This is a genomic window from Saccharopolyspora sp. NPDC003752 (assembly GCF_053605825.1).
The window spans coordinates 1-105,359 of the sequence record NZ_JBSGJZ010000029.1 but is presented as its reverse complement, the minus strand read 5'-3'; the positions used below and the strand labels follow the sequence as shown (position 1 = coordinate 105,359).

102 protein-coding genes are annotated in these 105,359 nt (G+C 71.7%); 47 read left to right on the top strand and 55 right to left on the bottom strand.

Features of this window, described 5'->3' with window-relative positions:
- Positions 1-140 precede the first annotated feature (140 nt).
- Together ACWEV3_RS30860 and ACWEV3_RS30855 are read right to left on the bottom strand one after the other, a co-directional pair.
- Entirely contained in the window at positions 141-2,105 is a 1,965-nt protein-coding gene (locus ACWEV3_RS30860; protein WP_452617240.1) for a beta-galactosidase, read from the bottom strand.
- Between the two features lie 28 nt (positions 2,106-2,133).
- The gene (locus ACWEV3_RS30855) at positions 2,134-3,054 is read right to left on the bottom strand and encodes a dihydrodipicolinate synthase family protein (protein ID WP_452617239.1); all 921 of its coding nucleotides are present in this window, start codon (positions 3,052-3,054) and stop codon (positions 2,134-2,136) included.
- Between the two features lie 217 nt (positions 3,055-3,271).
- Here ACWEV3_RS30855 and qcrB point away from each other — a divergent pair, with 217 nt between their 5' ends.
- The 9 genes from qcrB to ACWEV3_RS30810 all read left to right on the top strand — a co-directional run bounded on the left by qcrB (position 3,272) and on the right by ACWEV3_RS30810 (position 11,520).
- Positions 3,272-4,942 (top strand): cytochrome bc1 complex cytochrome b subunit, encoded by a 1,671-nt coding sequence (gene qcrB / locus ACWEV3_RS30850; protein ID WP_452617238.1) that lies wholly within the window; start codon positions 3,272-3,274, stop codon positions 4,940-4,942.
- A gap of 33 nt (positions 4,943-4,975) precedes the next feature.
- Complete coding sequence (locus ACWEV3_RS30845) at positions 4,976-5,890, top strand: ribonuclease Z (protein ID WP_452617237.1); 915 nt, start codon at positions 4,976-4,978, stop codon at positions 5,888-5,890.
- 52 nt (positions 5,891-5,942) lie between these two features.
- Complete coding sequence (locus tag ACWEV3_RS30840; RefSeq protein ID WP_452617236.1) at positions 5,943-6,971, top strand: CobW family GTP-binding protein; 1,029 nt, start codon at positions 5,943-5,945, stop codon at positions 6,969-6,971.
- 67 nt (positions 6,972-7,038) lie between these two features.
- Positions 7,039-7,881 (top strand): SAM-dependent methyltransferase, encoded by an 843-nt coding sequence (locus ACWEV3_RS30835; protein ID WP_452617235.1) that lies wholly within the window; start codon positions 7,039-7,041, stop codon positions 7,879-7,881.
- A gap of 52 nt (positions 7,882-7,933) precedes the next feature.
- Entirely contained in the window at positions 7,934-8,446 is a 513-nt protein-coding gene (locus ACWEV3_RS30830; RefSeq protein ID WP_358581079.1) for a mycothiol transferase, read from the top strand.
- A gap of 40 nt (positions 8,447-8,486) precedes the next feature.
- The gene (locus tag ACWEV3_RS30825; RefSeq protein WP_452617234.1) at positions 8,487-8,978 is read left to right on the top strand and encodes a DnaJ family domain-containing protein; all 492 of its coding nucleotides are present in this window, start codon (positions 8,487-8,489) and stop codon (positions 8,976-8,978) included.
- Between the two features lie 267 nt (positions 8,979-9,245).
- The gene (locus ACWEV3_RS30820; RefSeq protein ID WP_452617233.1) at positions 9,246-9,803 is read left to right on the top strand and encodes a winged helix-turn-helix domain-containing protein; all 558 of its coding nucleotides are present in this window, start codon (positions 9,246-9,248) and stop codon (positions 9,801-9,803) included.
- 52 nt (positions 9,804-9,855) lie between these two features.
- Complete coding sequence (locus ACWEV3_RS30815; protein ID WP_452617232.1) at positions 9,856-10,134, top strand: DUF6343 family protein; 279 nt, start codon at positions 9,856-9,858, stop codon at positions 10,132-10,134.
- A gap of 216 nt (positions 10,135-10,350) precedes the next feature.
- The gene (locus ACWEV3_RS30810) at positions 10,351-11,520 is read left to right on the top strand and encodes a 4-hydroxybenzoate 3-monooxygenase (RefSeq protein ID WP_452617231.1); all 1,170 of its coding nucleotides are present in this window, start codon (positions 10,351-10,353) and stop codon (positions 11,518-11,520) included.
- Between the two features lie 183 nt (positions 11,521-11,703).
- Here the strand turns inward: ACWEV3_RS30810 and ACWEV3_RS30805 are convergent, their stop codons facing one another.
- Genes ACWEV3_RS30805 through mdlC form a run of 3 tightly spaced genes read right to left on the bottom strand, consistent with a single transcriptional unit; the run spans position 11,704 to position 16,160 of the window.
- Positions 11,704-13,164 (bottom strand): aldehyde dehydrogenase family protein, encoded by a 1,461-nt coding sequence (locus ACWEV3_RS30805; protein ID WP_452617230.1) that lies wholly within the window; start codon positions 13,162-13,164, stop codon positions 11,704-11,706.
- A 42-nt stretch (positions 13,165-13,206) separates the two neighbouring features.
- Complete coding sequence (locus tag ACWEV3_RS30800; protein WP_452617229.1) at positions 13,207-14,532, bottom strand: MFS transporter; 1,326 nt, start codon at positions 14,530-14,532, stop codon at positions 13,207-13,209.
- Positions 14,533-14,573: 41 nt separating this feature from the next.
- On the bottom strand, positions 14,574-16,160 hold the full coding sequence (gene mdlC, locus ACWEV3_RS30795) for a benzoylformate decarboxylase (RefSeq protein ID WP_452617228.1): 1,587 nt from the start codon (positions 16,158-16,160) through the stop codon (positions 14,574-14,576).
- Positions 16,161-16,278: 118 nt separating this feature from the next.
- On the opposite strand from mdlC, the gene ACWEV3_RS30790 reads away from it, so the two are divergent.
- Entirely contained in the window at positions 16,279-17,214 is a 936-nt protein-coding gene (locus ACWEV3_RS30790) for a LysR family transcriptional regulator (RefSeq protein ID WP_452617227.1), read from the top strand.
- A 2-nt stretch (positions 17,215-17,216) separates the two neighbouring features.
- Here the strand turns inward: ACWEV3_RS30790 and ACWEV3_RS30785 are convergent, their stop codons facing one another.
- Together ACWEV3_RS30785 and ACWEV3_RS30780 are read right to left on the bottom strand one after the other, a co-directional pair.
- On the bottom strand, positions 17,217-18,377 hold the full coding sequence (locus ACWEV3_RS30785) for a C45 family autoproteolytic acyltransferase/hydolase (protein ID WP_452617226.1): 1,161 nt from the start codon (positions 18,375-18,377) through the stop codon (positions 17,217-17,219).
- A 1-nt stretch (position 18,378) separates the two neighbouring features.
- Complete coding sequence (locus ACWEV3_RS30780) at positions 18,379-18,954, bottom strand: GNAT family N-acetyltransferase (RefSeq protein ID WP_452617225.1); 576 nt, start codon at positions 18,952-18,954, stop codon at positions 18,379-18,381.
- Between the two features lie 179 nt (positions 18,955-19,133).
- Between ACWEV3_RS30780 and ACWEV3_RS30775 the strand changes: the two genes are divergently transcribed.
- The 4 genes from ACWEV3_RS30775 (at position 19,134) to ACWEV3_RS30760 (ending at position 22,615) form a co-directional block, all read left to right on the top strand.
- Positions 19,134-20,060, top strand: a complete 927-nt coding sequence (locus ACWEV3_RS30775; protein WP_452617224.1) for a TetR/AcrR family transcriptional regulator C-terminal domain-containing protein — start codon at positions 19,134-19,136, stop codon at positions 20,058-20,060.
- A gap of 70 nt (positions 20,061-20,130) precedes the next feature.
- Entirely contained in the window at positions 20,131-20,679 is a 549-nt protein-coding gene (locus ACWEV3_RS30770; protein WP_452617223.1) for an FABP family protein, read from the top strand.
- Between the two features lie 26 nt (positions 20,680-20,705).
- Positions 20,706-21,161, top strand: a complete 456-nt coding sequence (locus ACWEV3_RS30765) for a MarR family winged helix-turn-helix transcriptional regulator (protein WP_452617222.1) — start codon at positions 20,706-20,708, stop codon at positions 21,159-21,161.
- A gap of 23 nt (positions 21,162-21,184) precedes the next feature.
- On the top strand, positions 21,185-22,615 hold the full coding sequence (locus ACWEV3_RS30760; protein WP_452617221.1) for an MFS transporter: 1,431 nt from the start codon (positions 21,185-21,187) through the stop codon (positions 22,613-22,615).
- A gap of 92 nt (positions 22,616-22,707) precedes the next feature.
- Here ACWEV3_RS30760 and ACWEV3_RS30755 read toward each other — a convergent pair whose 3' ends face one another.
- The 12 genes from ACWEV3_RS30755 to ACWEV3_RS30700 form a co-directional block, all read right to left on the bottom strand.
- Positions 22,708-22,911, bottom strand: coding sequence for a cold-shock protein (locus ACWEV3_RS30755; protein ID WP_010692713.1), 204 nt, complete (start codon positions 22,909-22,911; stop codon positions 22,708-22,710).
- 238 nt (positions 22,912-23,149) lie between these two features.
- Positions 23,150-24,127, bottom strand: a complete 978-nt coding sequence (locus ACWEV3_RS30750) for an ABC transporter substrate-binding protein (RefSeq protein ID WP_452617220.1) — start codon at positions 24,125-24,127, stop codon at positions 23,150-23,152.
- A 13-nt stretch (positions 24,128-24,140) separates the two neighbouring features.
- On the bottom strand, positions 24,141-24,926 hold the full coding sequence (locus ACWEV3_RS30745; RefSeq protein WP_452617219.1) for an ABC transporter ATP-binding protein: 786 nt from the start codon (positions 24,924-24,926) through the stop codon (positions 24,141-24,143).
- A gap of 34 nt (positions 24,927-24,960) precedes the next feature.
- Entirely contained in the window at positions 24,961-25,728 is a 768-nt protein-coding gene (locus ACWEV3_RS30740; protein ID WP_452617218.1) for an ABC transporter permease, read from the bottom strand.
- A complete protein-coding gene (locus ACWEV3_RS30735) occupies positions 25,725-26,516 on the bottom strand; it encodes an ABC transporter permease (protein WP_452617217.1) in 792 nt (263 codons plus the stop codon). The genes ACWEV3_RS30740 and ACWEV3_RS30735 overlap by 4 nt, the downstream gene beginning before the upstream one ends.
- Positions 26,513-27,232: a GntR family transcriptional regulator gene (locus ACWEV3_RS30730; RefSeq protein WP_452617216.1), complete on the bottom strand. Its 720-nt coding sequence runs from the start codon at positions 27,230-27,232 to the stop codon at positions 26,513-26,515. The genes ACWEV3_RS30735 and ACWEV3_RS30730 overlap by 4 nt, the downstream gene beginning before the upstream one ends.
- Positions 27,229-28,740, bottom strand: coding sequence for a class I adenylate-forming enzyme family protein (locus ACWEV3_RS30725; RefSeq protein WP_452617215.1), 1,512 nt, complete (start codon positions 28,738-28,740; stop codon positions 27,229-27,231). Before ACWEV3_RS30725 ends, ACWEV3_RS30730 begins: the two co-directional genes overlap by 4 nt.
- Positions 28,741-28,748: 8 nt before the next feature.
- Positions 28,749-29,177, bottom strand: coding sequence for a PaaI family thioesterase (locus ACWEV3_RS30720; RefSeq protein WP_452617214.1), 429 nt, complete (start codon positions 29,175-29,177; stop codon positions 28,749-28,751).
- Complete coding sequence (locus tag ACWEV3_RS30715) at positions 29,162-30,190, bottom strand: zinc-binding dehydrogenase (RefSeq protein ID WP_452617213.1); 1,029 nt, start codon at positions 30,188-30,190, stop codon at positions 29,162-29,164. Before ACWEV3_RS30715 ends, ACWEV3_RS30720 begins: the two co-directional genes overlap by 16 nt.
- 40 nt (positions 30,191-30,230) lie before the next feature.
- Complete coding sequence (locus tag ACWEV3_RS30710; protein ID WP_452617212.1) at positions 30,231-30,854, bottom strand: VOC family protein; 624 nt, start codon at positions 30,852-30,854, stop codon at positions 30,231-30,233.
- 188 nt (positions 30,855-31,042) lie between these two features.
- Positions 31,043-31,663, bottom strand: a complete 621-nt coding sequence (locus ACWEV3_RS30705; protein WP_452617211.1) for an L-threonylcarbamoyladenylate synthase — start codon at positions 31,661-31,663, stop codon at positions 31,043-31,045.
- Positions 31,664-31,665: 2 nt separating this feature from the next.
- On the bottom strand, positions 31,666-31,932 hold the full coding sequence (locus tag ACWEV3_RS30700) for a hypothetical protein (RefSeq protein ID WP_452617210.1): 267 nt from the start codon (positions 31,930-31,932) through the stop codon (positions 31,666-31,668).
- Here ACWEV3_RS30700 and ACWEV3_RS30695 point away from each other — a divergent pair.
- Positions 31,904-33,034, top strand: a complete 1,131-nt coding sequence (locus ACWEV3_RS30695) for an MFS transporter (protein WP_452617209.1) — start codon at positions 31,904-31,906, stop codon at positions 33,032-33,034. The genes ACWEV3_RS30700 and ACWEV3_RS30695 overlap by 29 nt on opposite strands.
- A 79-nt stretch (positions 33,035-33,113) precedes the next feature.
- On the opposite strand, the gene ACWEV3_RS30690 is transcribed toward ACWEV3_RS30695, so the two are convergent.
- From ACWEV3_RS30690 to ACWEV3_RS30680, 3 genes are all read right to left on the bottom strand, one after another.
- A complete protein-coding gene (locus tag ACWEV3_RS30690) occupies positions 33,114-34,649 on the bottom strand; it encodes a PucR family transcriptional regulator (RefSeq protein WP_452617208.1) in 1,536 nt (511 codons plus the stop codon).
- Between the two features lie 81 nt (positions 34,650-34,730).
- Positions 34,731-36,371 (bottom strand): thiamine pyrophosphate-binding protein, encoded by a 1,641-nt coding sequence (locus ACWEV3_RS30685; RefSeq protein WP_452617207.1) that lies wholly within the window; start codon positions 36,369-36,371, stop codon positions 34,731-34,733.
- A gap of 35 nt (positions 36,372-36,406) precedes the next feature.
- Complete coding sequence (locus tag ACWEV3_RS30680; RefSeq protein ID WP_452617206.1) at positions 36,407-37,726, bottom strand: MFS transporter; 1,320 nt, start codon at positions 37,724-37,726, stop codon at positions 36,407-36,409.
- Positions 37,727-38,039: 313 nt separating this feature from the next.
- Between ACWEV3_RS30680 and ACWEV3_RS30675 the strand changes: the two genes are divergently transcribed.
- From ACWEV3_RS30675 to ACWEV3_RS30665, 3 genes are all read left to right on the top strand, one after another.
- Positions 38,040-39,671: an amidohydrolase gene (locus tag ACWEV3_RS30675; RefSeq protein ID WP_452617205.1), complete on the top strand. Its 1,632-nt coding sequence runs from the start codon at positions 38,040-38,042 to the stop codon at positions 39,669-39,671.
- 191 nt (positions 39,672-39,862) lie between these two features.
- Entirely contained in the window at positions 39,863-41,935 is a 2,073-nt protein-coding gene (locus ACWEV3_RS30670; protein WP_452617204.1) for a TRAP transporter permease, read from the top strand.
- On the top strand, positions 41,925-42,902 hold the full coding sequence (locus tag ACWEV3_RS30665) for a TAXI family TRAP transporter solute-binding subunit (RefSeq protein WP_452617203.1): 978 nt from the start codon (positions 41,925-41,927) through the stop codon (positions 42,900-42,902). Before ACWEV3_RS30670 ends, ACWEV3_RS30665 begins: the two co-directional genes overlap by 11 nt.
- A gap of 9 nt (positions 42,903-42,911) precedes the next feature.
- On the opposite strand, the gene ACWEV3_RS30660 is transcribed toward ACWEV3_RS30665, so the two are convergent.
- On the bottom strand, positions 42,912-43,877 hold the full coding sequence (locus ACWEV3_RS30660; RefSeq protein ID WP_452617201.1) for a helix-turn-helix transcriptional regulator: 966 nt from the start codon (positions 43,875-43,877) through the stop codon (positions 42,912-42,914).
- A gap of 139 nt (positions 43,878-44,016) precedes the next feature.
- Here ACWEV3_RS30660 and ACWEV3_RS30655 point away from each other — a divergent pair, with 139 nt between their 5' ends.
- Complete coding sequence (locus ACWEV3_RS30655) at positions 44,017-44,649, top strand: C39 family peptidase (RefSeq protein ID WP_452617200.1); 633 nt, start codon at positions 44,017-44,019, stop codon at positions 44,647-44,649.
- Between the two features lie 6 nt (positions 44,650-44,655).
- Here ACWEV3_RS30655 and ACWEV3_RS30650 read toward each other — a convergent pair whose 3' ends face one another.
- The 4 genes from ACWEV3_RS30650 to ACWEV3_RS30635 all read right to left on the bottom strand — a co-directional run bounded on the left by ACWEV3_RS30650 (position 44,656) and on the right by ACWEV3_RS30635 (position 48,994).
- Positions 44,656-45,300, bottom strand: coding sequence for an HNH endonuclease family protein (locus ACWEV3_RS30650; RefSeq protein ID WP_452617199.1), 645 nt, complete (start codon positions 45,298-45,300; stop codon positions 44,656-44,658).
- A gap of 100 nt (positions 45,301-45,400) precedes the next feature.
- Positions 45,401-46,597, bottom strand: a complete 1,197-nt coding sequence (locus tag ACWEV3_RS30645) for an MFS transporter (protein ID WP_452617198.1) — start codon at positions 46,595-46,597, stop codon at positions 45,401-45,403.
- Between the two features lie 75 nt (positions 46,598-46,672).
- On the bottom strand, positions 46,673-47,755 hold the full coding sequence (locus tag ACWEV3_RS30640) for an acyl-CoA dehydrogenase family protein (protein ID WP_452617197.1): 1,083 nt from the start codon (positions 47,753-47,755) through the stop codon (positions 46,673-46,675).
- A gap of 36 nt (positions 47,756-47,791) precedes the next feature.
- Positions 47,792-48,994 carry an acyl-CoA dehydrogenase family protein gene (locus ACWEV3_RS30635; RefSeq protein ID WP_452617196.1) on the bottom strand — a complete coding sequence of 401 codons (1,203 nt, stop codon included), beginning with the start codon at positions 48,992-48,994 and terminating at the stop codon, positions 47,792-47,794.
- A gap of 236 nt (positions 48,995-49,230) precedes the next feature.
- Here ACWEV3_RS30635 and ACWEV3_RS30630 point away from each other — a divergent pair, with 236 nt between their 5' ends.
- The 5 genes from ACWEV3_RS30630 to ACWEV3_RS30610 all read left to right on the top strand — a co-directional run bounded on the left by ACWEV3_RS30630 (position 49,231) and on the right by ACWEV3_RS30610 (position 54,184).
- Entirely contained in the window at positions 49,231-50,799 is a 1,569-nt protein-coding gene (locus tag ACWEV3_RS30630) for a long-chain-fatty-acid--CoA ligase (RefSeq protein WP_452617195.1), read from the top strand.
- A gap of 22 nt (positions 50,800-50,821) precedes the next feature.
- Positions 50,822-51,598 (top strand): SDR family NAD(P)-dependent oxidoreductase, encoded by a 777-nt coding sequence (locus ACWEV3_RS30625; RefSeq protein ID WP_452617194.1) that lies wholly within the window; start codon positions 50,822-50,824, stop codon positions 51,596-51,598.
- A 150-nt stretch (positions 51,599-51,748) separates the two neighbouring features.
- The gene (locus ACWEV3_RS30620) at positions 51,749-52,729 is read left to right on the top strand and encodes an NAD(P)H-dependent flavin oxidoreductase (protein WP_452617241.1); all 981 of its coding nucleotides are present in this window, start codon (positions 51,749-51,751) and stop codon (positions 52,727-52,729) included.
- A gap of 4 nt (positions 52,730-52,733) precedes the next feature.
- On the top strand, positions 52,734-53,276 hold the full coding sequence (locus ACWEV3_RS30615; protein WP_452617193.1) for a PadR family transcriptional regulator: 543 nt from the start codon (positions 52,734-52,736) through the stop codon (positions 53,274-53,276).
- A 50-nt stretch (positions 53,277-53,326) separates the two neighbouring features.
- On the top strand, positions 53,327-54,184 hold the full coding sequence (locus ACWEV3_RS30610; protein WP_452617192.1) for an alpha/beta fold hydrolase: 858 nt from the start codon (positions 53,327-53,329) through the stop codon (positions 54,182-54,184).
- Positions 54,185-54,236: 52 nt separating this feature from the next.
- On the opposite strand, the gene ACWEV3_RS30605 is transcribed toward ACWEV3_RS30610, so the two are convergent.
- The 4 genes from ACWEV3_RS30605 to ACWEV3_RS30590 form a co-directional block, all read right to left on the bottom strand.
- Positions 54,237-55,031: an endonuclease I family protein gene (locus ACWEV3_RS30605; RefSeq protein ID WP_452617191.1), complete on the bottom strand. Its 795-nt coding sequence runs from the start codon at positions 55,029-55,031 to the stop codon at positions 54,237-54,239.
- 230 nt (positions 55,032-55,261) lie between these two features.
- The gene (locus ACWEV3_RS30600) at positions 55,262-56,386 is read right to left on the bottom strand and encodes an MFS transporter (protein WP_452617190.1); all 1,125 of its coding nucleotides are present in this window, start codon (positions 56,384-56,386) and stop codon (positions 55,262-55,264) included.
- 102 nt (positions 56,387-56,488) lie between these two features.
- Positions 56,489-57,529: an LLM class flavin-dependent oxidoreductase gene (locus tag ACWEV3_RS30595; protein WP_452617189.1), complete on the bottom strand. Its 1,041-nt coding sequence runs from the start codon at positions 57,527-57,529 to the stop codon at positions 56,489-56,491.
- Between the two features lie 99 nt (positions 57,530-57,628).
- Positions 57,629-57,700 carry a putative leader peptide gene (locus ACWEV3_RS30590; protein ID WP_358300438.1) on the bottom strand — a complete coding sequence of 24 codons (72 nt, stop codon included), beginning with the start codon at positions 57,698-57,700 and terminating at the stop codon, positions 57,629-57,631.
- Positions 57,701-58,066: 366 nt separating this feature from the next.
- On the opposite strand from ACWEV3_RS30590, the gene ACWEV3_RS30585 reads away from it, so the two are divergent.
- Entirely contained in the window at positions 58,067-58,588 is a 522-nt protein-coding gene (locus tag ACWEV3_RS30585; RefSeq protein ID WP_132491412.1) for a lytic polysaccharide monooxygenase auxiliary activity family 9 protein, read from the top strand.
- 66 nt (positions 58,589-58,654) lie between these two features.
- On the opposite strand, the gene ACWEV3_RS30580 is transcribed toward ACWEV3_RS30585, so the two are convergent.
- Genes ACWEV3_RS30580 through ACWEV3_RS30565 form a run of 4 tightly spaced genes read right to left on the bottom strand, consistent with a single transcriptional unit; the run spans position 58,655 to position 62,288 of the window.
- Positions 58,655-59,344, bottom strand: a complete 690-nt coding sequence (locus ACWEV3_RS30580) for a YqjF family protein (RefSeq protein WP_452617188.1) — start codon at positions 59,342-59,344, stop codon at positions 58,655-58,657.
- Positions 59,345-59,346: 2 nt separating this feature from the next.
- Positions 59,347-60,384 (bottom strand): type III polyketide synthase, encoded by a 1,038-nt coding sequence (locus ACWEV3_RS30575; RefSeq protein ID WP_452617187.1) that lies wholly within the window; start codon positions 60,382-60,384, stop codon positions 59,347-59,349.
- The gene (locus tag ACWEV3_RS30570; RefSeq protein WP_452617186.1) at positions 60,381-61,574 is read right to left on the bottom strand and encodes an acyl-CoA dehydrogenase family protein; all 1,194 of its coding nucleotides are present in this window, start codon (positions 61,572-61,574) and stop codon (positions 60,381-60,383) included. Before ACWEV3_RS30570 ends, ACWEV3_RS30575 begins: the two co-directional genes overlap by 4 nt.
- 6 nt (positions 61,575-61,580) lie before the next feature.
- The gene (locus ACWEV3_RS30565) at positions 61,581-62,288 is read right to left on the bottom strand and encodes a class I SAM-dependent methyltransferase (protein ID WP_452617185.1); all 708 of its coding nucleotides are present in this window, start codon (positions 62,286-62,288) and stop codon (positions 61,581-61,583) included.
- Positions 62,289-62,315: 27 nt separating this feature from the next.
- Between ACWEV3_RS30565 and ACWEV3_RS30560 the strand changes: the two genes are divergently transcribed.
- The gene (locus ACWEV3_RS30560; RefSeq protein ID WP_452617184.1) at positions 62,316-63,122 is read left to right on the top strand and encodes a UbiA family prenyltransferase; all 807 of its coding nucleotides are present in this window, start codon (positions 62,316-62,318) and stop codon (positions 63,120-63,122) included.
- Between the two features lie 16 nt (positions 63,123-63,138).
- On the opposite strand, the gene ACWEV3_RS30555 is transcribed toward ACWEV3_RS30560, so the two are convergent.
- Both ACWEV3_RS30555 and ACWEV3_RS30550 read right to left on the bottom strand, forming a co-directional pair.
- Positions 63,139-63,762 carry a class F sortase gene (locus tag ACWEV3_RS30555; protein ID WP_452617183.1) on the bottom strand — a complete coding sequence of 208 codons (624 nt, stop codon included), beginning with the start codon at positions 63,760-63,762 and terminating at the stop codon, positions 63,139-63,141.
- A gap of 11 nt (positions 63,763-63,773) precedes the next feature.
- Positions 63,774-64,169 (bottom strand): hypothetical protein, encoded by a 396-nt coding sequence (locus tag ACWEV3_RS30550; protein ID WP_452617182.1) that lies wholly within the window; start codon positions 64,167-64,169, stop codon positions 63,774-63,776.
- Between the two features lie 205 nt (positions 64,170-64,374).
- Here ACWEV3_RS30550 and ACWEV3_RS30545 point away from each other — a divergent pair, with 205 nt between their 5' ends.
- The 3 genes from ACWEV3_RS30545 to ACWEV3_RS30535 all read left to right on the top strand — a co-directional run bounded on the left by ACWEV3_RS30545 (position 64,375) and on the right by ACWEV3_RS30535 (position 67,679).
- The gene (locus ACWEV3_RS30545; protein WP_207954650.1) at positions 64,375-65,082 is read left to right on the top strand and encodes a response regulator transcription factor; all 708 of its coding nucleotides are present in this window, start codon (positions 64,375-64,377) and stop codon (positions 65,080-65,082) included.
- Complete coding sequence (locus ACWEV3_RS30540) at positions 65,066-66,892, top strand: sensor histidine kinase (protein ID WP_452617181.1); 1,827 nt, start codon at positions 65,066-65,068, stop codon at positions 66,890-66,892. The genes ACWEV3_RS30545 and ACWEV3_RS30540 overlap by 17 nt, the downstream gene beginning before the upstream one ends.
- Positions 66,893-67,058: 166 nt before the next feature.
- Positions 67,059-67,679 carry a dioxygenase family protein gene (locus ACWEV3_RS30535; RefSeq protein WP_132491391.1) on the top strand — a complete coding sequence of 207 codons (621 nt, stop codon included), beginning with the start codon at positions 67,059-67,061 and terminating at the stop codon, positions 67,677-67,679.
- Between the two features lie 27 nt (positions 67,680-67,706).
- Here the strand turns inward: ACWEV3_RS30535 and ilvA are convergent, their stop codons facing one another.
- Positions 67,707-68,960: a threonine ammonia-lyase IlvA gene (gene ilvA, locus ACWEV3_RS30530; RefSeq protein ID WP_452617180.1), complete on the bottom strand. Its 1,254-nt coding sequence runs from the start codon at positions 68,958-68,960 to the stop codon at positions 67,707-67,709.
- Between the two features lie 113 nt (positions 68,961-69,073).
- On the opposite strand from ilvA, the gene ACWEV3_RS30525 reads away from it, so the two are divergent.
- Positions 69,074-69,895, top strand: coding sequence for a universal stress protein (locus tag ACWEV3_RS30525; protein ID WP_452617179.1), 822 nt, complete (start codon positions 69,074-69,076; stop codon positions 69,893-69,895).
- Here ACWEV3_RS30525 and ACWEV3_RS30520 read toward each other — a convergent pair.
- Positions 69,892-70,290 carry a DUF5313 family protein gene (locus ACWEV3_RS30520; protein ID WP_358578977.1) on the bottom strand — a complete coding sequence of 133 codons (399 nt, stop codon included), beginning with the start codon at positions 70,288-70,290 and terminating at the stop codon, positions 69,892-69,894. The genes ACWEV3_RS30525 and ACWEV3_RS30520 overlap by 4 nt on opposite strands.
- A gap of 105 nt (positions 70,291-70,395) precedes the next feature.
- On the opposite strand from ACWEV3_RS30520, the gene ACWEV3_RS30515 reads away from it, so the two are divergent.
- From ACWEV3_RS30515 to ACWEV3_RS30505, 3 genes are all read left to right on the top strand, one after another.
- The gene (locus tag ACWEV3_RS30515) at positions 70,396-71,691 is read left to right on the top strand and encodes a lactate racemase domain-containing protein (RefSeq protein WP_452617178.1); all 1,296 of its coding nucleotides are present in this window, start codon (positions 70,396-70,398) and stop codon (positions 71,689-71,691) included.
- Positions 71,692-71,864: 173 nt separating this feature from the next.
- A complete protein-coding gene (locus ACWEV3_RS30510) occupies positions 71,865-72,431 on the top strand; it encodes a GNAT family N-acetyltransferase (RefSeq protein ID WP_452617177.1) in 567 nt (188 codons plus the stop codon).
- Between the two features lie 172 nt (positions 72,432-72,603).
- Positions 72,604-74,112: an LCP family protein gene (locus ACWEV3_RS30505; protein WP_452617176.1), complete on the top strand. Its 1,509-nt coding sequence runs from the start codon at positions 72,604-72,606 to the stop codon at positions 74,110-74,112.
- Between the two features lie 310 nt (positions 74,113-74,422).
- Here ACWEV3_RS30505 and ACWEV3_RS30500 read toward each other — a convergent pair whose 3' ends face one another.
- Both ACWEV3_RS30500 and ACWEV3_RS30495 read right to left on the bottom strand, forming a co-directional pair.
- Complete coding sequence (locus tag ACWEV3_RS30500; RefSeq protein ID WP_452617175.1) at positions 74,423-75,595, bottom strand: MFS transporter; 1,173 nt, start codon at positions 75,593-75,595, stop codon at positions 74,423-74,425.
- Positions 75,596-75,632: 37 nt separating this feature from the next.
- Positions 75,633-76,181 (bottom strand): Chromate resistance protein ChrB, encoded by a 549-nt coding sequence (locus ACWEV3_RS30495; protein WP_452617174.1) that lies wholly within the window; start codon positions 76,179-76,181, stop codon positions 75,633-75,635.
- Between the two features lie 95 nt (positions 76,182-76,276).
- Between ACWEV3_RS30495 and ACWEV3_RS30490 the strand changes: the two genes are divergently transcribed.
- From ACWEV3_RS30490 to ACWEV3_RS30475, 4 genes are all read left to right on the top strand, one after another.
- On the top strand, positions 76,277-76,906 hold the full coding sequence (locus tag ACWEV3_RS30490) for a carbonic anhydrase (RefSeq protein WP_452617173.1): 630 nt from the start codon (positions 76,277-76,279) through the stop codon (positions 76,904-76,906).
- Between the two features lie 70 nt (positions 76,907-76,976).
- Positions 76,977-79,349: a wax ester/triacylglycerol synthase domain-containing protein gene (locus tag ACWEV3_RS30485; protein ID WP_452617172.1), complete on the top strand. Its 2,373-nt coding sequence runs from the start codon at positions 76,977-76,979 to the stop codon at positions 79,347-79,349.
- Positions 79,346-80,266, top strand: a complete 921-nt coding sequence (locus ACWEV3_RS30480) for a DMT family transporter (RefSeq protein ID WP_452617171.1) — start codon at positions 79,346-79,348, stop codon at positions 80,264-80,266. The genes ACWEV3_RS30485 and ACWEV3_RS30480 overlap by 4 nt, the downstream gene beginning before the upstream one ends.
- Positions 80,257-81,000 carry an SDR family NAD(P)-dependent oxidoreductase gene (locus ACWEV3_RS30475; RefSeq protein ID WP_452617170.1) on the top strand — a complete coding sequence of 248 codons (744 nt, stop codon included), beginning with the start codon at positions 80,257-80,259 and terminating at the stop codon, positions 80,998-81,000. The genes ACWEV3_RS30480 and ACWEV3_RS30475 overlap by 10 nt, the downstream gene beginning before the upstream one ends.
- A 1-nt stretch (position 81,001) precedes the next feature.
- On the opposite strand, the gene hpnH is transcribed toward ACWEV3_RS30475, so the two are convergent.
- From hpnH to hpnC, 7 genes are read right to left on the bottom strand one after another with little or no spacing between them, the layout of a single operon-like run.
- Positions 81,002-82,003: an adenosyl-hopene transferase HpnH gene (gene hpnH / locus ACWEV3_RS30470; RefSeq protein WP_452617169.1), complete on the bottom strand. Its 1,002-nt coding sequence runs from the start codon at positions 82,001-82,003 to the stop codon at positions 81,002-81,004.
- A complete protein-coding gene (locus ACWEV3_RS30465; protein WP_452617168.1) occupies positions 82,003-82,608 on the bottom strand; it encodes a phosphorylase family protein in 606 nt (201 codons plus the stop codon). Before ACWEV3_RS30465 ends, hpnH begins: the two co-directional genes overlap by 1 nt.
- Positions 82,596-84,518: a squalene--hopene cyclase gene (shc, locus tag ACWEV3_RS30460; protein WP_452617167.1), complete on the bottom strand. Its 1,923-nt coding sequence runs from the start codon at positions 84,516-84,518 to the stop codon at positions 82,596-82,598. The genes ACWEV3_RS30465 and shc overlap by 13 nt, the downstream gene beginning before the upstream one ends.
- Positions 84,515-85,516 (bottom strand): polyprenyl synthetase family protein, encoded by a 1,002-nt coding sequence (locus ACWEV3_RS30455; RefSeq protein ID WP_452617166.1) that lies wholly within the window; start codon positions 85,514-85,516, stop codon positions 84,515-84,517. Before ACWEV3_RS30455 ends, shc begins: the two co-directional genes overlap by 4 nt.
- Positions 85,513-86,874 (bottom strand): hydroxysqualene dehydroxylase HpnE, encoded by a 1,362-nt coding sequence (hpnE, locus tag ACWEV3_RS30450; RefSeq protein WP_452617165.1) that lies wholly within the window; start codon positions 86,872-86,874, stop codon positions 85,513-85,515. The genes ACWEV3_RS30455 and hpnE overlap by 4 nt, the downstream gene beginning before the upstream one ends.
- Positions 86,871-87,734 carry a presqualene diphosphate synthase HpnD gene (hpnD, locus tag ACWEV3_RS30445; RefSeq protein WP_452617164.1) on the bottom strand — a complete coding sequence of 288 codons (864 nt, stop codon included), beginning with the start codon at positions 87,732-87,734 and terminating at the stop codon, positions 86,871-86,873. Before hpnD ends, hpnE begins: the two co-directional genes overlap by 4 nt.
- Positions 87,731-88,639, bottom strand: a complete 909-nt coding sequence (hpnC, locus tag ACWEV3_RS30440) for a squalene synthase HpnC (RefSeq protein WP_452617163.1) — start codon at positions 88,637-88,639, stop codon at positions 87,731-87,733. The genes hpnD and hpnC overlap by 4 nt, the downstream gene beginning before the upstream one ends.
- A 400-nt stretch (positions 88,640-89,039) precedes the next feature.
- Here hpnC and ACWEV3_RS30435 point away from each other — a divergent pair, with 400 nt between their 5' ends.
- Genes ACWEV3_RS30435 through ACWEV3_RS30395 form a run of 9 tightly spaced genes read left to right on the top strand, consistent with a single transcriptional unit; the run spans position 89,040 to position 97,578 of the window.
- A complete protein-coding gene (locus tag ACWEV3_RS30435) occupies positions 89,040-89,849 on the top strand; it encodes an MlaE family ABC transporter permease (protein WP_132491342.1) in 810 nt (269 codons plus the stop codon).
- On the top strand, positions 89,849-90,673 hold the full coding sequence (locus ACWEV3_RS30430) for an MlaE family ABC transporter permease (RefSeq protein WP_358578931.1): 825 nt from the start codon (positions 89,849-89,851) through the stop codon (positions 90,671-90,673). Before ACWEV3_RS30435 ends, ACWEV3_RS30430 begins: the two co-directional genes overlap by 1 nt.
- 2 nt (positions 90,674-90,675) lie before the next feature.
- Positions 90,676-91,884 carry an MCE family protein gene (locus ACWEV3_RS30425; RefSeq protein WP_452617162.1) on the top strand — a complete coding sequence of 403 codons (1,209 nt, stop codon included), beginning with the start codon at positions 90,676-90,678 and terminating at the stop codon, positions 91,882-91,884.
- The gene (locus tag ACWEV3_RS30420) at positions 91,881-92,882 is read left to right on the top strand and encodes an MCE family protein (protein ID WP_452617161.1); all 1,002 of its coding nucleotides are present in this window, start codon (positions 91,881-91,883) and stop codon (positions 92,880-92,882) included. Before ACWEV3_RS30425 ends, ACWEV3_RS30420 begins: the two co-directional genes overlap by 4 nt.
- On the top strand, positions 92,879-93,856 hold the full coding sequence (locus tag ACWEV3_RS30415; RefSeq protein WP_452617160.1) for an MCE family protein: 978 nt from the start codon (positions 92,879-92,881) through the stop codon (positions 93,854-93,856). Before ACWEV3_RS30420 ends, ACWEV3_RS30415 begins: the two co-directional genes overlap by 4 nt.
- On the top strand, positions 93,853-94,926 hold the full coding sequence (locus tag ACWEV3_RS30410) for an MCE family protein (protein ID WP_452617159.1): 1,074 nt from the start codon (positions 93,853-93,855) through the stop codon (positions 94,924-94,926). Before ACWEV3_RS30415 ends, ACWEV3_RS30410 begins: the two co-directional genes overlap by 4 nt.
- The gene (locus tag ACWEV3_RS30405) at positions 94,923-95,948 is read left to right on the top strand and encodes an MCE family protein (protein ID WP_452617158.1); all 1,026 of its coding nucleotides are present in this window, start codon (positions 94,923-94,925) and stop codon (positions 95,946-95,948) included. Before ACWEV3_RS30410 ends, ACWEV3_RS30405 begins: the two co-directional genes overlap by 4 nt.
- Entirely contained in the window at positions 95,945-97,063 is a 1,119-nt protein-coding gene (locus ACWEV3_RS30400) for an MlaD family protein (protein ID WP_452617157.1), read from the top strand. The genes ACWEV3_RS30405 and ACWEV3_RS30400 overlap by 4 nt, the downstream gene beginning before the upstream one ends.
- The gene (locus tag ACWEV3_RS30395) at positions 97,063-97,578 is read left to right on the top strand and encodes a hypothetical protein (protein WP_452617156.1); all 516 of its coding nucleotides are present in this window, start codon (positions 97,063-97,065) and stop codon (positions 97,576-97,578) included. The genes ACWEV3_RS30400 and ACWEV3_RS30395 overlap by 1 nt, the downstream gene beginning before the upstream one ends.
- Here the strand turns inward: ACWEV3_RS30395 and ACWEV3_RS30390 are convergent.
- From ACWEV3_RS30390 to ACWEV3_RS30380, 3 genes are all read right to left on the bottom strand, one after another.
- Positions 97,575-98,186: a TetR/AcrR family transcriptional regulator gene (locus ACWEV3_RS30390; protein ID WP_397525459.1), complete on the bottom strand. Its 612-nt coding sequence runs from the start codon at positions 98,184-98,186 to the stop codon at positions 97,575-97,577. The two genes, ACWEV3_RS30395 and ACWEV3_RS30390, sit on opposite strands and share 4 nt — an antisense overlap.
- Positions 98,183-99,076: an oxygenase MpaB family protein gene (locus ACWEV3_RS30385; RefSeq protein WP_452617155.1), complete on the bottom strand. Its 894-nt coding sequence runs from the start codon at positions 99,074-99,076 to the stop codon at positions 98,183-98,185. The genes ACWEV3_RS30390 and ACWEV3_RS30385 overlap by 4 nt, the downstream gene beginning before the upstream one ends.
- A gap of 97 nt (positions 99,077-99,173) precedes the next feature.
- Positions 99,174-100,382: a dipeptidase gene (locus tag ACWEV3_RS30380; protein WP_452617154.1), complete on the bottom strand. Its 1,209-nt coding sequence runs from the start codon at positions 100,380-100,382 to the stop codon at positions 99,174-99,176.
- 142 nt (positions 100,383-100,524) lie between these two features.
- On the opposite strand from ACWEV3_RS30380, the gene ACWEV3_RS30375 reads away from it, so the two are divergent.
- Positions 100,525-100,761, top strand: coding sequence for a hypothetical protein (locus tag ACWEV3_RS30375; RefSeq protein WP_452617153.1), 237 nt, complete (start codon positions 100,525-100,527; stop codon positions 100,759-100,761).
- Positions 100,762-100,773: 12 nt separating this feature from the next.
- On the opposite strand, the gene ACWEV3_RS30370 is transcribed toward ACWEV3_RS30375, so the two are convergent.
- From ACWEV3_RS30370 to ACWEV3_RS30355, 4 genes are all read right to left on the bottom strand, one after another.
- Positions 100,774-101,742, bottom strand: coding sequence for an esterase/lipase family protein (locus tag ACWEV3_RS30370; protein ID WP_452617152.1), 969 nt, complete (start codon positions 101,740-101,742; stop codon positions 100,774-100,776).
- Between the two features lie 75 nt (positions 101,743-101,817).
- The gene (locus tag ACWEV3_RS30365; protein WP_452617151.1) at positions 101,818-102,825 is read right to left on the bottom strand and encodes an Lrp/AsnC family transcriptional regulator; all 1,008 of its coding nucleotides are present in this window, start codon (positions 102,823-102,825) and stop codon (positions 101,818-101,820) included.
- 6 nt (positions 102,826-102,831) lie between these two features.
- Positions 102,832-103,512: a FadR/GntR family transcriptional regulator gene (locus ACWEV3_RS30360; protein ID WP_452617150.1), complete on the bottom strand. Its 681-nt coding sequence runs from the start codon at positions 103,510-103,512 to the stop codon at positions 102,832-102,834.
- An 85-nt stretch (positions 103,513-103,597) separates the two neighbouring features.
- Positions 103,598-104,947 (bottom strand): DUF222 domain-containing protein, encoded by a 1,350-nt coding sequence (locus tag ACWEV3_RS30355; RefSeq protein ID WP_452617149.1) that lies wholly within the window; start codon positions 104,945-104,947, stop codon positions 103,598-103,600.
- Positions 104,948-105,359: the final 412 nt, after the last annotated feature.

The following is a 105,359-nucleotide window of genomic DNA, read 5'->3' as shown; positions in this document are numbered from 1 at the left end:
TCAAGCCTGAAACCCCGAAGGGGCGGCCGCCAGGCCGGGCTTGACCTCCGACCCGCAGCCCCCACAATCCACCCATCGCGGGGATGGCCCCAAAACACACCGAACCCCTAAAAGCCCCAACCCCGCAAAAAGCCCAACCCCTACCCCGCCAGAACCTCCACGCCAAACCCGGCAATCTCCACCCGACCCCCCGCAACGGAAGCCGAAACGCTCCCAGCGTTGTGGTTGAGCAGGAAGACCCGCTCACCCCGCCGAACGGCCTGCACCCCCTCCGGCAGCCCGGCCACCACGGGCGAAACCCCGCTGTCCCGCACAACCCGATCAAGCACGGCCCGCATCCCCTCGCCCCCCAACCGGGTCCCGAGGTACCAGGCCACGCCGTCCCCGAAGGCGTTCCGGGTCAAGGCCGCCCCACCGGCCAGTCCGCCCTCGGTGAACCGCCCGACCACCTCGGCCCCGTCCACCACGATGTCCTCGGACCACAGAACCCCGCGCTCGGCCGAGTCCAGCACGGAGACCCCGACGGACTCCCCGTCCGCCAACGGCCAGAACTCGGCCACGTGCGCGCCGAGGACCTCCCGCAACGGCCCCAGGTACCCGCCCAGGTGGACCTGGTCGGATTCGTCGACGATGCCGGAGAAGAACGACACCAGCAGGTGCCCGCCCCGCCGGACGTGCTCGGTCAGGTTCGCCGCGGTCTCGGCCCTGGTGAGGTACAGGTTCGGCACCACGACCAGCCGGTAGCCGGACAGGTCCGAGTCCGGGTGCACGACGTCGCAGCCGATGTTCGCGTCGAACAGCGGCGAGTAGTGCGCCAGGAGAGCGTCGAGCTGGTCCAGCGTGGCCGGGTGCGAGTTCAGCTCCAGGGCCCACCAGCTCTCCCAGTCCAGCACCAGCGCCACGTCGTTGTCGGGACGGGTGTCGACGAGCGGGCCGGTTTCCGCGAGTTCCGCGCCGAGTCCGGCCACTTCGCGGAAGGTCCGGCTGTCCGGCCCGGTGTGCGGCACCATCGCGGAGTGGAACTTCTCGGCGCCGCCCTTGGACTGCCGCCACTGGAAGAACATCACGGCGTCGGCGCCCTGGGCCACCGCCTGCCAGCTCCACAGGCGCATCTGGCCCGGCTGCTTGACGCCGTTGCGCTCGCGCCAGTTCACCGCGCTCGGAGCCTGTTCCATCAGCAGCCACGGCTGACCGCCGCGCAGCGACCGGATGACGTCGTAGGACAACGCGGCGAGCACGTGCGCCTGCGGATCGTGCGGGTCCGGGTAGGAGTCGTAGCTGACGACGTCCACTTCGGACGCCCAGCGGTGCAGGTCGAGGGTTTTCGCCAGCGGCACGTGGTTGGTGGTCACCGGCACGTCGGGCGCCGCCGCTCGCAGCACGGCCTTCTCCATGCGCAGCAGGTCGAGCATCGTGTCCGAGGAGAACCGGGCGAAGTCGAGCTGCTGCGCGGGGTTGGCGAAGGTGGGCGCGGTGCGCGGTGGCAGCACTTCGCCGAAGTCGTCGTAGCGCTGCGACCAGAATTTCGTCGACCAAGCGTCGTTGAGCTCGGCGATACCGCCGTAGCGCTCGCGCAGCCATTCCCGGAACGCCGCCGCGGAGCTGTCGCAGTAGCAGGCGCGGACGTGGCACCCGTACTCGTTGCCGATGTGCCACAGCGCGAGCGCGGGGTGATCGGCGTAGCGCTCGGCGATCCGGGTCACCAGCCGCGTGGCGTGCTCCCGGTAGACGGGGCTGGACGGGCAGTACGCCTGCCTCGCCCCGGGCCACAGGACCGTGCCGTCGGCACGCCGCGGCAGGGTTTCCGGGTGCAGCTTCGCCAGCCACGGCGGCGGTGACGCGGTCATGGTGGCCACCGCGGCGGAGATCCCGGCATCGGCGAGGTTGTCCAGCACGCGGTCGAACCAGCCGAAGTCGAACTCGCCGGGCCGGGGTTCCACCAGCGCCCAGCCGAAGATCCCGACGCTGACTAGCGACACTCCGGCCTGCTTCATCAGCCGCATGTCCTCGGCCCACACCTCTTCGGGCCACTGCTCCGGGTTGTAGTCCCCGCCGTAGGCGATGCGGCCCAGCCTCTCCGGCAGGCGGCGCAGGTTCTCGGTCACGACTTGACGCTCCCTTCGGCGGATTCGGTCAGGCCTGGAGCAGGCCGGCCTCGACCAGGTGTCGGCGGACTTCGGCTCGTTCGGCGTCGTCGAGGGCCACCATCGGCACGCTGGTCGTGCCGTGCTCGATCACGCCCAGCTGCACCAGCGCCTCCTTGAACGCGCCGATCGCCGAGGAGTACCGGCTCATCGGGCGGGCGCCGACGCCGATCACCCGGAAGAACCGCCGCAGCCGCGCCTGCTCGGTCGCGGCCTGCTCCCACTGCCCAGCGGCCGCGGCGTCGTAGAGCCGGACGTAGCCGCGCGGATCTGCGTTGCCGAGGCCGGGCACCAGGCCGTGCGCGCCGAGCTGCAGGCTGGTGTCGGCCATCGTCTCGGAGCCGCTGAACACCAGGAAGTCCCGGTCCGGCAGGGTTTCCAGCACGGTGCGCAGGCCGTCGAGGTCGCCGCTGGAGTCCTTCAGGCCGCGGAGCGTGCCGTCCGCCGCGAGCTCGACGACCGTTTCCGGGTCGAGCTTGGTGTGCACCGAGACGGGGATGTCGTAGGCGAGCAGCGGCAGGTCGACGGCGGCGCGGATCTGGCGGAAGTGCGTCCGGATCTCGACCGGATGGGTCGGGACGTAGAACGGTGCCGTGGCCACCAGCGCGGAGGCGCCGTGGCGCAGCGCGGCCCGCGCGTGTTCGACGACCCGTGGAGTGGCGGTGTCGATGACGCCCGCGAGCACCGGCACTGCGCCGGCCGCCACCCCGGCGACGACCTCCAGCACGCGGTGCCGCGCCGCGTCCGGCAGGTAGCCGACCTCGCCGGTCGAGCCCGTGACGAACAGCCCGTGGACCCCGGCTTCGAGCAGGTGGCCGGTGAGCTTCTCCAGCGACGGCACGTCGACTTCGCGGTCCGGGGTCAGCGGTGTGCACAGCGGCGGGATCACTCCGCCGGCCAGCTCGGCCATACCACTCCTCTGTTGCCCATCATGAAGACGTAGGACGTAGGATGTCCAGACGCTAGCGGCTCGGACCGCACCTGACAAGTGCCGCTGCGCCCGGCTGCCGTTGGCGGGCCGGCGCAGTACGCTCGTATCCGCGCAGTGTCGTTTCGCCCAGCCGATCGGCGGGAGTTCGCGGAATCGACGCCCGTCGGTGGCTCGCAGCGCGGTGCCGGGAGCCGACATGAGCAGGTTGACGCAACCCACCAAGCCCGAGAGCAAGCTGTTCCGGAAGATCCGCCACCAGGCGAACGAGGCGGACCTGCGGTTCCGCCTGGCGCCGGGGATGCGGCGCCAGATCAGCAAGGTCTTCCCGTCGAACTGGTCGTTCCTGCTCGGTGAGCTCGCGCTGTACAGCTTCGTCATCCTGGTGCTCACCGGCACCTACCTCGCGTGGTTCTTCGACCCGTCGATGACCGAGGTGACCTACAACGGCGTCTACCAGAACCTCCGCGGGGTGTCGATGTCCCGCGCGTTCGAGAGCACGCTGGACATCTCCTTCGAGGTCCGCGGCGGGCTGTTCGCGCGCCAGCTGCACCACTGGGCCGCGCTGGTGTTCATGGCCGCGATCGTGGTGCACATGTTCCGGATCTTCTTCACCGGCGCGTTCCGGCGGCCGCGCGAGGTGAACTGGACCATCGGCATCCTGCTGTTCTTCCTGGGCATGTTCGAGGGCTTCATCGGCTACTCGCTGCCCGACGACCTGCTCTCCGGCACGGGGCTGCGGATCGCCTCCGGCATCGTGCTCTCGGTCCCGGTCATCGGCACCTGGCTGCAGTGGTTGCTCTTCGGCGGGGAGTTCCCCGGCACCGAGATCATCCCGCGGTTCTACCTGATCCACGTCTTCCTGCTGCCCGGTCTCATCCTCGGCCTGGTCGCGGTGCACCTGGCGATCGTCTGGTACCAGAAACACACCCAGTACCCCGGCCCGAAGCGCACTGAGTCCAATGTGGAGGGCGTGCGGATCATGCCGGTGTTCGCGGTGAAGAGCACCGGGCTGTTCCTGATCATCACCGGCGTGCTGGCGATCATGAGCGGCATCTTCCAGATCAACGCGATCTGGAACTTCGGCCCGTACGTGGCGTCGATGATCTCGGCGGCCTCCCAGCCGGACTGGTACATGATCTGGACCGACGGGATGGGCCGGCTGTGGCCGCCGTGGGAGGTCTACCTCGGGCCCTACACCATTCCGGCGGTGTTCTTCCCGCTCGTCATCGGGCTCGGCCTGGTGTTCACCGTGGCGATCATCTACCCGCTCCTGGAGCGCAAGCTCAGCGGCGACACCGCCCACCACAACCTGCTGCAACGGCCGCGCGACGCGCCGGTGCGCACCGGGCTGGGCGTGATGGCCATCGCGTTCTTCGTGGTGGTGCTGCTGTCCGGGGTCAACGACGTCATCGCCTTCGTGTTCGGGCTGTCGCTGAACATGACGACCTGGGCGGGCCGGATCGGCGTGCTGCTCGCGCCGCCGATCGCCTACTACGTCACCTACCGGATCTGCCTGGGCCTGCAGCGCACCGACCGGGACGTGCTGGAGCACGGCGTGGAGACCGGCATCATCAAGCGCCTGCCGCACGGCGAGTTCATCGAGGTGCACCAGCCGCTGGGCCCGGTCGACGAGCACGGGCACCCGGTGCCGCTGCCCTACCAGGGCACCCCGGTGCCGAAGAAGATGAACCAGCTCGGCGCCGCCGGCCGGTCGGTGCCCGGCAGCCTGCTGGTGCCCGATCCGCGCGAGGAAACCGAGGCCCTCGACGCCGCCCGCCGAGCCGAGGCGGAGCGGGCACGCCCCGCCGGGGAGGCCGAGGCCGAGGTCGAGGTCCCGTCCGGTCGCCCGCAGGCGCCCGAGCGGTGATCGCCGCGGCGCGGGTGCCGTAGGGTGCCGCGGGTGTCCAATCGGGAACTGATCGTGCTGGGCACGGCGAGCCAGGCGCCGACGCGATCCCGCAACCACAACGGCTACCTGCTGCGCTGGGACGGCACCGGACTGCTGTTCGACCCCGGCGAGGGGACGCAGCGCCAGATGATCCACGCGCGGGTCAGCGCGCACGACATCGACCGGATCTGCCTGACCCACTTCCACGGGGATCACTGCCTCGGGGTGCCGGGTGTCGTCCAGCGGCTGTCGCTGGACCGGGTCCAGCGGCCGGTGCACGCGCACTACCCGGCAAGCGGGGCCGGCTTCTTCCGCAACCTGCGCTACGCCTCGGCGTTCGACGAGGTGGTCGATCTGCAGGAGCGGCCGATCGAGCGAGAGGGCGTGATCGCCACCGGCCCGTTCGGCGCGCTGGAGGCGGTGCGGCTGGACCACCGGATCGAGACGTTCGGGTACCGGCTGGTGGAGCCGGACGGACGGCGCATGGTGCCGGAGCTGCTGGCCCGGCATGGGGTGCACGGCGCCGCCGTCGGGCAGCTCCAGCGCGAGCAGGTGCTGCGCACCGGGACCGGCCAGGTGACGTTGGATCAGGTCAGCGAGCCGCGGCCGGGCCAGCGGTTCGGGTTCGTGATGGACACCCGGCTCTGCGACGGCGTGTTCGCCATCGCCGACGGCGCCGACCTGCTCGTGATCGAGTCGACCTTCCTGGACGAGGACGCGCGGCTGGCCGACGAGTACCGCCACCTCACCGCCGCCCAGGCGGCCCGGGTCGCCGCCGAATGCGGAGTGCGGACCCTGGTCCTCACCCACTTCTCGCAGCGCTACCCGGATCCGCAACGCTTCCACGACGAAGCGGCAGCCGTTTTCGACGGCCAGGTCGTGGTGGCCGAAGACCTCCAACACATCCCGGTCCCGAAACGCGCGTGAACCGCATCGCTATGCTGCCGGGCGGTCAGCAGTCGCGCGGAAGGCGGATTCCTTGGTTCGGCAACCGATCCCGGTCATCATCGTCGCGGGATTCCTCGGGGCCGGGAAGACCAGCCTGCTCAACCACCTGCTGCGCAACCCGCAGGGCGCCCGGATCGGCGTCGTGGTCAACGACTTCGGGAAGATCAACATCGATGCGCTGAGCGTCGCCGGTCAGGTCGATTCCACGGTGTCGCTGGGCAACGGCTGCCTGTGCTGCGCCGTCGACGCCAGCGGGCTCGACGACCTGCTGGCCCGGCTCGCGCGGCCCGGCGGCGACATCGACGTCATCGTGATCGAGTCCAGCGGCCTGGCCGACCCGCGCGGCATGGTCCGGCTGCTGCTGAACAGCACCAACCCCCGCCTCGGCTACGGCGGGCTGGTCGAGGTGGTCGACGCCGCGGAGTTCGACGCGACCCGGCACCGCCACCCCGAGATCGACCAGCACCTGCGCTTCGCGGATCTGGTGCTGCTGAACAAGATCGACCGCGTCGCCGAATCCGATCAGCGGCGGCTGGCGGAGCTGGTGGGCGGGCTCGCCGGTGGCAAGCCGGTGCTGCCGACCGCGCACGGCCGGGTCGATCCGGCGCTGCTGTTCGACCGCGAGGCGGTCCGCGAACGGCAGGACGTCGCGCGCCAGCTGTCCTTCGACGAGCTGCTGGCCGATTCGTCCGACGAATGCCACGAGCACCTGCACACCGCGTACCAGAGCGTGGAGTTCACCGCCGACGACCCGGTCCACCCACGGGAGTTGATGCGGTTCCTCGACGACCGCCCGGACGGCGTCTACCGGATGAAGGGCCAGGTGCACTTCGGCACTCCGGGGCAGGGGCAGAAGTTCACGCTGCACACCGTCGGCGACTTCCTGCGGTTCCAGCGGTCGCGGTGGGCCCGGGGCGAACCCCGGCGCACGCAGCTCGTGGTGATCGGCTCCGGTCTCGACCAGGACCGGGTGCGCCGCGACCTGGCCGCCTGCCTCGGCGAACCCGACCCCGCGGACGAGCACAGCATGCTGGATGTGCTCAAGTACACCCGCGCCTGATCTTGCCAAGCCGATCGCGCAGGAGCAGCCTACGGCTGGTCGGCCGTCGTTCTGGAGGAGGACGAGGATGCAGGGATACCCGGGACAGGATCCTGCCCGGGCGGAGTTGTTCGCGAACCTGGCCGGGGTGGACCGCGAGCGGGCCAACCCGGCCCGCATGTACGACTACTACCTGGGCGGCGCGCACAACTTCGCGGCAGACCGCGAGGCGGCCGAACGAGTGCTGGCGATGCTGCCCGAGACGCGCACATTCGCGCAGGAGAACCGGGCCTTCCTCCAGCGCGCGGTGCGCTACCTCGTCACCGAGGCGGGCATCGACCAGTTCCTCGACCTCGGCTCCGGCATCCCGACCGTCGGCAACGTGCACGAGATCGCCCAGCGCCTGAACCCCACCGCGAAGGTCGTCTACGTCGACCACGAGCCGGTGGCGGTGGCGCAGTCGCAGCGCATGCTGGCGGGCAACGACCGCGCCACCATCATCCGCGCGGACCTGCGGCACCCGGACCTGGTGCTGGGCCACCCCGACACCCGCCGGCTGCTGGACTTCTCCCGGCCGGTGGCGGTGCTGATGATCTCCGTCTTCCCGTTCATCCCGGATTCCGACGACCCGGCCGGGATCATCGCCAGCTACCGGCGGGCCTGCGCGCCCGGCAGCCACCTGGCGCTGTCGCACAGCCTGACGCCGGAGTACTGGCCGGGCGAGGTCGCGCAGGCCATCGAGCTCTACCAGTCCAGCACCCACCCGCTGCACCTGCGCAACCCGGACCAGGTCACGGGCCTGTTCGCGGGCTACGAGCTGGTGCCGCCGGGCGTGGTGTTCACCTCGGCGTGGCGGCCGGACCGGCCGGTCACCGACGAGCAGGCGCGGGAGAGCCGCGCGGTGGCCGGGGTCGGCGTGCTGGCCGGCTAGCGTCCACTGTGGATCTGCTGCCGGATCCCGGCGGCGGTCGTACCGTGGGCGGATGTCCAGCGCCGAAGTGCTCGTCGATGCGTTCGACCGGATCCGCGAAGTGGTGCACGAGACCGTGTCGGGCCTGGATCCCGACCAGCTGGCGTACCGGGTCGATCCGGAGGCCAACTCGATCGCCTGGCTGGTGTGGCACCTGACCCGGGTGCAGGACGACCACGTCTCGGACGTGGCCGCGGCGGAGCAGGCCTGGACCGCGCAGGACTGGCTGGGGCGCTTCGGACTGCCGTTCGCGCACGAGGACATCGGCTACGGCCACGATCCCGACGAGGTCGCCGACGTCCGCGTCGACTCCGGCGAGCTGCTGACCGGGTACCACGACGCGGTCCACGCGCGGACGGTCGAGTTCGTCGCGGGGCTGACCGACGACGACCTCGCGGAGGTCGTGGACGCCGGGTGGGCTCCCCCGGTCACGCTCGGCGTGCGGCTGGTGAGCGTGATCGCCGACGACCTGCAGCACGCCGGGCAGGCCGCCTTCATCCGCGGCATCCTCGAACGCGTCGGCTAGCCGGTGGCATCGCGGCGGCGCCGTGGCCGACAATCGGGGCATGACCGAGCGCAAGCCACCCGGTGTCACGTTCGAATCATGGGTCGACAAGCAGATCCGGACCGCGCAGGAGCGCGGCGACTTCGACGACCTGCCCGGCGCGGGCAAGCCGCTGCCCGGCGCGGGTGCGCCGCTGGACGACCTGTGGTGGGTCAAGGACTACATCCGCCGCGAGGGCCTCTCCGGTGACGCGCTGCTGCCCACCCCGCTGCAGCTCCGCAAGGAGGCCGAGCGGCTGCCCGAGGCGGTGCGCGACCTGACCACCGAGCAGGCCGTTCGCGACGTGGCGGCCGACCTGAACCGCCGGATCGTCGAGCACCTCCGCGCGCCGACCGGGCCGCGGGTGGCCATCGGCCCGGTGAACGTCGACGAGGTGGTCGCTTCGTGGCGCGCCGGCCGGCCCGAGCCGGCGCGGCAGCCCGCGGCCGAGCCCGTCGAGCCGGCTGCGGCCGCGCCGCGGAAATCCCGCTGGTGGCAACGCTTCCGGCGGTGACCTCGGCCAGCGGTTTCCCACCTCGTGAACGGCTTTGACGGAAATCTCCGACGCTGCTTTGATCAACCGCATGACGCCGGGACCGCTGCTCGTGCAGCGCGCGCACATCGACCTGCTGTGGGTCGCTTCCGCGGCTTGTCCGCGCACCTGATCTCCCCTTGCCCCGGCGCCGCTCCGCTGTTCGTCCGAGCCGCCTGCCGCCGGGTTGCTGTTGTTCGCACCGGCGCCGGGACGCGCCCGCGCCGCGATGAGACGGAGACCTGTGCAATGACGCTGGAAGCCGCATTCCTGGAACCGGCGGACGGTGGCGCGGTGATCGAGGTGACCGCCCGGTTCGTCGTCCCGCAACGAGATCTGGCCTCGCTGGAACGCGATTTCGCCCGGAAGATCCGCGCCCTGGCCGAGATACCGGGTCAGTCCACTGTGGAGGTACAAGCCCGGCCGCAGGCGCCGCGGCTGCGCGCGCTGCCCGCCCCGGTGGAGCCCGCCCTGCGGATCCTGGTCGCCCCGCGCCGAGTAGTGCGGGCCGACGGGACGTTCATCGACTTCACCCGGCTGGAGTTCGACCTGCTGCTGTTCCTGTGCGAGAACCCGGGACGGGTGCACCGGCGCGGCGCGCTGCTCAACGCCGTGTGGCACCTCAACAGCTCGCCGAGCACCCGCACCGTGGACGTGCACGTCCGGCGGATCCGCAGCAAGCTCGGCCCCGGCCTGGACCTGATCACCACGGTGCGCGGGGTCGGCTACCGGGTGGACCACACCTCGGAGGTCGAGATCGAGCCCGACCCCTACGCGTTGCAGGCCGACAGCTTCCGGGCGACGTAGCGGGCACAGTGGATCAGGTGAGCAACGGCGCCGGAACGGGTAGCCGGGTGGCATGCCGAAGCGCAAGCGCGAGGAGTACGAGCGGGGCCTGCCGGGCTATCACGATCCCCTGGCCGGATTCGCCGGCGCGCCGTACGCCCGCAGCGCCCTCACGCTGCGGATCTGGCTGGCCGGATTCGGCCTGGTGTTCTGCGCGGGAGCGGCGGTCCTGCTGTTCCTGGCGGTGCCGGAGCTGGCCTGGCTGGGCTGGGCACTGGTCGTGCTCGCGGCGATCGCCGCGGTCGACCTCGGCTGGGTCGTCCACCGCAAGCGACGCGGCGAACCCGGCTGAGCACGAGCATCGACAAGCTACTGACGGGTGGCGCTGCTGACCTCACCGTGCCCGAGGACGCCACCGCCCGCTGACCGGCGGCCGCGATCGGGCTTCCGGTGAACGGAAAGGGGCGTTCCTTCTCCCCTGGCCCGCAACCGATGGTGGGGACCGGCCTGCGGTGCCGGTCACATCGGGTGCACCGGTGCCGCGGCAGCGCGAGAAGGGAAGCGGCACATGGACATCCAGGTCGGGATCGTCGGGGCGGGGCCCGCGGGGCTGATGCTCTCGCACCTGCTGCACCAGCGCGGCGTGGAGTCCGTCGTCATCGACACCCGCACCCGCGAGGAGATCGAGGGCACCATCCGCGCGGGCGTGCTGGAGCAGAGCTCCGTGGACCTGATGACCGAGACCGGCATCGGCGACCGCGTCCGCCAGCTGGGCATGGTGCACGAGGGCATCGAGCTGCGCTTCGGCGGCCGCGGGCACCGTATCGACTTCGCCGACCTCACCGGCGGCCGCGGCGTCACCATCTACCCGCAGCACGAGGTCCTCAAGGATCTGATCGCCAAGCGCCTCGCCGACGGCGGCGACATCCGCTTCGGCGTCTCCGACGTGCAGGTGGAGGGCATCACCGGCGACGCGCCGACGATCCGCTTCACCCAGGACGGCGTCGAGCAGGAGCTGACCTGCGGGCTGGTGGCGGGCTGCGACGGATCGCGGACCACGACCCGGTTCCTGATCCCGGCGCCGAAGCCGCGGCAGGACCACTTCCGGCAGTACCCGTTCGCCTGGTTCGGCATCCTCGCCGAGGCCCCGCCGTCTTCCGAGGAGCTGATCTACGCGCACCACCGCAACGGCTTCGCCCTGATCAGCACCCGCTCGGCGACCGTGCAGCGGCATTACCTGCAGGTCGACCCGAACGACACGGTCGAGGACTGGTCCGACGACCGGATCTGGCAGGAGCTGCACACCCGGGTGGAAGGCGCGCAGATCAAGGAGGGCCCGATCTTCTCGAAGTCGGTGCTGCACTTCCGCAGCTTCGTCTGCGAGCCGATGCAGTACGGTCGCCTGTTCCTGGCGGGCGACGCCGCGCACACCGTGCCGCCGACCGGCGCGAAGGGCATGAACCTGGCGATCGCCGACGTGCACGTGCTTTCCCGCGCCATGGCCCGCTTCTTCGCCCAGAGCGACCGCACCGCGCTCGACGCCTACACCGCCACGGCGCTGCCGCGGGTCTGGCGGGCGCAGCACTTCTCGTGGTGGATGACGTCGATGCTGCACCGCATGCCGGAGGCCAGCGGCTTCGACCACAACCGCCAGCTCGCGGAGCTCGACACGGTCACCCGCTCCCGGGCGGGCCGCACCCTGCTCGCCGAGAACTACGTCGGCACGCCCTTCGACTGACCGTCGAGCCGCCGGTCCGGCCCGACGATCTAGGCCGGACCGGCGAAGTGGCGGAGGACCATCTCCGACGACGACGTCGATGAGGAGCAGGACCCGGTTCTCCGGCTCGCCGAGCGCCTCCTGGAGCGCGAGCGACCGGCTCGACCTCGGGGAGGTCGAGCCGGTCCTCGGTGTCGATGCGGATCAGAACGGGTACTGCTGGATCTTGCCCTGGATGGTGACCCACTGGGTTTCCGTGAACGACTCCAGGTTCGCCTCCGCGCCGCCGACGCGACCGCCGTTGCCGGAGGCACCCACGCCACCGAACGGGATGTGCGCGTGGTCCCCGACGGTCTGGTCGTTGACGTGCACCAGGCCGCTGGGGATCTGCTTGGCGACCTCCCACGCCGCCATGGCGTCGCCGCCGAGCACGCTCAGCGACAGGCCGTACTCGGTGTCGCGCGCGATCTCGACGGCTTCCTCGACCGTGCGGTAGCGCAGCACGGGCGCGACCGGGCCGAAGATCTCGTCGCAGAACGCCGGGGTGTCGCGGCGGACGTGGTCGAGCACCGTCGGCCGGTAGAACAGCCCGTCGTACTCGCCGCCGGCGGCCAGCGTCGCACCCGCCGCGACGCTCTCGGTGACCAGCCGGTGGATGTTGTCGCGCTGCCGCTCGTCGATGATCGGCCCCAGCGCCACCTCGGCGGTGTTCGGGTCGCCGACCGGCAGGTTTCGGGCCTTCTCGGCGAGCGCGGCCACGTATTCGTCCGCAATGGACTCGTGCACCAGGTGCCTGCCCGCGGCCATGCAGATCTGCCCCTGGTGCAGGAATGAACCCCAGGCGCCCGCCGACGCGGCGGCTGCGACGTCGGCGTCCGGCAGCACGATCAGCGCGTTGTTGCCGCCGAGCTCCAGGTGCGCGCGCTTCAAGTGGGTCGCGGCGGATTCGGCGACCTTGCGACCGGCGGCGGTCGAACCGGTGAACGCGATGACGCGGGTGTGCTTGTTGGCCACCAGCGCCGCCCCGGCGTCGGCGCCGCCCGGCAGCATCTGGAACACGCCTTCCGGGACACCGGCGGCCTCGAAGATCGCGGCCAGCACCACGCCGCCGCACACCGCGGTCCGGGTGTCGGGCTTGAGCACCACCGCGTTGCCCAGCGCCAGTGCCGGGGCGACGGCGCGGATCGACAGGATCAGCGGGAAGTTGAACGGCGCGATGACGCCGACGACCCCGGCGGCCACCCGGCGGCTGAGGCTCAGCCGGCCGTCCGCCGACGGCAGCAGCGAACCGGCCGGGTGGGACGGCAGCGCGGCCGCTTCGAAGCACTCGTTGGCCGCGCTGTGCGCCTCCAGCTCCGCCTTCGGCGGGATCGAACCGGCCTCGCGGATGATCCAGCGGCGGATCTCCCCGGCGTGCTCCTCGAACAGCCGCCCGGCGCGGCGCATGATCGCGGCGCGCTCCTCGAACGGCGTGTTCTCCCAGTCCCGCTGGGCGGCGGCCGCCTTGGCGCACGCCTCGTCGACGTCACCGGGCGTGGCGGCGCCGACGTGGCCCAGCACCTGCCCGGTCGCCGGCTCGACGACCTCCGTCGGGGTGCCGCTCGCCGTGCTCCAGCTGCCGGTGAAAACGCGCTTCGCCCAGCGTTCGACATCCAGAATCGTCATGTACAACGGCCTTTCTCAAGCGAATCGAACTTGTGGTCCTGGTCAGCTCGCGGCTGCCCGCTCCGGTTCCGGGATGCGGAACTTCTTCCCGGCCACCAGCGCCACGGCGACCGCGCCGATGACACCGGGAACCGCGACGGCGATGAAGTTCTGCTGGAACGGCAGTTCCAGCGCCAGCAGTGCGCCGCCGAGCGTGGGGCCGCCGATCGCGCCGATGCGGCCGATCCCGGCGGCCCAGCCGACACCGGTGGAGCGCACCGCGGCCGGGTAGTACTCCACGGCGAACGCGTGGATGATCGCCAGCACGCCGACCGTCGCCGCCCCGGCGACGAACAGCAGCACGTTGAGCAGCACCGAGTTCGGGTTGAACGACAGGCCGATCAGCGAGGCGGACGCCAGCACGAAGTACGCCACCAGCGTGTTGCGGTAGTTCCAGCGGTCCGCGATCCAGCCGCCCGCGATGGCGCCCACCATGCCGCCCAGGTTGAGCACCACCAGGTTCCACAGCGCCGAGCCCAGCGGGTAGCCGGCGGTCTGCATCAGCTTCGGCAGCCACGTGTTGAGCCCGTAGCTCAGCAGCATGCACATCGCGAAGAAGACCCAGATCAGCACGTTGTTGATCGCGTTGCCGCCGGCGAACAGCTGCCGCAGCCGGGCCTTGCCCGCCGCGGCGTTCCGTTCGACGACCACGTCGTCGAGCTCCGCGGCCGGGTCGATCTTTCGCAGCACGACCAGCAGCCGCTCCCGGTCGCCCCGGGTGGCCAGGAAGTCCGGTGATTCCGGGAGGTGGCGCAGCAGGAACGGCACCATCAGCAGCGGGATCGCCGCCACGTAGAACACGCCGCGCCAGGTCCACATCGGCTCGATGTAGATGGCGAACACCGCGGCCGCGATCCCGCCCACCGAGTAGAACGACGAAACCAGCGTCACGAACAGGGCTTTCGCCCGCCGCGGCGCGATTTCACCGGCCAGCGCGTTGAAGTTGGGCACCAGCGCGCCCAGCGCCACGCCGACGACGAACCGCAGCACGCCCAGCTGCGCCGGCCCGGTGGCCAGCGCGCAGCTGAACGACGCGATGCTGGCGACGGTCACGCAGGTGATCATCAGCGGCCGCCTGCCGTACCGGTCGGCCAGCGGCGCCACGAACAGGCCGCCGACCAGCATGCCGACCAAAGCGACGGAGCCGAGCGTCCCGGCGGTCACCGGGTCAATGTGCCACTCGTCCATCAGGTGCGTGATCACGGTGCCGTAGGACACCATGTCGTAACCGTCCACGATCATCAGCAGCGAGCACATGATCAGGACCTTGATGTGGAAGCCGTTGAGCCGGGCATCGCCGACCACGGCCCCAACTGTTTGCCGGGCCATCTGTTCTTCCTCGGGGTTCCGCTGCCGCAGGGGACGGCTGGTCAGGGTTCGGTGAGTTCGGTCTCGGCTTCGATGACGGCCGGTTTTCCGGAGCGCAGTGCGGCGGTCAAGGCCTCGGCGAACTCCGCACGGGTGTGCACCGAGGTCGCCGCGACGCCGTAGCCGCCCGCGATCTGCACGAAGTCGATGCCGGGCACGTCCATGCCGGGCGTCTCGCCCGCGTCGAGCACCTTCGAGAACCAGCGCAGCGCGCCGTAGGTGCCGTTCTTCAGGATCACGATGATCACCGGGATCTCGTACTGCGCGGCCGTCCACAGCGCGGTGATGCCGTAGTTGGCCGAGCCGTCGCCGATGAGCCCGATCACCTGGCGGTCGTCGTGGGCCAGTTGCGCGCCGACGGCGGCGGGCAGCCCGAAGCCGAGCCCGCCGGAGGCCGGGAAGAAGTAGCTGCCCTGCCCCGAAAGGTCCATCTGGGCCCAGAAATCGGCCGCCGTCGCGGTGGATTCCTTGACGTAGATGGCATCCGCCGGAGCGTTCTCCCGCAGCACCGCGAACAGCTCCGCCGGGTGCAGCCGGTCGCCGCCCGAGGGCGCGGGCGGGTGCTCCGCCAGCGGCGGCAGCTCCGGGCGGCGACCGGCGGTGACGGCGTCGGCCAGCCTGGACAGCGCGTCTTTGACGTCACCGACCAGGGCCTCCCCCATCGGCGCCCGCGCGGCCTCGCCCGGGTCGCCGGTCAGCTGGATCAGCCGGGCACCGGCCGGGAGGTACTCGCCCGGCACGAACTGGTGGTAGCGGAACACCGGCGCGCCGACGACCAGGATCAGGTCGTGGCCCGCCAACGCGTTGGTGACGCCCTGGACCGCGGCGGGCAGCACGCCGCGGAAGCTGCGGTGCCGGGTGGGGAACGGGCAGCGCGACGCCGAGGGCGCGATCCACACCGGCGCGCCCAGCCGGTCCGCGAGCCGCACCGCGTCGTCGTTGCCGTGCTGCGCGTCGACCTCCGGTCCCAGCACCAGCACCGGGCTCTCGGCCCCGTCGAGCGCGCCGGCCAGGTCGGCGAGCTGCGCGGCGCTGAGCGAACCGGCGGTGCCGGTGGTGCGCTCCAGCAGGTGCCGGGCTTCCGGCGGCGCCTCCTGGCTCCAGTCGTCGTAGGGCACCGACACGTACACCGGGCCCTTCGCCGGCAGGTTCGCGATGTGGATCGCGTGGCTGATCGAGCGCGGCACGTCCTGCGCGCACGCCGGTTCGCAGCTCCACTTCACCAGCGGCTTCGGCAGCGTCGCGGCGTCGACGTTGGCCAGCATGACCTCCTGGCCGATGGTCGAGCGCACCTGCTGCCCGGCGGTGATGATCAGCGGGCTGTGCGAGTACACCGAGTTCGTCAGCGGGCCCAGCGCGTTCCCGGTGCCGGCCGCCGCGTGCAGGTTGACCAGCGCCGAACCGCCGCGGGCCAGCGCGTACCCGTCGGCCATCGCCAGCACGGCGCCCTCGTGCAGGCCGAGCACGTACCGGAAGTCCGCCGGCATGCCGGCCAGGAACGGCAGCTCGTTGGATCCGGGGTTGCCGAAGATCGTGGTCAGATCATGCGATCGCAGCAGGTCGTAGGTCGCCTGGCGCACGTCGGGCATCGTTGCTCGCTTCCGGCTCGGTGGGCCTTTCAGTGATGCCCGCCACCCTAGGCAAGCAGTGGTCATAGTCCTAATGAATGCTGTTGATCCCGGCATAGACCGGATTTATTCTCACCGCGTGGTCGACGTGGACCTGAACCTGATGCGCACCTTCGTGCTGCTCTACGAGACCCGCAGCGTGACGAAGACCGCCGAGGCCTTGTTCATCACGCAGCCGTCGGTGAGCCACGCGCTGCGTCGGCTGCGGCGCCAGTTCGCCGACGAGCTGTTCGCCCGCTCCCCCGACGGCCTCGCGCCGACCGAGATCGCGGAGCGGATGTACCCGCGCCTGCAGCAGGCGCTGGAGGTGATCGACGAGACGGTGTCCGGGGCGGGCCGGTTCGACCCGGCCACGTCGGTGCGCACCTTCCGGATCTGCGCGACCGACCTGGGCGAGATCAGCCTGCTGCCGCCGATCCTGGCCCGGCTGGAGGAGCAGGCGCCGCGCTGCACCGTCGAGGTCACGCCCCTGGACATGGCCGCCGCGCCGCAGCAGCTCCGCCAGGGGCGCACCGACGCCGTCATCTGCACGCCGCGCATCGACGCGCCAGACCTGCGCCGCGACGGGTTGTTCCAGGAGCGCTACGTCGGGCTGATCGCCCGCGATCACCCGCGCATCGGCGAGCGCCCCACCCTGGACGAGTACCTGCGGGAACGGCACATCGTGGTGGACCCGGCCGCCGGGCACGTCGACGCGGACCAGGAGCTGACCAGGCTCGGGCACCGCCGCGAGGTCGCGGCGCGGGTGCCGCACTTCGCGGTGCTGCCCGAGCTGCTCCCCCGCACCCGCTACCTCTCGGCGGTGCCCAGCGGCGTCGCGGGCCTGTTCACCCGCTCCTCGCGGGTGCGGACCTTCGAGCTGCCGTTCGAGATCCCCACGGTCGAGGTCGCGCTCTACACGTACCGGCGGGCCATTCCCGCGCCGGGCACGGACTGGCTGCGCGACCTCGTCCGCGACACCCTGCGCCGCGAACCGTCCACATCGGACACCGAAGGGCCGGCGGCGCGGGGCTGAGGTCAGCCCGCCAGCAGGCCGGGGCCGAAGGTCAGCTCGGCGCTGTGCCGCAGGCCGCCGGTCGCGGTGTCACCGAGGTAGAACCGCGTCGACATGGTGCGCTCGTCGAGGTCGAACACCGTGCGCCAGAGCGTCCGGACGGGGTAGTGCCCGGCGTTGGTGGCGTCGAAACCGATCTCGTCGAGGGTCGCGCGCAGCAGCTCCCCGGACATCACCGAGCCGCCGGTGCGGTCGACCAGCGTCCGGTACCGCCCGTAGGTCCGCAGCGTTTCCTCGTTGTCCGGCGGCAGTTCTCCCGCCTGCTGCTTGTGCACCAGGTGGTTGGTGAGGCACAGGGCGTCGCCGTCGATGTCGATGATGTGCTCGATGCCGGCGTCGCCGCGTTCCCAGATGAACGCGTTGCCCGCCGCATCGGCGATCAGGTAGTGCAGCGGCACGCCCAGGTCGTACTGCTTGGCGCCGAGCAGCGCCTGCTTCGCCTCGTCCGCCGTGGCGCAGGTGTCCAGCACGAACCTGGGCAGCTGCGCCGAGGAGATCCCGACTTGCGGGCCCGCCTCGACCGGCGGCGTGGTGTTCTCCGCGTCGGCGATCAGCAGGGCCACCGCGAGCCCGTGCTCGTTGATGCCCTCCATGCAGCCGTCGAGCTCGTTCATGGTGAGCACCGTCGTGGTCGGGCCGGCGTCCGGGATGCTGTTGAGCACGTACGGCCTGGATGCCATCGGCGGTCGCGGCCCGGCCGGTTCGGGCCCGCCGAGCGCCGCGAAGATCTCCTCCGCGCTGGTGGTGAAGAAGTCGTAGTTGCGACCGAAGAGCCCGTGCCCCTCCTTCGTCGCGGACGGCCGGAGGTAGGTCACCGAGCAGGCCGATCCGCTCGGCACGCCGGTCAGTCCGTCGAGGCACACCCGGTCGTCGTCCGGGTCGACGCCGGCCGCCTCGGCCGCGCCGCGCATCCGCTCGTGGTGCTGCGGCCAGTTCCGCTCGAACCAGGTGCGTCGTGCCCGGTTCACCACCGGGTCGGCCAGGACCGGCGCCCAGCCGAAGGTAGCGGCGGCCTCGGCGGCCAGCGCGCGGCCTATCTCCCGCTGGCCGCCCGCCGCGGTCACCTTCCGCACCGTCATGAAGTCGTCGTCGCCGCCGGCGATGATCTCGCTCGTCACGCTCATGTCAGTTCTCCTCTCCATCGGTCTTCGGGTCCCGCCACATCGGCCACACCGTCGGCCCGCCGGGCAGCACGACCGGCTCCCCCAGCTCCCGGAAGCCGTGGCGTTCGTACAGCGGCCGATTGCGGGGCGAACTCGCCTCCAGGTACGCGGGCACGCCTTCGGCGTCGGCTCGGGCCAGCCGGTCGGCCAGCAGCGCGGACCCCAGCCCCTCGCCACGCCGATGCGGCCGGACGCCCAGGAACGGGAGGTACAGGTGCGCGCGCCCGCGCGGATGCCGCGCCAGCACCAGCCTGTTGAAGATCTCCAGTCGTTCGAGGTGCGGCAGGAACGCGGCCGGGAGCTCGCGGTCGCCGCCGATCTCCGCATCGTGGTCCGCCGGCGGCAGCCAGACCGCCACCGCCGAGCCATCACCGGCCACGGCGAGCTCCTCCGCTTCGATCGCCGCCGCGACCGCGGGGCCGAAGACGTGGGGCAGGGCCGCTCGCCGATCTTCGGCGTCGGGGAACAGCCAGCTCGTCAACGGGTCGTCGTCGAACGCCGCAACGAGCGCGCCGACGACGACTTCGGGATCGTGCATCAAGTCCTCCGAAATACGCCGTACTCAATCTTGGGTACACCGTATATGACGCCGATGACCAACGCTCGAACCGGATCAATTTTCCTACAAATAAACGCGTTTCTAGAACTGCTCGGACGAAGTGCACTAGTTAGTCAACCTAGTGCACTAGTACGATTACGATGTCGTCGGAGGTGCCGATGACCAGAGGGACCGAGCCCCCGTACCTGCGGATCGTTTCGGCGATCCGCGATCGCATCGCACGCGGCGAACTGCGCCCCGGCGACCGCGTGCCGTCCACCCGCTCGATCACCCGCGAATGGGGCGTGGCCATGGCCACCGCCACGAAGGCGCTCGCCGAGCTCCGCCGCGAAGGACTGGTCGAAGCACGGCGCGGCGCGGGCACGGTCGTCAGCGCACCGCCGAAGCCACCACCGGATCGCCCGGCCGAACCGCCGCTGACCCTGCAGCGGATCGTCGCCGTCGCGGTGGCGGCGGCCGACACCGAGGGGACGAAAGCGGTGTCCATGCGCCGGATCGCGGCCGAGCTGGGGGTCGGCCCGATGTCGCTCTACCGGCACGTGGCGAGCAAGGACGAGCTGGTGCGCGAGATGATGCGCGTCGCGTTCCTCGAACGGCCGCTGCCGGAACCGGGCCCGCCCGGCTGGCGGGCGAAGCTCGAACTCGTGTGCCGGACGCAGTGGGAGCTCTACCTGCGGCATCCCTGGCTGGCGAGCGCGGTGTCCATGACGCGCCCGCAGCTGGTGCCGGAGGCGATGGCGCACACCGAATGGACCCTGCGGGCCCTCGACGGCCTCGGACTGGACCCGGACGAGATCGCCCGCGAGGCGCTGACGCTGCCGTCGATGGTGCGCGGCCTCGCGCTGTCCCGGGAATCCGAGGCCGAGGCCGAGGAGGCGACCGGGGTCGGCGCCGAGCAGTGGTGGCGGTCGCTGGACGACCAGGTGAAGGCGCTGTACGCGACCGGGCGGTTCCCCATGCTCGCAGACTTGAACAGCGAGGTCGTCGACGACATCGACGGCCTCTTCGAGCACGCGCTGACCCGCAACCTCGACGGCCTGCAGGCCCGCCTGGAGCGCGGCACCGCCCCGGCCCGCCGGCCCTAGCGAATCGGGCCGGCCGCGGATTCCACAGTGGACGACGAGCCTGCGTTGATCGTGCCGCTACCCTGCCCGCATGGGTTCTTCCAGTGAGCACGCTCCGCTGCCCATCCCGGCCGAGACCACGGACCTGCGCAGCGGGCCGCCGCTGCACGGCGCGTGCGCGCCGCTGCAGGACCTGGTCGGCGTGTGGCGCGGGGCCGGCGAAGTCGACTACCCGAGCATCGAGGGGCCGTACCGGTTCGGGCAGCAGGTCACGATCGCCCACGACGGGCGGCCGTTCCTGCGCCACGAGGCGCGAGCCTGGCTGCTCGACGCCGAGGGCAACGTCCTGCGGCCGGCGGCGTGGGAAACCGGCTGGTGGCGGCCGCAACCCGACGGGAACCTGGAGCTGCTGATCAGCCACTGCACCGGAATCCTGGAACTGTTCTACGGCACCGCGAGCCCGCAGCGCTGGGAACTCGCCACCGACACCGTCGTCCGCGCCGCAACCGCGAAGGACGTCGAGGCCGCGCAGCGCAGTTATGCGCTCGACGCCGACGGCGCGCTCCGCTACGCCGAGAGCCGCGCCATGGTCGGCCTGCCGATGACACCTCACGTCACAGCCCGGCTGCAGCGCCTCTGACCGAGAAGCACAGCTATGCTGAATACATGACCCATGACGATCCCGCCGCCGACGACGACACCGCCGGGATCGCCGCGGCGGCCACCGAGGTCCGGATGGGCGTGATGCGCCTGGCGCGGCGGCTGCGCGCCGAGCGCGAGTCCGGCGAGCTGACCCTGGGGCGCTTGGCGGTGCTGGGCCGCCTGGAGCGCGACGGTCCGGCGACCGCAAGCGCGCTGGCCACCGCCGAGCGGGTCACCCCGCAGTCCATGGCCCGGATCGTGCAGCACTTGATCGATGCCGGGCTGGCCGAGCGCGACACCGATCCGGCCGATCGGCGGGCCGCCATCGTCCGGATCACCGAGGCCGGCCGCCACCAGGTCCTGCAGGACCGGAGCCGGCGCGAGGCGTGGCTGGCCCAGGCCATGACCGGTCTCACCGATGTCGAGCGGGAGTTGCTGGTGCTCTCCGCCAGGCTGCTGGACCGCCTCGCCGATTCCTGACCCAGCTCCGAGCGAGATGACCGATGCCGCGAACCACACCCGAACCATCCGCACAAAAAGACAGCAAGACTGAAGATCTGCCGCAGTCCGAGAAGCCCGAACCGGAATTACCGGGCAGGTTCATCACCCCGATCGCCTTCGGCACCATCCTGCAGCCGCTCAACTCGTCGATGATCGCGGTCGCCCTGGTCGGCATCCGCTCCCACTTCGACGCGGGCACCTCGGTGACCTGGCTGGTCTCCGCGCTCTACCTGGCCACCGCCGTCGCCGCCCCGGCGATGGGCCGGATCGCCGACGTGCTCGGCCCGCGCCGCACCAGCCTCGCCGGGCTCGTCCTGGTCGGCATCACCTCGGTGGCGGCCCCGTTCGCGCCGAACATCGCGGCGCTGGTGGTCTGCCGCGTCCTGATCGGCATCGGCACGGCGGCCCAGTACCCGTGCGGCGTCGCGATGATCCGCCGCGCCGCCGACCAGCTGCGCTCCCGCCCGGGCAACGCGCTGGCCGCGCTCGCCATCTGCTCGCAGGTCACCGCCGCGCTCGGCCCCTCCCTCGGCGGGCTGCTCGTCGGCGGCTTCGGCTGGGCCGGGGTGTTCTGGATCAACGTGCCGCTGGCGCTGATCGGCGGCGCGGTGATCATGCGGTGGGGCCCGGCGGATCCGCCCGTGCGGGGCGGCGGCCGGCTGAAGGCCCTCGCCCAGGTCGACCCGGTCGGCATGCTGCTGTTCGCGGTCTCGATCACGGCGCTGATGTTCTGGTTGCTGTCGCTGACCGCGACGCCGGCGTGGTGGTGGCTGGGCGTCGCGGTCCCGGCCGCCGCGCTGACGGTCTGGTGGGGCCTGCGCGCCCGCGATCCGTTCCTGGACATGCGCCTGCTGGCGCGGCGCGGGCTGTCGTTCACCTACGGCCGGACGATCGTGACCTACACGGCGTTCTACTGCGTGTTCTACGGCCTGCCGCAGTGGCTGGAGGAAACCCGGGGGCTGGGCCCGGTCGGCGCCGGGCTGGTGGTGCTGCCGATCGCCGCCGTCGGCGCCGTGTCGACGATGCTGGCGACCCGGCTGCAACGCCGCCGCGGACCGCGCACGGCCCTGATCGTCGGAACCGCCGCGCTGTGCGTCGGCGGGCTGCTGCTGACCGTGCCGGACGCGGACTCGCCGATCCTGCTGCTGCTGGTGATCTCCGCGATGCTGGGGCTGCCCAACGGGTTCAACAACATGGGCAACCAGAGCGCGATGTACACGGCCACCCCGGCGGAGCGGATGGGCGCGGCGTCCGGGCTCTACCGCACCTCGCAGTACGTCGGCGCGAACCTCGCCGCTGCGCTACTTGCGCTGGTGCTCGGCGTGCACGCGGATGACGCCGGGCTGCACCGGATGGGCCTGGCGGTCGCGATCCTCGCGGGCTTCCTGCTCGTCGCCTCGCTGCTCGGGCTGCTCCGCCGCCGGCGCGCTTGAAAAGGACGGAGGCCCCGCACCCGGTGGGGTGCGGGGCCTCCGTGCAGCTCAGGGGCCGGCCCGGAATCCGGTACCGGCCGGATCACCCGAACTCAGACGATGCGAACGTCGCTGGCCTGCGGGCCCTTCGGGCCCTGGGTGACCTCGTAGGTGACCTTCTGGTCCTCGTCGAGGCTGCGGAAACCGCGCGCGTCGATCGCCGAGTAGTGGACGAAGACGTCCGCACCGCCGTCGTCAGGCGCGATGAAGCCGAAGCCCTTTTCCGAGTTGAACCACTTCACGGTTCCCTGTGCCATGTCTCTCTCCTTCTGGGAGCCGGTACTACTACAGGCGCTCACACTTCGTAACCGCCTGGGTCGCTGATCTCGAACGGCGACTTCTCCAGCTACAACCAGATAGCAGCACGCTCGCATCACTATCCTGCGAGTGTGCGCGAACACGACCCCAGAAAAATACGACCGCCGTAGACACTACACGGTCGGCGGGGTTCGTGTCGGGTTGGTTTTCCCGGGCGTGTCGCCGTCGCCCGCATGATCAGTTCGCGGGCCCCGCCCAGAAGAGTCCGTCCAGGTCAGGCGCCTTCTCGATGGCCCCGTACTTGACCGCGTAGGTGGCGTACTCCGCGGCGCTGGCGCGGTCGAGCCCCTGCGGGTAGGTGGGCAGGTTCGCCGTCGAGACGATCTCCGGGTTGAACCTCAGGTTGGTCACCACCGCCTCGCGCGCCTTGTCCGGGTGCTCGGTGGCGAACCGGTTCGCCTCGTCCATGGCGTCCGAGAACGCCTGGACCACCTGCGGGTTCTGCTTCGCGAACGCGCCGCTGGTGAGGTAGTAGCCCAGCGTCGCCTCCGGGCGGGCCTCGACAAAGTTCGAGATCAGCGGGGTGAACCCGGCGGCGAGGGCGGCCTGCACGTTCGGCTCGACCTGCCAGATCGCGTCCACGTCGCCGCGCTTGAGCGCGTCGTTCATGTCCGAGAACGGCATCGGCGTGAACCGGATGCCGGAGACGTCCACGCCGCGCTTCTCCAGCGCCATCTTGATGCTCACCTCGCCGATGTTGTGCAGCGAGTTGACCGCGATGTTGGCGTGCGCCAGGTCGCCGACGGCGCGGATCGGGCCGTCCGGCTTGACCAGCACCTGGGAGACGTCCTTGGCCGGGTCCGCGCCGGAGCCGCAGCAGTTGTGCACCAGCTTGATGTCCAGCCCCTGCTCGGCGGCCTGGAAGTCGCTGATCACGTTGGCGTAGCCGATCTGGTTCTCCTGCTTCACCGTCGCCGGGATCAGCGCGGCCCCGCTGTCGGCGACGTGCACCGTCACGTCGAGCCCGTGCTTGGCGAAGATGCCTTCGCTGACGCCGAGGTACAGCGGCGCGGCGTCGATGGTCGGGATGATGCCGACCCGCAGCGCGGTGCGCCCGTCTGCGGTCTTGGTGAGCTCCGGCCCGCCGCAGGCGGCCAGCGCCGCCACCGCGAACAGCGCGACCAGCGCCGCGAAGACCCTGGGGATTCCCCGCATTTTCTCCTCCAACCTAATGCGCGGACGCGGGCTCGGTGTTGACCATCGCCCTGATCCGGCTGAACACGTGTGCCCGCAGGCGGGCGAATTCCGGCAGTTCCTTGGTGCCGATCTGGTCCCGCTGCGCGGGCAGGTCGATCGGCACGATCTCGTCGATCCGGCTGGGCGAGCGGCTCAGGATCGCCACCCGGTCGCTGAGGTAGACCGCCTCGTCCACGTCGTGGGTGACGAACACCAGCGCCAGGTCCGTCTCGTCGCGCACCCGCAGCAGGAGGTCTTCCAGGTCGGCGCGGGTCTGCGCGTCGACCGAGGCGAACGGCTCGTCCATGATCAGCACCTGCGGCCGGTACGCGATCGCGCGGGCGATCGCCACCCGCTGCTGCATGCCGCCGGAGAGCTGCCACGGGTACTTCGAGCCCGCCGCGGAAAGCCCGACCTGCGCGAGCGCGGTGTCGACGCGCTCGCGCCGCTCGGCGGCGGACAGCCCGAGGTTGCGCAGCGGCAGTTCGACGTTGCGCCGCACGGTGAACCACGCCATCAGCGAGCGGGCGTAGTCCTGGAACACCACCGCGAATTCCGGCGGCGGGCCCACGACCTCCCTGCCGTTGAACCGCACGGTGCCCTCCGTGGGCTTGGCCAGCCCGGTGAGGCAGCGCAGCACGGTCGTCTTGCCCGCGCCGGACGGGCCGACGATGGTGAAGAACTCCCGCTCGCCGACCGTGAAGGTGACGTCGTCGACGACCCGCGCGGTTCCGGTGCGGGTGGGGAATTCCTTTGCGATGTTGGTTACTTCGAGCATGTCATCCTCACCGGTGTCCGAAGTGGAGTGCGCCTCATCGCGCCCGCTCCGCGCGTTTCTCCCAGGGCAGGAGCAGTTTCTCGGCCACGCCGAACAGCCAGGTCAGGGCGAAGCCGAGGACGCCGAGCAGCAGCACCCCGGACCACATGTCGGTGATGCGGAAGGTGTTCTGCGCGTCGACGATGACGAACCCGATGCCCTGGTGGCTGCCGACCATCTCGCTGGTGACCGTCAGGATCAGGCTCAGCGGGATGGCGACCCGGATGCCGCTGGCGATACGCGGCGCGGCCGCGGGCAGCACGATGTTCAGCTGCCGGCGCACGCCGGTGATGCCGTAGACGCTGGCGGTGTCGCGCAGCGTCGGCTCCAGCGAACGCGTACCGTCCAGCGCGTTGAGCAGCACCGGCCACACGCAGCCCAGCGCGATCAGGAACACCTTCATCTCGGTGCCCAGCCCGAACAGCATCATCGCGAACGGCAGCAGCGCGGTCGCCGGGATGGCGCGGACGAACTCGATGCTCGGCGACAGCGCCCGGTGCAGCAGCGGGACCTGGCCGAGCGCCACGCCGACCACGATGCCCACGACGACGCCGATGACCAGACCGGACAGCAGGTTGCCGATGCTGGAGGCGATGTCGGCGCGGCCCTCGGCGGACAGCCAGTGCTCCTGAGCGGTGTCCAGGATCCGGCTCAACGGCGGGAAGTAGACGCTGGCGGAGTTCTCGGTGGCCAGCCACCAGATCGCCACGGTGGCGACGGCGCCGACCACGCCGAGCAGTGCGGACAGGACTCGTCGGTTCATCGCGGGCCCCGATTCGCCGCGTCCCAGTGCAGCACTCGCCGCTCCCCCGCGGACAGCGCGATGTTGATCAGCCAGCCGAGCAGGCCGGTGACGATGATGTACGCGTACATCAGGTCCGGCGAGCCGCCGGCGCGGCTGAGGCTGATCTGCGCGCCCAGGCCCGGCACGCCGATGATGATCTCGGCCGTGACGACCAGGATCAGCGAGGTCGCCGAGGCGACCCGGACACCGGTCATCAGGTACGGCAGCGCCGAGGGCAGCGCCACCCAGCGCAGGGTCTGCGACCTGGTCAGCCCGTAGCAGCGGGCGGTTTCCGCGGTGACCTGGTCGACCGCTCCCGCGCCCGCCGTCGTGGCCACCAGCAGCTGCCAGAACGCCGCGAACGTGGCCAGGAACAGCTCGCTCTGCTTGCCGGTGCCCAGCGCGAGCACGACCAGCGGGATCAGCGCCACCGACGGGACCGGGCGGAGGAACTCCACGACCGGCCGGGTCAGGGCCCGCACCCACCACACCGTGCCCAGCAGCAGCCCGAGCGGGACCGCCAGGACGGTCGCCAGCACCAGCGCCACGAACCAGCCCTGCAGCGTCTGGCCGAGCTGGAGCCACAGCTGCGCCCCGGCCAGTTCCGGCAGCAGCGCCGCGACGATCTGGCTGACCGGCGGGAAGTAGTCCGCCGGGAGCACGCCGGTGCGGGTGAGGACCTCCTCCAGCACCAGCAGGGCGACGACGGTGCCCGCCGCCAGCTGCCGGCCCGGCCGGGTGGGCCGGGCGGTGTGCACGGCGGTCATGACGAGCTCCCGCGCTGTTCCGCGGAATGCAGGCTGCGGGCGAACTCGGCCACCCGGATCTGCCGCACCCTGGTGAGGTGGTCGGCCATGATCTCGCGGGCCCGGGCCGGGTCGCGGTCGCGCAGCGCGGCCACCAGTTCGTGGTGCTGCTGCTGGCCCTTGGAGATCTCCGCCAGGTCCTGGACCTTCATCAGCGGGTTGTAGATCTTCTGCACGTCCATCAGCTGGTTGATCATCCGGATCAGCGTCCGGTTGCGGCTGCCGGCGCGCAGCGCCTCGTGCCAGCGCACGTTCGCGGCGAGGATCGCCTCGCCGGTGGCGGCCTGCGTCGCGGTGTCGCCGGCGTCGATCGCGGTCCGCAGCGCCGCGATGAGCTCGTCGAGCTGCTCGGTGAGCTGTTCGAGGTGGGCGAGCCGGAAGTCGTCGCAGTCGGTGGCGGCCTTCTCCACGGCGGCGCACTCCAGCAGGATGCGCACGTCGAAGACCTCGATGATCTCCTCCGGGCTCAGCTCGTCCACGACGTAGCCGCGCTTCTGCTTGGTGATCAGGCCTTCCTGGGCCAGTCGCGCCAGCGCCTCCCGGACCGGCGTGCGGGACACGCCGAAACGGGCCGCCAGCGCGGTTTCCAGCAGCACGGTGCCCGGTTTGAGCTGCTGCTCCAGGATCAGCCTGCGGAGGTTCGCGTACTGCTCGGCGGCCGCGTCGGCGGTGCTCACGTCGCCGCACCTCCGAGCAGTTCCGCCGCGCGGCGCGCGAGCACGTTGCGGTCGATCTTGTTGGTCGACGACAGCGGCAGCTCGTCGACGATCCAGACCTGGCGCGGGTGCGCGTACGGCTCGGCGTTGTCCAGCACGTGCTTCCGCAGCTCGTCGGGGCCGGCCTGGGCGGACGGGCGGAGGCTGACGAACGCGACCGGCTTGTGGCCCTTGATCTCGTCGGGCACCCCGATCACCGCGGCCTGGCGGACGGCCGGGTGCGATTCGAGGATCTCCTCCACCGCCGCCGGGTAGACGTTCTCGCCGCCGCTGGTGAACATGTCGTCCTCGCGGCCGGTGAAGAAGTGGAACCCGTTCTCGTCGACGCGGAAGACGTCCTTGGTGTGGTAGAAGCCGTCCGCGGTCACCGGGCTGGGCAGGTCGGGTCGCCGATGGTAGCCGGTCATCAACGCCGGGCAGCGGATTTCCAGCACGCCCTCGCCGGCGGCGGTCGCGCCGGCGGAATCCACCAGCCGCAGCTCGACGTCGGGGTCGGCCACGCCGACCGAGCCGTCGGGAGTGGGCAGGCCGCCCGGGTGATCGGTGAAGGCCACCGGGCCGGATTCCGTCGTCCCGTAGCCGAAGTGCAGGTCGGCGCGCGGGAACAGGACGCGGACGTCGTGGAACAGCGCCTGCGATGCGGGCGCGGAGCCCATGAACACGTCGATGACGCTGCTGGTGTCCGCGGTGGCCACGAGGTCGTCCTCGCGGAGCAGCAGCGCGAACATCGGCGGAACGCCGGTCACCCGGGTCACCCGGTGCTCCCCCACTGCCTGGAGGAACTGCCGCGCGGAGAACTTGGGCAGCAGCACCACGGTCGCGCCGACGCCGAACGCCTGCTGGCAGTTGGCCAGGGCGTTCATGTGGTACAGCGGCGCGGCGACCAGGTAACGGGCGTCGGCGGGGCCGGGCGTGCTCGCCCGCAGGCCCAGCACCCACAGGTGGCTGCGCTGGGAGAGCACGACGCCCTTCGGGCGGCCCGTGGAACCCGAGGTGTAGAGGATCATCGCCGGATCTTCGGGATCGGGCACGACCGAGGCGAACTTCCCATCGCCGCGGGGCGTCCGCTCGATCAGTCCGTCGAGCTCCCACACCCGGACGCCGCTGCCCGCGACGAGCTCGCCGCCGCGCGCATCGGCGAAAACCGCCTTCGCACCGGCGTTCTCCAGCACGTACGCGACGCCGTCGCTGGGCAGCTTGTAGCTGACCGGCACCGGCACGAACCCGGCGCGCTGCAAGGCGTAGAACGCCACCAGCCACTCCGGGGTGTTCTCGCCGATGATGCCCACCGCATCGCCGCGGCTCAGGCCCTGGCCCGAGGTCCAGGCGGCGACCGCGTCGACGGCCGCGTCGAACTCGCGGTAGGTCAGCCGGCGGGCGCCGGATCCGGTCACGGCGATGATGGCCGGCGCGTCCGGTCGGTCCGCGGTGACGACGTCGCCCTGGTTGCGGTAGTCGAAGTTGCTCATGCTCTTCCTCACTGCGCCGCGGCGGACAGGAAGGTGCCCCGCCCGATGGCGACGGTCCGGCCGTCCTGGTCGAGCACCTCGGCCTCGGCCACCGACACCTGCCTGCCTGGCCGGATCAGGCGGCCGATCACCCGCAGGTCGCCCGGCAGCGCCGCGCGCAGGTAGTTGACGGTCAGGTCCACTGTGGGCACGCCGCGGCCGATGGTGCCGGTGAGCGCCCAGTCGGCGGCGAGGTCCAGCAGCGAGGCCAGGATCCCGCCGTGCGTGGCGCGGGTTTCGTGGTTGCCGACCCACTCCTCGCGCCAGCGAGCGGTGAGTTCGATGCGGTCCTTGGTCAGCTCGACGACCCGCAGGTCCAGCCACTGGTGGTAGGGCGCGGCCCGCAGCAGTTCCTCGACTTCGGCGGCGGTCAGCCCGGCCATCACTCGTCGCCCCACGGGTCGACGACGATCTTGCCGATGAACTTGCGGTCTTCCAGCCGGGCCAGCCCCTCGCGGGCCCGGGACAGCGGCAGGACCTGGTCGATCAGCGGCTCGTAGTGGCCGGCCGCGACGCCGTCGAGCAGGGCGCGGAAGTCGTCGCCGGTGAAGCCGTTGGAGCCGATCACCTGCAGCTCGAAGGTCCAGATGTAGCGCAGGTCCTCGGTCGGGTCGTAGCCCGCCGTGGCGCCGCAGACCAGGATCTTGCCGCCGAGCTTCACGCAGCGCAGCGTCGGCGCCCAGGTGTCGCCGCCGGTGTAGTTGATCACCACGTCGACGCCGGTGTCGTAGCTGTAGCGCTGCGGCTTGCCGTGGTGCTCCTTGACGTAGTCCAGGAAGCTCTCGGTCTTGTAGTTGACGACCTCGTCGGCGCCGATCTCCTTGAGCTTCGCGCCCTTCTCGTCGTCGCCGACGGCGGCGATCACGTGCGCGCCGAGCTTCTTGCAGAGGATCACCGAGGCGGTGCCGACGCCGCCGGAGGCGCCGAGGATCAGCACCTTGTCGCCGGCCTTGACGGTCTCCTTCGCGACGATCATCCGGTGCGCGGTGCCGTAGGCCACCGGCAGCGCCGCGGCCTGGGCGTACTCGACCTCGTCGGGCAGCGGGATCAGCTGCTCGGCGGAAACCAGCGCGTACTGCGCGAGGCCGCCGTCGAGGGTCTCGCCCATCAGGCCCCGCTCCGGGTGGATCGGGTGCACCAGCACGCGGTCGCCGACGGACCAGCCGGTCACGCCCTCGCCGAGCTCGGCGACGTCGCCCACCAGGTCCAGGCCGATGACCACCGGGAACGGGATCTTGATGCCCGGCATGCCGCGGGTGGTGAAGATGTCGTGGTAGTTGAACGACGTCGCCCGCACCTTGATCACGACGTGACCGGGGGTGGCGGTGGGCTTCGGGTGGTCGTCGCGCAGGCGGAGCTGATCGAGGTCGCCGTGCCCTTCCAGGACCAGCGCGCGCATCGTGTCGGTCATCGGTGGTGCTTTCCCATCGGTGTTCGGTTTTCGGTGCGGTTCAGCGGAATTCGACGAGCCCGTGCTCGCCGGAGAGGGTGAGGGCGAGCCCGGCGGGGCCGGTGGCCAGCCGCAGCGAGGTGCCGATCGCCGCCAGCACGGGGCGCACGCCGTCGGGATCCGGGTGGCTGCCGGTGAACGACACCAGCTCCACCTCCGGCGGTCCGACGGCCGGCGAGGTCGTGGTGCCCCAGTCGATGAGGAACGGGACGACGCCGTCGGGCAGCCCGTTCGGCGGTTCGGAGAGGCGCCATTCGAGCAGCTCGCCGGTGGTGGTGCGGCGCTGCCCCGGGCCGACCGGGCCGATGTGCTCCGCGGCCTCGTCGATGTCGGCCGGGTGCACCGCCCAGGCGGCGACGCGGGGTTCGCGCAGCGCCGCCAGCCCGAAGGTGAGGGCGTCGTCGCCGACGGTGCGGTCGGGGTCCGGCCCGATGATCTCCAGGTAGCTGTCGCCGCCGAAGGAGACCAGGTAGTTGCGGGTGCCGCGGTCCGGGTGGGCGCCGCCCGCGGCGGGCCGCACGCCGGTGCGGGCGGTGAACTCGGCGACCGTCTCGTCCAGTGCCGGCGTGGCGATCACGACGTGGTCCAGTCTCGGCGGGATCGCCGGTGTCTCCGTTTCGCCCATCGGTTCGTCCTCCGTCCGGATGCGTTGCGTGCATCCTCTGCCGGGAATGTGTACACGTCAAAGATTTGTGTATACGTTCCACCATGTGAACGTCCGCGATGTCGCGCGCGAGCGTTCCTGCTGTTCAGGACAACGAAAAACGGCCCCCACCGGATGGTGGGAGCCGCTTGCGGGGAGTGCCCGGCGCGTTACTCGAAGCGCGAGGCGTCGCCGGCGCCGTGGCGGACGATCTCCGGCTCCGGGCCGGAGAAGTCGATCACCGTGGTGGGTTCGGTGCCGCACTCGCCGGAGTCGATCACGGCGTCCAGGACGTGGTCGAGCTCGTCCTTGATCTGCCAGCCCTGCGTCATCGGCTCCTCCTCGCCGGGCAGCAGCAGCGTGCTGGACAGCATCGGCTCGCCGAGCTCGGCCAGCAGCGCCTGCACCACGACGTGGTCCGGGATGCGCACGCCGACGGTCTTCTTCTTCGGATGCATCAGCCGGCGCGGCACTTCCTTGGTGGCGGGCAGGATGAACGTGTAGCTGCCCGGCGTCGACGCCTTGATGGCGCGGAACACCGCGTTGTTGATGATCACGAACTGGCCGAGCTGCGCGAAGTTCTGGCACACCAGGGTGAAGTGGTGCCGGTCGTCGAGGTGCCGGATGGACCGGATCCGGTCGATGCCGTCCTTGTTGCCGAGCTGGGCGCCGAGCGCGAAGCACGAGTCCGTCGGGTACGCGATGAGGCCGTTGTCGCGGACGATGTCCACCACCTGCCCGATCGCGCGCCGCTGCGGGTTCTCCGGATGCACGTCGAAGTACTTCGCCATGCTCAGAGCTTAGGTCGACCCGCAAGTCCGAGCTCAACGGCGTGGCGGATTCGTCCGACCGGCAGGAATGCGACGTCGACGTGGTCGGCCACGGTGAGGTCTCGAACCTGCCAGATCCCGGCCCCGGTCGTTGCTGCACTGGTGCGCATGGAACCGTTGTCCACAATCACCGCTGCGACCGAAACCCCCGCAGCACCAACGCGATCGTCCCTCCTCGGCTGGTTCGGTGTCGTCGCCGTGATGCTGGGGATCTTCTCGATCGTCACCATCGAGATCCTGCCGATCGGGCTGCTGACGTCGATCGGCGCCGACTTCGCGATCTCGGACGGGATGGCGGGGCTGATGATGACCATGCCGGGCTTCCTCGCGGCGATCTCCGCCCCGCTGGTCACGGTGGCGACCGCGCGCATCGACCGCCGGCTGATGCTCAGCGGCTTCATGGCGCTGCTGGCGCTGGCGAGCTTCCTGGCCGCGGTCGCGCCGGACTACTGGCTCGTCCTGGTCTCGCGGGTGCTGGTGGGGATCACCATCGGTGGTTTCTGGTCGATCGCGGCCGGCCTGGCCGGGCGGCTGGTGCGCGCGGAGTCGGTCGGCCGGGCGACCGCGGTGATCTTCTCCGCGGTACCCCTTGGATCCGTGCTCGGGGTGCCCGTGGGCACGTTCATCGGGGATCTCGCGGGCTGGCGGGCGGCTTTCGCCGTGATGGGCGCGCTGGCGGCGGTGGTGTTCGCCATGCTGCTCGCGGTCGTTCCCGCGATGCCTCCGGTTCAGGCCACCCGCCTGAGCGTGCTTCGCGGGATGTTCCGCAGCGGCAACACCCGCTTCGCGCTGCTGCTGACGTTCCTGGTCGTGCTCGCCCACTTCGGCGCTTACACCTACGTGACCCCGTTCCTCGAACAAGTCACCCGCATCGGCCCGGGGCTGATCACGGCCTTTCTGCTGACATACGGAGTCGCCGGGATCGTCGGGAACTTCGCCGGAGGAGCGCTCGTGGCGCGTCGTCCGCACGCCGCATTCGGGATCGCCGCAGGCCTGATCGCCGGGGCGACCCTGCTGCTGCCGGTGCTCGGCCGGTCCGGCGTCGGTGCGGTTGGGCTGCTCGTCGTCTGGGGCATCGCCTACGGCGCCGTGCCGGTCGCCTCTCAGACGTGGTTCGCGAAGTCCGCCCCGCACGCGCCGGAAGCGGCGTCGGTGCTGTTCACCGCGTCATTCCAGGCAACCTTCTCCGCGGGAGCCTTGGTCGGCGGCGTCATCCTGGACCGCACCTCCCCGCCGACAGTCATGGCGCTCTGCGGGGCGACGGCAGCCCTAGTGGTGCTGGCGACGTGGCTGCACTTCGCGATGCGCGTGCCTTGGCCCGAGGCCGACTAGCGGCCTTCGCTGCGAGGTCCTCGAAGCAGCCGGGTTCGCCGGCCATTCGACCAGTGGCCGGCGCGGCCGGAACCGCAGATCAGAGCAGGCCCTCGGACAGCAGCGCGGCGTGCAGGCCGGCGATCGTCTCCGGACGGCGCAGCGGCGCACCCAGCGCGTGCTCGGCCCGGGTGAGCCGGTAACGCACCGAGTTCGGGTGCAGGTGCAAGGCCTCCGCCGTGGCCGTCGTGTCGAGGTCCGCGCCCAGGTAGGCGACGACCGTTTCGAACAGCAGCGGTTGCTCCCGCAGCCCGGCCAGGAAATCGCCCGACTTCTCCGCGATCTCGGCACTCGGCAGCCGGGCGATCAGCCAGTTCGCCAGGGACAGGTCCGAGAAGTCCGCGACAGTCAGCTTGCCGGGCGCCGCGGTCATCCGGCCGAGCACGAACTCGGCGTCGGCCAGCGACTCCTTCGCCCGCCGCAGCGAGCGCACCGCGCGGCCGACGCCGACCTGCCCCGACGGCAGCGATTCGACCGAACCGACCAAGGTTTCTCGCTCGCCCTGGGCGAAAACGACGACATCGGCGCCGCGCGCGGTGGCCAGGAACGGCATCCGGGCCGCGTTCAGCGCCGCCTCCACCTGGCCCAGCGCGCAGCGGTTCCCGGCCGGCCGGTAGAGCAGCACGCGGCAGTCCGAACCGAAGTCGAAGCCGACGATGCGGGCCCGCCTGTCCAGGTCTCCGTCGCCGTTCGCGGTAGCCCCGTGGAAAAGCGCACTTTCGAGCAGATGCCGGCGCTGTGCGCGGAGTTCCGCGGGTTCGTGCTCGCGAGCCACGTACATCACGCCCAGCAGTTGGGCCGCCGAGCGCAACACCGGCAGGAGCTGCGCCCCGTCCCCGTCCCGGGCCTCCCGGACCAGCCAGCCGAACATGTAGGGCCCGGTTCGCACCGGCAGCGCGAGGTAGCGCAGGTCCCCGACGCCGACTTCCGCCGGGCCGTCGGCCGGCCGCGCGTGCAGGGCCTCGCGCAGCTCTCTGGCGTGCAGGTGGTCTTCCGGCCAGTTGGGGCGGCCATCGGTGCGCAGCAGGATCACTTCAGTGCCCACCAGCGGTTGCAACCGCCGCAGCAGCGCGATCTCGGGGGCTTCGGCATGCGCGAGCGGGTCGTCTTCCGCCACGCCCATCAGGTATTCCTGGGTTTGCAGCACCCGTTGCAGCAGTTCCGGGGAGGAGCTCAGCACCCTCTGCTGCACGAAGCCGATCACATCCCGGTGCGGCGTCTCCAGCGGCACCTCGATCACCGGGAACCCCAACCGGTCCGCCTCGTCCAGCAGTGCCGCCGGGACCCGCCGCGTGACGATGCCGGTCGCGTAGCCGAGCGCGGCGATGTTGGCCCCCGCGAGCTCCCGGACCAGCGCCCGCTGCTCCGCCGGCTTGCGCTGGATGCGCATGCCGGTCGTCAGCAGCAGCCAGTGCGGCGGCACCCACCGCGACGGGTTGGCGATCTCGATTGCGTGCGCGCCGTCGATCTGGCGGGCGGGGCCGGTGTCGGCCGCGGTCAGCAGCCGCAGTCCCAGCCCCGCCTCGGCGAGCAGGTCCGCGAGGCGCAGCGGGCCGTCATCGGGCAGGATCCTCACCCGCCCATCCTGCACATGGCGGATGGCGTTCAGGCAACCACCAGATCACGCGTGCGACGTCCGGGATTGCCGAGCAGCCGGTCATTTCCGCAGGTCGTCGAGCGTGGTTTCCGGGGTGATCCGTGCGCCGTCGATGCGCAGCTCGACGATGGCCGGGAGGCCGGCGGCGAAGGCGCGGTCCAGTGCCGGACCGACCTGCCCGGTTTCCTCGACCAGTTCGCCGTGCCCGCCGAAGGCTCGGGCGTATGCGGCGAAGTCGGGGTTCACCAGGCGTGTTCCAGATTCCCGGCCGGGATGCCGCAGCGCCTGGTGCTGGCGGATCGTGCCGTACATGCCGTTGCTGACCACGAGGATCACCGGCGAAGCGCCCTCGGCGACGGCCGTGGCGAACTCCTGGCCGTTCATGAGGAAGCAGCCGTCTCCGGCCACCGACACGACCCGCCGCCGCGGATGCCGGATGGCTGCGGCCACCGCAGCCGGGACACCGTAGCCCATCGAGCCGTTGCGCGGCGCCAGCTGCGCGGGATAGGTGCGGTAGGACAGGTAGCGCTGCGCCCACAGGGCGTGGTTGCCCGCACCGAACGTTACGACGGCGTCGGCCGGCAGGCGTTTTTGCAGCTCCGCCATGGCGATTCCGAGGTCCAGCCGATCATCGACCGGTTGCGGCGTGCGGTACCACTCGAAGCGTTCCCGCAACTCGCGCGTGCGCGCGGCCCACGGGCGCTCGTCGGGCGGCGGCGTCGCGGCCACGGCCCCGGCGAAGGCCGCCGGGGTGGCGAGGAACCGGTACCGCGGCCGGTGGATCGCGGCATGCCCTTCCGGGTCCGGCAACACCGACACGACCGCGGCGTCCGGCCGCACCAGCGACCAGCCGTCCGAGGCCACGTCGCCGAGCGGGGTGCCGACCGCGATCACGACGTCCGCGTCGGCGAGTGCGCGAGCGGCTTCCTCGTCGCGGCCGAAGCCCAGGAACCCCGCGTAGGAGGCCGATTCGTTGTCCAGGAGGTCCTGGTGCCGGAAGTCGGTGACCACCGGCAGCTCCCAGCTCTCGGCCCACTGCCGGATCAGCGCGGCTGCGCCGGGTTCCCACGGCGAACCGCCGAGCACCACCAGCGGCCGCCGGGCGTCGGCGATCAGGTCCGCCACCGCGTTCGCCTGGTCGGCGCCGATCGCCGTTCGCGGCAGCGGGAACGGTTCCCCGTCCTCCACCTCGACGGCATCGCGGAGCATGTCCTCCGGCAGCCCCACCACGACCGGACCGGGGCGACCGCTGCGCGCGATGAGGAAGGCCTGCGCGAGCAGCTCGGGGATCCGGTCGGCCCGGTCGATCGTCAGCACGGACTTCGCCGATGCGCCGAACGTGCGAGCCAGGTCGAACTCCTGGAACGCTTCGCGATCGCGTTCGCCGCGCGGGATGAGGCCGACGAACAGCAGCAGCGGTACCCGGTCCTGCCAGGCGGTGTGCAGGGCGACGAGGGCGTTCGACGCGCCGGGGCCTCGCGTCACCAGGCACACCCCGGCGCCGCCGGTGAGCCTTGCGTCCGCGTCGGCCATGTACGCCGCGCCGCCTTCGTGGCGGCAGACGACGAGCCTGATCGGCGAGTCGTGCAGCGCGTCGAGCACCTCCAGGTAACTCTCACCAGGCACGCAGAACGCCGTGGTGACACCGTGCTTCTCCAACTGCGCGACGACGAGTTCGCCACCGCTGCGGGCCGTGTTCACCGTTCGCTCCTCCCCATTCGCTGCCACGCTCGCAATCACACCGCGTCCCATTCAGGGGCGCGGCGGCTGACGCGGTGCGCGCCCGCGGAGCCGACCAGCGTGATGAACGCGATCAGCGCCAGCAGCAGCGCGGGTCCCCACGACTGCCCACCGGTCGCACCCAGCGCCCAAGTGCCGGCGAGCGGCCCGAATCCGGCCAGGATGTTCGCCAGCCCGACCGACAGGGCGACACCGCTGTAGCGCAGCCGGGCCGGGAACATCACCGACAGCGCGACGCCGATCGGCCCGTACGGGATGGAGATCGCGCCGATGCCCAGCGACACACCGGCGATCACCAGCACCGGGACCTTGGTGTCGACCAGCCAGAACACCGGGAAGGCGACCAGCACCGAGATCGTCGCGCCGATGACGCACACCTTCGCCGCGCCGATCCGGTCGGCGAGGCGGCCGGCGACGATGATCACCAGGATCTCGACCACTGCGCCGACGAGCGTCGCGTTCAGCGCAAGCGTGCTGCTGAGCTTCAACGTCTTCGAGATGTAACTGATCATGAAAGTGGTGAGCACGAAGAACGCCGCAGTACCCGCCAGGTACGCCGCGCCGCCGATGATCAACCGGCCCCACGCGGTGCGGATCGTCTCCAGCACCGGCAGCTTCTCCTCCTTCTGCTCGGCCAGCGCCGCCCGGAACAACGGCGATTCCTCCACCTTGACCCGCAGGTACAGCGCGATGGCCAGGAGCACGAACGCAGCCAGGAACGGCACCCGCCAGACCCAGGACTGGAACATCTCTTCGGGCAGCAGCGTCAGCACCGCGAAGACGCCGGAGGAGACCAGGGTCGCCGTCGGCGAGCCGAGCTGCGGCACCGCCGCGAAACGCCCGCGCTGCTCCGGTGGGGCGTGCTCGATCGCCAGCAGCGCCGCGCCGGTCCACTCGCCGCCCGCCGAAATCCCCTGCAACAGCCGGAGCAGGGCCAGGATGATCGGCGCCGCGATCCCGATGGTCTGGTACGACGGCAGCAAGCCGATGAGGCCGGTGGCCACGCCCATCAGCGTCACGGTGCCGATCAGGGCCGCCCGGCGGCCGAGGCGGTCGCCGATGTGGCCGAAGATCACCGCCCCGACCGGCCGGGCGACGAAGCCCAGCGCGAAGGTCACCAGCGAGGCGATGACGCCGATCACCGGGTCCAGCGCGGGGAAGAACAGCGCCGGGAAGACCAGGGCGGCCGCCGTTCCGTAGATGAAGTAGTCGTACCACTCGAGGGCGGTGCCGAAGTACGTGGCCAGAGCGATCCGGCGGATCTCCGCGGACCGGTCCGGCTTCGTGGCCGGTTCGGCGGCTGTCGCCTCGGGCATGGGCGGTCCCTTCACGGGCGAGCACTGGATGCCGTCGACGGCGTGCTCGGCCTGGCAGCGGAATGCGATGGGGAAATGCTCAGCACCCCGCGCGGCGCTGTCATTGGCGAAAGCGAGAAACAAACCGCGGCTATTGGTGGATCCACCACTGGTGTTTCCGCGTGCGATGCGCAGCGGACGATCCAGCCGGAAACGCGGTCTTCACCCGATCCCGCATCGTTCGGCTATGCTCGGCGCCGACGTCGGCGAAACGATAGTCCACAATGGAGCAAAGTGCCGCTTTCCCGGCCGGTGGAAGGACTTCGGAGAAACGATGAAGATCGATCTGATCCTGCGCAACGGTCACGTGTGGACGATGGGCGAGCCGGGGCGCACCCACGCCCTGGGCATCCTCGGCGGCCGGATCGTGGCGGTCGGCGACGACACCGCCGGCCTCGAAGCGGACCGGGTGGTCGATCTCGGCGGCCGCACCGTCGTCCCCGGCTTCCACGACGCCCACGCGCACACCGGCCGCTTCGGCCTCGGGCTCACCCAATTGGACCTGTCGGACGCCACCAGCCTCGACGACATCTACCAGCGGGTGGCCCGCCGCGCGGCGGACCTGCCGGACGGCGCCTGGTTGATCGGGCACGGCTACGAGCCCGCCGGATACGGTGGCGGGCACCCGCGCCGCGCCGACCTGGACCGGATCGCCCCGGCCCACCGCGTCTGGCTGAAGCACCGCAGCGAGCACATGGGCGTCGGGAACACCCTGGTCCTCGACGACGCCGGGGTGTTCGGCATCGACCAGGTGCGCGGCGGCATCATCGAGCGCGACGGCGCAGGTGAGCCGACCGGGCTGCTGCAGGAGCAGGCGCAGGCACTGGTCAACGACCTGCTGGTGCCGGTAGCGGTCCGGGAGCTGGTCGAGGCGATCGGCGCGGCGCACCAGCGGTACGTCGCCGAGGGTCTCGTCGCCTGCCAGGAAGCGGGCATCGGCGGCGGCTGGATCGGGCTGAGCCCGGTCGAGCTGGCCGCCTACCAAACCGCGCTTCGCGAAGGGAAGCTGCGCGTCCGGACGACCCTGATGCCCGCCTACGAAACACTGCGGGAACTCAACGGACACGACACCGACGAGGTCGAACTCGGCCTCGACCTCGGGTTGACCACCGGACTCGGCGATCCGGTGCTGCGGCTGGGCGCGGTGAAGATCTTCGCCGACGGCGCGTTGGCCAGCCGCACCGCCGCGATGACCGACGAGTTCTCCAACGAGCCCGGCAACCGAGGTGTGCTGCAGCTGGAACCCGAAGAGCTCCGGGACCGGATCATCGGCGCGCACCGCTCCGGCTGGCAGGTCGCCACCCACGCCATCGGCGACCGTGCGGTCGGCCTCGTCATCGACGCCTACCGGGAAGCCTTGACCCGGTGGCCGCGCCCGGACGCCCGCCACCGCATCGAGCACTGCTCCGTGACCACGCCCGAACACGTCAGCGCGCTCGCCGAGCTGGGTGTCGTCCCGGTGCTGCAGAACTACTTCATCCACACCCTCGGCGACGCGGTGCTCGCCAACGTCGGCCCGCAACGCCGCGACTGGGTCTACCGGCTCCGGTCCCTGCTCGATGCCGGGATCCCGGCGGCGGGCAGCTCCGACCGGCCGGTCGCGGACGGCGCGCCGCTGAAGGCGATCCAGCGCATGCTGACCCGCCGCACGGCCGACGGGCAGGTCTTCTCCCCGCACGAAGCGGTTTCCTTCGAAGATGCGCTGCGCTGCTACACGGTCAACGCCGCGCACAGCGCGTTCCTGGAGCACCAGCTCGGGACGCTCACCCCCGGCAAGCTCGCCGACGCGGTCGTGCTGGCCGAAGACCCGACGGCGGTTCCCACCGATTCCCTCGACCAGATCGGCATCGCGGCGACCATCATCGGCGGCCAACCCGCCCACGACCCCGACGCCCTGCTCGGCTGATGCTCGAACGCCCCACGTCGGCCCCGCACCTGATCATCCACTGTGGCCGGGAATCCGGGATCCGCCGCGCGAACACGCCTATTGACCCAGACGAGTGACCCCAGTTACATTCCCGCCGAAAAAGGGATTTCTGCCCGGACGGCGGCCATGCGCTTGTCCGAACACCGCCGAACGGCACGGAAGGCGACCGCATGAGTCAGGCGACGCGGCCTGAGCACGACGACGAGCTGCCCGATCGCGGTGCCGCGAAGACCGATGTCGGCGAGATCGTCGCCGCGCACGACGAGGAACGCCCGGCCCGGCAGCTCTCCCGCCGGCCGGACCTGCTCGTGTACCTGGTCGCCCTGGCCGTCGCGGTGCTGGTGCTCAAGCAGGTCTTCTACCCGCTCACCAAGGGCAACCAGTACTACCTGGTCATCTTCCTCGGCTGCACGCTGCCGCTGGTGTTCCTCTGCTACCGGCCCGGCGGCCGCCGCCCGAAGGGCGACCGCGACGACCCGGCCTGGTACGACTGGGCGCTGTCGGCGATCGCGCTGCTCGTCGGGTTCTACCCGGTGCTCCCGGTGCCCTCCGGCGGGTTCGACGCGTTCCTCGACCGGCAGGGCAGCCTGTCCACGTTGGACATCGTGGCCGGCGCGCTGCTGCTCCTGCTCGTCCTCGAAGCGACCCGGCGCACCACCGGCTGGATCCTGCCGGTGATCTGCGCGGCGTTCATCGGCTACGCCTACTACGGCGGATTCCTGCCGCAGAACTGGGGAATCGCGCACGCCGGCGTGGACTTCAGCCAGATCATCAACGCGCTCTACAACGACGCCAGCGGGTTCTACGGCACACCGCTGGACGTCGCGGCCAGCTACATCGTGCTGTTCACCATCTACGGCGCGGTGCTCAACGCCTCCGGCGCGGGCCAGTTCTTCGTCGACTTCTCCTTCGCCGCGTTCAAGCGCTCCCGCACCGCGCCCGGCCGCACCACGGTGCTGTCCGGGTTCCTGCTCGGCACCGTCTCCGGTTCGGGCACCGCGACCGCGGTGAGCCTCGGCGCGATCACCTGGCCGATCCTGCGGCGCGCCGGGTATCCGAAGGAGCAGGCGGGCGGCCTGCTGGCGGCTTCGGGCATCGGCGCGATCCTGTCCCCGCCGACGCTCGGCGCGGCCGCGTTCATCATCGCCGAATACCTGCAGACCTCGTACCTGACGGTGCTGATCTGGGCCACGATCCCGACGGTGCTGTACTACCTCGGCATCGTGTTCGCGGTGGAGGCCGACGCCCGCCGCTTCGGCGCCAAGGCGGTCGAGACCGAGCACGCCAGCGCGTGGCGGCTGCTGCTGCGCGGCGGATACCACTTCCTGTCGCTGGCCATCATCGTGGTGTTCCTCGCCCTGGACATCCCGCCGTTCGCGGCGGTCGTCTACGCGACCGGCGTCGCCGCGGTGTTCGCGCTGATCTCCGGGCTCGTCCGGGCCGAACACGGCCCCGGCGCCGCGGTGCTGAAGTGGTCGCGGGACATCGTGGACGCGCTTTCCGCCGGGGTTCGCGGCGCGCTGCCGGTGGTCGCGGTGTGCGCGGCGGCCGGGATCATCACCTCGACCATCACCAAGACCGGGCTGGGCCAGGAGCTCGCCGACGCGCTGGTCCAGGCCGCGCAGGCGCTCACCAGCAACCCGACCGCGATCCTGGTCTTCACCGTGGTGTTCTCCGCGCTCGCCGTCGGCGTGCTCGGGCTCGCGGTGCCGGTCACGGCGTCGTTCATCATCGCGTGGGTGGTGATCGGGCCCGCGCTCGGCGCCCTCGGCGTCGCCGACGCGGAGCGGGCCATGTTCATCTTCTACTACGCGGTGCTCTCCGAGGTGACACCGCCGACCGCGCTGGCCGCGGTGGCGTCCGCGGCGATCACCGGCGGGCGGGTCACCGGCACGATGATGCAGGCCTGGAAGTACACGCTGCCCGCGTTCCTGGTGCCGATCGCGTTCGTGCTGACCGACAACGGATCGGCGCTGCTGCTGCAGACCGGCCCGCTGACCGTCCTGTGGGTCGCGGCGGCGTCCATCGTGGCCGTCGCCGCGCTGAGCGTGGTGACCGGCGGCTGGCTGGCCGGGCCGGTGCGCCTCCCGGTGCGCCTGCTGTTCGTGCCCGGCGCGCTGTGCCTGCTGTACCTGGAGCCGCCGGTGGTGGCCATCGGCCTCGGCTGCTGCGTGCTGGGGCTCGTCGCACAGCTCGTCCTGCGCCGCAGGGAAACGATCAAGGAGGTTCGTGATGCGGGTTAAAGCATTGCTGGTGGCCGCCGTGGCGGCGACGCTCGTCGTGTCCGGCTGCGGCGGCAAGCAGGTGCAGGACAGCCAGGCGGGCGCGGGAGCCTGCGAGGCGGCGGACGGCCGGTTGACGATCGCCACCGGCAACACCGGCGGCGTGTACTACGTCCTCGGTGGCGGGCTCGCGCAGCTGATCAGCAACAACACCAAACTGCGCGCCACCGCGGCGGAAACCGGCGCGTCGGTGCAGAACATCCAGCAGCTGGTGGCCGGCGACTACGACATCGCGTTCACCCTCGCCGACACCGCCGCCGACGCGGTGCAGGGCAAGGCGAGCTTCGAGGGCAAGCCGCAGAAGATCCAGGCGCTGGCCCGGATCTACCCGAACTCGACGCAGGTGGTGGTGCGCGCGGACGCCGGCATCAACAGCGTCGCCGACATGCGCGGCAAGCGGATCTCCACCGGTTCGCCGAAGTCCGGCACCGAGGTCATCGCCAACCGCGTGCTGTCCTCGGCCGGGCTGAACCCGGACACCGACATCCAGGCGCAGCGCCTCGCGCTGGGCAAGGCGGTGGACGGCATGAAGTCCGGCACCGTCGACGGCCTGTTCTGGTCCGGCGGCCTGCCGACCCCGGAGATCACCGACCTGACGACGTCGCTGGGCGGCGCGGTGAAGTTCGTCGACATCACGCCGCAGCTGGGCGCGATGCAGCAGATCAGCCCGGTCTACGAGGCGAGCACGATCCCGGCGGCGACCTACAAGCTGCCCGCGGACGTGCCGACGATCGCGGTGCCGAACCTCCTGGTGGTCCGCGAGGACTTCCCGGTGGGCAACGCCTGCGCGATCACGAAGCTGATCTTCGACAAGCGGGCGGACCTGGAGCAGGTGCACCCGTCGGCCAAGGAGATCACGAAGGACAGCGCCACCAAGACCGACCCGATCCCGCTGCACCCGGGCGCCCAGCAGGGCCTCGCCGGCTGAGATCCGCCGCTACAGCAGGCCGCGCTTGGCGGCCTGCACGCCGGCCTGGAACCGCGTCGTGGTGCCGAGCCGGTCCAGCAGCGCGGCGATCCGCCGGACGACGGTCCGGCGGGACAGGTGGAGGCGGCGGGCGATGGTTTCGTCGGTCGCCCCCGCCGCCATCAGCATGATGATGCTGCGGTCCCGGTCGGAGAGCTGGTCCTGCTCGGTCCCGGTCGACACCGGCATCGCCAGCGTCCACAGCGTTTCGAAGAGCCCGCACAGCGCGTTGAGCAGCCCCGAGGCGTGCACGACGAGCGAGCCGTCCAGGCCGGTCCGGTCGGGCTCGGGCACCAGCAGCGCGATCTGGTCGTCGCCGATGGTCAGCTTCACCGGCAGTTCGGACAGCAGCCGGACGTTCTCGCCGAGGTCGGCCATCCGGGTCATCGCGGCGAACAATTCCGGGTCGTCGTAGACGTTCTGGCTGTAGATCGTCCGGTAGCGCACCCCCGCGGCCATCCGGCCGGCCTGGATCTCCTCCTGCGCGCGGAAGTGGTGCGGCTTGCTGTAGTACGGCGGCCGGTCCAGCCAGCGCACCTGCTCGGTCGCCTTGTCCTGCAACCGGGTCGTGAGCATGATCAGCCGAGCCGGGTGCTCGACGGGCTCGACGTGCCGCGAACAACCCGTGCCGCTGCGGGCCTGGTGGTAGAGGCGGTCCAGTTCGGCGCCCACCTGCCAGAGCTTGAGCCGCCGGCTCTCCTCCTCGCGCAGCACCATCGACATGGCCTGGACGGGCGGCGCGGCCTCCCACAGGTCGGTGCCCCGGCCCACCTCGACGACCAGGTCCAGTTCGGCCAGTTCCCGCAACGCCTTTCGCACCGCCGCGGGCGCGAGACCGGTGTCGTGGGCCAGGAACTCGCGGTGCAACCGTCCTCGCGTGGTGAGCGCGCGGTAGACGCGGCCCTGATCGCTGTCGGCGGCGAGGACGTCGAGCACGTGAACCTTCCGGCGTAAAGCGGTGCGCTGGCGCAGTTGGGCGATGGCCCGTTTGAGCCAGCGCGAAGATCTGGCGGAACCGGGATCGATCTTGACACGATCGCGACTCGCCGGGGGGCTTTTCGGCGAGGAGGCGGGAATGTTCACTTCGAAACTGGCGGCATCGACGGCCGCTCTGACCCTGGTGCTCACCGGCGCGTCGGCCATCCCGGCGGTGGCCCTCACGGCCGGTTCCGCGGCACCGGCCGCGATCGTCCGGGCCAACGGCGAGCACGTGCTCGACGTCGACTACCAGGTGCAGGAGACCGGCTACTGGTGCGGGCCCGCGGCGACCCGGATCGCGTTATCGGCGCGCGGGGTCTACCGCAGCCAGGCGGATCTGGCCGCCGAACTCGGCACCCACACCGGCGGCACCGACTGGATCGGCCAGGTCACGCGCGTGCTCGGCGGCTACGCGGGCTGGTACGAGACGAAGGAGATGCCCGACGATCCGCCCACGCAGGCGCAGAAGGACCTGCTGTGGAACGACATCGTGGTGGACATCGACAACGGCTACGCGATCGTCGCCAACATCGTCGCGCCGCCCGGCAACCAGCCGCCCGGGTACCCGTCGGACCAGACGATCTACCACTACTTCACCGTGATCGGCTACAACGACGTCGACCGGACCGTGCTGATCGCCGACCCGGCGTCCTTCAGCGGCAACCAGATCTACTGGCTGAGCTTCGACCAGCTGAGCACGCTCATCCCGCCGAAGGGCTACAGCGCCTGAGCCGGATCAGCCGCAGGTCGCGAGCATGTCCTGGAGCGCTTTCTGCTCCTGTTCGGTGACCGTCAGGTCGTAGGCGCGCTTGACCGTGATCCAGCTCGTCGCGTAGCTGCACCAGTTCGCGCGTTCGGGCTTCCACTGCGACGGGTCCTGGTCGCCCTTGCTGCGGTTCGAACTCGCGTCGACGGCCACCAGCTGCGGCAGCTGCATGTCGTTGGCGAACTGCTCGCGGCGCTGGTCGTCCCACTTGTTCGCGCCGCTGCGCCAGGCGTTCGCCAGCGGCACCATGTGGTCGATGTCGATCGCCGACGGGTCGGTCAGCTGCTGGCCGTTGTAGGCGCTGGTCCACGTGCCGGCGGTGGCCTCGCAGGCGTTGTTGGTGCGGACGTTCTGGCCGTCCCGCGCCAGCACCGCCTCGCGGGTGTTGCAGTTCTTCCCGGCGTCCGGCTTCGTGGTCCAGTGCTTGAACCGCTCGCGCGAGTAGCCGTCCATCGATCCCGCCGGGGCGACGCGCAGTTCGGCGAGCTGCTCCCCGGCGGGGCCGGCGGTGGCGCTGACCTTCGCGTCGAAGATGCCGGACTCGAACACCACCCACATCAGGCCCAGCAGCGCGACCGCCACGATCGACGTCCACACTGATTTCTTGGCAGCCATGCGTCTCCCCCGGCCCGGTGGTGTGTCGCCGCCATTCGATCATCCCGCGGTGCCGCCGCTCACTCCGCCGGGCGGGTAATGTGGCGCGGCACACCGGTGGTCAGCCGCTCGTCCGCGCCTGGGGGACGTAGCGCGGGACGTAGCGCAGCAGCAGGCCCGCGCCCAGCAACCCGAGCAGGCCCATGCCCGCGCCGGCGAACCCGATGCCGGCCACCGCGGTCAGCCCGGACACGGTGACCGGCCCGACCGCCTGCCCGAAGTCGCCGGTGAACCGCCAAGCGCCGAGGAACGGCGCCGGGCCGGGCTGCGGCGCGAGATCCGCGCCGAGCGTCATCAGGATTCCGCTGCTGGTCCCGTTCGCCAGCGCCAGGAACACCGCGACGATCGCGAAGGTCGGCACGTCGTCCACCGCGAACAGCACGAGGTGCCCGACGGCCAGGCCGGTCATCGACGGCACCGCCGCCCACATCCGGCCGAAGTGGTCCATGATCTGGCCCGACGTGTAGGACAGCGCGAAGTCGATGCCGCCCGCGATGCCGATGATCAGCGCGGTGGTCGACGGCGACAGCCCGGCCGCGACCGCCACCATCGGCAGCACGACCATCCGGGACGCCCGCAGCCCGCCGACCAGCGCGGCGCAGGCCCCCATCCGCACCAGCACGCCGCGATGGTGCACCAGGGTGGTGAACAGGCCCTGGTGCGCGGGTTCGGCGGCCCCGTCGCCACCGGTGCCGAGGTCCTTCGTGCACAGCAGGAGGATCACCGAGGCGAGGGCGAACGCGATGTGGAGCAGGAAGACCGCCCGCTTGTCGGGCGTCACCATCAGCACCAGCACCGCGAGGAAGGGACCGATGAAGTAGCCCCCGCGGAACACCCCGCCGAGCACGCTCAGCGCCCTCGCCCGGTAGCGCAGCGGCACGGCCGTGGTGATGTACGCGTGCCTGGCGAGCGCGAACACCGCCGTGGACAGGCCGACGAGGAACACGCACGCGCCCAGCATCCACGGGGTCGTCGAGAGGTAGCAGCCGACCAGGCCCAGCACCGACACGATCGCGGCGCCGATCATCGCCCGCCGCTCGCCGAGGCGGTGCACCAGCGCGCCGCTGGGCACGTCGCCGACGAGCTCCCCCACCATGATCATGGCGGCGATCAGGCCCAGCGCCCCCAGGTCCGCGCCCTGGTCGGCGGCGATGAGCGGGATCATCGGGATGATCGCGCCCTCGCCGGTGGAGAACAGCAGGGTCGGTCCGAATGCCGCGAGCGCAACGGTTCTCAGCTCGAACGAGCGCTCACCCATCGTCCACCCATCTCCGCGCGCCGGGCACCCTTGGTCAACTTACTTGACGAACGGCGCCGCGCACGAACCGCCCGATCAGATCGCGAGGACGTCCGCGAGCCGGGCGCGCTGCTGGTCCGGGGTGCCGAGGAGCAGTTCCGAGGTCTTCGCGCGCTTGTAGTACAGGTGGGCGTCGTGCTCCCAGGTGTAGCCGATGCCACCGTGCAGCTGGACGGTGTCGGCCGCCGCCTCGAAGTACGCCGGCGACACGAGCACCTGCACCATCGCCGCCGCCAGCGGCAGTTGCGCGCGGTCCTCGTCCGCGGTCCAGGCCGCGTGGCGCACGGCGGATTGCGCCTGCTCCCAGGCGCTGTACAGGTCCGCGCAGCGGTGCTTGACCGCCTGGTAGGAACCGATGGCGCGACCGAACTGCACCCGGACCTTGGCGTACTCGACCGTCATCTCCAGGACCCGCTCCATCCCGCCGAGCTGCTCGGCGGCGAGCGCGACCGCCGCGGTGTCCCGCACTTCGGCCAGCACCGCATCGGCGTCCTCAGTGGACAGCTGGCGCGCCGGGGCACCGGCGAAGTCCAGCCGCGCGATCCGCCGGGTCGGATCCAGCGTCCGCAGCGGCGTTCTCGTCACGCCGCCCGCGCCGTCGACCCGGAACCACGAACCGCCCTGCTCGGTCCTGGCGTACACCAGCACGAAGTCCGCGATGTCGCCGGAGATCACCTGCGGCGCGCGGCCGTCGAGCACCCACGAGCCGTCGCGCCGGGTGGCCGTCGGCGCCGACTCCGCGTCCCAGGCGACCGCGCCGATCAGCTCGCCGGCCGCCAGCCGCGGCAGCAGTTCCGCCTGCGCTTGCGCGTCGTCCAGCGCCAGCAGCACATCGGTCGCCAGCACCGCCGACGCGAGGAACGGCACCGGCGCCAGGGCTCGCCCCAGCTCCTCCAGCACCACGGCGCGCTCGACGTGCCCGGCGCCGGATCCGCCGTGCTCCTCGGGCACCACGAGCCCGGTCGCGCCGAGCTCACCGGCCAGCCGCCGCCAGAGCCCGGCGTCGTGGCCATCGCCGTCGATCAGCTCGCGCACCCGCGCGGGCGGCGCGTGCTCGGCCAGGAACTTCCGGACCGCGGACCGGAGTTCTCGTTGCTCGCGGGTCAACACCAGCTGCATTGCACGCTCCTCGGAGGTCTTCGGCGGTCGTTCGGGTCACGCGGGGCGCTGGGTGCCGACCTTCAGCTCCCGGAACGGGACGTCGCGGTCCACCTGGGGTTCCTTCGGCAGGCCGAGGATCCGCTCCCCGATGATGTTGCGCTGGATCTGGTTGGAGCCGCCGGCGATGCTCGACGCGGGCGTCGAGTTGATCGCGATCGCCATCTCCTCGGCCGCCGCGTCGCCCGGGTCCCAGGCCGCGAGCTCCCGCCCGGCGATGAGACCGGCGGTGTCCACCGCGCGCCACAGCAGCAGCGCGCCGGCGAGCTTCGACACCGAACCGCGGGCGCCGGGTGGCGATCCCGCCTCCGCTTCCTGCCGCAACCGGCTGTTGAACAACCCGAGGGCCTTCTCCTGGGCGTAGATCTCGGCCAACCGGCCGCGCACCACCGGATCTTCGGCGCGACCATGGCGGCGGGCGAGCTCCACCAGGTTGTCGTAGGACAGCGGATCGCTGCCGCGCCGGACCGAGCCACCGATCGACACCCGCTCGTGCCCGAGCATGGTGACCGCCGCCAGCCAGCCGCCGCCGACCTCGCCGATCACCGAATCGGCCGGGATGCGCACGTCGTCGAAGTAGACCTCGTTGAACGGCGCCCGGCCGGTCATGTCCCGCAGCGGCCGCACCGTCACGCCGGGGGCGTGCATGTCGATGATGAACATGGTGATGCCGCGGTGCTTCGGGACGTCCGGGTCGGTGCGGGCCAGCAGCGCGCCGAAGTCCGACCACTGCGCGCCCGAGGTCCACACCTTCTGGCCGTTGATCACCCACTCTCCCCCGCTCTCGCGCACGGCGCGGGTCTGCAGGCTGGCGACGTCGGAACCCGCGCCCGGCTCGGAGAACAGCTGGCACCAGATCTCGTCGCCGCGCAGCAGCTTCGGCAGGTAGCGCGCCTTCTGCTCCGGGGTGCCGAGGTCCAGCAGCGTGGGACCGCACATGCCCATCCCGACCATGAACGGCGAGCCCGGCAGGTCGTAGTGGGCCGCCTCCGCGTCGTACGCCTGCTGCTCGGCGGCGGTGCGGCCCTGTCCGCCGAACTCGGCCGGCCAGGTGATGCCCGCCAGGCCCGCGTCGTAGGCGGCGGCCTGGAACCGCTTGGCCTCCTCGAGCACCTCGGCCGGGGCGCGGTCGCCCAGTGATCCCGGCGCGTTGGCGGCCAGGAATTCGCGCGCTTTCGCGCGGAACTCGTCGACGTCCATGTGCTCTCCCTCCACCCCGGCGGTGCGGTGGCAGCGAATCCGTCACCGCCGACTGTAACCGAACGGGAGCCAGCTGAACATGTTCTATTTTTAAGTCCACAGTGGATTTAAATGCCGGGTGACCTGCGTTGCGCGCCGGACTTTTCCGCGGTCCCGGACGTCCGTCCCGGGTTGACCACCACCGTTCGGCAACGCAATATGAGGCCCGTCACGTCACCCTCACCGGCGAGGTAACGATGTCCGCTGCTGCGCAATCCGTGACCGGCCGAGGCATGACCGCCGCCGATCAGCTGGCCCGGCATGCCCGCAAGATCCCCGACGAGATCGCTCTGCGCTTCCAGGACGTCAGCCGCAGCTACCGGGAGTTCGACGAGCGCGTCACCCGGCTGGCGAACGCGCTGCGGGACCGCGGCGTCGGAGCCGGCGACCGGGTCGCGGTGGCCGGGCTCAACGGGCTGGAGATCGTCGAGTCCTACTTCGCCTGCGCGCGGCTCGGCGCGATCTGCGTGCCGATCAACTTCCGGCTGGTCGCCGACGAGATCGCCTACGCGCTCGACGACAGCGGCGCCTGCGCGGTGATCGTGGACTCGTTCCTGGCCGAAACCATGGCCGGGGCCAGGAAAAAGGCCCCCGGCGTGCGCGTCTGCCTGGTCATCGGCGGCGCCGCGGGCGAGGACACCGAGGACTACGACGCGGCGCTCGCGGCGGCGTCCGCCGAGCTCACCGAGACCGTTGTGGACGAGCAGTCGCCGGCGTTCATCATGTACACCTCGGGGACCACCGGCCGCCCCAAGGGCGCCGTGCTCACCCACCACAACCTGCTGATGCACAGCTTCAGCTCGCTGGTGCACAACGGCGTCACCGCGGACAACCGCGTCTGGCTGGTCGGAGTGCCGCTGTTCCACATCGCCGGGGTGTCCGGCATGCTGCCGTACCTGCTGCTCGGCGGGCGGATCGTGATCAGCGCGTCGGGCCGGTTCGACCCGGCCGAGACGGTGCGGATGCTGGCGCGGGAGCGGATCACGTCGTGCTTCTTCGTGCCCGCGCAGTGGCAGGCGATCTGCGACCTGCCGGACATCGGCGACCACGACCTCTCGGCGCTGCAGCGGATCAGCTGGGGCGCCGCGCCCGCGTCGACGACGCTGCTGCGCAAGATGTTCGACACGTTCCCGCAGGCCGAGATCACCACCTCGTTCGGGCAGACCGAGTGCAGCCCGGTGACCACGATGCTGCGCGGCGAGGACGCCCTGCGCAAGATCGGCTCCGTCGGCACCCCGATGCTCAACGTCGAGGCCCGGGTGGTCGACGACGACATGAACGACGTGCCGCGCGGCGAGGTCGGCGAGATCGTCTACCGCGGGCCCACGGTGATGCGGGAGTACTGGGGCAAGCCGGCGGAGACCGCCGAGGCGTTCCACGGCGGCTGGTTCCACTCCGGCGACCTGGTGCGCCAGGACGACGAGGGCTACCTCTACGTGGTCGACCGGAAGAAAGACATGATCATCTCCGGCGGCGAGAACATCTACTGCGCCGAGGTCGAGGACGTGCTCGCCGCGCATCCCAAGATCGCCGAGACCGCGCTGATCGGGGTGCCGGACGAGCGGTGGGGCGAGACGCCGCTGGCGGTCGTCGCGCCGCGCGATCCGGCCGATCCGCCGACGTTCGCCGACATCGAGGACTGGTGCAAGCAGCGGCTCGCCGGCTACAAGCGCCCGCGCCGGCTGGCGGTCGTCGCGGAACTGCCGCGGAACCCCAGCGGCAAGGTCCTCAAAACCCAGCTGCGCCGCGAGCACGGCGAGCGCTGATCCCACCCAGGAGGCACGAAACATGGGCGACACCGCCAACCCCTTCGATCTCACCGGGCACGTTTCCGTGGTGACCGGCGGCAATTCGGGCATCGGCCTGGCGATGGCCGACGCGCTGGCCGCCGCCGGCTCGGGCGTCTGCATCTGGGGCACCAACGCCGAGCGCAACGAGACCGCGGCCCGGGAACTGGAGAAGCACGGCGGCAAGGTGCTCGCGCTGCGCTGCGACGTCGGCGACGAAGAGCAGGTCGAGGCGGCGATGTCACGCACCGTCGAGGAGCTCGGGCGGCTGGACTCGTGCTTCGCCAACGCCGGCGTGGGCGGTGGCGGGACCCGCTTCGTGGACGCCGAGCTCAGCGACTTCCACCGCGTGACGCGGGTGAACGTCGACGGCGCGTTCCTCACGCTGCGCGCGGCGGCGCGCCGGCTGCTGGCGCAGGGCGAGGGCGGCAGCCTCGTCGGCACGTCGAGCCTGGCGGCGCGGCAGGGACAACCACGCGGCCAGGCCTACGCAGCGTCGAAGGGCGCGCTGATCTCGATGATCAAGTCGATCGCGATCGAGCTGGCCCGGCACGGGATCCGGGCCAACGCGGTGCTGCCGGGCTGGGTGAGCACGCCGCTGGCCGACCCGGCGCTGCAGTCCGAGGGGTTCCAGCGCAAGGTGCTGCCCCGGATGCCGGTGGGCCGCTGGGGCGCGCCCTCGGACTTCGGCGCGCTGGCGGTCTACCTGGCGAGCCCGGCGAGCGCCTTCCACACCGCCGACGCGATCACCGTCGACGGCGGCTACATCTCCTTCTAAGAGTTTTCCACGCTCGTTTTGAGTGGCGGTGCGGGTAGCGGAACCGCCTATGCAACTCGTTGCATTGCATCTTGTTGCATAGTAGCTTGACCGGCACGGGCGCCTCGGCGTCCGCGTCGGCAGCGCAGCGGGAGGCGAGCGATGAGCAACGTGCTTCGAACCAGGTTCACCGAGGAGTTCGGCGTCGAACACCCCATCGTGCAAGGCGGCATGCAGTGGGTCGGCCGGGCCGAACTCGTCGCGGCGGTCGCGGAGGCCGGCGCGCTCGGCATGATCACCGCGCTCACCCAGCCGACGCCGGAGGACCTGGTCAAGGAGATCGCGCGCTGCCGCGAGATGACCGACAAGCCCTTCGGCGTCAACCTGACGATCCTGCCCACCATCACGCCGCCGCCGTACGCGGAGTACCGGCAGGCGATCATCGAATCCGGCATCGGGATCGTCGAGACCGCCGGCGCCAACCCGGCCGAGCAGGTCGCGGCGTTCAAGCCCGCCGGGGTCCGGGTGCTGCACAAGTGCACCAGCGTCCGGCACGCGCTCAAGGCGCAGCAGCTCGGCGTGGACGCGGTCAGCATCGACGGCTTCGAGTGCGCCGGCCACCCCGGCGAGGACGACATCCCCGGCCTGGTGCTGATCCCCCGCGCCGCCGACGAGCTCAGCATCCCGATCATCGCCTCCGGCGGCTTCGCCGACGCCCGCGGCCTGGTGGCGGCGCTGGCGCTCGGCGCGGACGGCATCAACATGGGCACCCGCTTCATGTGCACCACCGAGTCGCCGATCCACGACGCGGTCAAGAAGCGGATCGCCGAGGCCAGCGAGCTGGAGACCGAGCTGATCTTCCGGCCGCTGCGCAACACCGCGCGGGTCGCCAGCAACACCGTCAGCCGCGAAGTGGTGGCGAAGCTGGCCGACGGCGCGGCCTTCGATGACGTCCGCGACCTCGTCGCCGGCGCCCGCGGCCGCCAGGTCTACGAGCAGGGCGACCCGGAGCTCGGCATCTGGAGCGCCGGCATGGTGCAGGGGCTGATCACCGACGTGCCCCCGGTCGGCGAGCTGGTGGAGCGCATCGTGCGCGAGGCCGCCGAGCTGATCCGGGGACGGCTGGGCGGGCTGATCGGCGTGGCAGACTGAACCGATGTCGTTGGAGTACGCCATCCTGGTCTCGCTGCAGGAACGCGCGGGATCCGGGTACGAGCTGGCGCGCCGGTTCGACAAGTCCATCGGTTACTTCTGGTCGGCCAGCCACCAGCAGATCTACCGGAGCCTGAAGCGGATGGTCGAGCTGGACTGGGTGTCCTGCGACGAGGTCGCGCAGGACAAGCGCCCGGACAAGAAGGTCTACCGGGTCAGCGAGTCCGGCGCCGCCGAACTGGCGCGCTGGCTCGCCGAACCGGTGGACCCGCCGGCCGTCCGCAACGAGCTGTCGGTGAAGATCCGCGGCGCGTCCTTCGGCGACACCGAGCGGGTCACCGAGGAGGTCGCCCGGCACCGCCGGGGGCACGACGAGCGGCTGGCCGTCTACCGCGCGATCGAGGAGCGGGATTTCCCCGCGCCGCAAGGGCTTTCCGGGCAGCAGCTGCACCAGTACCTGGTGCTGCGCGGCGGCATCCGCACCGAGGAGTCGATGCTGGCCTGGTGTGACGAGATCCTGGCGGCAATGCGCGCCGATCGGGGCTGAGGGAGCGCTAGTCTCTCGATCATCAGGCTACTCGACGAGCGAGGTGCACGATGGGCTTCCGGACCTCCCGCGGCGCCGATGACTTCTTCGCCGCCTACGACGCCGTGCTGGCGAAGTGGCCTGCCCCGGTCGACGCGCTCGAAGTGCCGACGGCCTACGGCAGCACCCGCGTGCACGCCTGTGGCGCGCCGGACGGCCCGCCGTTGGTGCTCCTGCCCGGCGGCGGAGCCACCTCGACGGTGTGGTTCGCCAACGTCCGCGAACTCGGCGAACGGCACCGGATCTACGCCATCGACCTCATCGGCGAGGCGGGGCGCAGCGTCGCCGACGGCAAAGCGGTCTCCGGCGTCGGCGACCAGATGGCTTGGCTGGACGAGGTGCTCGACCACCTCGGCGTCGAGGCGGCGGACCTGTGCGGGCATTCCTACGGAGCGTGGATCGCCCTGCACTACGCCCTCCACTCGCCCCGGGTGCGCAGCCTCGCGCTGCTGGATCCCACGGCGTGCTTCACCCGCTGGAATCCGGGCTACCTGCTGCGCGCCCTGCCGATGCTGCTGCGGCCCGCGCCGCGGCGAACGCGCGACTTCCTGCGCTGGGAGACCGGCGGCATCGGCATCGATCCGGCCTGCCTCGAACTGCAGGCCCGCGGCGCGGAGTTCCGGGCCGCGAAGCCGGTCACCAGCCCCAATCCCGACCCGGCGCGCCTGACCGTGCCGACCCTCGTGCTGGCGGCGGGGAACAGCAAGGCCCACGACCCGCGCCGCCTGCTCGCGCAGGCCGAACGCGTGGTGCCCCTCGTCCGCACGGCGGTGCTGCCCGGCGTCGGCCACCACGCGCTGCCGACCGGGAATGCCGCCCGCCTGAACGGAATCCTCGCCGACTTCCTGTCGGCCGCGGAAACGGCGTGAGGGACGCCTCCGCCGGGTCTGACCGGCGAGGGCGCCCCTCGGCTGGGAATCGTCACCAGATCTCGGCGACCCACTCCGGGTGGTCGATGAACGGGTTCCGGTTGTGCTGGAACTGGTCGAAGATCACCTGGTTGCGGCGCTGCTCCCCGGCGTCCGGCGGGTCCTGCTCGTTCCACTGCTTCAGCACCGAAACGCGGCCCATGAACGGGTTGCTGCCGTTGTCGACGTTGTCGTTGACCTCGAGGTCGGCGAAGCCGTCGCCACCGTCGTAGCGCACCGACATGTAGAAGATCATCCGGGCGACGTCGCCCTTCACCTCGTCGCGCGGCTCCCAGGAGTCGCCGTCGGTGAAGTTGCCGGGCGCTTCCTCGGACTCGGTGCCGCCCATGTCGAAGTCCTTGTTGCCGCGATCCGAGTTCACGGTGACGTCGGTCGGGCGCAGGTGGTGCACGTCGGTGCCGGGACCGGGCGAGGTGCCGAAGTCGCCGTGGGACTTCGCCCAGACGTGCTCCCGGTTCCAGTCGTCGGCATCGCCGCCGTTGGTGTCCTTGCCCTGCGACCGGCCGGTGTAGAGCAGGATCACGTTGGCGTTGTTGTTCGGGTCCTCGTCGGTGACCTTCAGCGCGTCCCAGACCTGGTCGTAGCTCAGGGTCGTGGTGCCGCTGCTGATGATCCCGTGCAGGGCGGTCTTGAGCTCGGGACCGGTCTTGCCGATCGCGTCCTGGTAGTAGTCCTCGACGGCGGAATCCGCCGTCGCATCGGGGGCCGCCAGCGCGGCGGTCGTGGGCACGACCACCAACGCGGCGCTGAATAACAGGGTCAGCGGTTTCCAACGGGCGATCTTCACGGGCGTGTCCTCTCGCCTCTTCGCCGGCCGCGCCGCACAACATCCGCGCCCGTGCCCGACCGGCAGGACTGTCGTTCAAAGCAGGACGAAGCCTGCCACACGAACGATCACCATTGGGTGAACCAATTGGCGCGGTCCGGTGTCGGACGGTGATCGGATTCGGTAACGCACGGTGTCCGGATCGGCGCGGATCCGGCCGCAAACTGGGAAAATGCCGACGCCGGTATCGATCAACCGGGCGCTTTGCGCGGCCACCAAACGGCAACAACGGGAATTGTCAGCAGCAGCAGCGCGGCCGGGAGCAAGAAGCCCAGCGCCGCGTCGTGCCGGTAGAGGCCGGTGAACGCCGCCGGGGAGGCCGACATCCCGAGGAACCGCAGCGCGGTGACCACGGAGATGATCCCGCCGCGCCCGCTCGCCCCGCCGGTGAGCACCGTGGCGTGGATGCCGACCAGGATCAGCTGCCCGCAGACGCCGCCGACCGCCCAGGCGATCGCGACCGCGGGCAGCCAGGAGACCAGGCCGACGGCCCCGACCGCCAGGGCGCCGAACAGCAGCCCGACGCACACGATGGCGCGCTGGCCGAACCGGTCCACCGCCCCGCCGGTCAACCGGGCGCCGACCGCGCCCGCCACGCCGTAGGCGGTGAGCACCAGGCCGCGCGCGCCCGGGCTCAGCGCGAAGGCGTCGTCCAGCCGGAACGCGACCAGGAACGGCAGCCCCGCCAGGCAGGCCCAGGCGACGAAGGCGACGCCGCCGGTCAGCAGCACGGATTTCCGCCAGGCGTCCCGCAACGCGGCGGGCCGCTGCGCCGCGCCGTCGCGCGAATCCGGCGGCAGCGGGCTGATCGCCAGCGCCGCGGCGACCGCCGCGAGGCCGACGAAGGCCCACTGCCAGGCGCCTTCCGCCGCGAGCCCGCCGACCAGCGGCGCGGACGTCTGCCCGATCGCCTGCATCGCGCCGTAGGTGCCCAGCGCCCGGCCGAGGCGCTCCTTCGGCGTGACGGCGGCGAGCTTGGCCAGCAGCAGCGGCGTGGTGAACGCGTTCGCGATGCCCTGCAAGGCGCGGCTGGCCTGGAAGAGCCAGAACCACGGGGCGAGGGCGGCCAGCAACGCCACGACCGCGTACCCGGCGTAGGCGACGCGGATGCTGCGGCTCATGCCCCACCGCTCGCCGAGGCTGCCGGAGACCAGCATGACGATCGCGAACGGCAGCAGGTACACCGTCAGCGACGTCGCCGCGATGCCTTGCGACACGCCGAATCCGCTGCTGAGCTCCGGCAGCATGGCGGAGACGACGCCACCGCCGAACGGCCCGAGCAATCCGCCGATGTAGAGGGCGACGCGCGCGTTCACCAAACCGCCCTTCGCCGCACGAGATCTCCCGGCAGTCGATCACAGCGCGGGTGCGGAGTCGAGCAGTGGGCCCGAATGCGTCCGTTTTGCCCGGGACGCGGGTCAGAGGGATCGCAGGTGCGGCGCCACCTCCGTGGCGAACAGGTCGAGGGAGTCGGCGACGAGCCCGTATGGCATGCCGCCGATCTGCGGGCCGAAGATCATCAGGCCGTGCCCGAACCGCTCCCGGTAGGTGCCGACCTTGTCCACGATCTCCTGCGGGCTGCCCGCGAACAGCCCGCCGGCGGCGATGTTGCTCTCCAGGGTCTGCCCGGCCGGCTCGTCGCCGACCCCGCCGCGGTCCCGCGTGGGGTCGCGGTCGGCCCACTGGGCCTCGTAGTACGGGCGCAGGTCGTCCCTCGCCTGCTGGGAGGTCTTGCCGACGAACAGCAGTCCGCCGGAGCCCACCCCGGCCTGCGCCGGGTCGCGGCCGTAGGCGGCCCAGCGCTCCCGGTAGTGGTCGACGAGCTTCCCGTAGTTCTCCATCGGCTGGATCGCGTTGGCGACGAAGATCGGGTCGCCGAAGCGGGCTGCGAGGTCCGGCGAGGCCTGGCTGGTGGCGACGCCGTGCCAGACCGGCGGCGGGGTCTGCAGCGGCCGCGGCAGGCTGGTGACTCCCTCCAGCCGGCCGCGGAACTTCCCGCTGAACGTGACTTCCTCCTCGCGCCAAAGCCGGTGCAGCAGCTCGTAGTGCTCGGCCTGCAGCTCCCACTGGTGTTCGCGGTCGTAGCCGAACATCGTGTAGGGGTCGGCGGAATTGCCCTTGCCCACGATCAGTTCGAGCCGGCCGTGCGACAGGTGGTCGAGGGTGGCGTAGTCCTCGGCCACCCGCAGCGGGTCGAGGGTGCTCAGCAGCGTGACCGTGGTGATCAGCCGGATCCGGCTGGTGCGGGCCGCGATCGCGGCGAGCACCACGGGCGGCGCCGTGGCCACCGTCCGACCGGCGTGGTGTTCGCCGAAGCCGAAGTAGTCCAGGCCCAGCTGCTCGGCGAACTCGGCCAGCCGCACGACGTCGTCGAAGTGCTCGGTGGCCGAACGGGTTTCACCGGTCAGCGGGTCCGGCTGCGTGCTGCCCAGACTCAGGATGCCCAACTGCACGTCCACGCACCTCCAGATGGGGCCGCCGGCGGCGACCCGGGGAACGATCCGGAATTCGAATGTCCTCTTCGGACTGGAAAGCTCGATGTGCCGCGCTGCGCGGCATCATCGGCGACACGCCTGGCTCGCCACGCGACGGAGGTCGACGTGCCGGCGGCGGGTGAACGTGATCAGCACCGGGCAATCGTCGAGCGGCCCGGCGCCGGTGTCAACGAACGCATCGATCGTCCCACTACGCGGACCGGCGCCCGAAAGCGCTGCACAACACCTCCTTCAGTCCACCATGGACTTATCTGGCACGGAGTCCGCAGCATGAACGTCAGGTGAAAACTGGCAAACGCCCTGGGAAAAACGCGGACCGGGCAAATCTTGACCGCCACGACGCCAGAAACTTATGGTCCAGACCATCGGCTCAACGCGGGGTCCGACCCGCCGGGGCCGGTGGTCGTCGGAGTCCCCTCTCCCTTCCTCGGCCAGGTTCCACCCAGCACCGCCGGTCCGGCACCACCTCCTGACCCGGCGGTTTCCTCCGAAGGAGCTGAGATGAACAAGAAGCCGAAACTCGCCGCAGCCATCGTCGGCGCGGCGCTCGCCCCGGCCCTCGTCGCGATCCCCACCAGCACCGCCAGCGCGCACGGATACGTCAACTCGCCGCCGAGCCGGCAGGCCCAGTGCGCCCAGGGCACCGTCCCGTGCGGCGCCATCAAGTACGAGCCGCAGAGCGTCGAGGGCCCGAAGGGCCTGCAGAGCTGCAGCGGGGGCAACGCGGGCTTCGCGGAGCTCGACGACGACGGCAAGGGCTGGACCGCGACGCCGGTCGGCAACTCCGTCACCTTCAACTGGACGCTCACCGCCGCGCACCGCACGTCGACCTGGGAGTACTTCATCGGCGGCAACCGCGTCGCCGTGTTCGACCAGGGCGGCCAGCAGCCGCCGTCGCAGCTGTCGCACACCGTCGACCTCGGCGGCGTCAGCGGCAAGCAGAAGGTGCTGGCGGTCTGGAACGTCGCCGACACGGCGAACGCCTTCTACGCCTGCATCGACCTCAACGTCGGCGGAAAGTGATCTCGTCCAGCGGCTTTTCCCCTGAACCGGCGGGCCCGCGCTCCACTCGGAGCCGGGCCCGCCGCGTCACAACGGCACCGGCAGGCCGAACCGGGCGTCCACTCTGGACGCGAACCGGACGATGGGCCGGCTCGGCGGGGCCAGCCCGAACCCGGCGAGCAGCCCGGCGTCGGTGAACTCCAGCAATTCCGCGGAATCCAGGGCCCATGGCTCGTGCGCCACCGGGACCTCGATGGGCCGGCGGTACCAGGTCGAGAACATCCGCCAGCGCTCGGTGAGGAACCGGTCCGCGCCGGTCGGCGCGACCCGGCCGCCGCGCCGGATGCGCAGGTCCAGGCCGACGCCGGATCGCTCGACGCGGTAGGCGGTTTCGGTCGCCGTCTTCGAGCATCCGACCACCGCCGACCGGTACGGCAGGCGGCCGACTGCCCTGGCCACGCGGACGAAGCCCGGGTGCGACGCCTCCAGGGAGAAGAACACCAGCCCGCGGCGCCCGCGCTCGTCGACGGCGAAGGTCCGCACGTTGAGCTCGGCGAACCGCGCCCGGAACGGGCTGCGCACCGACATCCCCAGGCCGACCACGCCGACCCAGGCGCTGCCGTCGAACAGGTCGGGCCTGGTGCGCGGCGGCAGCAGCGCCGCGACGTCCTGTTCCGGGCAAGGCCAGTGCGCGAACACGACGTCGCTCCAGTCCTGCTTGCTGAACGAGCAACGCATCCGGTGCGGCGCGACCGGCGTGAGCGGTTCGGTTTCCATGATTACAGGATGGCTTTCAGCAGCGCGGCGTAAAGCGTCAGGCCGGGGCCGAAGGCCAGCGCGACGACGTGGTTCCCGTCGCGGAACCCGCCGGCCAGGAGTTCCTCCAGGACCAGCAGCAGCGTCGCGGACGAGCAGTTGCCGTGTTCGGCGAGGACTTCGCGCGACGGCTGCAGCGCGGCGGGTGGCAGTTCGAGGGTGTCCGCGACGGTGTCGAGGATGCGCGGGCCGCCCGGGTGCACCGCCCAGCCCCGGATGTCGGCCCGCCGCAAGCCGTTGCGCCCGAGCAGGTCGTCGAGCACCGGGCCGAGGTGCCGGGCCAGCACCTCCGGCACCTGCGGCGAAAGCCCCATCCGGAAGCCGAGATCGGTGATCTCCCAGGTCATGTGCGCGCTCGCGGTGTCGTCGGTGAAGGCGGCGATGTCCACGACCGCGAGCCCGGCCGCCGCCGGGTGCAGGACCGCCGCCACCGCCGCGTCGCCGAAGAGCGCATGCGAGACGACCTGCTGCGGATCGTCGGTCGGCGGCTGGATGTGCAGGGAGGTCAGCTCCAGGCAGAGCAGCACCGCCGCGCGGCCGTGCGCCGCGACGAAATCCGCTACGCCGCCCAGCGCGGGCAGGGCCGCGTAGCAGCCCATGTGCCCGACGAAAAGCCGCCGCACGTCGGGGCGCAGCCCGAGGGAGGTGGCGAGCTTGATGTCCAGGCCCGGCGTGCCGTAGCCGGTGCAGGTGGCGACGGTGAGCAGGCCGACCTCGTCCGCGCCGATCCCGGCGTCCTCCAGCGCGGCGGCGACGGCCTGGTGCCCCAGCCGCGGGGCTTCCTCGTCGAAGCGGCGCATCCGGGCGGCCGTGGACCAGCCGGAGAGGTCTTCCTTGATCGGGTTGGCCACGGTGTGCCTGCGCCGCACCCCGGCGCCGGCGAACACCCGCCGAGCAAGGCCGCTGCCGCGGAAGTGCTCCTGGAAGAAGCCGTCCCACAGCGCCTGCTGCTCGGCGGTGTCCGGCAGCGCCGAGCCGAGTCCGGCGATCAGCGGCGTCACCAACGGGGCGACTCGGTCTCGTCGTCGGGGTCGCCGCCGAGCGCGGCCACGCCGAGCCAGTCGGCGCAGACGTCGGACGTCGCCGGTTGCAGCGCGCCGCATCGGGCGTCGCGGTAGATCCGCTCCAGCGGGTGGCCGCGCCGCGTCGCCGACGCCCCGGCCGCTTCCAGCACCGACGAGGCCACCTCGGCCGCGGTGTCGCCCGCGACCAGCTTCGCCCGCCACACCCAGCGGTTCGTCTCCGGCTCCCCCGGCCGCTGCGCCACCCGCCGGGCGGCCTCCCGCACCACGGCGTCGGCCGCGGCGACCGCCGCATCCGCCCGGCCCATCCGGGATCGCACGGCAGGCAGGGTGTGCAGCCCGCGTTCGCGCAGGTGTGCGCCGCCTTCGCGCAGCGCCGACCGCGCCACCCCGACGTAGACGGCGGCGTACGACGCGACGAGCCATTGCGGCATCACCTGCGCGACCAGCAGCGTGATCCCCTCGATCCCGCCCAGCAGCGCGTCGGCGCCCACCGACACCTCGAAGTGCACGTCGTGGCTGCCGGTGGCGCGCATGCCCAGCGAATCCCAGGTCGGCTCGACCCGGATGCCCTCGCCGGCCGGAACCAGGAAGTAGGACACCTTCGGCTCGGCGGCGTCCGCGTCCTTGGCGGTGACCAGGTACGCGTCGGCGTGACCGGCACCGGAGACGAACGCCTTGCTGCCGGTGATGCGGTACCCGCCGTCGCGCCGGCGGAACATCGTGGTGGTGCGCGAAAGCCGCGAGCCCGTGCCGCGCTCGCTCATCGCCACCGAGTAGAGCGCGCCGTCAGCGGCCGCCGCGAGCAGCCGGTCCCGCGCGGCGAAGCAGCTCTCCGGTGCGCCCAGCTGCCGCAGCAGTTCTTCTGGTGTGTGCGCGAGCGCGCCGGTGACGGAGGCGTGCATGTTGAAGATCAGCGCCGTGGAGCCGGCGCCGCCGGCCAGTTCGGTCGCGACCGCGGCGTAGTCGGCGAACGACGCGCCGAAACCGCCCAGTTCCACCGGAACCATGAGGCCCAGCAGCCTGCGGGCGCGCAGATCGGCGAAATCCTCGCGAGGAAAGGCACCTTCGGCGTCGTAGTGCCCGGCGCGCGCGGCGATGCGCGGCACCAGGTCGCGCGCCGCCTCGTGCGCGGCGGTCGGCGAAGACGGTTCCACGAACAGCGACAACGGCTTTCACCCCTTCTTCCGGCCGATGCCCTGGAACAGCACGGCGGTGGAGGAGAACGGGAGCATCCGGACGCCGCCCCGGCGGCCGGCGGCCCACGCCAGCAGGTCCAGCCACGACGGCCGCACGCCGCGCAGCCGCAGCGCCACGCCGTGCCGGGCCGCCTCGGCGATCAGCTCGGCGCGATCGACCAGCAGCGCTGGATCGTGCACGCCGCGCACCGCCACGCGTTCGGCGATCCCGATCGCCACCACCCGGCACAGGGCCGTGGCTGCGAGGGTGTCCAGCACCAGCAGGCCCCCGGTCCGCAGCACACGGCACGCTTCCGCCACCGCGGCGGGCAGATCGGTCACGTGCTCCAGCACCTCCCCGGCCACCACGCAGTCCGCGCACCCGTCCGGCAGCGGAACCGCGAGGACGTCGCCGACGACGGGCTGCACGCCGTGCTCGGCTGCCTGCCGCAACGCGGTCGGCGACCGGTCCACGCCGATGTGCCGGTATCCCTTGCCCGCCACGTGCGGGGCCAGCAGGCCCGCCCCGCAGCCGAGATCCACCAGCACCGCGCCGTTCCGCGCGGCGGTGGGAACCAGTGCGCCGCGCGCGGCGGCGAGCCAGTGCAACATCGCGAAGACGCCACGCGGCTGCCACCACTGGTCGGCGAAAACCTCGTACAGCAAAGGATCGTTGCGCCGCACGGTCCGGCCGGAGCGTGCCATGCGCTCCAGGCTGGCACACTCGGCCGGGTGCGGCACTTCGCAACGGCGTCCTCGCTGCTCCGGGCCTCGCACCCGGGGCCCGCGGTCGCGGTCACCGCGATCGCCGCCGGGCTCGCGGCCACCACCGGGCGCGACGCGGGCGGCGTGCTCCTGACGGCTGCGGCGGTGCTGGCCGGACAGCTGTCCGTCGGGTGGCTCAACGACCTGGTGGATGCCGACCGGGATGCCCGGGTCCGGCGGCGAGGCAAGCCGGTGGCGGCCGGGGAGGTCTCGCGGCGGGCGGTGCTGATCGCGGTGCTGGCGTCGGCGCCCGGGGCCGTGGTGCTGTCGCTGCCGTTCGGCGTCGCCGCGACGGCGGTCCACTTCGTCGCGCTGGTGTCGGCGTGGGCTTACGACCTCGGGGGGAAGGCCGGCCCGCTTTCGGTGCTGCCCTATGCCGTGTCGTTCGGCCTGCTGCCCGCATTCGTGGCGTTGGGCGGCGCCGGTCCCCCACCGGTGCGGCTCATGCTCGCCGCGGCGCTGCTCGGTTCGGCCGCGCACTTCGTGAACGCGCTGCCGGATCTGGCCGACGACGCGGCCACCGGCGTCCGCGGCCTGCCGCACCGCCTCGGCGCGGCGAAAAGCACTGCGACGGCGGCATTGCTGGTGCTGACCGCGTCGGCGGTGCTGGCAGGTGTGTCCAGCTGGGTGGTCCTGCCGCTGGCGGCGGCCGTGCTCGGCGCCGGTGTTCTGCTCGGCCGCCGCCCCGGCTCCCGCACCGCCTTCCACGCGGTCGTCCTCGTCGCCCTGCTCGACGTCGCGATGCTGCTGAGCACCGGCATCCAGCCTTCGTGACCCAAGTGGACGGTCCTCAGCCGGCCATTCCGGTCAGGGCGGCGAAGGCGATGATGTTGTCGCGGTAGCTGCGGGCCGAGTGGTCGAACGAGCCACCGCAGGTGATCAGCCGCAATTCCGGGCCGGCGGTGTTGCCGTACACCTCGTCGGCGGGGAACCCGGTCTTCGGCGGCTGCGCCATGCGGTCCACGACGAATCTCGCGACCCGCCCGTCCTGGCGGCCGATGAGGATCTCGTCGCCGGGTCGCAGTTCGCGCAGCCGCGCGAAGATCCCGTCCTGGCCATCGCCGTTGACGTGCCCGAGGATCACCGCCGGTCCCGTTTCGCCCGGCGTGGGGCCGTGCTCGTACCAACCGGCCTGCATCGGCTGGTGCACGGACGGGACCTCGATCGTCCGGTCCGGGTTGAGCCCCAGCGGGATCAGCGACGACCGCGCGCCGATCCGGGGTATCTCGATCCACGCCGGTTCCGATCGCGGCACCGCCGGCGATTGCCGCACCGGCGCCGAAGCGGGCGTGACGAGGTCGATGGACTGCCCGCCGGGCGAACAACCGGAAAGCGCCAGGGCCGCGAGGACCAGGGCGGCCGCGATCGTTCCGCGACCGCCCTGGCTCCCCCGTGCCCGGGGATGCACGCTCATGCGGATGCGCCTCAGTTCGCGCCCGCGCGCCGGCGGCGCAGCACCAGCGCGGCCCCGCCGCCCGCCACCGCGACGGCCGCGGCGGCACCGCCGAGGACCGCCGGGTCGAAGCCCGATTCCACCGGCCCGCCACCGGTTTCCGGCGCGCCCACCGGGCGCTGGCTCACCTGGTCGCCGCTGGGCCTCGGCACCGGCGCGGCCGGGGTCGACTCCTTCGGCTGCTCGGCCCGGGTCGCCTCGGGCACCGGCGCGGCCGGCGTCGACTCCCTCGGCTGGGGCGCTTCCGGGGTCTGCTGCTCGCGCACCGGCGCGGCGGCCGGCTCGCCGGCCCAGCTGATCGGCGCCGCCAGCGGCAGCGCCGCCGCGCCGAGGAGCGCAGCTGCCGCGCACGTACGACCAAGCTTCATCGATCGTGTCCTTCCATTCGACTGTTCGCCCGGAGTCCCGGACGAGGGCCAGAATGCTGCGGCCTTTTCAAGATCCCGTCTGATCGATGTGAAGAACCTGTTCGATTCCGCCACCGGTCGCGGAAATGTGAAGAACCTGTTCAGCCGCGGTCAAGGTCCGGTGGCGGATCACCCGCAGCGCGGGCGGAAAGCGATAATGCGCGATGTGAGCGCACAGGTGCTGGTCGCGGAGGACGACCCGAAGCAGGCCGAGTTGATCCGGCGATATCTGGAGCACGACAACCACCGCGTGGTGGTCGTGCACGACGGTCGCGCGGCGATCGACGAGGCGCGGCGACGCGCACCCGACCTGATCGTGCTGGACGTGATGATGCCCAAGGTCGACGGCCTGGACGTGTGCCGGATCCTGCGGGCCGAATCGGACGTCCCGATCGTGCTGCTCACCGCGCGGACCACCGAGGAGGACGTGCTGCTCGGGCTGGACCTCGGCGCCGACGACTACGTGACCAAGCCCTACAGCCCGCGCCAGCTCGCCGCCCGCATCCGCGCGATCCTGCGCCGCGTCCGCCGCAGCCAGGACAACGACCAGCAGCCGTTGCGCGTCGGCGATCTGGTGGTGGACCAGCAGCGCCACGAGATCACCCTCGGCGGCGCCCCGCTGGACTGCACTCCCGCGGAGTTCCGGATGCTCGCGGTGCTGGCCGCCGAGCCCGGCCGCGTCTTCACCCGCGGCCAGCTGCTCAGCCAGGCCTTCGGCATGGACAAGTTCATCACCGAGCGCACCATCGACGTGCACGTGATGAACCTGCGCCGCAAGCTCGAGCCCGATCCCCGGCGGCCGATCCACCTGCTCACCGTGTACGGCGTCGGCTACAAGCTCCAGGACGGCTCCGCCGATGGCGCGCCGGCATAGCCTGCTCGCCCGGCTGCTGGCGATGTCGGTGGTGGTGGCCGGCTGTTCCATCGGCGCCACCGCGTGGCTGGCCGCGCAGAGCACCAGCGGGGCGATCAACCAGGAACTCGGCGAAACCCTGGCCACCGACGCCAAGATCTACGATTCGCTGCTCGGCTACGCGGCGGCGAATCCGCAGTGGTCCGGGGTCCAGCAGGTGGTGGCGGACCTGGCCGCGCAGACCGGCCGGCGCATCACGCTGACGACCACGTCGCGGGTGCCGATCGCCGACTCCGGTGGGCCGCAGGACGCCCAGCTGCCGAAAACCCCGTCCGCGGTGGTGGATCCGCTCGCGGTCGACCAGGTGCTCAAGCCCGATGCGGCGGCCGCGGGCATCGATCCGCGCGCCGTCGGCCCGTACCGGCTGACCGCCGCGGAGCACGACGAGCTGGCCAAGGCCGCGCAGCGGCAGCTGGACTGCTTCCGGCGGCTCGGCGACGACGGCGTGATCGTCGAGCGCCCCAACGGCCGCCCGGTGGTCCAGCTCGTCCCGGGCGAAGGGGTGCCGAAGTCGTCGACGCCGCCCATGCCGGAGCCGTCCACCACCGCCGAGCCCAGCGCCTCACCTGCGCGGTGTTCCTCGCCCCGCGAGGTGACCGAAACCGAGCGCAAGGCCGGCGCCGAGCTGCTCGCCCTGGTCAACGCGTGCCTGGCCCGGCAGGGGCTCGATCCGGTGCCGGCCCAGTCGGCGGCGGTGACCTCACCGGAGGAACTCCGCACCGATCCGGGCGCCAAGCGCTGCGTGGACTCCGGACGCCGGGAACAGCTCGGCTCCTACGTCTCCCCCGCCGCGCACCTGTTCATCACCAAGCCCGGCGGGAATCACGCCGCGACCGATCTGTCCACTGTGGGCACCGCGCGGATCGCGTGGACCGCACTGGTGGTGCTGGTGCTGACCGTCGGCATGACCGCGCTCGCCGCCAGCCGCCTGGTCCGCCCGATCGACGCGATCACTGCCGCGGCCCGGCGGATGGGCGGCGGCGACCGGTCGGCCCGGGTGAGGACGAGCGCGCGCGGCGAGATCGGCGAGCTGGCGGCCGCGTTCAACGCGATGTCGGAGCAGGTCGAGCGCACCGAACAGCAGCGCAAGACGATGGTCAGCGACATCGCGCACGAACTGCGCACGCCGCTGGTGAACGTCCGGGGCTGGCTGGAGGCCTCGCAGGACGGCGTCGCCACCCTGGACCAACCGCTGGTGGCCTCGCTGCTGGAGGAGACCCTGCTCCTGCAGCACCTGATAGACGACCTGCAGGACCTCGCGCTGGCCGATGCCGGGAAGCTCCGCGTGTACCCCGAGCCCGTGCACGTCGGCGCGCTGCTGGAGCAGGTCGCCGCGGCGCACCGGGGCCGGGCCGATGCGGGCGGCGTCGCGCTGGTCGTCACCGTCGAGGACGACCCCGACCTCACCGCCGACCCGACCCGGCTGCGGCAAGCGCTGGGCAACCTGGTGTCGAACGCGTTGCGCTACACGCCATCCGGCGGCCGGGTCACGCTGTGGGCGCGGCGCGCGGGCGGTGAGGTGGCCATCGAGGTGGCCGACACCGGCGTCGGCATCGACTCGGCCGCGCTGCCGCACGTGTTCGACCGCTTCTGGCGGGCGGAGAAGTCCCGCAACCGGCACGGCGGCGGCAGCGGCCTCGGCCTGGCCATCACCCACCACCTCGTGAACGTGCACGGCGGCCGCATCGCGGTCCGCAGCACCGTCGGCGTCGGCACCACCTTCACCATCCACCTACCGGCGACGACACCCGAGGGCCCGGCGCGCGCCTGACGCGGCCGGGAGCCGCAGCGGCAGTTACCCCGAACGCCGCCTTTTCCCTTGCGCCGTAATGCTTTCTGCCGATCCCGATTCATGCTTTTCGCGGTCGAAATGCGAAGAACAACCATCTGAAATGGTTTACACCAATAAAGTTCCACTTGAAAACGGAGGTCGGAACATGACCGACGAGGAGAGACGGATCCGCCGCGCGACGTTCCTGAAGGCGGGCCTGGTGACGGCGGCCGCGATACCCGCGGTGGCCGGCGAGGTGCTGCGCGCGCCGCGCGCCGACGCCGGACCGCTGACCCCGACGCCGATGTGCGACGACGGCGACGGCCCGACCCACGAGCAGATGGAGGGCCCGTACTTCAAGCCCAACTCGCCCGAGCGCGCCGACCTGCGGGAACCCGGCATGCCCGGCACCCCGCTGGTGGTCAGCGGCTTCGTCTACAGCATCTCGTGCAAGCCGCTGGCGAACGTGCTGCTCGATTTCTGGCAGGCCGACAACGCGGGGGTGTACGACAACACCGGCTACACGCTGCGCGGCCACCAGTTCACCGACGCCGAGGGCCGGTTCCGGCTCGACACCATCGTGGCCGGCCTGTACCCGGGCCGCACCAGGCACATCCACGTCAAGGCGCAGGCCCCGAACCAGCCGATCCTCACCACTCAGCTGTACTTCCCCGGCGAGCCCGGCAACAACTGGGACCAGATCTTCGACCCGGCGCTGCTGATGGCGGTCCAGGACGGCCCGGAGGGCAAGATCGCCACGTTCGACTTCGTCCTCAACCTGCCCTGACCTGACCCCCCACCACGCGAAGAGGTTTTAAATCAGGAACGAGAACAGCGGGGAGCCCGGTGGGACCTGCTCGATCTGCAGCGGGGATTCCTTCATCCGCTTCAGCAGGCCGTCCAGCTCGTCGGCGCGGTCGAGCTCGATGCCGACCAGCGCCGGGCCGGTCTCCCTGTTGTTCTTCTTCACGTACTCGAACGCGACGATGTCCTGGCCGTCGTCGAGCACGTCGTCGAGGAAGTGCCGCAGCGCGCCCGGTTCCTGCGGGAAGGTGACCAGGAAGTAGTGCCGCAGGCCCTCGTGCACCAGCGAACGCTCCACGACCTCGCCGTAACGGCTGAGGTCGTTGTTGCCGCCGGAGACCACGCACACCACCGGGCCGTGGGCCGGGCGCTCCAGCGGCAGCCGGGCCGCCGCACTGGCCAGCGCACCGGCGGGCTCGGCGATGATGCCCTCGGTCTGGTACAGCTCGATCATCTCGGTGCACACCGCGCCCTCGGGCACCGCCACCAGCTCGTCGACCAGCTCCCGCACCACCTGGAACCCGGCATCGCCGACGCGCCCGACCGCGGCACCGTCGACGAAGGTGTCCACCGACGGCAGCGCGATCGGCCCGCCGTGGTCCAGCGCGGCGCGCATGCTCGCCGCCCCGGCCGGCTCGGCCCCGATCACCCGGACCTCGGGGAAGTGCGCCTTGAGCCACAGCACGACGCCCGCCAGCAGCCCGCCGCCGCCGACCGGCACGATCACGGTGTCGATCGGGCCGTCGTGCTGCTCGGCGATCTCCAGGCCGACGGTGCCCTGCCCGGCGATGGTCCGCGGATCGTCGAAGGGGTGCACGTAGACCGCGCCGGTGCGCTGGCTGTCCTCTTTGGACGCCGCGCTCGCTTCGTCGAAGGAGCTGCCCACGATCACCGGCTCGACCCACTCGCCGCCGAGCGCGGCGATCCGCCGCCGCTTCTGCCGGGGCGTGTTCGCCGGCAGGTACACCCGGCCCTTGATCTTCAGCTCGCGGCAGGCGAACGCCACGCCCTGCGCGTGGTTGCCCGCACTGGCGCACACGACGCCGCGCTCGCGCTCGGCCGGGCTCAGCGAGGAGATCAGGTTGTACGCACCGCGCACCTTGTAGGAGCGACAGACCTGCATGTCCTCCCGCTTGAGCCGCACCGGGACGCCAAGTTCGCCGGTCAGGCGGCTGCTCGTTTCCAGCGGCGTGCGGCGGACCACCTGCCGCAGGCGGGTTCCGGCGCGGAAGATCGCTGCGGGACTCAGCTCATCGGACACCAACCGATACTAAGTGCGCTGGTCGGCCAGGACCCGGGCGGGGCGGCCCGGGGCACATCGGCCCTACTCGCCGTCACCGGCGGATGCGCACAGTGGTGCGGAGGAGGCGATGGGCGATGACCAGGACGAAGCAGTCGGTGGTGGTGGGTGTCGACGGCTCGGAATCGTCCGCGCAGGCGGCGCTGTGGGCCGCGGCCGAGGCGGTGCGGCTGGGCGTTCCGGTGCACCTGGTCGTGGTCAACGACGATCCCGCCAGGGAAGGCTTCTCCAAGCAGGCGGTCCGCGACGTCGCCGAACGCTGCCACCGCGAGCGGCCCGAGACCGCGATCACCGACGAGGTCGCCACCGGGCACCCCGCCGAGGAGCTGGTCCGCCGCTCGGACAGCGCCCAGCTGGTGGTCGTCGGGTCGCGCGGGCACGGGGTGTTCCGGGACGCGCTGCTCGGCGCGATCAGCACCTCGGTCGCCGCGCACGCCCGCTGCCCGGTCGTCGTGGTGCGCGGTGACGCGGCCGCCTCGGGTCCGGTCGTCGTCGGTGTCGACAACTCGGCGGTCAACCGCATCGCGGTGCACTACGCATTCGACGCTGCGAGCCGACGGCACGCCGGCCTGCTCGCGGTGCAAGCGCTGCCCGATGCCTACTTCACCGCCGGCACCTATCCCGTGCCCGACCGCCAGGAGATCCGGAACCGGGCCGAACTGCACCTCTCCGAACAGCTCTCGGGCTGGTGCGCCGACTACCCGGACGTCACGGTGCGCCGCGAGGTTGCCAACGAGCACCCGGTCGCGACGCTGTGCGCCGCGGCCCGGCGGGCGCAGTTGCTGGTGGTCGGTCACCGCGGCCGCGGCGGCTTCGCCGGGCTGCTGCTCGGCTCGGTCGCCAACGGCGTCCTGCACCACGCGCCGTGCCCGGTCGCGGTGGTCCGCAACCCCGGCTAGTCCGGCGGCGCCTGGCGCCACACCGCGCGGTAGCGCTCGGCGGCATCGGCGTCGCGCTGCCGACGGACGGCGGAGCCGTGGCCCGGCGGGTAGCCGTAGCGGACGAGGCGCGCGTCGACGTTGTCCACCGCGCTGGTCAGCACGATGCGGGCCACCACGAGCACGCCCAGCAGCAGCGCGCCGCCGGCGATCGGCCACGACCCGCCCAGCACGCCGAACCCGACGAACAGCGCCGCGCCCAGCGGCGCGATCTGGAGCAGCCCCCGGACCAGCACCCGCAGCACCCACGACTTGCAGGTGGCGTCGCGCAGCACCCACTCGCGATACCGCTCGGGGAGCCTGCCGCCGAACTGGTAGTACAGCCACCAGCCGGGGTTCGGGCGCTTCACTGGCATCCGCCCAGCCTACGGCTCGCCCCTTCCGCCGGGCTGTCCCGCGTGCGAAGATCGCGGTCAACTGTTCAGACCACTCTCCCGGTCAACGCGCAGAAGGATCGCCGCATGTTCAACGTCGAAAATGTCCGGTTGGCCGGCGCCGACATCGAACTCCCCAGGATGATCCCGATCGAGCAGCGGTTCGCCGCGGCGGCCGTCGAGGACCTCGAAGCCGCCATCCGCGACCAGGTCGCCGAGCACGACCGCGCGAACCCGGTCGCCGGCAAGCGGATCGCGATCACCGCGGGCAGCCGCGGCGTGGCCCGCATCGACCGCATCGTCGCCACCCTGGTCGACGCCCTGGCCGGCTGCGGCGCGAAGCCGTTCGTGGTGCCCGCGATGGGCAGCCACGGTGGCGGCACCGCCGAAGGCCAGCGGCAGGTGCTCGCCGAGTACGGGATCACCGAGGAGACGGTGGGCGCGCCGGTGGTCTCCTCGATGGACACGGTCGTGGTCGCCGAACTGCCCGACGGAACCCCGGTGCACTTCGACGCCGAGGCCGCCCAGGCCGACGGCGTGGTGGTCCTCGGCCGGGTCAAGCCGCACACCGACTTCCGCGGCACCCACGAGAGCGGCCTGGCGAAGATGATCGCCATCGGCCTCGGCAAGCACCGCGGCGCGACGATCCTGCACACGCACGGCTTCGAGGCGTTCGACCGGCTGATCCCGGCGGTGGCCGAGGCGGTGCTCGACGTGGTGCCGATCGAGTTCGGCATGGCGGTGGTGGAGAACGCCTACGAGCACGTCGCGCGCATCGAGCTGGTGCCGACCGAGAAGCTGCTGGCCCGCGAGGCGGAGCTGCTGGTCGAGGCCAAGCGGCTGATGCCGAAGCTGCTGGTGTCGGACATCGACGTGCTGGTCGTCGACGAGATCGGCAAGGACATCAGCGGCGCGGGCATGGACCCGAACATCACCGGCCGCGCCCCGGTCAACGCGGACAAGTTCAAGGCGGTGCCGATCAAGCGGATCGTGGTCCTCGGCCTCACCGAGCACACCAACGGCAACGCCTGCGGCCTGGGCATGGCGGACGTGACCACCCAGCGCTGCGTGGACCAGATCGAGTTCGGCTCGTTCTACACGAACTCGCTGACCTCCGGGGTACCCGACGGCGCGCGGATCCCGATGGCGCTGGCCAACGACCGGGACGCGATCATCGCTGCGCTGCACATGTCCCGCGGCACCGAGGACCGCACGGCGCGGGTGGTGCGCATCCGCAACACCCTGTCGATGCCCCGCATCGAGGTCTCGGAGGCCTACGCCCAGGAGGTCGCCGACCACCCGGACATGGTCGCCCTCGGCGAACCCCGCGACTGGGACTTCGACGCGACGGGCACCCTGCCACCCCTACCGGCGGATCACTGACCCGCTCACTCGAACCGAAACCCGACGTACCCACCCGCCACGACCTCGGCGCACCGGAGGTTTGATTTCGATTGACACTGAAGGGATAGGTGTAATCAACGCTATGCGCCTCGGTGGACTCCGCGAACTAGAATCGGGGGGTTCTCCCTGCTTCGGCGAAGGCGAGGGCCGCCATGCAGCCTCCCCTGACAACCGAGCGGCTGATCGTGCGTGACTGGACCACCGGCGACGCCGACGTGCAGGCCGCGCTCGCCCTCTACGGCCGCCCCGAGGTGACCGAGTGGCTCACCCCGGTGATCGCCAATGTCGCCGACCTCGCCGCGATGCGCGCCGTGGTGCAGTCCTGGACCGAGTCGCAACCCAGCCTGGTGCCGCCCACCGGCCGGTGGGCGATGCAGCGCCGGTCCGACGACGCGGTGATCGGCGGACTGGTGCTGCGGATGCTGCCGCCGTACGACCACGACCTGGAGCTGACCTGGCAGCTGCGCCCCGAGACCTGGGGGCACGGTTACGCCACCGAGGCCGCCTCCGCGCTGCTGCGCTGGGCGTTCACCTTCGACATCGACGAGGTCTTCGGACTGGCCCGGCCGGACAACACCCGCGCGATCGCCACCGCGGAACGCATCGGCATGGAGTGGGTCGGCGAGACCACCAAGTACTACGGCACGGCGCTGCAGGTCTACCGCATCCGGCAGGGCGATCTGCCCGGCGAACCCGCCACCGGAGGCACCGAGGACTGACCTCGCGATCCACTGTGGCCGGTCGCATCGTCCGCAGTGGACGAATGCGCCAGTTACCCTGCGTCGCTAGATCATCCGCTATCGGATGATCTGCTGGATGCCCGGGCGAATGCGATGCTTGAGGGGTCACCGGAGTTCGAGCAGCGCCAGGGGCGCACCCGCCGGAGGTACCGTGCCACCGCACCGCAACGCCCGCGCGGCCGCCCGCCGACCCGCCGCACCCCGCCCCGCGCCGCGCCGGCCGCAGGCCCGGCGCTCGGCCGCGCGCGCCCGGGCGGGTGCGCGCGCAGCGGTGACCGTGCTGTCGGTGCTGATCCTCGTGGTGACCGGATACGCGTGGTCCAACTACCGGCATCTGCTCGACGGACTCGCGACCAGCGACGTCATCGACGGGGCCGGCGCCGACGGGGCGACCGACGTCCTGCTGGTCGGCATGGACAGCCGGACCGACGCGCACGGCAACCCGCTGCCCGAGGCGGTCCTCCGGGAGTTGCGCGCGGGCGCCAACGACGCGGCGCTGACCGACACGATCATCCTGCTGCACATCCCCAACGACGGTTCCAGCGCGGTCGGCTTCTCCTTCCCGCGCGACGCGTTCGTGCACATCCCCGGGTTCGGCCGGCACAAGATCAATTCCGCGTACGGCCGGGGCAAGGAGGCCGCCATCGCGGCGCAGACCAAGCGCGGCACCGCCGATCCCGCGGAGCTGGCGCGGCTGGGCGGCGACGCCGGGCGCAAGCTGCTGGTGCGCACCGTCGAGCAGCTGACCGGCGTGTCGATCGACCACTACGCCGAGGTCAACCTGCTCGGCTTCGCGCGGATCACCGAGGCGGTGGGCGGCGTCCCGGTGTGCCTGCTGGCGCCCGCGCGAGACACCTACTCCGGCGCGAACTTCCCGGCCGGGCCGCAGACGATCGCGGGCACGGACGCGCTCGCGTTCGTCCGCCAGCGGCACGGCCTGCCGCGCGGCGACCTGGACCGCGTGGTGCGCCAGCAGGCCTTCCTCGCCGGGCTCACGCAATCGGTGCTCTCCGGTGGCGTGCTGGCCAACCCGGCCCGGCTGCGCGACCTGATCAGGTCGCTGCAGGAATCCGTGGTGCTCGACCGGGACTGGGACGTGCTCGCGTTCGCCGACCGGCTGCGCGGACTGGCCGGCGGCGCGGTCCGGTTCACCACGATCCCCATCGAGGACGCCGACTACGAGACGCCGGAGGACGGCGACGCCATCCTGGTCGATCCCCGCGAGGTGAAGGCCGCGATCAGCAGCACGATCGACCCCGCGACGGCCGGCGCCGAAGCCGGTTCTGCGGTGGACGTGCTCAACGCGACGAAGACATCCGGGCTGGCCCAGCGGGTGCGCACCGAACTCGCCAACCGGGGCGTGCCGGTGAGCCAGGTCGGCAACTCCCCCGCCCGAGCGAAATCGGTCGTGCGCCACGGCCAGGACGGCGGCGACTCCGCCGAGCGGATCGCGTCGCTGCTCGACGGCCTGCCGGTCGAGGCCGACGGGTCGCTGCCCCGCGGCCGGGTCCAGGTGATCATCGGCAGCGACTACCACGGGCCCGCCGCGCCGGGTTTCGCCCCGCCCGGCGCCGTCCGGCTCGACGGCCCGCACCGGCAGCAGGCCGCCGGGACCGGCGCGGAACCGATCACCGCCGACGGCGTGCCGTGCGTCAACTGAGCGAAGAGCGGGAAAGCCGGTGGTGAGGCGGCCCCCTCGCCCGTCTCACCACCGACCGGCTCGACTGGTGGCTACCCCCAGTGAACAAACCGCCAGCCGGTGGGGCCACCTGCGCCGGCCCCGCCCCGGTTGTCGGATGTTCGCGTGGGGCACGTCCGCCCGGACTCCGGACACCAAGCGAGCATCCATCCCTCGATCAACGGCAACCGCTCAACAGCCCCAGCACCATGCGACGGCTGTGGTCCGGAGCGAATCGCCGCTACGCCACGATACGCCGCGACGACGTTGGTTGCGAGGTCAAAAACCGGCCTCAGCGACGCGTCCGGATGCCCACCCACAACGCCGCGACCAGCGCCAGCAGCACCACGACCAGACCGGCCAGGCCCAGCCCGAGGGAGGCCGCGGCGGCGATCGCGCCGACCAGCAGCGGGCCGCCCGCGTCGCCCAGCTCGCGTCCGACCTCCGCCGAGCCCATCGTCTGCCCGAGCCGCTCGCGCGGCGTCGACGCCGCCAGGTGCGCGAAGCCCAGCGGCGTGACGACGCCGGTGCCGACGCCGATGGCGACCGACGCCAAGAGCAGTCCCGGCAGGCCCGGAACCGCCGTCGCCGCGAGCAACCCGACCGCCGCCACCGCCAGTCCCCCGGTCATGCCGGGCACCTCGGGCAACCGTCCCGCGTCGCGCGCCCGGCCCACCCACGGCTGCACCAGCGCCGCGGTCGTCGCTAGCACCGACACCGCCGCGCCGGTGGCCAGCGGGCCCAGCCCATCGCCCGCGCCCACCACCGGCAGGAATCCGACGCCCACCGCCAACGCCGCCGTCGCACCGGCCAGGGCCGCCGTCGGCCGCAGGAAACCGGGCGCGGCCAACCGGCGGCCCAGGTCGAGCAGGGTCTGCCGGGTCCGCGGCAGCGGCGGCACCTTCGGCACGATCAGCACCGCCCAGGCGAGCACCGCGAGCGCGAGCGCCGCCAGCGCGCCGAAGAGCAGGTCGAACCCGCCCAAGGTGATCAGGACGCCGCCGAGCACCGGGCCGAGGGCGTAGCCGAGGCCCTTCCAGGCGCCGTAGCCGCCGAAGGCGCGGCCGTGCTGGGAGTCCGGCGCCAGCCGGGCGACCAGCGTCCCGGCGGCCGGGGAGAACGCGGCGGCAGCCGCGCCCTGGCCGAAGCGGGCGAGGCCGACCGCAGCCGGGTCACCGGCGAGGACGAACGCCGCCGAGGCCGCCGCGAACGCCAGCAGGCCGCCGATCAGCACCGGGCGCGGGCCGATCCGGTCGGTGACCGCGCCGAAGACCGGCTTGAGGATCACCTCGGCCCCGTCGTAGATGGCCAGCAGCAGGCCGAGCGCGAGCAGCGAGGCGAAGCCCGTGTAGGCGCCGAGCCCGGCGGCGATGCTGTGCGCGCCGAAGGCCGTGACGAATCCGGCCGCGTACAGCGGGAGGACCTGCCGGACCCCGTGTCGCGTCACCGGCTCGGTGCCGGACATCCGACCATCTCCTCGTCGTCCACTGTGGCGCATCCGGTCACATCTGGTGCAGGGCTTGGAAAACCTGTTCGGTGTAGTCGGCCAGCCGGCCGGCGCAGTGCTGCAACCGCTCCTGGGCCTCGGCGGCCGCCGGGGCGCCGAAGACGTCGCGCGCCTTGAGGTCGCGGTGCCAGCGGCGCAGCCGCTCCAGGCTCTGCTCCTCCTCTTCGAGCTCGGCCATGGTGAGCTTGCCGTTGCGCAGTTCCTTGTCGATCTCGGCGTCGAACTTGCCGCAGTCGGCCAGGAACTCCGACCACTCCTCCTGCCGCTCGGCCGTGAACATCTCCGCCAGCCGCGCCGAATCGGGCTCCTCGCGCCCGGTGGCGGCCAGCACGACGACCTCGCCGGAGCCGCGTTCGGCGAGCTCGATCGCTCGCGCCACCCCGGCCGCGACGCCGGGCACGTCCGGCAGCGTCCAGGTCCCCTGCCCCAGCGAGAGCGCACCGACCCGGCGCAGCTCCCGCCACACCGCCACTCGGTGCCGCGACGGTTGCGCGGGCAGCCGCACCACGAGGACGAGCCACCGCGTCGGATGTCCATCTGTCACGGAACAAAATGTATCAGCTGTTACAAGACGTGATGTCGCCCATACGGGGCACGCGGGCCGGGTCTTTTCGAACCCCCGTGCGTTAGCGTTTCGGCATGCCGAATCAGCCGTCTTCGCCCGCCCACGCCTACGAAGTCATGCTGGAAGGCAACCGGCGATTCGTCGAGAACGAGCGTCTGCACCCCAACCAGGACGCCGACTACCGAGCCTCCCTCGCGCCGGGTCAGCGCCCCTTCGCGGTCCTCTTCGGGTGCTCCGACTCGCGGCTGGCCGCGGAGATCATCTTCGACCAGGGCCTCGGCGACTTGTTCGTGGTCCGCACGGCCGGTCACGTCATCGGCGCCGAGGTGCTCGGCAGCATCGAGTACGGCGTCGGCGTGCTCGGCGCGCCCCTGGTGGTGATCCTCGGCCACGACTCCTGCGGCGCCGTCACGGCCGCGCGGCAGGCGTGCATCGAGGGCACCGCGCCGCAGGGCTACATCCGCGACGTCGTGGAGCGCGTGACGCCGAGCGTCCTGGCCGCCCGCGCCGACGGCGTCACCGAGGTCGACGACATCGTGGACGTGCACATCCAGCGCACCGGCGACCTGATGCTGGAGCGCTCCGCGCTGCTGGCCAACGAGGTCGCAGCCGGGCGCTGCGCGGTGGCCGGGCTCTCCTACCGGCTCGCCGACGGCACCGTGCGGCTCGTCGGCAGCCACGGGCCGCTGCGCCCCGCGGACTGATCGGACCGGCCGATCCCGGTCGCCCACGTTAGCCTGCGAAGGCACGGGTCGGGCGAAAGGATCGAGCCTGGTGACCGTCCAGCCGCGTCGAGTGCTACTGATCAGCGCCACCATCGGCGAAGGGCACAATGCGACCGCCAGAGCCGTCGAGGAGGCGGCCCGGCGGGCGTGGCCGGGGTGCGAGGTGTCCTGGCTGGACGCCTTGCGCGCGATGGGCCGGTGGGTGCCCGCGTCGTTCAACTGGATCTACGCCACCAACGTCGAGTCCACGCCGTGGCTCTACGACTTCTTCTACGACTCGCTGTGGCGCTACCGCTGGTTCGCCAACGCCTCCCGCCGGTTCGTCGGCGCGTGGAGCGGGCGGCGGCTGCGCCGCGCCATCGCCGCGCACGACCCGGACCTGATCGTCTCGACCTACCCGCTGGGCACCGCCGGGCTCGACCGGCTGCGCCGCCGGGGCGGGCTCGGCGTGCCGGTGGCCGCGGTGGTCTCGGACTTCTCGCCGCACCCGTTCTGGGTCTACCCCGAGGCCGACCTGCACTACGTGATGAGCGACGCGAGCCTGCGGGCGATGCGGCGCGCCGAACCGGACGCCGTGGGCGCGGTCTGCGTGCCACCGGTGGTGTCGGCGTTCCGGCCCGCGGACCGGGCCGCGTCGCGTCGGTCGTTCGGGTTGCCGGAGACCGGTTTCACGGTGCTGATCTCGTGCGGTTCCCTCGGCTTCGGCTCCGTCGAGCGCGCGGCGGACGCCGCACTCCGGGCCGGCGTCGACCGCGTCGTCGTGATCTGCGGGCGCAACGAGGCCTTGCGGCGGCGCTTCGCCGCGCGCGCGGACGACCGGATCGTCGCGCTGGGCTGGGTGGACGAAATGCCCGGCCTGCTCGCCGCCGCGGACGTCGTGGTGACCAACGCGGGCGGTGCCACGGCACTGGAGGCGCTCGCCTGCGGGCGGGCCGTGGTGATGTTCGAGCCGATCGCCGGGCACGGACGCGCGAACGCCGAACTGATGGCCGATGCGGAGCTGGCCGAGTTGTGCCCGCGCGAGCGCGACCTGACCGCAACGCTGCGCCGCTGGGTCGCCGAGCCGCACCTGCTCGCGCAGCGGGAGGACCGAGCTCTCAAGCACAGTCAGGCCGCGGACTTCACAGACCAGGTGGCCGCGCTGGCACAGCTGCCCCGCCACCACGGCCGCCGCCCGCTGCGCCCGCAGGACGCCTTCTTCGTGTACGCCGCGACCCCGGCCGTCTCTCAGCAGACCGGCGCGATCCTGCAACTGGATGGACCACGACTGTCCACGCAAGAATACTGCGAGGAGATCAACAGCAGAATCACCCAGCGTGCGCAGGGATTGCCGATGCTGACCCGGCGCCTGGTGCTGCGCCGCTGCCGACGGCCACAGTGGACTCCCGATGTCGAGGTGGACGCAAGGGATCACCTGCGGTGCCGCGAGCTGCGCGACGGGCGGTCCGCGGACCCGGTCGTCGAGGAGTTCTTCAGCACCCCGGTGCGCACCGACCGGCAGCCGTGGGAACTGCTGCTGCTCAACGACATCGACACCGGCCGCGTCCTGCTGCTGGCGAAGATGCACCACGCGCTCGGCGATGGTGTCGCAGTCACCAGCGCCCTGCTGCGGCTGCTGGCCGACGGCCCGCAGCCGACGACGTCGCCGAGCGCCGGCAGCCGACCGTGGTACCGCCGCGCCGCGAAGGTCTTGCGCGGCCTGGTGAGCCTGGCCGGCGCCGGGCCCGCGCCGGCCAGCCGTCTGGTGGGGCGCAGCACGCCGAACCGGTCGTTCGCCGACGTCGAGCTCCCGGCCGCCGACGTGCGCGCCAGCGCGCGCTCGCACGGGGTGAGCAGCACCGCGTTCCTGCTCGGCGTGGTGGCCGAGGCGTTGCACCGCACTCTCGGCGACACCACTGCGGGCCAGCGGTTCCGGGTCATGGTGCCGCGCACCGCCCGAACCGCGCGCGGCGGCGCGGGCACGAGCGCGCCCGGCAACCACACCGCGTCGATGTCGATCGACCTGCCGGTCGGGCCCATGCCGCCTGCCCTCCGCGTCGCCGAGGTCGCCGCCGGACTCGCCAAGCCCGACCGCACCGGCCAGACCGCGGCGGCCGGAGCCGTGCTCGCGGCCCTCGGCGTCCTGCCCGCACCGCTGCACGCTTGGGTCGTGCGGCAGATCTACCAGCGTCGCTTCTTCAACGCCGTCGTTTCCGTGCTGCCCGGGCAGCGGCGGCCCGCCCACATCGGCCCGCTGCGGATCGCGGGGGTGGTGCCGGTGCTGTCGCTGGCCGACGGCGTGGGCGTGGCGGTCGGCGTGATCGGCTGGGGCGACCGGTTCGGCGTCGGGATCACCACCGACACGGGGCTGGCCCCGCGGGCCGTCGCGCTCGCCGGTCACCTCCGCGACGCCTTCTCCGATCTGCGGGGAGCGCGGCGGTGAGCACGCAGGGCACGGTGCTGGTCATCGCCGTTCCGGCGGCGGTCGTCGGCGCGGCCAGCTTCGGGCTGGCCAGCGCGATCCAGCACCGCGTCACCAAGCAGGTTCCCGAGGTGCGCACCCTGAGCCCCCGCATGCTGTTCGACCTCGTCCGCAAGCCGATCTGGGTGCTCAGCATCGGGACCGTGCTCGTCGGGCTGTCGCTGCAGGTGGTGGCGCTGGCCTTCGGCCCGCTGGTGCTGGTGCAGCCGTTGCTGGTGACCTCGGTGCTCTTCGGCGCGGGCTTCGCGGCGCTGCTGGCGCACCGGAAGATGGACCTGGTGCTGGCGCTGGGCGGGCTGGCCTGCGTGGGCGGGCTGTCCGCCTTCCTCGTGCTGGGCCGCCCGTCCGGGCAGGGCGTCGAGTTCACCGGCGCGTCGATCCTGCCGCTCGCGCTGGCGCTCGGGCTGCTGGTGGTGGTGTCGCTGGTGGCCGCGCGCTGGTTGCCCGGCGAGGTCGGGGTGATCGGCATGGCCGTGGCCACCGGCGTGCTGTACGGGGTGACCGCCGGGTTGATCAAGGTGGTGGCCGGGCAGTTCCGCAGCGGCGGCCTCGCCGAGCCGTTCCAGCACTGGACGCTGTACGCGGTGTGCGTGATCGGGCCGATGGGCTTCCTGCTGAGCCAGCAGACCTTCCAGCGGGGCCGGCTGATGTCGCCCGCGCTGGCCGTGATCACCACCGTGGATCCGCTGGTGGCGGCCGCGATCGGCGTGAACTGGCTGGGCGAGCGGATCGAGTCCTCCCCCGCGATCCTGGCCGGCGAGATCATCGCCGTCGTGGTGATCATCGGCGGCATCGTGGTGCTGACCCGCCGGGGCGAGCAGCTGCGCCGCGCGATTGAGCAGGACGACCGCGGCGCTGGGGACTCGACGTGGGGTTGACCCGGCCCGCGGGGCTGCCGGTGCGCGGGCGGACCGCGCTGGTCACGGGCGCGTCTTCGGGCATCGGCGCGGCGACCGCCGCCGAGCTGGGCTCGCGCGGGTGCCGGGTCGTGCTGGTCGGCCGCGACGAGGGCCGGCTGGCCGAGGTCGCCGGGCGCACCGGCGGCGAACCGCTGCCCGCCGACCTGACCGACCCGGCCGGGCTCGACCGGGTCGCCGCAGCCGCCCGCGAGGTCGATCTGCTGGTGCACAGCGCGGGCATCGGCTGGGCGGGCGCCCTGGACTCGATGCCGGCGGAGCGGATCGCGGCGCTCGCGGCGGTGAACCTGACCGCGCCGATGCTGCTGACCCGCGCGGCGCTCCCGCAGCTGCGGCGGCGGCGCGGGCACGTGGTGTTCGTCGCCTCGATCGCGGTCGTGGGAGTGCCCGGCGAGGAGGTCTACTCGGCGACCAAGGCGGGCCTACGGGCCTTCGCCGCGGGCCTGCGCCACCAGGACGGCATCGGCGTGACCACGGTCTTCCCCGGCGCGGTCCGAACGCCGTTCTTCACCGGCCGCCGCTACGACCGCCGCTTCCCGCGCATGGTCGGCCCGCCGGAGGTGGCCGAGGCGCTGGTGCGCGGCGTGGAGCGCGGCGAGGCGGAGGTGTTCGTGCCCAGGTGGCTCGTCGCGCCCGCCCGGCTGCAGGGTGTGCTGCCGGGCACGTTCCACCGCCTCGCCCGGCGCTTCGGCTGAGTCAGCCGCGCACGGCGCGGATCGACTCGCGCAGCGAGCCCATCGTCGCCAGGACGGCGGTCGGCTCGTAGCCGCAGTGCGCCATGCAGTTGGCGCAGCGCGGGTCGCGGCCGCGGCCGTAGGCGGACCAGTCGGTGTCGTTCAGCAGCTCCTGGTAGCTGCCCGCGTAGCCGTCGCTCATCAGGTAGCACGGCCGCTGCCAGCCGTACAGCGAATAGGACGGGATGGCCCAGGCCGTGCACTGGAAGTCGGCCTTGCCCTCCAGGAAGTCCAGGAACAGCGGCGAGTGGTTGAACCGCCACTTCTTGCGCCGCCCGTCGGCGAAGACCTTCCGGAACAGCTCGCGGGTCTCGGCGACGCCGAGGAAGTGCTCCTGGTCGGGCGCCTTGTCGTAGGCGTAGGCCGGCGACAGCATCATCTGGTCGACCCGGAGGTCGTTGTTGAGGTATTCCAGCACCTCGATCACCGACTGCGGGGTGTCGGAGGTGAAGAACGTCGAGTTGGTCGTGACCCGGAACCCGCGCCGCTGGACCTCCTTGACGTTGTCCACCGCCTGTGCGAACACGCCCTGCTTGCACACCGAAGCGTCGTGCCGCTCCTCCAGGCCGTCGATGTGCACGGCCCACGCGAAGTACGGCGACGGCCGGAACTTGTCGATCTTGCGGGGCAGCAGCAGCGCGTTGGTGCACAGGTAGACGAACTTCTTGCGCTTGATCAGCTCGTCGACGATCACCTCGATCTCGGGGTGCATCAGCGGCTCGCCGCCCGCGATGGACACCACCGGAGCGCCGCACTCCTCCACCGCCGCGATGGCCTGCGCGACCGGCATCCGCTGCTTGAGCATGCTCGCCGGGTGCTGGATCTTGCCGCAGCCCGCGCACGCCAGGTTGCAGGCGAACAGCGGCTCCAGCTCCAGGGTCAGGGCGAACTTCTCGCGGCGCGCGAGCTTCTGCTTCACCAGGTAAGCGCCGACGCGGATGGCCTGGCGCATCGGAATGCCCATCAGGACACCTCCTCGGGTGCGACGAATCGGTTCTCCGGCAGGACGGCCCGGCCCCAGCGCGGCAGGCACGAGCCGACGGCGTGCAACCGGGCGAGCGCGGCCAGCGCCCGGCTCGGCGTGCCGGGCCGGAGCAGCGGCTGCCGCGCGGTGTCGACCACGACGCGCACGACGCCGAGCGGCCGTCCGCCGGCGGCTTGTGCCAGCACCGCGGACTCCATGTCGACGGCGAGCGCCCCGGTGCGGGCAAGCTCGCCGCGCCGGGCACCGTGCACCACGTGATCGGCGGTGGCGATCGGGCCGCAGTGCACCGGGAATCCGGCGTGGCGCAGGTGCGCCGCCAGCGACGCCGCCAACGGGCAGTGCACGGTGCCTTCGCGCCCGCGGAGCTCGTCGGCCACGATCACGTCGCCGCTGCGGACCTCGGCGGCGACGCCGCCTGCCAGCCCGGCGACGACCAGCACGTCGAAGTCGGCTCCGGTCAGCGCGGCGGCGGCGCGGGCGCTGCGGCGCGGGCCGCATCCGGTGCGGCGCACCGCATCCCGGCCCACGGCCGCCCGCAGGGCCTGGGCTTCGAGGCCCAGCGGAGCACAGATCAGCAATCGCATCGCTGGCCCCCGGCCGCGTGGTACCGCCCGAGCGCGGTGAGCGGGAAGATCACCCGGTACAGGTGGTAGTTGATGTAGAAGTCACCGGGGAACCCGGTGCCGGTGAACTGCGGCTCGTCCCAGCCGCCGTCGGCTCGCTGGGTGTGCACCAGGTGCTGCACGCCGCGGCGCACCGGTTCGGTGTCGTGCCGCCCCACCGCCAGCAGCGCCAGCAGCGCCCACCCGGTCTGCGACGCCGTGGAATCGCCCCGGCCGATCCACTCCGGATCGTCGTAGGAGCGCAGGTCCTCGCCCCAGCCGCCGTCGGCGTTCTGGTGGTCCTCCAGCCATCGCACCGCCCGCCGCAGCGCGCGGTCTCCGGGAGCGAGCCCGGCCCGCACCAGCGCCGGAACCACGGCACCGGTGCCGTAGACGTGGTTGGCGCCCCAGCGCCCGAACCAGGAGCCGTCCGCCTCCTGGTTGTCCAGCAACCACCGCACACCCCGCCGCAGCACCTCGTCGTCGTGGCCCAGCACGGCCAGCGCCTCCACCACGTGGGCCGTCACGTCGGCCGACGGCGGGTCGATGACCTCGCCGAAGTCGCAGAACGGCAGCTTGCGCACCAGCTGGCGGGTGTTGTCGGCGTCGAAGGCGCCCCAGCCGCCGTCCGCGGACTGCATGCCGCGCAGCCAGCGGACGCCGCGCTGCATCGCGCCGCGCACCGCCGCCCGGTCCGGGTGGTCCACCCGGTTCAGCGCGAGCAGCACTTCGGCGGTGTCGTCGATGTCCGGGTAGCCGTCGTTGTCGAACTCGAACGCCCAGCCGCCGCCGGGCGGCAGGTCCGGGCGGCGCACCGACCAGTCGCCCTTGACCCGGATCTCCTCCGCCAGCAGGAAGTCCACCGCCCGGAGCATCGACGGGTGGTCGCCTGGCACCCCCGCGTCGCGCAGGGCCTGCATGCCGAGCACGGTGTCCCACACCGGCGACTGGCACGCCTCCAGCCGCCGCACCGGACCGGCCGGGGTCTGCTCGTGGATCAGGAAGCCGTCCAGCCCGGCCAGGCCGTGCCGCAGCACCGGGTGGTCCAGCGGGTAGCCGAGCAGGTGCAGCGCCAGCAGCGAGTAGACCCACGGCGGCTGGATCCCGCCCCAGGAACCGTCGGCCTCCTGCCGGGCCACGATCCACTCCGCCGCGCGCCGCATCGCGTGCTCGCGCAGCGCCTTGACCGGTCTCCGGTGGTAGCGGTGCAGGATCCGGTCCAGGGAGCGGAAGGCGTACTTCCACGACCACTGTGGACGGACGCGTTCGGCGGGTCTGCCGGTGCGCAGCTCGCGGACGGTGATGCCGAGATCCCGGCGTGGCCGCAGCGTGCACACCACGGTCAGCGGGACCACGGTCTGCCGCGCCCAGCAGCCCCAGTCGGCCACGTTCAGCGGGAACCACTTGGGCAGCAGCACGAGTTCCGGGGGCATCTCGGGCAGTTCGTCCCAGGACCACTCGCCGAACAGCGCCAACCAGATCCGGGTGAACACCCGGGTGGCCTCCAGGCCGCCCCGCGACAGGATCCAGCTGCGCGCCGCCACCATGTGGCCGGCGGCCACGTCGTCGCCGGCCAGCTTGAGGGCGGTGTAGGCCTCCACCGTGGTGGACAGGTCGCCGGGACCGCCGTGGAAGTTCGCCCAGGTTCCGTCGGCGCGCTGCTGCGAGCGGATCCAGCGGGCGGCCTGCTCGGTCTCGCCGGCGGTGCGGATGCCGAGGAACTGCCGCAGCAGCAGGTCCTCGACGTCCATCGTCACGTTGGTCTCCAGCTCGCCCTTCCACCAGCCGTCGGGGTGCTGCAGCGAGAGCAGGTGGTCGCGGGCGGCGGCCAGCGCGGTCCGGGCGTCCGCAGCGGGGACCGCGCGGGCGGCCTGCTGCAACTGATCGGTCAAAGCTTCCTCCGCACGATGAATTCGGCCAGCTCGGTCAGGGATTCGGTCGCGGTGCGCTGCCCGTCGGGCAGCCGCTCGTAGGCGGCGGCCAGCCGCCGCCGGCACTCCAGGCGGGTCCACTCCGCCGAACCGGCGCGCTGCACCATTTCGGCGGCCTCGTGCAGCTGGTCCTCGGTGAGCGGTTCGGCCTGCGCGTACAGCCGGTGCAGGCGGTCCCCGGCCGCGGTCCCGGAGCTCAGCGCGTGCACGACCGGCACCGACTTCTTGCGGGTGCGCAGGTCGGAGAGCACCGGCTTGCCGGTGACCTCGGGATCTCCCCAGAGCCCGAGGAGGTCGTCGACGAGTTGGAACGCCATCCCCAGCTCGGTGCCGAAGGCGTGCAGCCGGGTCACGGTTTCCCTCGGCGCGCCGACGAACAGGGCGCCGATGGAGGACGCGCACGCGAGCAGCGCGGCCGTCTTGTCGTGCGCCATCCGCAGGCATTCGTCGAGCCCCACCGCCGCGCGGCGCTCGAAGTCCAGGTCGGCGGCCTGGCCCGCGATCAGGATGCGGGTCGCGGTGGCGAGCGACAGGGCGGCCGCCGCCGCGTGCCGCGACGGTGCCTCCAGCAGGATCTCGGTGGACAGCGCGAGCAGCGCGTCGCCGGCCAGCAGCGCGGCCGGTTTCCCGAAGACGGTCCAGGCGGTCGGCCGGTGGCGGCGGGAGGCGTCGCCGTCCATCACGTCGTCGTGCAGCAGGGAGAAGTTGTGCACGAGTTCGACCGCGGCCGCCGCCGCCACCGGATCCTCCGCGTCGACGCTGCGCGCGGACAGCAGCACCATCGCCGGCCGCAGGGCCTTGCCGCCACCGCCGTCCGGCGTGCCGTCGGCGTTGCTCCAGCCGAAGTGGTACTCGCACACCCGGCGGGTGTCCGGGTCGAGCCTGGCGGCCGCGGCGCGCAGCGCCGGATCCACCGCCTCCCTGGCCGCGTGCAGGACTGGTGGCAGGACGGTCGTCATGCGGTCACCTCCACGCCGCGTTGCGATCGCTGGTCGAGATCCACTACCTCGGCGGCGTGCGTGCCGCTGAGCACCGCTCCCTCCGTCGTGTCGGGCCAGCCGGTGGCGGTCCACGCCCCGGCGAGCACCAGACCGGGCACCGGAGTGCGGGCCGGCGGCCGGATCGCGGCGGTGCCGGGCGCCTGCCGGAAGGTCGCGTTGGGTTCGCGGGTGACGAAGAAGTCGAGGACCCGCGCGGCGCGGGCGTGCGGGAAGACCTGCCGCAGCGCGGGGACGAACAGGTCGTGGAGGTCCTCGGTGCGGGCGTGGATGTGCTCCTGCGCGGCGGACAGCGAGATGGCCAGGTACTGCCCGCGCGGCGCGCCGGAGATGGCCGTCCGGTCGAAGACCCACTGCAACGGCGAATCCAGCACCGCGGCCATCTCCAGGCCGGTCACCATTCGGTCGTAGAGCACGTGCACGTTGACGATCGGCGCCGCCGACAACCGCTCCCACGCCGCCACGCCCGGCACGGGCAGGTCCGCCACGAGCGGCGCCGCCGAGCGGTGCGGCACGGCGACGACGACCGAGTCGGCGGTCAGCACCGAGTCACCGGCGCCATCCCGCACCGGAATCCGGAAACCCGTGCCCGAGCGGTGGATCGTGCGCGCCTTGCAGCGGACCCGGACGTCGACTCCGGCCGCCAGCAGCGCGCGACGCGACGCCTCGCCGTGCAACTGCCCGAGCGGCACCTGCGGGATCGCGATGTCGGCGCTGTCGGTGGAATCCAGCACGCCGGTGCGGAAGACCTTCGTCGCCAAGGCCATCGACGCGTCCTCGGGCTCGGCGTTGAGCGCCGCCACCGCCAGCAGTCCCCACAGCGCATCGACGGCGCGCGGGGACTCGCCGCGCTGCCGCAGCCACTGCCCGAGGCTGATGTCGTCCAGCGCGGGATCGTCCGGGTCGAGCCGCCGCAGCGCCAGCGCGGTGCGCGCCACCCGCGCGCGTTCCGCCGCCGTCAGCATCCGGTAGTCCAGCAGCGACGGGGCCAGGTGCGCCGGGGCCGGGAGGTTCCAGCGGCGCAGCACCGAAGGCCGGCCGACGGGACTCAGGACCGGGACGCGGAACCGGGGTTGCATGCTGATCGAGTCGGCCACGCCGAGCCGCCGCAGCAGGCCGCGGTAGGCCGTGTAGCAGCGCAGGAACACGTGCTGCCCGGTGTCCACCACTAGCTCGCCGCGCGCGAAGGAGTAGGTCGCGCCGCCCAGCCGCGGCCGCGCCTCCAGCAGCCGGACCTCGAAGCCCAGTTCGGCGCAGCGCAGCGCCGCCGTCACGCCGGCCAGGCCGCCGCCGACCACCACCACCCGCCCCCGGTTCACGGCGCCATCCCCGCCAGCGACCGCGCCGCGACGCCCGCCTTCCGCCAGCCGGACAGCGAGGTCCGCTGCTCCAGCGCGGCGCGCGGGTCGGCGGCGATGCGCGCCAGCAGCTCGTGGTAGATGCCGGCCATCGACGCGCAGCACGCCCGGCTGCGCCGATCGAGCATGGGCAGCAGGCGGAGCCCCTCGGCGTACCACTGCTCGGCGCGGGCGGCCTGGAAGCGGATCAGCCCGTCCCACCGCTGCGGGTCCTCGACCGCGCCGTTGCCCGGCTCCAGCCGGACGCCGAACCGCGCCAGGTCGTCGGCGGGCAGGTAGACCCTGCCGGACAGCTGGTCCTCACGGACGTCGCGCAGGATGTTGGTCAGCTGCAGGGCGACGCCGAGCGCGTCCGCGCGCGCCTCCGCGATGGCGGGATCGATGGTGCCGAACACGCCCAGCGACAGCCGCCCGATCGAGCCGGCCACGCACCGGCAGTAGTGCAGCAGCTCCTCGAAGGTGCCGTACCGCACGCCGCGGACGTCGGCCTCGCAGCCGTCGATGAGCTCGTCGAAGGCCGCCAGCGGGACCGGCAGGCGCGCGGCGGAGTCCGCGAGCGCCACCAGCACCGGGTCGGCGGCGTCGATGCTCGCCGCGTGGACGGCCCGGCGGGCCTCTTTGAGCCGCCGCAGCTTCTCGTCCCTCGGCAGGTCGCCGTCGCCGATGTCGTCGACGCGGCGGGCGAAGGCGTAGACCGCCGACAGCGCCCGCCGCTTCGGCACGGGCAGCAGGCGGATCCCGTAGGAGAAGTTCCGCGCCTGTTCCCGGGTGATCCGCTCGCACTCCAGGTAGGCGTCCCGTATCCGGGCCCAATCGGTCACCAGGTTCCCCCCAACACGTACAACCGCCCCCATTCGGCGAACGTGCGCCACTTGCCCGGCCGCACGTCCACGCGCAGCGGGTCGTGCTTCGCCGCGGCGAACGCGGCCGCGGTGGCGCGGCCGCCCGCGACGTAGCCTGCGACCGCTACCCGGGCCATCCCGGACAGCTCGCCGACCAGCGGCGCGCCCGCTTCGAGCATCCGGCGCGCGCGGTCCACCTCGTACCTGATCAGCCCGCACAGCCGCGTCGAAGCGCCGTCGGCGAGCAGGTCCTGCTCCTGGCAGCCGAAGCGGCGCATGTCCTCGGTCGGCAGGTACACCCGGTCCTGCAGGTAGTCCTCGGCGATGTCCTGGCAGTGCTCCAGGACCTGCAACGCGCTGCACACCCGGTCCGACAGCGTGATCAGCACGGGTTCGGCGCGCCCGAAGACGTGCAGCACCGCTTCGCCCACCGGGTTCGCCGACAGCGCGCAGTAATCGAGCAGCTCGGTGAAGGTGCGGTAGCGCCGCACCCGCTGGTCCTGCCGGTTGGCGTCGATCAACTTGACCAGCACGTCGTACGGGATGGCACACTCGGCAACCGTGGGCGTCAGCGCCTGCAGCATCGGGATCCGGGCCGTTGCGTGGTAGGCGCGCTTGAGATCGACTTCCAGGAAGTCCAGCAGCGCGGCGCGGTTGCCCGGCGCCTCGTCCCCGGCGTAGTCGACCAGCCGGAAGAAGCCGTACAGGGCGTGCAGGTGTCGCCGCAGCCCGCGCGGCAGGATCCGGGAGGCGACCGGGAAGTTCTCCGACCGCATCCGGGCGAGCACCGCGGCACTGCGCGGAAAATCACCCGAACGTGGCATCCCGTCCGCGTGTTCGGAATCCCCGCCGGTCACCGCGCCATCAGGCAGCGACAAGACCATCGACCCTCCTCCTATCCGCCGGCGCAGGAGGCGCAACGGCATCGTATGAGCACCTCAGCGGCACCGCAGGGCGAGCAACGCGCGACCCGTTTTCCCGTGATTCGTAACGCTGTTCGACACTTGGCCAAGCCAATCCACATAGGACTCAAGATCGACGGGCAGCAACCCGATCGGAGCACTCCAAGACCACAGTGGACAGTGCTGATCGCGGGCGCCGGTGATCATGCTCGCGCGGGCGGTTCCGGCGCCTACCGGCATTCGGGTGGCGGGCATTGACATCGGGGCGGCAACCCCACAGCGTTGATCGCAATCTTTCGAGATCAGCCTGGCAGCACGCGTAACGACGAAGCCGCACGCTCGTTCAATGTCCTGAACCATCCCCACGGGGAGGGAGCGCGGGATGTACCGGGGGTTGCCCACCGTCCGAGGCCCGATCAGCGACGCCCTCCTGCAGGCCGGGCTGCTGCTCGACTTCGCCGTGCGCACCGCCGCGGCCGCCTTCCGGTCGGTGCGCCGGGCCCGGTTCAGCTGGACGGAATTCCTGCAGCAGGCCTGGTTCCTGGCCGCCGTCACCACGCTTCCCGCGCTGCTGGTGACCATCCCGCTGGGCGTGGTGGTCGCGCTGAACGTCGGCTCGCTGGCCGGGCAGCTCGGCGCCCAGGGCTACGGCGGCGCGGTGGTGGCGTTCGTGATCGTCGGCCAGGCCGCCCCGCTGATCTGCGCCCTGATGATCTCCGGCGTCGGCGGTTCGGCGATGTGCTCCGACCTGGGCGCCCGCAAGATCCGCGACGAGGTCGACGCGCTGGAGGTCATGGCGCTGCCGGTCATCGAGCGCCTGGTGGTGCCGCGCGTGGTCGCCGCAGCCGTGGTCAACGCGCTGCTGGCCTGCATCGTGCTGCTCGTCGGCATCGCCACCACGTTCCTGTTCCAGGTGTGGGTGCTCGGCGACGCGCCGGGCGCGTTCCTGCGCACGCTGACGCAGTTCTCCCGGGTGCCGGACTTCGTCGTCGCGTTGCTGAAGGCCGCCGTGTTCGCGGTGCTCACCGCGCTGGTTTCCTGCTTCAAGGGGCTGACCGCCAAGGGCGGTCCGGGCGGCGTCGGCACGGCGGTCAACGAGGCCGTGGTGATCTCGTTCATCCTGGTCTTCGTCGCGAACACGGTGATCACCGAGCTGTACCCGGTGCTCGTCCCCGCCAAGGGGGAGTACTGATGGCGCCGCCCCGGTCGCGCTCCATCGTGGACGTGCTCGCCGCGGTGGGGCTGCACTTCACCTGCTACCTCCGGGCGATCGCGGCGATTCCGCACGTGCTGCGCCGGTACCGGCGCGACGTGGCCCGGCTGGTCGGCGAGATCAGCCTGGGTTCGGCGTCGCTGCTGGCCGGCGGCGGCACCATCGGCGTGGTGTTCGCGATGTCGTTCGTCTCCAGCACCCAGGTGGGCCTGGAGGGGCACCGCGGCCTGGACCTGCTGGGCCTGTCCCCCATGACCGGGCTGGCGGCGGCGCTGGTGAACACCCGGGAGATCGCCCCGCTGGTCGCCAGCATCGCGCTCGCCGCGAAGGTCGGCACCGGCTTCACCGCGCAGCTCGGCGCGATGCGCATCGCCGAGGAGATCGACGCGCTGGAGGCGATGTCGGTGCGGTCGCTGCCCTACCTGGTGAGCACCCGGATGGTGGCGGCGTTCCTGTCGGTCATTCCGCTGTACTTGGTGGGGCTGTTCGCCTCCTACCTGGCCACCGGGGTCGCGGTCGTGTCCATCAACGGCGTTTCCGAAGGCACCTACAACTACTACTTCCGGCTCGTCCTGACACCGGAGGACGTGCTGTTCTCGCTGCTCAAGGCCGTGGCGTTCGCGGTCGTCGTGACACTGGTGCACTGCGCGTACGGCTATTACGCCGCCGGTGGCCCGGAGGGCGTCGGGAAGGCCGCCGGGCGCGCGCTGCGCACCAGCATCGTCGCCATCACCGTCGCCGACGTGCTGCTGAGCATCGCGTTCTGGGGAGTGCGCCCGACGCTGCCGGCCTTGGGGATGTAGCTGTGGCCGGGCCGCGACGATCAGCAGCGCGACGCCGCAACGTGCTGGCCGTGCGCGGATTCGTCGCGCTGCTCGTGCTTTTCGTCGCCGCGACCGCGACGGTGCTCGGTGGCGCCGGGGCGTTCCGGTCGGACCCCGAGGTCACCACGGTGCTGCCCGCTGCCGCCGGGCTGATCCGGCCGGAAACACCCGTGCAGTACCGCGGCGTCCGGGTCGGGCGGCTCGCCGGTGTGGAGCCCGGCTCCGGCGGTTCGCGGCTGACGCTGCGGCTGGATCCCGACGAACTGGCCGCCATCCCGGGCGACGTCCGGGTGCGCCTGATGCCGCGCACCGTCTTCGGCGACCAGTACCTGGACCTCGTCGCCCCCGAATCGCCCGGCGGCACCGCGCTGGCGGCCGGGGCGGAGGTCCCGGCGGACGACTCCCGCCCGACGACGCAGCTCTACCACGCGTACACCCGCCTCTACGAACTCGTCGATTCCCTGCAACCGGCCCGGCTGCAGGTCGCGTTATCTGCGCTCGCCGAAGCGCTGCGCGGCAGGGGCGCCCAGCTGGGCGGCGTGCTCGACGACGCCGCGCAGCTGACCGCAGGACCGGCCTTCGACGACCTCGGCGAGGACGTGCACGCGCTCTCCGTGCTCGGCGCGGACATCGCCGCCGCGACACCGGATGCGGTGCGGGCATTGGACGACGCGGTCGCGTTGTCGGGCACGATCGTGCAGCGCAAGCAGGCGATCGGCGACCTGCTCGGTGCGGGGCTCGCGTTCACCGACCGGTCGCAGCGGTTCGTCGACGAGAACGCGCAGCGCATCATCCACATCGTGCGCGCCACCGACCCGATCGCCGAGGTCGTCGGCCGGTACCCCGACGCGGTGCGCAACGGGGTCGGCGGCCTGGACGCGTTCCTCGACGGCGCGAATCGCGCCTTCGCCACCGGATTCCTGAAGATCCGCATGTCCGGAACCCTGGACCGCCCGTACCCGTACTCGCCCGCCGACTGCCCCCGCTACCCCGGGCTGGCTGGGCCGAACTGCGGCGCGGAACAGCCCCGCGGGCCGATCGGGCCAGTGGGCGGTCCGCAGGAGCTCGACGCGATGCGGCAGCTGGCGCCGCTGCTGCCCATCCCGCCCGCGGCGGCCCCGCCGTCGCCCGACGTGCTGGGCCTGCTGCTGGGCCCGGTGGTGCGCGGATCGGAGGTCGTCACGCCGTGAAACCAGCTCGCTCCGCCCTGATCCGGCTCACCGCTTTCGTCACCGCGTCGGTGTTCTCCGGCGTGGTCGTGGTGAACACCCTGACCGATCCGATGACCGGCCCGTCGGTGACCTACCACGCGGTCTTCATCGACGTGACGGGGCTGCAGCCGGGCAGCGCCGTGACCGTCGCCGGGGTGCGGGTCGGCGAGGTCGCCGAAGTGACCGCCCGCGACGGCCTCGCGCAGGTGTCCTTCGACGTGGCCGCCGACCAGCGGATTCCCGCCTCGGGGCTGGCCGTCGTCCGCTACGCGGACCTCACCGGCGCCCGGGCGCTCTCGCTCACCCCGGGGCAGGGCGGGCCGCCGCTGCCGGTCGGCGCGACGATCCCGGTCGAGCGCACCCGCCCGGCGCTGGACCTCACCGCGCTGTTCAACGGGTTCAAGCCGCTGTTCGAGGCACTGGAGCCGGGGCAGGTCAACCAGCTGGCGGCCGAGATCGTCGCGGTCTTCCAGGGCGAAGGGGCCACCGTCAACGCGCTGCTGTCGCGCATCGTCTCGCTGACCGCCACCCTCGCCGGCCGCGACGAGGTCATCGGCGAGGTCATCGACAACCTCAACGCCGTGCTGGGCACCATGAACCAGCGGCGCGACGAGCTGCGCGGCCTGGTCGACGGGCTGGCCCGGCTGGCCTCGGAGACCGCCGCCAGCCGCGAGCAGATCACGGCCGCCATCGACAGCGGCTCGGCGGTGGCCCGCTCGCTGGCGGAGCTGCTCGGCGACCTCGGGCCCGGCCTGTCCCGCGATGTGCGCTCGGTGCGGGAGATCACCGCGATGCTGGTGCGCAACCAGCAGCAGATCGACGGCGCCGTGCAGGAGATGCCCGCGTTCCTCGGCACCCTCAACCGCACCACCAGCTACGGGTCGTGGGCGAACGTCTACCTCTGCAACCTCAGCGTCTACGTCGCCGGTGATCCCGTCGAGCTGGGCGCGGGCCCGCACACGGAGGTGTGCCGATGAGGAAGGTGCTGGTCAACGGCGCGATCGGCGCGGTCGTGGTGCTGCTCCTGCTGGCCGGTTCGGTCGCCGTGCCGCGCGTGCTGTTCCTGTTGCGCACCAACGAGTTCCACGCGGAGTTCGGCAACGCCGCCGGGCTCTCGGTGGGCACGCAGGTCATGGTCGCCGGGGTGCCCGCGGGCCGGGTGACCGAGGTGGCGCTGGCCGGGGACCGGGTGCGCGTGTCGTTCCGGCTCGACGACGCGCACGCCCTGGGCCGCGACACCCGCGCCGCGATCAAGCTGCGCACGGTGCTCGGAACTCGTTACCTGAGCGTGGATTCCGCCGGTCCCGGCCGGCTCTCGCCCGGCGACACCATCGCGCTGTCGCACACCTCGGTGCCCTACAGCCTCGACGAACTCCAGACGGCCGCGAAGTCCACCGCCGAGGGCCTGGATCTCCCGCAGCTGCGCGCCATGATCGACACCCTCGACGAGGTGTCGCCGGACGACCCGCGGCTGCTCGGCGACGCGCTGGGCGGCATCGCGGCCGCATCGGCGATCGTCGGGGAACGCGGCGCGCAGGTGCAGGAACTGCTGCGCGGCACGCAAATGCTGACCACGACGCTGGTCGAGCAGCAGGACACGCTGGTCGCATTGCTCGGCGACGCGCAGCTGATCGTCGACGCGCTGCAACAGCGCCGGACCGTGATCCGCCAGCTCATCACCGACGTGCACACCATCACCGACCAGCTGGACCGGTTGTTCCGGGAGAACCGGGACGTCCTCGATCCGCTGCTGGCGGACCTGCACGCGCTGACCGACTCGCTGGCGCGCAACGACCAGGCCATCGACGAGAGCCTGCGGCGGCTCGGTCCGGCCAGCCGCTACCTGACCAACGCCACCGGCAACGGCCCGTGGGGCGAGGTCACCGCGCCGCTGGGCCCGGTCCCGGACAACGTGCTGTGCGCCGCCGGGCTGTTCAAGGGGTGCCGATGAGCCGCAGAACGCTGATCGCGTGCGTCGCGCTGGTCACGCTCGTCACCGGCGGCTGGTTCGGCGTGCTGGCTCCCCGCGCCGATCTGGAGATCTCGGCCGATTTCGCGCTCGCGGACGGCATCTTCCCCGGCAACCGCGTCGCGATCCTCGGCGTCGAGGTCGGACGGGTCGAGTCGGTGCAGCCGCAGGGCGCGACGGTGCGGGTGCGGATGAGCATGCCCGCGGACATCGCGCTGCCCGCCGACGCGCAGGCCTACATCATGAGCCCGGCGATCATCAGCGACCGCTACGTCGAGCTCGGCCCCGCCTACACCGGCGGACCCAGGCTGGCCGACGGCGCGGTGATCCCGGTGGAGCGCACCCGCTCCCCCATCCGGTTCGACCAGCTCGCGAAGTCGCTGGACGCGCTGCTGAGCGCCGTCGGCCCGTCCGGTGGCGATCCCGGCGTGCTCGACCGGTTGCTGCGCAGCAGCGCGGCGGCGCTGGACGGGCAGGGCCCGCAGATCCGCGACGCGATCACCAACGTCGCGCGGGCCAGCGAGGTGCTGGCCGGCGGCAGCGGCGATCTCGGTGCGCTGCTGGAGAACCTGGACCGGCTCGTGCAGGTCCTCGTCCAGCACCGGGGCACCGTGGAGTCGCTGGCCGCCTCGACCGCGCAAGCGGGAGCGGATTTCCAGGCGCAGCAGCAGGAGATCGGCGACGCCATCGGCAAGCTCTCCAACGTGCTGGTCGCCGTCGACGGCCTGCTGCGGCAGCACGGCGAACAGCTCGGCGGCGACGTCGGCAGGCTCGCCCAGCTCACCGGCACGCTGGCCGCCCGGCAGCAGGAACTCGCCGAAACGCTGGACACGATGCCGCTGGCGATGGACAACTTCGACCGCGCGATCACCGAGGACGAACGACTCCGGCTGCGGCTGAACATCTCCGCCAACCTCAGCCAGTTCGACACCACCGCGCAGCTGTGCCGCCGGCTGCCGCTGCCGCTGTGCACCGGAGCGGGCATCACCAACCCGGTCCCGTTCCCACCGGACGTCGAGCCCCTGCGCGCGCTGCTCGGAGGTGGCCGATGAACCGGTCTGCGCCCGCGATGCTCGCGGCGGTGCTCCTGACCAGTTCGTGCGGGCTGAGCCTGCAGAACCTGCCGGTCGGCGACGGCGGTTCCGGATACCAGGTCACCGCGGTGTTCTCCGACGCCGGGCGGCTGCCGATGGGCGGCGCCGTGCGGATCGGGCAGGCCGTGGTGGGCCGGGTGTCGGACATCGGCACCGCGAACTTCCGCGCCGTCGTGACGCTCGACATCGACCAGGACGTCCGCCTGCCCGCCGGCACCACCGCGCGGCTGGAGCTGGCCTCGCCGCTGGGCGAGGAGTTCGTCATCCTGCAACCACCATCCACATCGGACGGCGAGGTGCTCGGCGACGGGTCGGTCATCCCGATCGAGCGGACCTCCCGGGGCCCGGACGTCGAGAACGCGCTCGCAGCGGTCGCAACCCTGCTCAACGGCTCAGGCCTGGACCAGGCGCGGACCATCGTCACCGAGCTCAACACCGCGCTCGCCGGCCGAGAACAGCAGACTCGGGACCTGCTGGGCCGGTTGGAGCACATCCTGACCTCGCTGGACCGGCACCGCGACGAGCTCACCGGGCTGATCGATTCGGTGCACGCCACCTCCCGGCACCTGGCGGAGAACCAGGCCGTCCTGGACGCGGCGCTGACGCAGGTCCGGCCCGCGATCGACGCGCTGCTGGCCGAGCGCGAGCGGTTCACCGCGCTGCTGGACGACACCGCATCGCTGAGCAACGCCACCACCGCCCTGCTTGACCAGACCGACGAGTCCCTGACCACGCAGGTCGAGCAGTTCCGGCCGGTGCTGGCGGACCTGCAGGCCCTGGACGGCAGCATCGGCACCACGGTGCAGTCGCTGCGCCGGTTCTACGGGTTGTTCCAGCAGGCAGCGCCCGGCGACTACCTGATGTTCAACGGCACGCTCGACGTGCCGGGCACCGTCGTGCAGCTGCTCGCCCCCGGCGCCCCGATGCCAGCGCCCGGCCAGGGTGGCGTGGGCGCGATCCTGCGAGGAGGCACCCGATGAACCGCCGCCTCACCCTGGCGCAACTCGCGCTGTTCCTGGTGATCAGCATCGCGTGCACGTACTACGTGGTCACGAACGTGGCCGGCCCGCAGGCGCTGCGCGAGCCGATGCGGGTCACCATGCGGATGGCCGACAGCGCGTCGATCACGCCGACCTCCCAGGTCACCTACCGGGGCGTGGTGATCGGGACCGTCTCCGACGTGCGGCTGGACCCGGGCGGTGGCGGGGTTTCGGTGCGGCTGGCGCTGAATCCCGACACCAGGGTTCCAGCCGACACCAGGGCGGTGGTCAGCATGGCCACGCCGCTGGCGCTGCAGACCGTCGACCTGCAACCGGAACACGACTCCGGCCCCTACCTGCGCGACGGGAGCGTCATCGAGCGGGATCGGACCGAACGGCCGATGCCGCTGGAAACCATGCTGGTGCACTTCACCGAGCTCAGCGAGCAGCTGCGGCCGGAGGACGTCGCGACGGTCACCGACGCCCTCGCCACCGGGCTGCAGGACGCCGGCCCGGAGCTCGCCCGCATCCTGGACGACTCGGCGACGCTGCTGAAGGTGTTGCGGGACCGGCAACCGCAGCTACAAGGCGTGGTCGACGGGACGCGGACGCTCGTCGGCCCCGACGGCGCGCAGGGCGACCGGATCCGCGACCTGGCGGCGGGCCTGCGCTCGCTGAGCGATCAGATCCGGGACCGCGAACCGGAAATCAACCGGATCCTGGACACCGCGCCCGGCGCCACCAGGCAGCTCGCGGACCTGTTCGCGCGCAGCGACCCGGCCGCCACCGCCCTGCTGGGCAACCTGGTGACCACCAGCCAGATCGTCGCCGTCCGCGCGCCCGCGCTGGAGCAGCTGATCATCTCGCTGCCCGCCGGGCTGTCCGGGCTTGGCGGCGTGGTGCACGGCGACACCGCGGACTTCTACCTCGTCGGCACGCAGGGCCCGATCTGCGCCACGCCGCAGGAACGCCGCTCCCCCACCGAAGTGGCTCCCCGCGAGGCCGGGCTCGACTGGCACTGCCCCGCCGACCAGCCGAACTTCGGCCAGCGCGGCGCGGCCAACGCGCCGCGCCCGGGTCCCTGGTATTCGATTCCGCTGCAAGGAGTTCGCTGATGACCGCCACCGCCACCGCAGCCGATCACGACATCAAGCCCCGACCGCTCCGCAAGCCGCTACCGGTGCTCGCGCTGGTGGTCGTGATCCTGGGCGCCGTCGGCTACCTCGGCTGGCAACTGCTCCAGGAACGCTCGGCCGCGCAAGCCCGCTCCGGCGCGCTGGAGGCGGCCCGCACCTACGCCACCGATCTGTCCACTTACGACTTCAACGAGCTGGACCGGAACTTCGCCGCGGTGACCGCGAACTCGCACGGCCAGTTCGCCGAGCAGTACAAGCAGATCAGCGCCGGGCTCACCGAGCTGATCAAGCAGAACCGGGCGGTCTCGCACGGCTCGGTGCTGTCGGCGGGCATCGTCGAGTCGGATCAGCAGCGCGCCGTGGTGGCGCTGTTCGTGGACCAGCAGATCACCAACGTCAACACGCCGCAGCCGCGCATCGACCGCAACCGCATGCAGATGACCCTCGTGCAGGTCGACGACCGCTGGCTCATCGACGACATCAAGCTGCTCTAACCGGTGACCACGGGAACCAGGTGGGCGCGGGCGAAGGCGCGGGACCGCGCGTCGTCGTCCGCCGGGATGCAGCCGGGCGGGCTGAGCAGCATCGAGTGCGCCAGCCGCACGAACACCTCCGCCGCGGGCTCGGGATCGAAGCTCCGCAGCCGGCCGGCCTGCTGGTGCTCGCGCAGCTTCGCGGCGAGGTAGCCGCGGGCGACGGCCAGGACGGCACCGGCGTCCACGGTCAACGCCGGCAGCGCCGCCGCCGGTTCGAGCGTCAGCAGCCGGTTCAGCAGCGAATGCCCGCGCAGCCCGGTGACGACCGCGACGAAGCACTCCGCGATCTGCTCGGCGGGATCCTCGATGTGGTCGATCCGCTCGTCCAGCCAGGCGAGGAAGACGCGGACCTCCCGCATCAGCACGGCCGCCACGACCGCGTCCCGGTCCGGGTAGCGGCGGTACACCGTGGCGCGCCCGAGCCCGGCGCGGCGGGCGATGTCGCGCATCGTCGTCCGCTGGATGCCGACGTCCTCGAACGCCTCCCGCGCCGCGTCCAGCACTCGATCGTTCGCCGGTTCCGCGAACGGGCGCCGCAACGCGCCTTCCAGCGCGTCGGGCGTCATGTGGCCACCGGGCAGGCCGCCTGCTTCGCCCGGCGTTTGGCCTGGTGGCGGTGGAACGAGTCCGGGCCGAGACCGGCGATCTCGTAACCGTCCGGATAGGACAGCGGATCCGGGGCCACCGGGCGGGAATCCGGCCGGGCCGGGCCCATCCGCACCAGCCCGGCACGCGCCTTCAGCGCCGCCTCGGCGGCCTTGCGGCCGACGCCCGCGACCTGCGGGAAGCCGAACGCGGTCAGCAGGTGCGGCTCCATCAGGAAGCGCGCCGCGCGCGCCACGGCCGGCGACAGCAGGCTCGGATACCAGGCTCCGAACAGCTCCAGCGTCGCGTCGGCGACCCGGCGGCCGCCCGCGTCGAACGCGAAGTGCTCGCGCTCGTAGTCGTCGAAGAGCCGCTCGAACTCCGCGTAGGTCTCCGGGATGCCGGAGAGCTTCATGCCCTCGCCGAGCCGCCGCATCGTGTTGGTGAGCGCCCGCACCTCGCGCGGGTGCAGCTTCCGCCAGCCGAACTGGTCGATCCAGCGCACCGGCGTCACGACGAACGTCGACAGGGTGTAGACGTAGTCCTCGTTGCTGATCCGGAACCTGCCGTGGATGGCGTTGAGCTGCTCCAGCGCCTGCCGCCCGCGGTCGCTCTCGGTGCCCCAGTGGAAGATCTCGAACAGGATGAGCACGGTGTCGTCGTAGCGCTTCTGCGCGGCACGCGTGAACTCGCCGGTGCGGTCGAGCAGGCGGCCGATGCTGGGCACCGCGTAGGTGCGGAACAGCGCGAATTCCAGGGCTTTCGTGATGTCCCAGGGGAATTCGTACTCGGCGAGCAGCCGGTAGATCTCCTCGCAGTCGCGGTCGGGATCGAGTTGGAGGATCCGCTCCAGCCGGTCGAAACGCCTCATTCGCAGCACCTCGTTCTCGGGCGGGTGTTCGACGCCCCGAAGCTATCGACGGTGAGACACCTGGTCAACAGATGTCTCACCGTCCCGCCCCAATGGTCTAACGAGGGCCGTCGGCGCCGTCCAGCTGCTCGATGGTCGCGATCGACGGGCGCTCGGTGCGCTGGAGGTTGCGGGCGACGGCCTCCGCGTCCCGGAGCACGCGCACGGCGTTGTGCCAGGTGAGCTTGGCGAGGTCGGCCTCGGACCAGCCGCGGGTCAGCAGCTCCGCGATCAGGTTCGGGTAGCTGGCGACGTCGTCCAGGCCTTGCGGGGTGAAGGCGACGCCGTCGTAGTCGCCGCCGATGCCGATGTGGTCGATGCCCGCCACTTCGCGCATGTGGTCGAGGTGGTCGGCCACGGTCGCGGCGGTGGCGACCGGCCGCGGCGTGGCGTCCTCGTAAGCCCGCAGCGCCTCCAGCGCCTCGGGGGTCGTGTCCAGCGGGTGGAAGCCCCGCTCGGCTAAGACGGCCTCGGCCTGCTTGCTCCATTCGATCGCCGCCGGGAGCACGAACTTCGGCACGAAGGTCGCCATCGCAACGCCGCCGTTGGCGGGCAGCGCGGCCAGCACGTCGTCGGGGATGTTGCGCGGGTGGTCGCAGACGGCCCGGGACGAGGAGTGCGAGAAGATCACCGGTGCCCGGGTGGCGCGCAGCGCGTCCCGCATGGTGTCGGGGGCGACGTGCGAGAGGTCGACCAGCATGCCCAGCCGGTTCATCTCGCGCACCACCTCGACGCCGAATCGCGTCAGGCCGTTCGCGGCAGGCTCGTCGGTGGCCGAGTCGGCCCACGGCACGTTGTCGTTGTGGGTGAGCGTGAGGTAGCGGACGCCCAGTTCGTACAGGGCGCGCAGGGTGGCCAGCGAGCACGCGATGGAATGCCCGCCCTCGGCGCCCATCAGCGAGGCGATCCGGCCGGCGGCGCGGGCCGCGACGAGTTCGTCGGCGGTGTTCGCCAGCTGAAGGTGATCCGGGTAGCGCGCGGCGAGGGCGCGCACGCAGTCGATCTGCTCGATGGTCGCGCTGACCGCCTTGTCGCCCTGGAACTCGGCCTTGACGTACACCGACCAGAACTGGCCGCCGACGCCGCCGGCCCGCAGCCGAGCCAGGTCGGTGTGCAGCAGCGCCGACTGGTCCTGGGAGATGTCGCAGCGGTCCAGGTCGTAGCCGACGTTCTCGCGCAGCGCCCAGGGCAGGTCGTTGTGGCCGTCGATCACCGGGTGCTCGGCGAGCAGCGCCCGGGCCCGCTCCAGTGCGGCCGTGTCGGTCATCTCCACACCCCAACCTTCCAAAAAATCATCACACCGGGTGAACCTCCGGCGAGCATATCCGGGCTCGGCGGGCCCCGGCGGCGACGCTTCGACGCTGCCTGATCGAATCGACGAATCCCGCCACGGCCCGCACCATCAAGGCATGGACCACATCCCCAGGCAGCAGGACGGCAGCGACCTGCCCAGCGTGCTCGCGGAGTACGGGCACTTGGCGGCGCAGCTGCCGGGCGCGTCGCGCCGCCGCACCGAGGAGCTGCGCGCCCGCCTGGCGGAGCTGGACGAACTGATCGACGAGCACATCGCCCGCCTGACCCCGCCGGTGCGCGATCCCGCGGGGGAAGGTCCAGCGGTCGAGTGGCAGGAGGTCCGCGGCCCGTAGGCGGCGAGCGGATCAGAAGACCGGCGGGTTCGGTTCGCACCGCGGTTCGGGTGCGGTCGGGTCGAGGCTCTGCTCGACGTAGTCGATCGCCCGGCCCGAATAGGTCATGGACAGGTGGTCCGAGGCGTCGATCGCGCAACCGTCCTGCAACGTGATGTTGCGGACCGTCGCGCCTGGTCCGGCGGTCAGGAATGTCGACTCGTAGGGCGTGGTGACCTCGTCGTAGCGGGTCGCGATCACGTGGTAGTCGACGCCGGGCACGGTGTCCCCGTCGGCGTTGAGCTCGGTCATGAACTCCGAGCCCTGCGCCTGCTGCGTCGCGGCCTCGCCCAGCACCAGCTGCCCGACGCCGAGCAGCCGCAGGTGGTCGGCCAGCGTCGCGATGCCGCTGAGGGTGGTGCCGTGGTGCGTCGCGCCGAGCGTGACCAGGTTGCGGACCTTGTTGTTCGCGGGATCTTCCGGGTCGGCGCCGCCTTCGGCCTTCAGGTACTGGCGGGGCACGACGCCACCCTGGGAGTGGCCCACGATGTCCACTTGGGACGAATCGGTGGCGGCGAGCACCTCGTCGACGAAGTCGGCGAGCTCGGCGGCGGAGCGGCGGATGTCGCCGGTGCCCTTGACGGCCGGGTGCAGGCCGGCGCCGTTGTCGTCGGAATCGCCGTAGTCGAGCCCGAAAACGCAGTAACCGTCCCGTTTCAGCGCCGGGGCGAGTTCAGCGAAGTTGTTGTACCGGTTCTCCCAGGTGCCGTGCACGAGCACCACGGGACGCGGGTGCTGCGGGGTCGGCCGGCAGGACCAGTCGTTGGTGCCCGGGGCGTCCACGTCCGGGTTGAGCATGGAGAACCCGAAAGCGTGCGGGAAGCTGTGCAGCTCCGGGCCTTCGGGGCTGCGCTCGGCCGCGCTCACCGATGTCGCGCCGAGCATCCCGGCGGCGGTCAGGGAGCACAGCATGAGCATGCGGTGCCGACGGCTGATCGTCATTGATCCTCCAGGCGATCGTCGTGATCGCGACAGATGCTACTCGCCAGTAGGGATCTGATCGGCAGAATCGACGGCCTAATCCGTTGGGCCGGCAGCCGTATTCCGGGCCTTCGCCAGCGCGGCCTGCGCCCAGGGCACCACGACGAAGCCGCGTTTGACGGTCAGGACCTCCACGTTCGCCTGCCAGCTGCGGACCCCGTCGATGCGGCCGAGGGTGCCGGTGACGAAGCGGTAGAGGTCCGCGGTGGTCGGCATGATCACCTCGCAGACCAGCGAGTACTGGCCCAGCAGAGCGGCGACGAACCGAACGCCGCGATGCTCGGAAAGCCGCGCGGCAACGGCTTCCAGCTTCGAGGGCTCGACGGAAACGAACAGCAGGACCTCGGCCCCGTACCCGAGCGCGGCGGCAGGCACGAGTGTCACGGTCTCCACGCAACCCTGGCGGAAGAGCGCCTCACAGCGCCGCCGCACGGTGCTCTCGTTGACGCCGAGCTGCTTGGCAAGGCTCTGGAAACCGGCGCGACCGTTCTCGTGCAGCAGCGCGACGATCCGGCCGTCGAGCTCGTCGAAGTGCGAGTCTTCGCACAAGTGCAGCGTGCGTGGCTCGGACCGCACACCGGAGCTGCTGAGGAGCTGGCGACTCCAGTCCTGCCCGATCTTGTAGGTGTGCAGCACGAGGTCGGCGACGCTGTCCCGCACCCACGGGATGCCCTGCAGCTCTTCCACCAGCAGTGCGTGCAAACCGGCCCCGTTCGGGACCTGGACCTCGACGATCAGGTCGTGTTCGCCGGTCAGCACCGCCAGGAAGCGGACGTCCGGACGGTCCGCGAGCGCAGCGGCCGTCGCCAACTGCTGACCGGCCGCGCAGGACACCCGGACCAGGAACAGGTCGCCGTCGCCGCCCTGCTGCAGCCTGGTCAGCGTGGTGATCCGCACGATCCCGCCGGCCAGCAGCTGCTGCGCGCGCCGGGCCACCGTGGTCACCGAGGTGCCCACCACGCCCGCGATGTCTGTCCAACTCGCCCGGCCGTCGACCTGCAGGGCGGCCACGATCCGGCGATCGAGGTCGTCTAGCTGCTCCACGGCGGGCTACTGCTGCTCGTCGACGAAGCGCCGCGAACGCCGCTCTATGTCGGAGAAGTGCCTGGCCATCTCCCCGGCTGCCGCGTCGCAATCACCGGCGCGAATGGCGTCGACGATGCGCTGGTGCTCGTCGCCGATCTCGTCGCGCACCACCTCGGGCGGATCGATCTCGGATTCCACGCGGTGGTAGACGGTCCAGAACAGGTCGATGAGCTGCACCGCGATCTCGTTGCCGACCGGCCGGTACAGCGCCTGGTGAAACCGCCGATCCGCCTCGACGACGTCACCGCTGCGCATCTCGGCGATGCACGACTCCAGCTCGCCGATCAGCTCGTCGTCGGCGCGCTGCGGCACCTCGGAGATCAACGCGGTCTCCAGGATCCGCCGCAGCTGGAGGAAGTCGGCCAGCGTGGAGGCGTCCTGCCGAGCGGACTGCCGAGCGCGGAACAGCAACCCGGGTAGCAGCGCGGTCACCGGCGCCTCCCCTACGAAGGTCCCGTACCCGTGCCGGATGTCCACGATGCCGAGGGTGTGCAGCGCCCGCAGCGTCTCCCGGATGGAGTTGCGACTAGCGCCGAACTGCGCCATCAGCTGCGGCTCGCTCGGCAGCGGAGCGCCCGGCGGCAGCCCGGACTCCAGGATCAGGTCGACGACCTTGTCCTGAAGCAACTTGCCGCCACCCGCCATCAAGCCCTCCACCGATCAAGCACCACCAACGTTGCCCGAACATCCTACGTCCGACGTCCTCCGCGCGACCACACCCACCTGGGCATCATGCCGCGCCCGCCGGGTCCCGTGGTGCGGGGATGAGCTCCCGGAGGTACTCCCGGTGTTGGGTGGGCAGTGCTGTGCCGCCTGGTCTGGGTGTTCGTCTGGGGTCCACTGTGGGCGGTGGGATGAACTCGGGCCTCCCATCGCGCATGGTGATGTCCCAGCGTTGGTTGTGAAGCGTGCGGTGATGGTGACCGCAGAGCATCACCATGTTGTCCACGTCGGTCGCACCACCGTCGACCCAATGCTGAACGTGGTGCGCTTCCGGTGTCCCCGGCGGCCGGTCACACTCCGGGAACGCGCACACGCCATCGCGGCCGAGTAGTGCGGTTCGAATGTGGGTGGGTGCGGTTCGTTTCGCCCTGCCCACATCCAACGGGAGGCTGTCGCCATCGAGAACGATCGGTAGGATTTCGGCGTCGCAGGCGATGCGGCGTGCGTTGTGGGCGGTGATGGCGCGTTCGGTGTTGAGTGTGCCGGGCATGCCGTCCTCGCCGATGACCTCCAAGCCCCGCTTCAAATCATCGAAGTCGATGGCGATGGTCATCTGCGGCCGCTGCCCGCCGGTGCGGGGCGTCCCGTCGTGGTCCAGTGCCAAATCCAGCAACGCGGCGAATCCGTCGGCGTTGCGCTGCCCGGTCGTGCTGGGGTCTTTCTCGCCGTCGATCTCGGGCCGGGGCGCGGCCAGCGGTTGCATGAGCGCAGCGAATTTCGCCCCCGTCTCGCGGTCCAGTTTCGCTTTGATGACGGTCATCCCGTCCCGGGTGGTGCCGTAGTACAACTCCCGTGCTTCGTGCTGGGTTTCCTCATCGCGGTACGCGCCGTCCTGGTCGAGGAGGTAGCGGATGCGTTCGGCGAGTTTCTCCAGTTCCCTCGGCGGCATCGTCCGCGCGTACCCGGCGAGGGTTGTTTCGACCTCGGCGACCTGGTGGCAGCGGGCGTACTCGGGTAGGCGGCGGATGCTGTTGACGATGACGCGCGTGTGGTCCAGTCCGATCGCGCCTTCGGCCAGGGCTTGAGCCGTATCGGGCAGATCAGGGGGCATGGCCTCGCCATATTGGGTCCGTCGGTCTTCGACGTTGCGGGCGACTGTGACGCGGGTTTTCGCGTCACGCGGGTCGATGTTGAGCAGCCCCTGCAACCAGACCTGCAGCGATCGGGCGGTGGTCTCGGCATGAATGGCCCGGTGGTCGGCTTCGGCGATGTATTGCAGCTGTTCCCACATCAGCACCCGCATCTTGGCTTCTAGTTCTTGGATGCGGGCCGCGAGTTCGGCATCGGTGCATGACACCGCCGACTGTTGAGGCAGGGCCTGCACAGTCGTGTCCTGGGTGTTCAGTAGCGGTGTCATGCCACAATTGTCCCGCACTAGAACACGTGTTCGCACGTTTTTGTGGTCGCTTGATCAGGTGAAACACCCCGCCACAATCCGCAAAAACCCGGCCGCCCCAACGAAATCCATGCACGACACGCCGAAGGCGACCCCATCCACCACCAAGACCGCGCCGCCATCGGCCGTGCGTGCCACGCGCCCGGCTTCCGAGGAGTCAGTTTCCGCAAAATCAAGCCAACCCCACGCGACCGGACCCCTGTGACGGATCAACCCGAAACCAAACCCCCACCGGCCTCAACAAACCCGAAAACGCCCACCCCGCAACGCAAGCCGCCAACGGACCAGCCCACTCCGGGCCATCCCCGCGATACAAAGCCGAACCGGGGCTGCGGGTCGGATGTCAAGCCTGAAACCCCGAAGGGGCGGCCGC

What these genes read in the sequence shown, in the direction of transcription:
- ACWEV3_RS30855 (WP_452617239.1), bottom strand. Translation starts at nt 3,054, where the DNA reads ATGGCCGAGCTGGCCGGCGGAGTGATCCCGCCGCTGTGCACACCGCTG.
- qcrB (WP_452617238.1), top strand. Translation starts at nt 3,272, where the DNA reads ATGAGCAGGTTGACGCAACCCACCAAGCCCGAGAGCAAGCTGTTCCGG.
- ACWEV3_RS30835 (WP_452617235.1), top strand. Translation starts at nt 7,039, where the DNA reads ATGCAGGGATACCCGGGACAGGATCCTGCCCGGGCGGAGTTGTTCGCG.
- ACWEV3_RS30830 (WP_358581079.1), top strand. Translation starts at nt 7,934, where the DNA reads ATGTCCAGCGCCGAAGTGCTCGTCGATGCGTTCGACCGGATCCGCGAA.
- ACWEV3_RS30825 (WP_452617234.1), top strand. Translation starts at nt 8,487, where the DNA reads ATGACCGAGCGCAAGCCACCCGGTGTCACGTTCGAATCATGGGTCGAC.
- ACWEV3_RS30820 (WP_452617233.1), top strand. Translation starts at nt 9,246, where the DNA reads ATGACGCTGGAAGCCGCATTCCTGGAACCGGCGGACGGTGGCGCGGTG.
- ACWEV3_RS30815 (WP_452617232.1), top strand. Translation starts at nt 9,856, where the DNA reads ATGCCGAAGCGCAAGCGCGAGGAGTACGAGCGGGGCCTGCCGGGCTAT.
- ACWEV3_RS30810 (WP_452617231.1), top strand. Translation starts at nt 10,351, where the DNA reads ATGGACATCCAGGTCGGGATCGTCGGGGCGGGGCCCGCGGGGCTGATG.
- ACWEV3_RS30805 (WP_452617230.1), bottom strand. Translation starts at nt 13,164, where the DNA reads ATGACGATTCTGGATGTCGAACGCTGGGCGAAGCGCGTTTTCACCGGC.
- ACWEV3_RS30800 (WP_452617229.1), bottom strand. Translation starts at nt 14,532, where the DNA reads ATGGCCCGGCAAACAGTTGGGGCCGTGGTCGGCGATGCCCGGCTCAAC.
- mdlC (WP_452617228.1), bottom strand. Translation starts at nt 16,160, where the DNA reads ATGCCCGACGTGCGCCAGGCGACCTACGACCTGCTGCGATCGCATGAT.
- ACWEV3_RS30785 (WP_452617226.1), bottom strand. Translation starts at nt 18,377, where the DNA reads ATGAGCGTGACGAGCGAGATCATCGCCGGCGGCGACGACGACTTCATG.
- ACWEV3_RS30780 (WP_452617225.1), bottom strand. Translation starts at nt 18,954, where the DNA reads ATGCACGATCCCGAAGTCGTCGTCGGCGCGCTCGTTGCGGCGTTCGAC.
- ACWEV3_RS30775 (WP_452617224.1), top strand. Translation starts at nt 19,134, where the DNA reads ATGACCAGAGGGACCGAGCCCCCGTACCTGCGGATCGTTTCGGCGATC.
- ACWEV3_RS30770 (WP_452617223.1), top strand. Translation starts at nt 20,131, where the DNA reads ATGGGTTCTTCCAGTGAGCACGCTCCGCTGCCCATCCCGGCCGAGACC.
- ACWEV3_RS30765 (WP_452617222.1), top strand. Translation starts at nt 20,706, where the DNA reads ATGACCCATGACGATCCCGCCGCCGACGACGACACCGCCGGGATCGCC.
- ACWEV3_RS30760 (WP_452617221.1), top strand. Translation starts at nt 21,185, where the DNA reads ATGCCGCGAACCACACCCGAACCATCCGCACAAAAAGACAGCAAGACT.
- ACWEV3_RS30755 (WP_010692713.1), bottom strand. Translation starts at nt 22,911, where the DNA reads ATGGCACAGGGAACCGTGAAGTGGTTCAACTCGGAAAAGGGCTTCGGC.
- ACWEV3_RS30750 (WP_452617220.1), bottom strand. Translation starts at nt 24,127, where the DNA reads ATGCGGGGAATCCCCAGGGTCTTCGCGGCGCTGGTCGCGCTGTTCGCG.
- ACWEV3_RS30745 (WP_452617219.1), bottom strand. Translation starts at nt 24,926, where the DNA reads ATGCTCGAAGTAACCAACATCGCAAAGGAATTCCCCACCCGCACCGGA.
- ACWEV3_RS30740 (WP_452617218.1), bottom strand. Translation starts at nt 25,728, where the DNA reads ATGAACCGACGAGTCCTGTCCGCACTGCTCGGCGTGGTCGGCGCCGTC.
- ACWEV3_RS30735 (WP_452617217.1), bottom strand. Translation starts at nt 26,516, where the DNA reads ATGACCGCCGTGCACACCGCCCGGCCCACCCGGCCGGGCCGGCAGCTG.
- ACWEV3_RS30725 (WP_452617215.1), bottom strand. Translation starts at nt 28,740, where the DNA reads ATGAGCAACTTCGACTACCGCAACCAGGGCGACGTCGTCACCGCGGAC.
- ACWEV3_RS30715 (WP_452617213.1), bottom strand. Translation starts at nt 30,190, where the DNA reads ATGACCGACACGATGCGCGCGCTGGTCCTGGAAGGGCACGGCGACCTC.
- ACWEV3_RS30710 (WP_452617212.1), bottom strand. Translation starts at nt 30,854, where the DNA reads ATGGGCGAAACGGAGACACCGGCGATCCCGCCGAGACTGGACCACGTC.
- ACWEV3_RS30705 (WP_452617211.1), bottom strand. Translation starts at nt 31,663, where the DNA reads ATGGCGAAGTACTTCGACGTGCATCCGGAGAACCCGCAGCGGCGCGCG.
- ACWEV3_RS30695 (WP_452617209.1), top strand. Translation starts at nt 31,904, where the DNA reads ATGCTGGGGATCTTCTCGATCGTCACCATCGAGATCCTGCCGATCGGG.
- ACWEV3_RS30700 (WP_452617210.1), bottom strand. Translation starts at nt 31,932, where the DNA reads ATGGTGACGATCGAGAAGATCCCCAGCATCACGGCGACGACACCGAAC.
- ACWEV3_RS30680 (WP_452617206.1), bottom strand. Translation starts at nt 37,726, where the DNA reads ATGCCCGAGGCGACAGCCGCCGAACCGGCCACGAAGCCGGACCGGTCC.
- ACWEV3_RS30675 (WP_452617205.1), top strand. Translation starts at nt 38,040, where the DNA reads ATGAAGATCGATCTGATCCTGCGCAACGGTCACGTGTGGACGATGGGC.
- ACWEV3_RS30670 (WP_452617204.1), top strand. Translation starts at nt 39,863, where the DNA reads ATGAGTCAGGCGACGCGGCCTGAGCACGACGACGAGCTGCCCGATCGC.
- ACWEV3_RS30665 (WP_452617203.1), top strand. Translation starts at nt 41,925, where the DNA reads ATGCGGGTTAAAGCATTGCTGGTGGCCGCCGTGGCGGCGACGCTCGTC.
- ACWEV3_RS30655 (WP_452617200.1), top strand. Translation starts at nt 44,017, where the DNA reads ATGTTCACTTCGAAACTGGCGGCATCGACGGCCGCTCTGACCCTGGTG.
- ACWEV3_RS30650 (WP_452617199.1), bottom strand. Translation starts at nt 45,300, where the DNA reads ATGGCTGCCAAGAAATCAGTGTGGACGTCGATCGTGGCGGTCGCGCTG.
- ACWEV3_RS30645 (WP_452617198.1), bottom strand. Translation starts at nt 46,597, where the DNA reads ATGGGTGAGCGCTCGTTCGAGCTGAGAACCGTTGCGCTCGCGGCATTC.
- ACWEV3_RS30640 (WP_452617197.1), bottom strand. Translation starts at nt 47,755, where the DNA reads ATGCAGCTGGTGTTGACCCGCGAGCAACGAGAACTCCGGTCCGCGGTC.
- ACWEV3_RS30635 (WP_452617196.1), bottom strand. Translation starts at nt 48,994, where the DNA reads ATGGACGTCGACGAGTTCCGCGCGAAAGCGCGCGAATTCCTGGCCGCC.
- ACWEV3_RS30630 (WP_452617195.1), top strand. Translation starts at nt 49,231, where the DNA reads ATGTCCGCTGCTGCGCAATCCGTGACCGGCCGAGGCATGACCGCCGCC.
- ACWEV3_RS30625 (WP_452617194.1), top strand. Translation starts at nt 50,822, where the DNA reads ATGGGCGACACCGCCAACCCCTTCGATCTCACCGGGCACGTTTCCGTG.
- ACWEV3_RS30615 (WP_452617193.1), top strand. Translation starts at nt 52,734, where the DNA reads ATGTCGTTGGAGTACGCCATCCTGGTCTCGCTGCAGGAACGCGCGGGA.
- ACWEV3_RS30610 (WP_452617192.1), top strand. Translation starts at nt 53,327, where the DNA reads ATGGGCTTCCGGACCTCCCGCGGCGCCGATGACTTCTTCGCCGCCTAC.
- ACWEV3_RS30585 (WP_132491412.1), top strand. Translation starts at nt 58,067, where the DNA reads ATGAACAAGAAGCCGAAACTCGCCGCAGCCATCGTCGGCGCGGCGCTC.
- ACWEV3_RS30580 (WP_452617188.1), bottom strand. Translation starts at nt 59,344, where the DNA reads ATGGAAACCGAACCGCTCACGCCGGTCGCGCCGCACCGGATGCGTTGC.
- ACWEV3_RS30565 (WP_452617185.1), bottom strand. Translation starts at nt 62,288, where the DNA reads ATGGCACGCTCCGGCCGGACCGTGCGGCGCAACGATCCTTTGCTGTAC.
- ACWEV3_RS30555 (WP_452617183.1), bottom strand. Translation starts at nt 63,762, where the DNA reads ATGAGCGTGCATCCCCGGGCACGGGGGAGCCAGGGCGGTCGCGGAACG.
- ACWEV3_RS30550 (WP_452617182.1), bottom strand. Translation starts at nt 64,169, where the DNA reads ATGAAGCTTGGTCGTACGTGCGCGGCAGCTGCGCTCCTCGGCGCGGCG.
- ACWEV3_RS30540 (WP_452617181.1), top strand. Translation starts at nt 65,066, where the DNA reads ATGGCGCGCCGGCATAGCCTGCTCGCCCGGCTGCTGGCGATGTCGGTG.
- ACWEV3_RS30535 (WP_132491391.1), top strand. Translation starts at nt 67,059, where the DNA reads ATGACCGACGAGGAGAGACGGATCCGCCGCGCGACGTTCCTGAAGGCG.
- ACWEV3_RS30525 (WP_452617179.1), top strand. Translation starts at nt 69,074, where the DNA reads ATGACCAGGACGAAGCAGTCGGTGGTGGTGGGTGTCGACGGCTCGGAA.
- ACWEV3_RS30520 (WP_358578977.1), bottom strand. Translation starts at nt 70,290, where the DNA reads ATGCCAGTGAAGCGCCCGAACCCCGGCTGGTGGCTGTACTACCAGTTC.
- ACWEV3_RS30515 (WP_452617178.1), top strand. Translation starts at nt 70,396, where the DNA reads ATGTTCAACGTCGAAAATGTCCGGTTGGCCGGCGCCGACATCGAACTC.
- ACWEV3_RS30510 (WP_452617177.1), top strand. Translation starts at nt 71,865, where the DNA reads ATGCAGCCTCCCCTGACAACCGAGCGGCTGATCGTGCGTGACTGGACC.
- ACWEV3_RS30500 (WP_452617175.1), bottom strand. Translation starts at nt 75,595, where the DNA reads ATGTCCGGCACCGAGCCGGTGACGCGACACGGGGTCCGGCAGGTCCTC.
- ACWEV3_RS30490 (WP_452617173.1), top strand. Translation starts at nt 76,277, where the DNA reads ATGCCGAATCAGCCGTCTTCGCCCGCCCACGCCTACGAAGTCATGCTG.
- hpnH (WP_452617169.1), bottom strand. Translation starts at nt 82,003, where the DNA reads ATGGGCATTCCGATGCGCCAGGCCATCCGCGTCGGCGCTTACCTGGTG.
- ACWEV3_RS30465 (WP_452617168.1), bottom strand. Translation starts at nt 82,608, where the DNA reads ATGCGATTGCTGATCTGTGCTCCGCTGGGCCTCGAAGCCCAGGCCCTG.
- ACWEV3_RS30455 (WP_452617166.1), bottom strand. Translation starts at nt 85,516, where the DNA reads ATGACGACCGTCCTGCCACCAGTCCTGCACGCGGCCAGGGAGGCGGTG.
- hpnC (WP_452617163.1), bottom strand. Translation starts at nt 88,639, where the DNA reads ATGGTCTTGTCGCTGCCTGATGGCGCGGTGACCGGCGGGGATTCCGAA.
- ACWEV3_RS30435 (WP_132491342.1), top strand. Translation starts at nt 89,040, where the DNA reads ATGTACCGGGGGTTGCCCACCGTCCGAGGCCCGATCAGCGACGCCCTC.
- ACWEV3_RS30430 (WP_358578931.1), top strand. Translation starts at nt 89,849, where the DNA reads ATGGCGCCGCCCCGGTCGCGCTCCATCGTGGACGTGCTCGCCGCGGTG.
- ACWEV3_RS30415 (WP_452617160.1), top strand. Translation starts at nt 92,879, where the DNA reads ATGAGGAAGGTGCTGGTCAACGGCGCGATCGGCGCGGTCGTGGTGCTG.
- ACWEV3_RS30410 (WP_452617159.1), top strand. Translation starts at nt 93,853, where the DNA reads ATGAGCCGCAGAACGCTGATCGCGTGCGTCGCGCTGGTCACGCTCGTC.
- ACWEV3_RS30405 (WP_452617158.1), top strand. Translation starts at nt 94,923, where the DNA reads ATGAACCGGTCTGCGCCCGCGATGCTCGCGGCGGTGCTCCTGACCAGT.
- ACWEV3_RS30400 (WP_452617157.1), top strand. Translation starts at nt 95,945, where the DNA reads ATGAACCGCCGCCTCACCCTGGCGCAACTCGCGCTGTTCCTGGTGATC.
- ACWEV3_RS30395 (WP_452617156.1), top strand. Translation starts at nt 97,063, where the DNA reads ATGACCGCCACCGCCACCGCAGCCGATCACGACATCAAGCCCCGACCG.
- ACWEV3_RS30390 (WP_397525459.1), bottom strand. Translation starts at nt 98,186, where the DNA reads ATGACGCCCGACGCGCTGGAAGGCGCGTTGCGGCGCCCGTTCGCGGAA.
- ACWEV3_RS30385 (WP_452617155.1), bottom strand. Translation starts at nt 99,076, where the DNA reads ATGAGGCGTTTCGACCGGCTGGAGCGGATCCTCCAACTCGATCCCGAC.
- ACWEV3_RS30380 (WP_452617154.1), bottom strand. Translation starts at nt 100,382, where the DNA reads ATGACCGACACGGCCGCACTGGAGCGGGCCCGGGCGCTGCTCGCCGAG.
- ACWEV3_RS30375 (WP_452617153.1), top strand. Translation starts at nt 100,525, where the DNA reads ATGGACCACATCCCCAGGCAGCAGGACGGCAGCGACCTGCCCAGCGTG.
- ACWEV3_RS30370 (WP_452617152.1), bottom strand. Translation starts at nt 101,742, where the DNA reads ATGACGATCAGCCGTCGGCACCGCATGCTCATGCTGTGCTCCCTGACC.
- ACWEV3_RS30360 (WP_452617150.1), bottom strand. Translation starts at nt 103,512, where the DNA reads ATGGCGGGTGGCGGCAAGTTGCTTCAGGACAAGGTCGTCGACCTGATC.
- ACWEV3_RS30355 (WP_452617149.1), bottom strand. Translation starts at nt 104,947, where the DNA reads ATGACACCGCTACTGAACACCCAGGACACGACTGTGCAGGCCCTGCCT.